The sequence below is a fragment of the Rahnella woolbedingensis genome (assembly GCF_003602095.1).
GTDB lineage: Bacteria > Pseudomonadota > Gammaproteobacteria > Enterobacterales > Enterobacteriaceae > Rahnella > Rahnella woolbedingensis.
Genome location: NZ_RAHH01000015.1, coordinates 57,672 through 143,972, shown reverse-complemented (window position 1 = coordinate 143,972; position 86,301 = coordinate 57,672). Strand labels below are relative to the sequence as shown.

The window sequence follows — 86,301 nt, the reverse complement described above, 5'->3', positions numbered from 1 at the left end:
GCCTGAATAAGAACAGGCTAACCGGAGTACGACATTTTAACTTTGCTAGAACACGACATTATCGCTTTGCGCTGACAAACTTGGTGCGTGTAATCATGATTATGTTAAATTGAATGCATCGATCAACGAGCTCATTATTTATACCCCATCCCACCAATTGCATAATGACTCATTCAGTATTGATTCTGTCGTATTGGCTGGCACAATGACCATCTTATAACTACCCTGAATAATCCGTACAGGATTGTATAAATCCGGAATAAATCACTAACAATCAAAGGCCCCCCTATGAGCGAAGTAAAAATTGTTGCCACACTGACCCCTTTGCCCGAATTCATCGACACTATTAGAGATGCTGCATTGGCAATGGTTTCTCCAACTCATCGTGAAGCAGGATGCTTGCAATATGATCTGCATGAAAGTCATGCTGTACCCGATGTGCGTAACCTCGAAAATAAAGGTAAAGTGTCATTCGTCTTTATTGAACGCTGGAAGTCTGAAGAAGATTTGAAACAACACGTGGCAATGTCCTACCACGATGATTTTCTCGATATCTTGAGCGGTAAACTGGAAAACCTGAACGTTCAGCGTCTGACCGAGCTGTAATACGTCACGCATCGCGGGAGGGAATCATTTCTTTTCCTCCTCCTCTGATTAACATCCCCTGTACAAAAATCCGACGAGTGATGACACAGCAGCAATGTCAGGACACGCTGAGCAAACGCTATCAGGCCGGGTAAAGGTGAGGTTATTGATAAAGAAATGCGGGCTCCCTGCCCGCATTCCTGATAAAGATTTTACTGCGCTTTGCTTACCCGCCAGACCACGTTACCCGCATCGTCAGCAATCAGAACGCCACCCTGCTTATCCATTGCCAGCCCGACAGGTAGACCGCGAACCTGTTTCTGATCGTCAGTCAGGAAACCCGTCACGACCGGTAGCGGAAGTCCCACCGGTTTACCGTTTTCGAATTTCACCCACATCACCTGATAACCGTTCAGCGGTTTACGGTTCCAGCTTCCGTGTTCGCTGACGAAAGCGCCGTCGCGATATTGCGGCATATTATCACCGGTATAGAACAGCAGTCCGAGCGGAGCAACGTGGGAACTGATGGCATAGTCTGGTTTGATCGCTTTCTCCACCAGATCCGGACGCGGCGGCTTGACCCGTTCGTCAACGTGCTGGCCGTAATAGCTGTAGGGCCAGCCGTAGAAACCGTGTTCCTGCACCGACGTCATGTAATCCGGCACCAGATCAGAACCAATTTCATCACGCTCATTCACTACCGCCCAGAGTTTTCCACTCTGCGGTTCCCATTGCAGGCCGGTCGGATTGCGCAATCCGCTGGCATAAATACGGCTGGCTCCGGTCGCGGCATCGACTTCCAGTACGGCTGCGCGCCGGTCTTCTGCTCCGATGCCATTCTCAGTGATATTACTGTTAGAACCGACACCGACATACAGTTTGCTGCCATCCGGGCTCGCCAGCAGGGATTTTGTCCAGTGATGGTTAATCGGACCGCCCGGCAATTCCGTAACTACTTCGCCCGGCGCGGTAATCTGCGTTTCGCCGGTCTGATACGGATACTTTATCAGGCTGTCCGCGCTCGCGACCCACAGCGTGTTCCCCGTCAGCTGAATACCAAAGGGTGAATTGATATTGGCGATAAACGTATGTTTTTCCCACATGCCACCGGTATTACGCAGCAACGTGATGCGGTTCCCGCCCTCGCCGCCTTTGCCTGATGACTTCTGAACCATGCCCATAATCAGCTCTTTCGGGCGGAAAATGAGTTTCTTCGCCGGGCCATTTGATTCCGCCACCAGCACATCGTTATTAGGCAGTACATACACCTGACGCGGATGTTTCAGCTCCCCGGCGATTTTCTCGATTTTCAGTCCGTCGGCGACTTTGGGCATTTCACCGCTTTTCCAGGGAATGCCTTCCGGCACTTTCATCGGTGGCATCAGAAAATTTTGCGCTTTTGGCAGTTCAGGGTTAGCCCCGGTCTGTTTTTTTGGATCAATTTGCGAACTGTCATCACAACTGCTGAGCAGCACAGCCAGTACGAAGACGGATAACACGCGTTGATAAATTTTCATCGCAACGTCCCTCCTGCGACCGGCTGGCGAAATGCCAGCTGAACATTGCCCAGCAGAAGAAGCACCACCACCAGCGTGGAAAGAATAACCCCAGCCGGAACCACCGCATAAGCATCACGGCTGTGAATAAAAGCATTGAAAATCGCCAGCACCACCGCCATGAGATTCAGCCAAAAATGCAGTTTCAGCGCGCTGTCAGAAACGGATTTCGGCCCCGTCCAGACCTGAAAAAGATTAATCAGTCGCGGAATAACAGCAATAATCAGCCCAAGTACAATCAGCCAGTTCGCTGCATCGGTCCACAGGGTGATAAAGGTTTTCATATAGAGGATGTCGAAAATCCAGGCAGCGACAAAGAACCCCAGAGGAATGGGGTTTAACAGCTCGTACAGCGCCGTTGCAACTCCACGGCGTGCCGAATTCGGATGCGTTTGCATGTCCTTCTCCTTTGACTAATCCAGAACTGTCCGCCACTGAAAATGGCGTAACAGCCAACAGGTGTACTTGTAATAGATTAGTAAAGTTGAAGAATGATGCCGAAATGAATGTCAAAAAGGAGGGGTGCGCTGCCCGTCAGGTAAACGTCATGGCCCAGGTAATCACCCCTGCCACGACGGTAGTAAAGGTCAGGGCAACGAGAAAAAGAATGTCGGTTATCTTCTCGAGCACAGGGTTACGTCGCTGTTTGCGCGTCCTTAACGTCCAGTAAGACATGATGGTGGTAGCCAGATAGAGGATTGCGTTGACCGCCAGCAGATCATCACCCAGCGTGCCTTCGCGCCGCAGCGTGGTGATCACCTGAAAAATCCCGATAACTGTGATGCATACGCCGACCATTCCGGCTGACGCGGTAAAAATGTGCACACAGATATCTTCATCTAACCGGGCATTATTTTTTGTTCTGAGCATGACCGCTTCGCCCCGCTGAAAAATAGTGTCTTTCAGCTATCAGCGTAGCCTTTCTTCGGGGCGTTGCACGGCGCGGTCAGCGGTTCACATCACGAGAAGTTCTCCAGCACAGAAAGAAACGTATGCCGGTCGCCGTGACCTTCGGTTAATCGCACCCGCCCTTCGATGTCGGCAAGATGACTGTCCATCAGTTGCTGCGCTTTGGTCAGATCTTTCTCTTTGATAGCCGCCACAATCATACGGTGATGATCTGCACCGCAATCATCTTTATGGTCTTCTTCGTACAAAGACATCACCAGTGAAAGACGCGCGACAATCTTCGCCAGCATTTCGGTCAGCACCGGATTTCCGGCGATTTCCGCCAGTACGATATGGAACTTACCGGAAAGTACGGTTTTAGACTTTTCATCGCCATGAAGATGAATATGCTCTTCCTCGTCGGCCAACTTTTCCAGTGCTTCCAGTTGTTGAGTCGTTGCGCGATCTACCACCAGTTCAAGCAGCAGAGCTTCAATTTTTCGGCGTGCTTCAAACAGGTTTCTGGCCTGTTCAATGCCAGGTTCCGCAACAAACGTGCCGCGATTTCGTTTACGTTCCAGCAGATGGTCGCTTTCCAGCACGCCCAGTGCCCCACGCACCACGGTGCGGCTGACGCCAAAGTGTTCGGCAATCGCCTCTTCAAGAATTTTTGTGCCTGGCTTTAACGCCCCTTCCCCAATGGCGGCCGCCAGCGTGGCGCGGATCCGCTCGGAAACATCGTCGTTATTATCAGCCGCGCTGGCCGTAACCGGCGCTGTCCTGGCGCTTTGCGTGCGCGTTTTCTTCATTATTTTCTCCAGGTTAATTCTCAGTCATACCTTATGTCGGGCACAGGACGTTCCGGTAATTAGGGTTTAAGTATCTCGTTAAGAATCTTTCTGCGCAAATACTGAATAAGCCAGTGACGACATTTTCACAGAATGGCTTAAAAACCCGGTGTCAGGGTAACATTATGCCTTTCTGCGCACAGATGGCGCGGATGTGGCGTGCAGAATCCTGAATAAAGTTTGTCGCTTCACGTAAACCATAAGACTGATTTTCGTAAGTCGGATAACCATATTGTGCACTTTCAAACCCCTCCCAGTCAGGAATTTCCCCAGTGGCTACCCGTTTTTCTCCTGCATCAATCATGCCGAAATAGGCTTCCAGCTCCCTCGCATTCAGATCAGGATGCCCCGCGCGCCAGATGGGATCATCAATCTGAATACACTGACGCGGATTAGGCTGACGGCGTTTGTCGTCAGTTGACTGATTGATTTCCAGTGACAAAGTAAGACCAGGGTTAGCCTTAGCGAGTATCGGCAAAATGGCCGTGAAATCGACCACGCCCTGTCCGCAGGCACGTGGCTGGAAATCCAGACCGCCGGGGGCGCGCCCCACAAAAGCATCTTTGATATGCGTCTGCCGGATAAAAGGTGCCAGACGTTGCGCCGCCATCACCGGATGCTCGCCGCGCTGCAACATATTGGCGGTATCCAGCACCGCGCCTGTACAGTCTTCCCCGACTCTTTCAATCAGGCGCAGTATCTCAAAGGAGGTGATTTCGTCGTGCGTTTCAATATTCATGTGTACGCCGTGAGCGCGCGCGACTGGCGCCAGTTTTTGCAAAACATTACCCATAGCCTGCAATTGTTCATCCCAGCTGACATCGGTACGAAAACGATCTACCGCCAGACGTCCCCGATACTCTCCTTTAAAATTTCCGGGTGAAACCCACATTTCGCAGCAACCTATCGCAGCGCTGGCTTCAATCATGCGGGTGAAGCCAGCAATAATGTCGCCCTCTCCAATCGCCCGTAATTCCGGGGCTTCTGCGCTGCAAAAAGGATTGATCTTGCCCAGACCACTTTCCAGATACAGATCTAAATCGTCTGCTTTCGCGCGGATCTCACGCAGCAACCCGGGATCCAGCGTCGGGCTCATATCTAATACTGTGCTGAAAAATATGCCTTCCAGTCCCAGTTCCTTTACATAGTCGAGGCTGCCCAGTGGCCCGCGCTTTTTTACTTCGGGCAGTTTCTGCCCGTCGATGCCTAATTTCATACAGTGCTCCGCAGTCGTTTGCTGCCAATAAGAGGGTGAAAATTCTGGCTGAGTCATTGAAGTATGAATACTGCAAATCATATGCCAGTGCAGACAGACAACTCAAAAAACTCACTAATTTCATTTAATATCATCGCTTTAATCAAACACTAAGATATTCGCAAAAATATTCGAATATTATTACGAATTAAAATATCCACATTCGCACCAAAATGGTTAATACAATGCACCACAATGGCGTAACTGCATGGCGCTCAGATATGCGAATGTCAGGGTTTATTTTTTTAATCATCTGTGTGCGAATGCAAACCTGTGAATTTAAGCGCTGTCTTTCAATGAGTTGAAGTTTTACCTGTCTGGCTCAATCCATTCTGGCACGCCGCTTGCTTTTTTCATCTTCAAGCACACGACTCAGATCCGGGAAGCCTTATGCCAGACATGCAAAACACCACTGAAAGCAAACGCCTGAAGGTTCAGGGCCTTACTCACAGCTACGGTGGAAAGAACGCCATAAGTGATGTGTCATTTTCGATTGAAGCAGGTGAAATTGTCGCGCTGCTGGGGCCGAGCGGCTGTGGTAAATCAACCGTTCTGCGGGCTATCGCAGGTCTTATTCAGCCGAAGAGCGGGAAGATCGTGCTGGGCAATCAGGATCTTGCAGATGTTTCAGCAAGAGGGCGCGGGATCGGCATGGTGTTCCAGAACTATGCGTTATTTCCGCATCTGACCGTGGCTGAAAACATCGCCTATCCGCTGGCCTGCCAGCAGATTTCCCGTGCCGCACGTAAACAGCGCGTAGAAGAAATGCTTTCGCTGGTCAGGCTAAATGATTTTGGTAACCGCCTGCCCCGTGAATTATCCGGCGGACAACAACAGCGTGTTGCCGTCGCCCGCGCCATTGCCGGTCGTCCTTCCCTTCTGCTGCTCGATGAACCTTTTGGTGCGCTGGATCGCGCATTGCGTTTCGATCTCCAGGTCGAACTGTTGCACCTGCAAAGAACGCTCGGTATCACCACGCTTATCGTCACTCACGATCAGGAGGAAGCGCAAAGTCTGGCGAACCGTCTGGTGCTGATGAATAAAGGCAATGTCGAGCAAATTGATACGCCCATGACCGTGTATGACCGTCCCAGGACGCTGTTCGTCAATACCTTTATCGGGCAGGCCAATCTTCTGCATGGCACGGTACTGCGTTTTGAGCTCGATACCACCGTGATAGGCCTGCCGGATAGCCGGCTGCTTCGCCTGCCGCGCCGTCTGAATTTCACTCCGGGTTCCCGCGTCACCATTACCTTCCGTCCGGAAGAAGTCCGTTTAACTGCGCTGCCGGGGGAAAACACCCAGCCCGCCCGCATGACCGTTTCGGTGCCGCTCGGACCTTCGCTGGTTCATGAACTGGTACTGGAGGACGGAAGCAGTCTGCGCGCGTCTGAGGTCAGAGGCCCCTCAACCTTTATCCCGGAACCCGGGGCACAACTTTTTGCAGAAATTGATACCGCAAGGTGTCATGCCTTTCCGGCTGAACCGGAATTCATCAGTGAATAAACAGAGGTGAACTTTATGAAAGACTTTGAAATCAGTCGTCGCCGGTTCGGTTATCTCATGGCGGGCGTCGCGGCCTACACAATGCTGCCCTTCCCGTTACGCGCTGCCAGCGCAGCGGCCAGCGGCAGTGCGGTCGCGGCCACGTTCCCCGGAAACTGGGAAGACGCCTATCGCAACGTGCTTACACCAGTGCTGAAACAGCAAGGCTTCGACCTGACTATCGCACCCGCCATGGCGCAGGATCAGCTGGCTAAAATAATGGCAAGTCCCGGCAATCCGCCTTACGACACATTGCTGATGTCGCCGGGACAAATGACGATTGCGATTCAGAACGATCTGATCCAGAAAATTGATCCGTCCAGACTGAAAAACTGGAACCTGCTCGACCCGTCTTTTCAGGGTGAATACGGCCCGACGGTGACCGTAGAAGTGAACGGTATCGCCTATAACCCGGACCTGGTTCCCCGACCAAAAGGGTATCGTGATTTGTTCGAAAATCCGGCCTACAAAGGGCTGGTTTCCTGGACCGGTTTTGCCTCGAACACCGCCGTGATGGCCTACACCGAAATCGCCAAAATCTACGGCAAAGGTCCTGCGGATATGGCTGCCGTGTTCAAGCTTTTCAGAGAGCATCCGGAGCAACTCAAAGGCGTCGTGGACAGTACCAACCATCAGATGACGCTCTTCCAGCAGGGCGAAATCGCGGTGTTCATGTGCAGCACCAGCAACGTGGCACGCCTGAAAAGCCTCGGGCTGAACGCTGAGTTTGTGCACCCACAAACCGGATCACCGGCCGCACCGGTCAATATTCATCTGACCAAAGGCTCTAAAAATCTGGACGCCGCCTACGCCTATATGGACGCTGCCATTTCGCAATCCGCGCAGCAGCAGCTTGAACAGCCACCGACCGAGATGTTCCCGACCAACAAGAACGTGGCTCTGACGCCGGCTATTTCCGCTTATGTTACCCGCGCACAGCTTAAAACGCTGGTCTATCCGGACTGGGCTGAAATCAACAAAAACCGTGATGACTGGATCCGCCAGTTCGACACTCTGGTTGCAGGCTGAGGTGAAATGATGAAGCAGAGCGGCTTCCCTTACGTCGTACCGATGTTATTGCTTTCCCTGGCGTTTTTTGCGACGCCACTCGCCGTTCTGGTGGGTTTCAGCTTCACCGGACACGGCGGAGCAACGCTGGATCATTACGCCCGTTTCTTCGGGGATGCATTCAATTTTCGCGTATTGATTAACACCGCGCGGCTCGGTATCGAAACCGTGATTGGCACCACTCTGCTGGGCATTCCGATTGCCCTGCTTTACTGGCATGGCGGACGCAATCTGCGGCAAGTCCTGATTTTCCTGACCCTCATTCCGATGCTGACCAGTAACGTGGTGCGCACGTTTGCCTGGATAGTGATCCTCGGGCGTCAGGGGCCGATCAGTGAGGCGCTGATGTCGATGGGCATTACCGGCGTGCCGACCAGCCTGATGTTTACCGAGCTCGGGCTGGTGATGGCGATGTGTCAGATTGATCTGCCGCTCATCATTCTGCCGCTGATTGCCATTCTTTCCCGCACGCCGTATCAGCTCACCGAAGCGGCACAGGTTTCTGGCGCCGGTCCGTGGCGCATTCTGCTCACCGTACTTCTGCCGCTGATGCTGCCGGGTTTGCTGGCGGGGTGGATCCTGGTGTTTGCCAGTACCAGCAGCTCTTTTGTCACTCAGGCGGTGATCGGCGGCGCGCGAAATGTTTATGTCCCGCAGCTGATTTATCGTGAGGTCGGTACGCTGTTCGACTGGCCGCTGGCCTCGGCAATCGCCGTGATTCTGTTGCTCTCCACGGGCTGCCTGCTGGTGGCACTCACCCTGATTTCACGCCACAGGAGACTGGTCGGCCATGCTTAAACAACGCGATAACCCGGTTCCGGCGCTGCTCTACAAAGTCTTTGTGTATGGCTTCGGCACGCTGTGCGTCATCTATCTGGTGGCACCGATCGTCATCGCCCTGATGATGTCATTTACCTCCGGTCAGACACTGAAATATCCGCCGCAGGGCTTTTCCCTGCGCTGGTACGAAGCATTGCTGGACCCGGTTCGTTCAGCCACTGAACAAAGTGCAGCGTGGAACTCGCTGAAAATTGCCGTGCTGGCAGTACTCGGTGCCCTGGTGTTTGCTGTCCCCGCCACTATCGGCTTGACCCGCATGAAACGCCGCAGTGTCAGCACTATTGAACCGTTACTTCTGGCACCTCTGGTTCTGCCCAGCCTGGTTTACGGACTTGCGGCGCTGATTGTGGCGAACTTCATTGGTTTTCAGCCGTCATTGTGGCTCACGGTTATCGGACATGTGGTGGTATTCGGTCCGCTGATGTACCGCGCGGCGTCCGTCGTCGCGCAGGGGATCAACCCGTCACTGGCGGAAGCCTCCACGACCATGGGGGCCAGCTGGTTTATGACCCTGCGCCGCGTCACGCTGCCGCTGTTGATGCCGGGGATCCTGGCCGGTGCGTTTCTGGTATTTATCCAGTCGCTCGACAACGTATCGGTTTCGCTGTTCCTTGCAGACGCTAAAACCACGGTTCTGCCTCTGCGTATGTTCGCGCTGATTGAAGAATCGCTCGACGTACGTGTGGCGGCCATATCCGGGCTCCTCATTGCCGTCACTTTACTCGGTCTTCTGGTTGCCCGGCGGGTGCTTGCTCCGCGCCCGACACCTGAAAACGCCTGATTCACTGACTCTTTTTTGACGTAAGGAACACACTATGAACACTCATGCGACCGCGGTAAGCGGTTCACGCATCGGACAGTTGCTGGCTGATTTCCAGCCAGATTTCGATTTCATCGCCCCTCTTCCTTTGCCGGTTGAAGAGTTCGAAGAACGTCTGCGTAAAATCCGCCGTCAGGCTGTTGAAGCCGGTCACGACGCCATTGTGGTTCACGCAGGCAGCGTCGGTTGGTTCCATGCTTCGAACGCTTATCTGCGTTATATCTGCGACTGGATGCGCGAAGGCGTGCTGATCATCCCTACCGATTCGGACCAGCCGCTGGTGCTCCTTTCATTCTTCACCCAATCGGTGTTATTGCCGCCCGGTGGCGAACCGGTGCTGGTGGATGAAATCTGGCAGATTGGTCCGATAGGGCGCGAATATGCCGACCGTCCCGGCGATTCCGTCATTAAAACGGCGGAGAAATGCGCGCAGGTGCTTGCACGTTTCGGACTGAACGCAGCGCAAATTGGCATGATTGGCGACCGGACGTCTCTGACATTCTGGGCTTCGCTGGGATCACTGATGCCTAAATGCAAATTCATTGCAGATAATGCCGTTCTGGATCGCCTGCAAAAAGTGCGTTCACCGCGCGAGATTGCGTTATTTCGTGGCGCGGCGCAGATGATAAGCCTGGGGACGCAGGCGGCCTATCATGTCGCCAGACCCGGCGTGACGGACCATGAAATCTACGCGGCCTTTTCTTTTGCTCAGCTGGCTGCAGGGGGTGAAACGGGCGACGGTTATCAGATTGGCATCAACAAATTTGGCACCCATTGCGGCAAACCCTACGGGCATGTGGTTCGTCCTGGTGATTTGATTAACCTGTATATTTCCAACGTGACCTGCCGGGGTTATACCGCGCAAACGGCCAGAATGATTGCAGTCGGAGACATCACGCCGCATCAGGAAGATGTGCTCGCCGCCTGTACCGAAGGGGTAAAACGGGCTGAAAAGCTTATCCGACCGGGGGCGTTAATGCGCGATGTAAACAATGCTGCCTTCGGCCCGATGATTGAACGCGGCATGCTGACCTCACCGGAGGCGCGGACGATGCCATATAACTGGGCACCGATGCCGGACGGTGACGCGCGGCTGATCCCGCATCAGTATGTGCAGGATATCGACTGGGAAGCGCAGGGACGCAAGCTGATGCATGTGTATCCGGCAACTCATGGCCCGCATAATCCTAACCTCGGGCATTCCATTGGTATGGCCGGTGCGCAAAACAGTTTTAATATTTCGTCGCATAACTATGACCGTCTTGAAGCAGGCATGGTGTTTGTTTTGCATACCCAGTGGCTTGAGCCGCTGTCGGCAGGCTGTAATATCGGTGATTGTTACGTTGTCACAGAAGATGGCTTTGAAAATCTGAGCCGCCATACGCCGCTTGAAACCCACCGTGTCGCCGCAGGGAACTGATATGACCCGACCTTCCTCACATACTCATTTTGACTTTGCACAGCTGACTGAACGTGAACGTTATAAAATCCTCATCGGCACCGTGATCCCGCGCCCTGTCGCGCTGGTGACGACCGTCAGTCACGACGGTGTTCCGAATGCCGGACCGTTCAGCTTTTTCAATGTGCTGACGCATGACCCGGCGATTGTGGCCATCGGCGTAGAGAATTATGCCGATATGCGCTTTAAGGATACCGCGCGCAATATCCGTGAAACCGGCGAGTTTACGGTTCACATCGTCGACGATGCGCTGGTCAGGCAGATGGAAATCTGTGCCATAAAATTCGGGCCAGAGATAGATGAACTTGAAGAGGCCGGACTGGACACGACTCCGGGGGTGATGGTCAGAAGTCCGCGAATTCTTGCTGCACCTGCGGCGCTGGAATGCCGCCGTCATACCACGCTTCAGGTGGGGCCTGCGCGGGAAATCATTCTCGGTGAAGTGCTGGGGGTTTATGTCCGTAGCGATGCGGTTGACCCGTCGAATCTGCATATCGACCAGCAGATGATGGACGCTGTCGGAAGAATGGGGGGCCACACCTACACCCGTACGCGCGACCTGTTTGATATTAAAACGCTGACCCCGGAGGAATGGGCGGCCAGGGGGTAATAAGATCAGATATCGAAGTCACTCATTCTGGACGTGGCGCCGGGGAAGTTGTCGTAGGACCCGCTGATGTAGGTACCTTCTTTAAAAATGATAACTTCATCGACTCTGACAGGATGCGAGCAGACCGCACAGACAATAGAATTTACCTGTTCAGCGAAAGGCGTATTCGCGCTGGCGACAAAGCGGTCTGAGCCGCATTGTTCGCAGACAATCCTGATATCTGGCATGTGTTGAGTCCGGAATTTAAGAAGAAATAATTAACTTAAATATAGCATAATTAGATTATTCTTATTGTCGATAGTTATTTCCAGTGATTTCAATCAGAAGACCACTTTTTTATCTCCCTGTTGCTAAAGAAAATCCAAAAAAAAGCCCGCATAAAAGCGGGCAATCACAGACGGACACAAGAATTAAATGCAGTGGTTATCTGTAGCGTGGTACAGATGAATCAATCATAGCTTCCTTTAGATTGTCCGTGAGGCGTCCCGGGTGCCAGGATGAAAAATAGGAATAATCCGCTGATTCATTTTCTCAAACTACGATGCCACCGGCAGACTGTGTCGATTTATTCTGAGTTTTAAAGCGTACCGGTACCGCCATCGGAGCACCAGACCTGCCCGGAGGCATAGCTGCTTTCCTGCGAGGCCAGCGTGACATACATCGCCGCAATTTCCGCCGGTTGTCCCGGACGTTTCAGCGGTGCCTGCTCGCCAAATTTCTCGACTTTTTCCTGCGGCTGACCGCCGCAAACCTGTAACGCCGTCCAGTACGGCCCCGGCGCGACAGAGTTTACCCTGATACCTTCAGGCGCCAGCTGTTTGGCCAGACCTTTGGTAAACGCCACAATTGACGCCTTGGTCTGAGAATAATCGAGCAGATTGTCGCTCGGTAAAAAAGCCTGTACCGAGGAAGTATTAATGATCGACCCGCCGCGCGGGATAAATTCCAGCGCTGCTTTGGTTATCCAGAACATCGCATAGACGTTAGTTTTAAACGTGGCGTCAAAAGCTTCGGTGGTCAGATCTTTAATCGAATCACAAAACTGCTGACGACCGGCATTATTGACCAGCAGATCCAACCCGCCGAGCTTCTCTTCGGCTTCTTTCACCAGCTGCTGACAGAATTTCTCATCACGGATATCACCGGGAATGGCGACCACTTTCAGCCCTTCGCTCCACAGTAAATCCATCACTTCTTTGGCATCCGGCTCTTCATCAGGCAGATAATTAATCGCGACCTGCGCGCCCTCTCTGGCGAACGCAATGGCCACCGCGCGGCCTATGCCTGAGTCACCGCCGGTAATCAAAGCTTTACGGCCTTTCAGCCGGTCGCTGCCTTTATAAGTTTTCTCGCCGTGATCGGGCACCGGCTTCATTTTGCTGGCCAGTCCGGGAAACGGCTGTTTCTGATGCTCAAACGGCGGCGTCGGGAACGCGTCCACATGAGGGGCATTGAGTGAACCGGGAATCGTTTTTTGATTGCTCATAAACATTCCTTATCTGAAAAATGAGTGAACTATAAGGCTAGAAGAAATCGTGGCGACCACATGCACTAACGGACAGTTCTGAAATCATTTGCATTTCGACACAAAAAAACGTCCCGCCATCCGGACACTTTCTCGTTATTATCCTGTCCTACATAAAAAGCACAGGCTTTGGCTTTATGGCTCGTACAACGGACTGGCGGCATATTACCGAGGCAGGCATTAAGTTGATGGTTTTAAACGGGATAATCTATGCGTCATTCTAAAATTGTTTTGTTATCTGCTTTGGTTGTTTCTTCACTGTTACCTCTGGCGAATACCGCGTTTGCTGCGTCAAACTCGCATGAAATCAAATCGTTCTACGATGATTCTAAATTATATGCGATCGGCGACCAGGTTCCGGCGCTGTACCGCACCAAGCCTTACGAAATTGTCGGCTGGCAGGAACGTCATTTACCTGCACCTGATGCAGGCAGCCACTGGACTTACATCGGCGGCAGCTACGCGCTGATCACCGATACCGACGGCAAAATCCTCAAAGCTGAAAACGGCGACATCTATTTCCAGTAATCTGGAAACGAAATGCACAGATAAGGCCTGAAGAGATTCAGGCCTTTTTTCTTTCCTGCGAAGGCGTCAGGCCAAAGACCTGCTTATAGGATGTGGTGAAATGATTACTATTGGAGAACCCGCACATAAAAGCGATATCTGTAATGGACGTTTCGGTGTTTTTAATTTTCACCCTTGCAGAAACCAGTCGTAATCTTTTCAGGTAATTTTCCGGCGTCATACCCGTGGTTTCCTTAATGCGGCGGAACAACGTACGTTGGGTCAGCAAAAATGCATCCGCCACATCTGTCCAGTTAATCTCGGTGAAACAGTGTTCCTGCAGGTAGCCTAGCATACGGTGCAGTTTGTATTGGGTGTGATTGCGATCGCCGCTTTCCTGCTGATTCACCAGATTCATGATCAGTTGAAAAAATAGTCCCTCCTGTTGCAACGCCTGAGGATCCTGTTCCCGGTTATTGGTAAACATCTGACCGACAAGACCGCGACAATGATTTTTGACGTCAGGCAACAGCCAACCGTAATGACTGCCTTCGCTGGCTGAAAAACGGGACAATAAACCTTCTGTATTGGTCAGATAATTGAACTGTATTTGCGGATTGATCAGCACATTAATCAGTTTCAGCGTGCCCAGTTCATCATAGAAATGGTAGTCATTGTCCCTGACAAAAAAGACGTCCCCTTCCTGAATAAAAATAGGTTTGCCATTGATCACGTGCAGGCCGTGCCCGCTATCCACAATCACCAGTTCGTTAAAATCATGACAATGCTCACTGTTATTATCTTCCGGGTCGCTGGAATAGACCGAAAGTTTCTCATCAGCAGACGGAAAATAGGCTTCAATTCTGAGCTTCTCCATAGGGCACGTTATCTCTTTTCATTCACACATCCGGGCAGGCAGCCAACATAAATTATTGCTCTCAGGGCGGCGAATCTGTTTTCAGAATTTGTGATCATCGCCTTAACTACCCCACTCTGGCTGCCATTGCGGCTCACAGGCTGGCAATCTCAGAATAGCTGGCCGATCCCGTCCGGTGCACACTGAATGCCACCACAACATCGCACAGGAATCAGGCATGTCCCAGGGAATTCAAAAAAACAGCGAATTGATTTTTCAACGCAATACCCACTTTCTTTCTACCGCAGCTAGCCTCGTACCTGCGTTACAACAGTATCGCCGTCCGGCGTTAAGTCTGGTAAACGCTGTCCCCGATGCCTCGCAGATCCACGGTTGGCGGACCGAAACCTGCGGTACGCCGGCCGGACTGGCAAACCGGGAATTCGGTCCGGGGGAAGAAATCGTTGTCGATTTCGGAACCCATTGCGTCGGTTACTTTGGCCTGAGCTGTGAGGCTGCCGGAAGCCCGCCTGACGCCCCTGCACATCTGCAATTTATTTTTGGTGAAACACCTGCGGAAATAGCCGAGCCATTCAGTGATTATGATGGCTGGCTGAGCAGCAGCTGGTTGCAACAGGAAGATCTCTATCTGGATGTGTTGCCCGCGCATGTCCGCTTGCCCCGTCGCTATTGCTGCCGCTATGTCAAAATTAAAGTGATATCGACCTCTGCAAAATTTACGCTGCGACTTAGTGATATTCACCTCACGACGGTGACGTCGGCAGATCCCTCCACAATTAAAAGCCTGAGCCACCCGGATGCTCTGCTTGGGCAGATCGATAAGGTCAGCGTACTAACCTTGCGTAATTGTATGCAGGATGTGTTTGAAGACGGTCCGAAACGTGACCGCAGGTTATGGCTTGGTGATTTACGGTTACAGGCGCTGGTCAATTACCAGACCTACGGCCAGAACAATCTGGTCAGGCGCTGCCTGTATTTGTTCGCGGGGTTGACGCGTGAAGATGGCATGGTTTCATCGAACTTGTTTATGAAACCCGAGGTGATCGCAGACGATACTTTTTTACTTGATTACGCCCTCTTTTTTGTCGCAACGCTAGCCGACTACATAGCGGCAACGGACGACCTGACGACCCAGAATGACCTCTGGCCAACCGCAGTACGGCAGATGGAACTTGCTCTTGAACGTGTCGCCGAAAATGGCATTCTGCACGACAGCGAAGATTGGTGGGCATTTATCGACTGGCATGAATCACTGAATAAGCAAGCGCCTGCACAGGGCGTGCTGATTTACTGCCTTAAAAAAGGGCGGGAACTGGCGCAGCGATGTGATCTACCACGTGTCGCCTGGTTGGATCAGCAGATCCGCCGTCTGGACGCGGCGACCAGAAGTGAACTGTGGGACGAAGAAAAAGGCTTTTTTGTCAGCGGCACTCAGGCGCAAATCTCCTGTGCCTCTCAGGTCTGGCTGGTGCTGGCTGGCGTGGGCGAAGAGAAATTTCGTGCCCGCATCATGGCGAATCTCCTGACCACACCACCGGAGACAGGCATGAATACCCCTTACATGATGCACCATTTTATCGATGCACTGATAAGCGTGGGGGAAACAAGCCGCGCAGTGCAGGAAATAAAAAAATATTGGGGCGGCATGGTTCAGGCCGGTGCGGATACGTTCTGGGAATTATATGACCCTAAACGCCCTGACTTTTCCCCGTATGGCAGCAAACTGATTAACAGCTACTGTCATGCATGGAGCTGTACCCCCGCTTATTTCATTCGTAAATACGGGTTATAACGTTCTAAAAAATAACAATAACCTCCACCCTGAAGAGAATAAACCATGCAAAACACAACATTTTCCCTCTGGCGGCAACGCCTGGGATATGGGATCGCCGATTTGTCCTGTAACCTCGTCTGGCAGATGATCTCGCTCTATCTGATGTTCTTTTATACCGACATTATGGGATTACCCGCCTACTACGCCGGGCTGATGTTTTTAGTCACCCGACTGGTGGATGGTGTCGCCGATGTCCTGATGGGACTGGCGATAGACAACACTTATACCCGCTGGGGACGCTGCCGCCCTTATCTGTTGATTGGCGCGGTGCCCTTTGGTTTGTTATGCGTGATGGCATTTTATGTCCCGGATTTCGGTCTGACAGGCAAACTCTGGTATGCATTTCTGACCTATCTGTGCCTGTCATTCCTTTATACGCTGGTCAATATCCCCTTCTGCGCCATGCTGCCTTTCATCACCAATGATTCGAAAGAACGCACCACACTTTCAGCGGTGCGTATTGTAATGGGATCCCTTGGCTCAACCATTGTCGCCGTCGCCACCCTGCCGCTGGTTCATTCGCTCGGCAATGGCAATCAACAGTCCGGCTTCCTGTATACCGCGATGATCTTCGGCGGGATTGCCATCTTTTTCCTGCTACTAAGTTTTGCCAACGTCAAAGAAAGCATCAACGTGCATAACGAAAGAATGACTCTTAACCGGGCGTGGACCAGTCTGCGACATAACCGTCCGTGGTTTGTTTTTGCCGTTAATATTTTCCTGATGTGGGGCGCTTTCTTTTTCCAGACCGGCGCACTGGTCTATTTCTTTAATTATTATGTTGGCGACCCGAATATCACTGCGATTGCTGCAGGTATTTCAACCTTTGTTCCGTTATTAGGCACATTAACCGTGCCCTTTATGGCGGCGAGAATGAAAAAGCGGCACGTTTATTTATTTTCCTGCGCGATTAACTTAGCCGGCATGATAGTTATGATATTTTCCGGCAGCTCCATTACAGGCTTACTTGCAGGGGCAACGATATTATCTATTGGTGCGGGGCAACGCACGGCGATCTATTTCTCAATGCAGGCTGATCCTGTCGATTATGGCGAATGGAAAACCGGTATTAACACCGCGGGTATATTGACCTCAATTAATGGGTTTCTCGGTAAAGTGGCTATGGCTGGCGCAGGCGCAATCAGCGGCATCCTGCTCTCTGCGGGCGGTTATGTCGCGAACCATGCGCAAAACCCGCAGGCACTTCTGGCCATCAAAGCCTGTTATCTGTATATCCCTGCAGCCCTTATTCTTTGCTCAATGTTCTGGATAGGATGTTATTACCGGCTCGATGATAATTACGAGAAAATTAAAGCCGAGCTGGATAAAAGAAAAACAGACAGCGACATTAATGCTGGGCAGAAGGTACAGCCACAAACCGTAAATAACCTTTAAGATAAAAATAAACTGCCCTTTCAACAATAACCTCAAATAACAATAAAGGTTTGCTATGCGTTTAAACATAATTTACGCAGGAATGTCATGTCTTTTTATCGGCATGGCGTCGCCGGCAATCAGTTTCGCAGCCGGACATATGTTAACGGTAGAACAGCGTCTGGCTTTGCTGGAGCAACGATTAAATCAGGCTGAAAACGATGTCAGACAAGCAAAGTTACACGCCATACAGGCTGAACAGCAAACCCGTGATGCCGATGCCCGTGCCAGGATGGCGGAAAACCGGGTGCAACAACTTGAAAACCGCACGTTAGCCGTTGAGGCACAGACTGCGGAAACGGGTAAAAAAATCGACGATACCGCGCTGGCCTCTGCGAAGACCACCCCCGCAGACAATGGATTTGAATTCTCCGGTTACGCGCGGTCGGGTATGTTGATCAACAGTAACGGACGTGGTGCCCGCGGCGGCCCGGGCGTGTCTCCGGCCAGCTCTATCGGTGGCGATGCCCATGTCGGACGTCTGGGTAATGAAAAAGATAATTACGTAGAATTAAGTTTTATCAAACATCTTCAGTTTGATGACGGCTCGAAAGCACGGTTTAAAACCATGTTGGCCGACGGGGCGAACAACCCCGATCCGTGGGTTCAGGATAACGACAGCCATCATCTGAATGTGCGTCAGCTTTATGTCGAAATGACGGATTTATCAAGTTTTGGCGGGCCGGTCAAAAACGCCACTCTCTGGGCAGGAAAAAGGTTCGATCGGGATAATTTTGATATCCACTTCACCGACAGCGACATCATGTTCCTCGGCGGTACCGGTGGCGGGATTAATGACGTGCAATGGACACCGCACTTCAAAAACGATTTCTCCCTTTATGCCCGTAATTTTGGCGATCTTGGCAGTGACCGTTATAACGACAACGATGTGCAAAATGTCATGCTTACCGCTAACAGTTTCTATGATAACTGGCAACTGATGCTGACCGGCATGGCGGCGCAGGGTAACGATGAGCTGAAAGACAACACCTCCACCACCGGCAGTTATGCGCTGCGCAGTGACAACACCGCGCAACATGGGTATTACGCGATGCTGGCTTATCATGATAAAGAGCGGTTCTATGGCGTATTGCCGGGCAGCTCAGAAAGTGCATTGCAGTTCGGTCACGGTCTTGGCGCAGAAGCACGGCAACCGGGCAGCGATGGAGATCTGACCCGTGATGCAATGTCAGTCAGGTTCGCTTCGTACGGTATTCTGCCGGTGTCGAAAAACTGGGAAATTGCGCCGTCGGTGATTGCACAACACAGTGAGGATCGTTACCGCAATGGCGACCGTTATGACTGGGCAACATTCAACCTTCGTGCCTCCCAGGCCATCACGCAGAACTTTGCTCTGCTTTACGAAGCCTCGTGGCAATATATGGATCTCAATCCAAACGGCAGAACCTACAACAATGACGGAGATATTGACGCGTATCAGGCTGTAAAAGGAGATTTCTACAAACTGACCTTTGCTCCGACATTCAAAGTCGGCGACGTATTCGATATCAAAGCGCGACCTGAAATTCGTTTCTTTGTCACCTACATGAACTGGGATAAAGAATTGGATCGTTATGCGGTGAACGATGATTTTGGCAGTGCAGGCTTCACCGCAGGCGGGAACTGGAACTTCGGGGTGCAAACTGAGATCTGGTTCTGATGAAGATTCCGCGGATATCCCCTTTTGAAAGTATTAAATAGCGGAAGTATCAGAGGAATAGACATATCATTATGCGTGAACAGGGTAGGTTCACGCAGTGTTCAGCATAATGACGCCGGACGAACAACGCGAACTGTCAGACATTACCAATGAGCATTTGGCTCTTTTCCGGGGCTCCCATGAGCGACTCGCAGCAACGCCATCCCGTGCGCAAGCACCCCATGAAACTGAGCACATCCGTTATTCTGATGGTCAGCGCGGTGATTGCTTCCGTTTTGCTGGTTGTTCACATGCTTTATTTTGTTCAGGTCAGCGATACCACCCGCGACGGCGTAAAAGATAAAGCGCTGGCCGTCGCCCGAACGATGGCGGATTTACCGGAAACCAAACGCGCCCTGCTTCTGCCCCCGGACAGCAATATCATTCAGCCGATTGCCAGCTCCGTCCAAAAACGTAACGATCTGCTTTTTATCGTGGTTACCAATATGGACGGCATCCGTTATTCGCATCCGAATACTGATGTGATCAGTCATCATTTTATCGGCGATGACATTAATCCGGCACTGCTCGGCAAAGAGAACGTCTCGATTAATAAGGGCACGCTCGACGAAGCGCTGCGCGTTTTCACGCCGGTATACGACAACAATCACAAGCAAATCGGCGTGGTGGCCATCGGGATTTCGCTGGTCAAAGTCACCGAGCAAATCAATAAAAGCCGCTGGAGTATCCTGTGGACGGTGCTGTTCGGCATGATTGTCGGCGCACTGGGCACGTACTGCCTGGTGCGCATGCTTAAACGCATTCTGTTCGGGCTGGAGCCATATGAAATTTCGACGCTGTTCGAACAGCGCCAGGCGATGTTGCAGTCGATCAAAGAAGGCGTCATCGCCGTGGATGACCTGGCGCATGTGACGCTTATCAACCAGACTGCCCGGCAGATTTTTCAGGAAACCGCCACAGACGTGGCGCCGGATGAAAATACGTTGCCGCTGATCGCCAACCTGCGGGATGTGGTAAACACGGGCATTCCCCGCCGCGACGAAGAGATCAATTTCAAAGGCCGCTTACTGCTTAGCAACACGGTTCCGGTGCGCAACAACGGCGTCATTATCGGCGCTATCTGTACCTTCAGGGATAAAACCGAGGTCAGTCAGTTAATGCAGCGCCTGAGTGGCATGGTAAACTATGCGGATTCGCTGCGGGAACGTTCGCATGAATTTATGAACAAACTGCACGTGATCCTCGGATTGCTGCACATGAAAAGCTACGCGCAGCTTGAGGATTACATCCTTAAAACGGCCAATAATTATCAGGCGGAAATCGGTTCCCTGCTGCTGAAAATCAAGTCTCCGGTGATCGCTGGTTTCCTGCTGAGCAAGATTAACCGCGCCTATGATACGCGGCATCTGCTGACGCTCAGCGACGACAGCCTGCTGCCGGACAACAATAATGAAGATCAGGTGGCGGCGCTGATCACGGTGCTGGGCAATCTGATTGAAAACGCGCTGGATGCGCTTGGCGAGCAGCCTGACGGCGAAGTCAGCGTGTTGCTGCACTATCAGAACGGGCAGTTGGCGTGCATCGTAAGTGACGATGGTCCGGGTATTGAGCCGGAAAATATTGAAACTATTTTTGAAAAAGGGGTTTCGTCGAAAGGCGACCAGCGTGGCATGGGCCTGTTCCTGGCTAAACAGCAGGTCGAAAGCCTGGGCGGTTCGGTCAATGTCGAATCAGAGCCCGATGTTTACACCCAATTTTTTGTACAACTTCCCTGGGATGCGGAGAGGAAAAGTTCTTGATCAATGTGCTGATAGTTGATGACGACGCCATGGTAGCAGAGCTGAACCGCTGTTATGTTGGCCAAATAGAAGGCTTTACGTGCTGCGGCACGGCGTCGACGCTGCAACAGGCGAAAGATTTGGTTCTGAATTCAGAGCTGTCTATCGACCTGATTTTGCTCGACGTGTATATGCAGCAGGATAACGGATTGGATTTACTGCCAGAACTGCGTAACGCGCGGCGCCCCATCGACGTGATTGTGATTTCCTCTGCCGCTGATGCACAAACCATCAAGAAGTCGCTCAATTATGGCGTGGTGGATTATCTGATCAAACCGTTCCAGTTTTCCCGTTTCGAGGAAGCCCTGACAGGCTGGCAGCAGAAAAAAACGCTGATGGATAATCAGCAATATTATGAGCAGTCAGACGTTGACCGGCTGATCCATGGCAGTAATCCAGCCGCGGCGGACACCAAAAAGCTACCGAAAGGCTTAACGCCGCAGACATTACGTACGCTGTGTCAGTGGATTGATGCCCATCCGACCATGGAATTCTCCACGGATGAACTGGCCAGTTCGGTGAATATTTCGCGGGTGTCGTGTCGTAAATATCTGATCTGGCTGGCGCAGATGAATATTCTGTTCACCAGCATTCATTACGGCGTGACCGGCCGTCCGGTCTACCGCTACCGTTTGCAGGCCGATCACTATTCGCTGTTAAAGCAGTACTGTCAGTAAACAGTGAGCCGGTAACTGTCATCCAGCGGCGAGAAGGTAAACTGCCGCTGTGATGACAAAATAATCTGCCCGTCGCGGGTGACAAATACCGCCTCGATGTGCGGAATTTGTTTCAGATACGCCAGACTTTTCTCCACGCCCATCCCGTACAGCAACGTTGTCCAGATATCCCCGTCTATCGAGTCTTCAGAAATTATGGTCACGCTGAGCAGTTCGTTATCCAGCGGATAACCGGTTTTCGGGTCCAGAATGTGATGATAACAGTGGCCGTCCAGCTCGAAATAACGTTCGTAAATACCGGAAGTGACGACAGATTTTCCGGCGACATTGATGACGCCAATCAGCGCATCTGGCGAGGAAAATGGCTTTTTCAACCCAATCGCCCATGCCCCTTCAGCACCCGCACCGAGCGTTTGCACGTTGCCGCCCAGATTGATTAAGGCATTTTCAACCTGCTGTTCGCGCAGATAATCCCGCACTACATCCGCGATATACCCTTTAGCAATCGCGCCGAGGTCTATTTCCATTCCTGCCCGTTGCAGAAACACCGAACGGGTTTGTTCATCGAGGATAACGTCTTGGGGATTTGTCAGCGCCAGCAGCGTCTGTAAATCCTGTGCTGCGGGGATGCTGTGACCGCTGAAACCGATTTTCCAGCGCTTAACCAGCGGGCCGATAGTGAAATTGAAACTGCTGTCTGGCAGGCAACTGATGTCTTTTGCGCGGCGGATTAACTCAAACACCGGGGTACTGACAGTGACAGGGTCACGTCCTGCAGCATGGTTAATCGCCATGATATCGGAATGCGGGCGGTTCACCGTGAAGGTGTTTTCCTGCAGTTTGATCAGCCTGAAAACGCCAGACGCCAGACTCTCGTTATGTTCAAACAGCTTGAGAAGAATGGGCGAGCCCATCAAAACAGCGGAATAAGCATAAACACGGGAGTCTGGCGTCATTGTATTACCTTGCGTGATAAACGGTTACCGCATCGCGAATTTCGCGGCGTTCTGTCCTGCAAGGATACCGAAGATAATGATATCTGCAACGGCGTTACCGCCGATACGGTTACCACCGTGAATGCCGCCGACCACCTCACCCGCCGCAAATGCGCCGCCGAGCACCTGCAGTTGCGCGTCCAGCACGCAGGTATCGGTATTGATGGTTACACCGCCCATGGTGTGATGCACGCCCGGTGCGATACGGATGGCGTAGAACGGCCCCTGATTGATCGGGTGGCGCAGCGCGGTACGGCGACCAAATTCGGCGTCATCCTGTTTATCCACGGCGACATTGTAGCTTTCCAGGCTGGCAAGGAAGGCATCTGAGTTCATTTCCAGTTTTGCCGCCAGTTCGCGCGGAGAACTGGCGCTGATCACAAACCCTTTGGCGATGTATTCGTCGGCCGCTTTGTTGTTCAGGCGGACCTGTTCGTCAAACACCACGTAAGCGAATTTCTCCGGCAGCGCGATGATGTTCGCGGACACTTTGTCGCGGGTTTCCATTTCATTGAAGAAGCGCTTGCCCGCCTGGCTGACCAGAATCGCACCGCCGCCACGAATGGCTTCGGAAATCAGATAAGACGTGGTCTGTTCCACCGTCGGGTGGATCTGGATTTCGCCCATATCAACAGTCCCTGCGCCGATGTTTTGCAGGATCGCGATACCGCTGCCGGTCGCACCTTTGTGGTTTGTAGTGACAAAGCCGTCCAGCTCAGGGCGGTATTTCACCACCATATCGCGGTTGGCGCTGAAACCACCGGTGGCAACAATCACGCTTTTCGCGTTAACAACCAGCACTTCGTTTTCATCATTGAGCAAATTCACGCCCTGAACTGCGCCACCGGCATAACGGATCTCAGTGACGGAAGTGTCGAGGATGACATCAATATTGCGTTTGTTGAGATTCTTCACCAGACCGCTGATCAGGAAGCCGCCGACTGCGCTGCGGTCCGCCGGACGGTGAGTACGGTCGATGCTCATCCCGCCGGTGATGGTGATGTCGCTCAGTTCGATATTGTGTGCCGCCAGCCACTCCACCGCCTGCGGCGCACGTTCGATGAACTCTTTCAGCAACACGGTATTGTTCTTGAACTGGCCGCCTTTCAGGGTTTCCTGATAGAACAATTCTTTACTGTCTTCGATGCCTTTCAGACGCTGATAGCGGGTTTCTGCGGCGTTCATACCGACCGATGCTTTAATGGTGTTACCACCGATGGTCGACATTTTCTCAACGATCAGGACTTTCGCCCCTTCGTCACAGGCCTGAATCGCTGCTGCCAGACCTGCACCGCCGCTGCCGACGACTACAACGTCGTAGTTTTGTGGCTCATTCAGGCTGCCGCCCTCTTCCAGCAGCTGCGCTTTGCAGGATTTGGCGATAGCTTTGGACACCGCTTTTTTCACTGCTTCGCTCTGCTCGGTCGCACCGGTCACCGCATCCACATGCGGGCTGTTGGCGTCGAGAATACGGGTACGGATAATTTCAAAACTGGTGGTGAATTCCACGTCCAGATCCGCACCTGCCTCCAGCGCGATATCGGCAATGCGGTCGGTTTCCAGACTGACGTTTACTGCCAGCTCATGCGCAGGATCCTGCACTTTTTCCTGGAATACACCGGGTTTGAATTTCTTCGACGTCATGCTCATATCGCGGATCATCGCGTCCACCAGCGAGAAACGCCACAGCGGTTCCGGAATGGTCAGCGCTTCGCGTTGTGTGCTGTCGATGAACAGGTCAAGTTTCTGATCGGCGGCAATACGGTCAGTCCAGTCCGGATAGGCGATGCACGCTTTACCGATAGCAATCATGTCGTAACCGTGTTCCAGCGCCAGTTCAGCGTCAGATTTATTCACAATACCGCCCACGCCCATCACCGGGATTTTTGCCAGCGTGTCTGAACGCATGGCGACATATTTGTCGATCAGCGGCGTGGGATCGGTGGTGTCGACAATAGAAGGACGCAGGGAGTAACCGAGAGAGAAATGCAGGTAATCCAGGCCGCGTGCCGCCAACTGTTCCAGCAGGAACAGGGTGTCAGCAAAACGGATACCTGGCTCTTCCAGCTCTTCCGGTGAGAAACGGTAACCGATAATGAAAGAATCATCGGCGTATTGCTTCGCCATCTTATGTGTAATGTCGAGCACTGCCAGCGGGAAACGGGCACGATTTTCGCGGCTGCCGCCCCATTTGTCGTCACGCTGGTTAGAGTTCGGAGAGAAGAATTGCTGGATAAGATAGGTATTAGCACCGTGGATTTCTACGCCATCAAAACCGGCTTCAATCGCGCGACGCACGCCTTCGCCAAATTTGGCGATCATGCCGTCAACTTCTTCGGCGGTCAGCGCCACCGGTGTTGCTGCGCCTTCACGCGGAGCCGCCAGCGCACTTGGTGCGACAGGCAGCTGGCCGCCAATCAGTTTGGGCTCACTCATGCGCCCGCCGTGATAAATCTGCAATACGGCTTTGGAACCCTGAGATTTCACGGCAGCGGCGATTTTCGCCAGTCCGTCTACTTTGGCGTCATTGTCGATACCGATAGCGCCGGGAAAAGCCAGGCCACGGTCATCAACAAAACAGCATTCAACAATCACAGTACCGATGCTGCCAGCGCGGGCACGATAATATTCGACCAGCTCGCTGGTCACGGTGCCGTCATAAAAGCCGGTGCAGGTGGTCATTGGCGCCATCAGAATGCGGTTTTTCAGCACAGTACCATTCGGTAACGTAAACGGGCTCAATAACAGTTCGTTGTTGCTCATAATAGTGACTCCAAACTTTAAGGTTTTAAATCTGAATTCGTCACCGGCGCGCTATTTTTGTGAAGCGTGATGAAATGTTTATTTATTTTTCGTTGTATTATTTCATAGCCGGAATCATGCTTATTAATATAGTTTTATTTTTACTTTCTAAACTTCTTACATTAGTTAATTAACTATTTATCTATTAACTTAATGCCTGTTATATTAAAATTATGTTAACTAATAAATTAAATAATCACATTACTGTAAACTACGGGCGTAATTGTATTTAACTGTTGAGAATATTATTACATCAACCCGGCCCTGTCCTTTGGAAGTTAACGAACATCAGCCGCTGGCAAGTGGCGGATGTTCGCCTCAGAATGACTTGCTTATGTAGCATCTGACTGTGAATGACTCTCATTTGGCCTACTCCGTTTTTTCTTTTCTACTCCCTGCCGCAGGCACCAACCCCAAATCACGCCTTAATTAATCAGACAAAGCCCATACTGCTGTTTTATTCTTTTTAAAAAACAATTTGGCACCGTATTTTGTTGATCAAGATCAACAGTTAAAAATAGAGAAATCGCATTATATAAACATCACCTCCCTCTTACGGGGAATAAGAGTAACTAAACACAAATAACAATAACGAGGCAATTAACATGCCACTATTGAATAACTAAAAAAAAGATTAAGTAACTAAAAAAACAGACAACATCTTACCTATGCATCATCACATTATTCCTAACTACCTAAGATAAATATTATGAGCGAAATAACAAAAACTGCGGTGAAAGAGCCAGCGAAAAAAGCCGAACCCGGCAAAAAAAATCGCTGGATCTTCTTGGCACTTCCGGTGCTGGTGTCCGTGCTTCTGCTGCTGGTTCCGGTACCTGCCGGGCTTGAACCTTATGCATGGCATTTCTTCGCCATCTTCGTGGGTGTCATTGTTGGTCTGATCTTCGAGCCATTGCCGGGTGCCGTTATCGGCCTCACCGGCGTGGTGGTCATCGCCCTGTTCAGTCAGTGGTTGTTGTTCAGCCCAGCTGAACTTGCGGATCCTAAATTCAAAACCGCAGCACAGGCCTTTAAATGGGCGGTCAGTGGTTTTGGTAACTCAACGGTCTGGTTAATCTTCGGTGCGTTCATGTTTGCCGCCGGCTACGATAAAACCCATTTCGGCCGCCGTCTGGCGCTGATCCTGGTAAAATATCTCGGTCGCCGCAGCCTGACACTCGGCTACGCCATCACCTTTGCCGACCTGTTACTGGCACCGTTCACGCCTTCCAACACTGCACGCAGCGGCGGTACGATCTACCCGATCATCGCCAACCTGCCACCGTTGTATGGCTCAAAACCTAACGATCCGAGCGCCCGTAAAATCGGTTCTTACCTGATGTGGGTGGCGATTACCGCAGCCTGTATCACCAGTTCCATGTTCCTTTCAGCACTGGCACCTAATCTGCTGGCGCTGGGCATCGTGAACAGCGTAACCGGTATCAACATTTCCTGGGGCACCTGGTTCATCGCCTTCCTGCCGGTCGGTCTGCTGCTTTTGCTGACCATGCCGCTGCTGGCGTACTGGTTTTACCCGCCGGAAGTGAAAATCAATGACGAAGTGCCGCGCTGGGCGACTGCTGAGCTGGCGAAACTGGGCAGAATGTCCCGTCATGAAATCCTGCTGCTGGTATTCGTTTGCTGCGCGCTGGCGATGTGGATTTTCGCTGCAAGCTTCATTGAACCGGCGATGGCCGCACTGCTGGTTGTGGTGCTGATGCTGTGGACCGGCGTTCTGAACTGGAACGATATCACCAGCAACAAACCGGCCTGGAACACCTTTGCCTGGTTCGCCACGCTGGTCGCCCTGGCCGACGGCTTGTCCCGCACCGGTTTCATCGCCTGGCTGGGTAAAGAAGGCGCAGCGCTGATGGGCGGTATCTCTCCGGGAGCGGCGACGATTGCCCTGCTGCTGGCGTTCTATCTGCTGCATTACCTTTTTGCCAGCACCACTGCGCACACCACTGCGCTGTTACCGGCTATGCTGACTATTGGTGCCGCCATTCCGGGTATTAATATGCAGGTATTCTGTCTGCTGATGGTGACGTCTCTGGGCGTTATGGGGATCATCACCCCATACGGTACCGGTCCAAGCCCGATTTATTACGGCAGCGGTTATCTGCCAACCAAAGATTACTGGCGTCTGGGGACTATCTTCGGTGCCATCTTCCTGATTGCTTTACTGGTAATCGGTTATCCGTGGATGATGATGATGTTCTGATTGTGGCGATAAAATCACCCACAAAGCGTTAACAGAGCATTTACTGAAATAAAACATAGAAACCCCGTTGCCAGCCTGTGTACTTGGCTGGCAACATACAGAATGAATATAAACGTCGCCCCAAATACCTCTGCAATACCGAGTAAACAGTCCCACCCGTGGCGGCAAAAACGGAAAAAGTGAGAAAACAATGTCGAACAAACCGTTCTATTATCAAGATCCCTTCCCCGTTTCTAAAGATGACACCGAATACTATCTGCTGACTAAAGATCACGTCTCTGTCAGTACCTTCGACGGCGAAGAAGTCTTAAAAGTTGAACCACAGGCGCTGACCCTTCTGGCGCAGCAGGCGTTCCACGATGCCTCTTTCATGCTGCGCCCGGCACATCAGCAACAAGTGGCCTCCATTCTTCATGACCCTGAATCGAGCGAAAACGACAAATATGTCGCGCTGCAATTCCTGCGTAACTCCGAAATCGCGGCCAAAGGCATTCTGCCAACCTGTCAGGACACCGGCACCGCAATCATCATGGGCAAAAAAGGCCAGCGCGTCTGGACCGGCGGTGGCGACGAAGCCAGCCTGTCTCAGGGCGTTTACAACACCTTCATTGAAGATAACCTGCGCTATTCCCAAAACGCCGCGCTGGATATGTACAAAGAAGTGAACACCGGCACTAACCTGCCTGCACAAATCGACCTCTACAGCGTGGATGGCGACGAGTACAAATTCCTGTGCATCGCTAAAGGCGGTGGTTCTGCCAACAAAACCTACCTTTATCAGGAAACCAAGGCGCTGATCACTCCGGCCAAGCTGAAAGATTACCTGGTTGAAAAGATGCGCACGCTGGGCACCGCAGCTTGTCCGCCGTATCATATTGCGTTCGTGATTGGCGGGACTTCCGCTGAAGCGACGCTGAAAACCGTGAAAATGGCGTCTACCCATTATTACGACGGTCTGCCAACTGAAGGTAACGAGCACGGTCAGGCTTTCCGCGACGTAAATCTGGAACAGGAATTGCTGGTCGAAGCTAACAATCTCGGTCTGGGCGCACAGTTCGGTGGCAAATACTTTGCCCACGATATTCGCGTAGTGCGTCTGCCACGTCACGGTGCGTCATGTCCGGTCGGTATGGGCGTTTCCTGCTCCGCAGACCGTAATATCAGAGCGAAAATCAACCGCGACGGGATCTGGATAGAAAAACTGGAAGAGAATCCGGGCAAGTACATTCCCGAAGCGTTGCGTCAGCAAGGCGAAGCCGGTGTGGTGAAAGTTGACCTGAACCGTCCGATGAAAGAAATCCTCGCGCAGCTGTCTGAATATCCGGTGTCTACCCGTCTTTCCCTGAGCGGTACGATCATCGTGGGCCGTGATATCGCGCACGCCAAACTGAAAGAGCGTCTGGATAACGGCGAAGGTTTGCCGCAGTACATCAAAGATCACCCGATCTACTACGCAGGTCCGGCAAAAACACCTGAAGGTTATGCTTCCGGATCTCTGGGCCCGACCACCGCAGGACGCATGGATTCCTACGTGGATCTTCTGCAATCCAACGGCGGCAGCATGATCATGCTGGCCAAAGGCAACCGCAGCCAGCAAGTCACCGACGCGTGCCACAAACACGGCGGTTTCTATCTCGGCAGCATCGGCGGTCCGGCAGCGGTTCTGGCTCAGCAAAGTATCAAGAGCCTGGAATGTGTGGAATATCCTGAACTGGGTATGGAAGCCATCTGGAAAATCGAAGTCGAAGACTTCCCTGCGTTCATCCTCGTGGATGATAAAGGCAACGATTTCTTCCAGCAAATCCATGCCAGCACTTGTGCGAAATGCGTGAAGTAATCGCCTCCTGAAAGACAAAAGGCCTGCCAGAAATGGCGGGCCTTTTTTTCGCCTTTCTCCCCTGTGGATCCTTCCATCGTTGACGGTCAGACAAATGCGCGTAGACTATCTCAATAATTTAAAAATTGAGATAGTTTACCTATGAGCATCAAATTTCCTCCTGCGTTAATTCCGCTGGAAACCCTCACAGGTCAACAGTGGATGCAGTATCAGCCCTGCGCCAGACTGGTTGATGATCAGGGGCGATATTTACCCTGGGATGAATATCAGTATCGTGTCGCTAAAGGTCTGGATGCCGCTGTGGCCTGGAGTTTCACCCGTCGGGCCCGTCACTCTGCCATGCAGTTTATTAACTATGGAAACATCCAAAAACAGCAGGCAGGTTTCAACCACACGGCTTTAATGGCTGAAGTCTGCGAACAAATTGATAAATTCTCAACGGCTCAGGCGCTTATCCAGCAGCGGGAGCGGCTTTCTGGCATGGGTGCCGCCCTCTCACAGTTTCAGTTTGAAGAACCCATCACCAGCTCGCAACTTGAAGGGGCAAATACCACCACGCTGGTCGCACGGAGTCTGCTGGCATCAGGCCGGAAGCCTCGTACCGAAAGTGAACAAATGATCGTCGGCAATGCGCGTATGATGAAAGAAATTAACTCGCATCTTGATGAGCCGCTGAGCCCCGGTCTTATCCGTCAATTCCACGCGACGGGAATGGAAGGTATTGATGATGCGAAATATGTCCCCGGTAACTTCCGCACAACCGACGATGTGGTGATTGCTGACTATGACGGAAATATCGTTCACCAGCCGCCGCCCGCGGAGCAAATCACAGAGCGGCTTCAGCGGATGTGTGACTGGGCTAATGCGACACAGGGCAATTATATTCATCCGCTGATCCGGGCCTGTATTTTACACTTCATGATTGCTCACGAGCATCCTTTCAGAGATGGCAACGGACGCACCAGCCGTGCATTGTTTTACTGGTCCCTGCTGAAGTCCGGCTATGACGCTTTTCGTTATATTTCAATCAGCAGTTTGCTTTACGCCTCTCCGGTGAAATATGCGCAGAGTTATCAGCGCACTGAATCGGACAATATGGATCTCACTTTTTTTCTCGAATATCAGATGGGGATTGTGAAAAGGGCGTTGAATCAATACCTGCAACACATCGAGACGTTGATTAGCCGCCGTGTTGCAACAGACAGAATGTTGTACGAATCAGGCGCTTTTTTCCGCCTGACTCACCGTCAGATTATCCTGGTGAATGTCATGTTGTGCTGGCCGGACACTGAGCTATCAGCGGCGCAGGTTAGCGAAATTATGGGACTGGCGGATAACACAGCCCGCAACGATCTGCGGGCGCTGGTACGTGAAACGCTGGCCGAAGAACACAAAATCAACGGCCAGAAAACGATTTATACTCTGTCGAAAAATCTCAGTTAAACGGCTGATCTTTGCTTCTTGCTGATGTGCGGGATCGAAGGGTTTCACCCAAAACCACTAAAGCTCCGCTTTCCCCGGATTATCAAACCCGACGCGTCCGACAAACGGCAGGCGAAGCGCCGGGTTTTTCACATCAATACCCAGGTTCAGCCCCAGCACGTTGACTTCCACGCCTTCTTCCACGCCGAGCGTGACACCCAGAATGCCGAGTAATGACACCTGAACACCGCGACCTGAAGGCGGTAAACCCACCGGATTGGTTATTGCGCGGTAATCTTTCCCAATGGCGTTAGACGGCATATCCAGTTCAAGTTCCGGCACTTCCCGACCAATGTGAGCCATAAACGTATTGCTGTTTGGCCCCGGCCAGGCGTGATAAGTATGGGGATACGGATAGCTTTTGATGGCGGCTTCAATTTTAGGGATCATCATTTGCGCCTGTGCGCCGCGGTGATCCACCAGCACGCGTGGCTGCGAACCAAACCAGTAGCCATCCGGAATGGCATAATTGCGGCGAACTACATTCGTGCTGCCCCAGCTGATTACGTCATAACGGGTAAACTCGGTTTCCCCTTCCCGTTTGTAAATAATCCACGGATGCACGGCGACCAGCCCGCGCCAGCCATAAGTCGGTGCGGCATAAATCTGCACAATGGCAGTACTTTTAAGTTTTGCCGGATCCGGTGCGATCCCGGAGGAATCCCGCCGCGCCGTAGACCAGCTCTGCCCTGCGGGTTCTTCACGGGTTTGCGAGGCTTTTGCATAGCTGTATCCGAAAGACAGCAATAAAACGAGGACAAACCCGAGGCTAAACCATTTAAAGGCGATCATGCTTTTTATCCCTTTACACTCTGTATTTACACGCTGTGTGAGCGAACAACAATACTTCACCCGTTCTTTAAAGCGAAGGATTCACGCCTCAGGCGCTGGCGCGTGCAATAAAACGCCAGTCCATCATCAGGCGCTCTGCCGGCGCTTGTGGATTATCAATTTTCCTGAGCAATAACGACACTGCCTGACGACCAATATCGCGCGAAGGCTGTTCAATGGTGGTCAGTTGCGGTGAGACCATTTCCGCCAGTTCCGTACCGTCAAAGCCTATCACCGCGATATCCTGCGGAACTTTCAGCCCGGCGTCTTCAATGGCGCGCATTGCACCCGCCGCCAGCGTATCGGAAACCGCAAACACTGCATCCGGTTTTGCCGCAGCTTGTAGTAAATTCTCCATCGCCGCCTTGCCCGCTTTAAAACTCAGTTCGCTAGCATATTCAATGGCTTCAAAACTATTCCCCTGCTGGCTGAGCACCGTTTTATAGCCGCGCTCGCGCAGCTGAGCATATTTGTAACTCAGGTCGTGGTTGATCAGGGCAATGCGTTCACATCCGCGTTCCAGCAAATGCCGGATGGCGAATTCAGATGCTTCGGTGTCGCTGATCCCGACACAGGACACATCACCGGCGTCAGCGTATTCTGCGCACTGAACCCACGGCGTCTGGCCGATCATGGTGCTCAGATCCGGCAGATTGGATAACGCATCCATGGTGATGATACCGTCGACCATTTTGCCCGAGAGCAATCCGAGGCTCGATTTAGAGCGTTCGATATCAGAACCTGAGTTGCACAGAAGAATGCGATAACCGTTCTTTTCAGCTTCTTCTTCGATGCCTTTCACCACATCAGCGCAGAACGGATTTGCAATATTGGACACCATCACCAGGATCATTGAGCTTCTGGAGGTTCTCAGCTGGCGGGCTAACAGATTGGGCTGGTAGTTACTTTCCCTGATGGCTTCCAGCACACGTTCCCGGTTTTTACTTTTCACTGAGTTGCTGTTGTTCAGCACGCGGGAAACCGTAGCAACCGACACACCGGCCAGCCTGGCAATTTTCTGAATCGACATAACGACAACACATCCTGCGGTCAGCTATTTTTTTCAGAGGCTATCACAGTTTACCGGTGCCATGAATTAAAGCCCGAGCATCCGCCACGCGGTCGGTATAAATAAAGCGACTACAAAGAAGAAGTCATAACACACACCCTGCAACAGGATACCGAGATACAGCAGGAACCGGCCCGTCCTCACTGACGCCCGGCGCAAAAAGTAATCGATTACATAATAATTATCCCACGGCTTGTCTTAAATTTGGGAGATCAGTCACGATAACCCTTCCTGACACCTTTCTGACTAAAAATCTGGCAGGGGAAATCAGACTCCTGCCCATTGTTGCCGGAACCTGACGGGCTCATACTGCAGGTAACACTAAGCAGTTTTATGGATTTAATGAAAACAACAGACTGAAGTTAACGCATTGATTAAAAAGGATGAATATGACTGACTCTAAGAAAGCATTGATCATCGGCGCATCGCGCGGTATCGGTTTGGGTGTGGTGGATGTCCTCACAAAACACGGATGGCAGGTGACTGCAACCACGCGTGACGCCGTTCCGGCAAAAGCCCCCGCTTCGGTCGAATGGGTAAAACTGGACATCAATAAATCTGAAGCACGGCAGGCGGTAAAGGACGCGCTTTCCGCAAGCCATTATGATCTGATTTTTGTGAATGCCGGCGTGTTTGGTCCGGATCATCAGGACATTCATCAGGCCAGCGATGAAGAAATTATTCAGCTGTTTTTAACTAACGCTATCTCCCCCGTCCGCTGTGCCACTGAATTGCTGCCACTTTTAAATCACCGCACCGGTGTGCTGGCGCTGATGACGTCTGAGCTTTCCAGCCTCAACGAGAACGAAGTGGCGACATATCCGCTTTACTCCGCCAGCAAAGCGGCGCTGAACATGCTGACCCGCGGGTTGCAGGAACAGACTGAAAAACAGGAACTGACGCTGCTTTCTGTGCATCCGGGCTGGGTGCAGACCGACATGGGCGGTGAAAATGCCACCCTGACCATTGAAGAAAGCGCCACCGGCATTGTCGATCAGTTCGAAGCCTGGTCCGGTAAAGGCGGCCATCATTTCGTAGAATATTCCGGCCGCGAGCTGCGCTGGTAAATTTTGCAGGTGAGCCTTTTCGATTTGAACAAAACGATCTCACCGGAGGTCGTTTTTTTTGGATCAAAAAACCTGACCGGAATTATTATCGCCAGCAGCCGTCATTTTATCCCCGGGGAGCCACCGCAGTCGTTAGCCCGCGAACTGCACACTTTCTTCACAATGTGATATGAAGATTTGTTGAATATTTTGTGGTAAAACGGCCAGTCAGATTGTTTGTTAATTATTTGTACCCACAATAATTGCCGGGCTAACTTGTCGCATGCGACCAGCAGACACGGCATCTTTCATTTTTCAGGGATTTGTCATGTCATCTTCTTCCGTTAATCCGGATTCGCTGTTAGCGCATCGCTCGTTTGTGGCGTTCTGGATAGCCCGCGCATCATCCAGTTTTGGTTTCCAGATGCTTTCGATTGTGGTGAGCTGGCAAATCTATTCGATTACCGGAAGGGCGTTTGATTTGGGGCTGATCGGGCTGGTGCAGTTTTTCCCTTCTGTTGCGCTGGCGCTGGTCGCCGGACATGTGGCGGATCAGTTTGATCGTCGCCGCGTGGTGCTGCTCGGACAAATTGCCGAATGGATAGCGATTGCTGCGCTGGCTTATCTGACGCTGACGCATCACGTCAACGAAGTCATTATCCTCGGCCTGATCTTTATCATTTCGACCGCCAAAGCCATGGAAGCGCCGTCGCTGCAATCGATGCTTCCGGCGCTGGTGCCACCACATTTACTGGCACGGGCAATGGCCGCCAACAGCGTTTCAGGGCAAGCGGCTTCTATGGTCGGCCCGGCGCTCGGCGGTTTTTTATATGTCGCCGGAGCGGGCGTCGCTTACTCGGTGTGCGCCTGCCTCTATCTGTTGTCGATCGTGATGGTCAGCCGTTTGCTTTACGAACAGGCACCACCGCGCCGTGTTCCGGCGACGTTTAAATCTCTGTTCGCCGGGATCAGTTTCATCCGCGCCCGTCCTGATGTTCTGGGCGTTATTTCTCTCGATTTGTTCGCGGTTCTGCTCGGCGGCGCAACCGCCCTGCTGCCCATTTTTGCCCACGATATTCTGCATACCGGCCCGTGGGGATTGGGTTTGTTGCGCGGCGCTCCGGCGGTCGGCGGTTTAATTGTCGGTTTCTGGCTGAGCCACCGCGCGCTGAAACGTAATGTCGGGATGACCATGTTCGCCGCCGTGGCGGGTTTCGGCGCAGCCACGCTGGTTTTCGCGTTTTCCACCTCACTGTGGCTATCGATGCTGGCACTGTTTGCACTCGGCGGATTCGATATGATCAGCATGGTCATTCGCGGTGCACTAGTTCAGCTCGATACGCCCGACGATATGCGCGGTCGCGTCAGCGCGGTCAACTCCATCTTCATCAACACCTCGAACCAGCTCGGCGAATTTGAGTCTGGCCTGCTGGCGGCCTGGGTGGGCGCAGTGCCTGCGGCGGCCATTGGCGGCGTCGGCACGCTTATCGTTGTCGGATTGTGGATGACCTGGTTCCCGGGTCTGCGTAAGCGCCAGAAACTGGAAAATGAAGTGGTGGAAGCGTGAGGGCATTGCGGGGGAATTTTGAAACTGGATCAATTCGGAATTCCCCAATATAATCAGCTCATTCATTAACCAACGTTATACATAAGGAGGATTGCCATGCTGACCCGTGAAGTTTTTTTAATTTCACTCGTCCTTAGCGATCGTCACTGCTCAGGCGTTTCCGGCTCCCTGCCGCGATAACCTGTCTGAGCGAAGCTAACTGACAAACTGAGTTCTTCCCTCCGGCTTACCGGTTATCGTCGGCGTTATTGACGAGAGGCATTTTTATGCCCGAAACCTGAGTAAGCATCATGACTTTACTGTCTGCACAATCTGTATCTTTCGATAATTCTTTCGGCCCTTTGCTGGCTGAGATTTCCTTCGGCCTGAAAAAAGGCGACCGTATCGGTCTTATCGGCCACAACGGCTGCGGCAAAAGTACCCTGCTGAAAATCCTGAGCGGTGAACTGGCGGCGACGTCCGGCAGCGTCACGCTGGCGAATCAGTGCCTGATGGCTCGCGTGGAACAGCATCTGCCTGAAACACTGAATCATCACACCCTGCTGGAAGCTGTCCTCAATCACCTGCCTCAGGGCCTTCATCAGCCGGAGTTGTGGCAGGCGCAGGTGTTGCTTTCCACGCTGGGTTTTGACGAATCCGCCTGGCAACTGACGGCGGGCACGCTGAGCGGCGGGCAGCATACCCGCCTGCTGCTGGCCCGCGCGCTGATCCGCCAGCCCGATTTACTGCTGCTCGATGAGCCCAGTAACCATCTGGATTTGCCGACGCTGTTATGGCTGGAGCAGTTTCTGAAAAACTGGAACGGCAGTTTCGTGCTGGTTTCCCACGACCGCAGCCTGCTCGATAACGTGACCAACAGCACCTGGATCCTGCGCGATAAAACCCTGCAATTTATTCGCCTGCCTTGTACACAGGCGCGTAATGCGCTTGAGGAAAAGGACGCTTCCGATGCCCTGCGCAGGAAAACGGAACAAAAAGAGATCGACCGCGTCACCAAAAGCGCCAAACGTCTGGCGCTGTGGGGCAGTGTTTACGATAACGAAGGGCTGGCGCGCAAGGCCAAGCAAATGGAAAAACAGGTCGACCGGCTGAAGGATGACCAAACTGAAGTCACCGCCGGTAACCAGTGGAAACTTCAGCTTAGCGGCGAAGCGCTGGCGGCTGACCGGGTTCTGGCACTTTCAGGTTTGCAGGTTCGCCCGGCACCCGATGCGCCGATGCTGTTCACACTCGATGAAATGCGTGTCAAAAGCGGTGACCGGATAGCGCTGGTCGGGCGCAACGGTTGCGGAAAATCTTCCCTGTTGCAGACGTTATGGCGTGCTTTCAGCCAGCCGGTAACAACGCAAACGGATGTGACGTTCCATCCCCGCGTGCGTGTAGGGTATTACGATCAGAATCAACATCAGTTGCATGACGATGACTCTCTGGGTGATGCGCTGTCGGACTTTGCGCCGCTGACGGAAGAACAGTGGAAAATGGCGCTGATTGGCGCCGGATTCCCCTTTATCCGTCATCAGCAAAAAGTGAGTACGCTCAGCGGCGGTGAACGGTCGCGGCTGTTGTTTATCGGGCTGACGCTGGCGAATTACTCGTTACTGCTGCTCGATGAACCGACCAACCATCTGGATCTGGAAGGCAAAGAGGAGCTGGCGGAAACGCTGAAAACGTTCAGTGGCGCGGTGCTTTTAGTATCACACGACCGGACGCTCATAGAGCAAAGCTGTAACCGATTCTGGCTGGTGGATGACCAACGGTTAGAAGAGTGGCATACCCTTGCACCGGTTTACACGGTACTTGCGGGAACGCCCGCGCCAGCAGAACCTCTCTCATCACCAGGCCAGCCCGATGTTCTGGTTACAGAAGCTTCGGAAGAAGAGCGACTGCTGGCGCAACTGGTAGAGCTGGAACACCGGTTGGCAGAAGATCTGGCACGTAAACCCAGGCATCAGAAGCCTGACCTGCAACGTCAGTGGCAAACGCAAATTGCGCGACTGAGTACGTTGTTAAGTCTTGATTAACTGCTGATTTTTCGTTCTATGGCCTCAGGGACGGGGCCTTTATTTATATTTAAACGGAAAGTTTATTTGCTGCCTGTACGCTTTAACGAACATTGTATGTTAAAAAATAGTATTCGATTTTCTTCTGAACCCTGCGTTCCTGTCTTCCGCGGAGAAACCATGTTTAACGTTTTACGTGCTGAACCCAAAACTACCTTTGAATATGGACCGTTTCGTATCCGTCGTATGCGGCCGGGACAAATCCAGCCTGAGTTAAACGATGACGCCTTCGGTCCTCTCAGCGTTATCGACCACGCCACCCTCGAACAGGGCACGCTGGTAAAAATGCATGAGCATAATAACGACGAGATCCTCAGTTATATGTGGCGCGGTTCGATGGTGCACGAAGATTCGGCCGGTAACCGCGTTCCGCTCTCACCGAAGCAGCTGATGATGATGAACGCCGGTGAAAGTTTCTGGCATGAAGAATCCACACCGCTGGTGTCGGCAGAAATGTTGCAGATCTTTATCCGTCCGCGTACGGCAAATCTGGAAGGCCGCGTGCAGTTTATGGCACGACCTGACGGCATAAAAAGCAATGAGTGGACCCTGCTGGCGGCGCCGGAAGGCATTGAATCCCCGCTGGAAATCCGCCAGGCGGTGTATGTCTATGACATCCGCATGGATGAACAAACCACCACTCAGATCCCCTCACATGCGGGCTTTGCTCAGTGGTTGTACGTGATGGATGGCGAAATCAACATAGGTGATGTTACGCTGTCTAAAGGCGACGCGATCAGTGATGAGGAGAGCGGTTTATCTGCTGCGACGGCGGGTAAAGACACGACGCTGGTGTGTTTTCTGGTGTGTCTGGGCGCACAGGCGATACTCGAAGGCACGATCAGCGGAAAATAATAACAAGCAGGTTGCAGAAATGAAAAAGCCCCAGTCGTTAAACCGGGGCTTTTAAGGTACTATCAAATTAATATTTAACATTCATCAACTTAATTACGTGTACTGCTTAGATAATGCAACTTCTAAAGATGTACCTATTTTCACAGGATATATTTTTGAATCTGGGTAACGCTATCCTCCTATAATTTTGTGGAATAACATCGGTATCCTGTTCATTTCATCTATACCGGCTTTCAGGCGGGATAAATGAGTACATCACCCTCGCGATATATACTCTTTGATGCGTGGCCTTACTCTCGTCGCGACATTCTCGATTTCATACTTAAGTACCCAAATCGCGAACATTACTCTAACTAACAAGGCGTTACATCATCGCGCTTTAGTCCACATCATGCGATTGCACAGCTTTACCGCGTGGCCTTAAAGCATCATCTCACGGACTTTCAATTAACGCCCGGTGTTGAATCACCCAAACTAAAATACTTCGTGGCCTTTATCGCATCTCATTACTGGCAAGTTTATCAACTTGCTAAATGCACCGCGAAATAAAAATTTCTTTTCACTTCTCTTTGGTGCTGAGTTCTAATCTACTCGCTATATGTTGTGTGTCAACCCTGTATTTTCGAACAGGGTTTCTTATTCTTTAAAGATAAGAAAACGTAATGAAATCTGTGAACTGCACCAAAGATCTCGGGCATGCTATTAACCTGAAAGTTGCACAACGTTAATATTTTGTACACATTTTCGGCGTTATTTCCCTGTCTGACATTCTCACTATCCCTGCTCAGCTTCTGAATGCTCGATTTTGTATCAGCAAACTAGTTCAGCAGTGTACAAGCCGCTTCATTTCCACTATATTGCCGCGCTTAAGACCGAAATCGCAGCATAAAACAGCGATTCCTGATCAATATTCAACTCATTTCTTTTTCAGCCATTCTTTTGACGAATTCTGATAAAAGCCACGCGAGGATACGCACTATGGCGACGCTTTCTGAGACCGCCCCGCAACGTTCAGTACTGGGCGGCGCAATGATTATTGGTGGAACGATCATCGGCGCGGGGATGTTCTCCCTGCCGGTGGTGATGTCCGGCGCCTGGTTCTTCTGGTCGGTGGCCGCACTGATTTTCACCTGGTTTTGCATGCTGCATTCCGGCCTGATGATCCTTGAAGCAAATCTTAACTATCCGGTGGGTTCCAGTTTCAATACCGTGACCGGCGATCTGCTGGGTAAACACTGGAACCGGCTGAACGGCATCACCATTGCGTTCGTGTTATATATTCTGACGTACGCTTATATCTCCGCCAGCGGCTCGGTTATCCAGCATAGCTTGCGCGAAATGTCGGTGAGTTTTTCTCCCCGCCTCGGCGGTCTGCTGACGGCGCTGGTTGTGGCCTTTATCGTCTGGCTAAGCACCCGCGCGGTGAGCCGCATGACGGCCATCGTACTCGGCGCAAAAATCATCGCCTTTTTCCTGACCTTCGGCAGCCTGCTGTGGCATGTGAAACCGGTGAATTTGCTTAACAGCGTCGAGATCAATCCGAGCTATATGCCTTATGTGCTGGCGACGCTGCCGTTCTGTCTGGCATCGTTTGGCTATCACGGCAACGTGCCGAGTCTGATGAAGTACTACGGCAAAAATCCGCACATCATCAAAAAATGTCTGCTGCTGGGCACGCTGATGGCGCTTGGGCTGTACATCATCTGGATGCTGGGGACGATGGGTAACATCCCGCGACCGGAATTTATCGGCATCGCTGAGCGTGGTGGCAATATCGATGTGCTGGTGCAGTCGCTGAGCCAGATCCTCAACAGCGCCGGTCTGGATTTGCTGCTGACCATTTTCTCCAACTTTGCCGTCGCCTGTTCATTCTTAGGAGTGACGCTGGGTCTGTTTGATTATCTGGCTGACCTGTTTAAATTCAGCGACAGCCGCACCGGTCGCTTCAAAACGGCGCTGGTCACTTTTATTCCGCCCATTATTGGTGGCGTGATTTATCCCGATGGCTTCATTTATGCGATTGGTTTTGCCGGTCTTGCGGCGACCGTCTGGGCGGTGATTGTTCCGGCACTGATGGCACGTGCATCGCGTCAGCGTTTTGGCAGCCCGCTGTACCGCGTGTGGGGCGGTAATAAAATGATCGTGCTGGTACTGCTGTTCGGCGTGCTCAATGCAGCAGTACATATTCTGTCGAGCGTGAATTTACTGCCGGTATATCGATAAATGCCACCTTGCTTCTGGTCTGGGGCGCCACCATATCGGTAACAGACAGCAACGCTGAATGACCAAATCCAGAGGTGATAGATGAACGTGTTGATATTTGGGGCCAGCGGTATGGTCGGACAGGGTGTGATGCGCGAGTCTCTGGCAGCACCGGATGTGGAAAGCGTGACTGTGGTCGGGCGGTCGCCGCTGGCACTGGAAAACCCACGGCTTCATCAGCAAATCTGGCCGGATCTGATGGCAGAAGAACACATCTCCACGTTACCTGATAACGCCGATGCCTGTTTCTTCTGCCTCGGTGTTTCCTCAGCGGGAATGACCGAAGCCCAATATTCCCGGCTAACGTATGATCTGACTCTGGGCATCGCGTCAGCGTTAGTGAAAAAGAATCCGGCGATGACCTTTATCTATGTTTCCGGGGCGGGTACGGACAGCTCTGAACAAGGGAAAAGCATGTGGGCGCGGGTGAAAGGCCGGACTGAAAATGCCCTGCTGAAACTCGGTTTTGCCAACGTTTTTCTGTTCCGTCCGGGCGTCATTCAGCCCTTACACGGTGCGCGATCCAAAACCCGCAGTTACCGGATTCTTTACAGCGTGATGGCTCCCCTGCTGCCGCTGCTGCGTAAGTGGTTTCCCGATTCCATACTGAGCACGCAAATTATCGGTAACGCCATGCTTAATGCTGTGCGCCGGGGATACCCGAAAGCGATACTTGAAACGGTCGATATTGCCCGTCTGGGGCGCTGAGAAGTAATCAGAAAATCCCCTGCCTGTCAGGGGATTTTTAGTTTCTCATTCCTTTCAATTTTAGCGGCTCAGATCCCCGCTTAACCCCGGCCCGGCGGAGGGCACCAACACCCGCGTTTTTCCGTAAATAATAGTCAGAACCGCCGGTACGGTGAATGCCACCGCAATCGCCAGCACTTCATATATCATTTTCGAATCCGGGCCGCTGAATAATCCCAGTTCGAACACGTTCAGTACCGGCAGAAAGCTGTAGGTTTTTACGCCCAGAAGACCGGTTATCGCACCACCCAGTGCCGCACCCACGCTGCCGAACACAAACAGCATTTTGTATTTCAGATTCACGCCGTAAAGCGCAGGCTCCGTGATACCAAAGAAGGCAGAGACTGAGGCCGAAATCGCAATCTGTTTGTCGCGAAGATTACGGGCGATGAAAATTGCCCCGAACGCCGCACCAAACTGTCCCATCACAGCGGACATAAACATCGCCATAATCGTGTCGTACCCGTTGACCTGAATGTTGATCAGCGCCAGCGGAATGATGCCCCAGTGAACACCGAAGACCACAAATATCTGCCCGATCCCCGCCAGTAATGCGCCGGAAATGACCGGACTCAGGTTGTACAACCAGGCATAGCCGTTAGCGATCCCCACCCCTACGTAATCTGCGACCGGCCCGATAACGGTAAAGACCACAAAACCACAGATAATCAGCGACAGGCAAGGCACAAAAACCAGTGCCGCCAGTTCAGGGATAACCTTTTTCAGCCAGCGTTCGACGTAACTCAGGAACAGCACCGCGAAGACCGCAGGGATCACTGCGCCGCCATAGATTTTCACGTTTAGCGCCAGTCCCATAAAGTGAAATTCGCCGGGAATACCAGGATCGGTCAGCGGAAATATCATCGCGGCGGTCAGCGCCAGCGCGGTGAATTTATTCGCTCCGAAACGCTCAGCGGCTGTGACGGCAATGAACAGCGGCAGCATCACAAACACGCCGCTGGCAAGTGCGTTGAACACAGTAAAAACGTAAGAATGGGGATCCACCAGATTCAGGGTTTGCAGCAGCACCACAATCCCTTTGACCACCCCGACACCGGCCAGCACGCCGATATACGGCGTGAAAATGGCCGATAACGTCGCCAGCAAACGGTTGACCAGGGAACCCTGCGTCACCGCCGCAGGGTCAGCGGTTGTTTGCCCGCCGAGTGAGGCCTGAATCGCCGCAAAGACCTGCTCCACTTTCGGGCCAATCACAATCTGAAACTGACCGGGATTCTCCACCAGCTTCACGACTTCAGGCAGCTTGTAGAGCGCGTCTTTATTCACTTTTCCGGCGTCTTTTAGCGTAAAGCGTAAACGGGTGGCGCAATGTGTCAGGTGTTGTATGTTTTCGGATCCCCCCACATTTTCAATAATTTGCGGGGCAAGCTGACTGAATGTAGCCATGATGATTCCTCAGTTTCATGGTTAGGATGCAGGTGTTGAACTCAGACGAAGTCGCCCGGTTTTGTTTTACTTTTTACGGCGACGCCAAAGTCGGTAAAGATGCGTTGCGGCAAATTATTGCCTTTCGCCTCCGCAATATGATGAGCGAGGATCTGGAACGGGATCACCATCAGCAGCGGCGCAATAAATTCATCCACCGGTGCGCTGATGGCCAGCGTGCGCGGGTCATCGCTTTGGCCGAGTTTTAGCGTGTAAACATAATCGGTGTACTGTTGCTCATACGTTTTAAGCAGCAGCAATCTTTCACGGGCGACGCCGGGCGTGTCGATAAAGAACATTCGATGGCTGGCATTCACCTCAAAATACGGACCGTGCATGAACGCTTCTAATTCCACGCCCTGGGATGGCACGCGAACGGTTTCAGCGAACTTGGTCTCCATTTCTTTAATCACTCCGACAGCCGGACCATAACCAATGGCGATAAAGCGTGGCGAACCGGTCAGTTCTTCCTGCCATTCTTTAAAGAAATTTTCTGTGGCGGAAATAATGTCAGGAATACAACTCACGGCAGCAGTTAATTTATCCAGCTCCGCCCGCTCCTGTTGTGAACTGATGAGCCCGTTAATTCTGGCGGTATAAACACCCAACAACATGAATTTAAAAATAGTGGCGATATACCCTTTGGTAACGTACCCCACTTTTTCTTCACCGATTTCGAGATCAATAACATGATCAACGGTCGTGGCTAATTCACTGTTTAAATTTCCGGTCATGCCGTAGGTCATTACCGGAAAACTTTCGCGGATATGTTTAATGGCATTCAGCGTGGAAGTACTTTCCCCACTTTGCGATACGCCGATGACAATGCGCACCGATTCATCGAACTTTTCGTAGTGCTGAAAATGGAAAGGCTCCACAACGCTTATCCGCACACCCGCCAGTTTTTCAACGTAATATTTGGCACTGACAATGGCGTTAATACTCGAACCCGTTGCCATTACCAGCCAGTTAGCAGGGTCATTAATCACAGGTAAATCATTGGGATAACGGGAAATAATCCCTGCAAGTGTTGCCTGTTCTTCCTGAATGTAAGTCATCATGGTTGGTTTCATTTGGTTCTCTCCTGGTTAAAACCTGAAAACGTTTTCAGGTTTTAACCTAGTGGAGCACCCCGTGCGTTGTCAACGGACTTGTCAGCAATTGTGGGCGGGATCAAAAAATATCATTTCGCAGCAAAATGAGACGTTAAAAATGACAAAGGGCGCAATACGGTAAGGTATTACGCCCTGGCTGAATAATAAGCTAAGGGGGTGGGATCTACGCTGACTCACCGGGGATCAGGTTAAGCGGGATTTTGACCGGCGGTATTTTCTGCTCATTATTCTCCAGCAATAACATCAGCCGCGACATCACTTCCCTGCCAATGATTTTATTCTGGTGATCGACTGTGGTAATGCGGGGAATATAATATTCGCTGCCGGGAAAATATTCGCAACTTGCCACTGCGATATCCTGCGGAACGTTGAGATTATTATCTTTAAGCGCACGGATCACGCCCTTAGCAACATGGTCATTAATACAGACCAGCGCCTGTGGCAACGGTTTATTCAGAGCCAGTAATTGCTCTGTGGCCTGATATCCATGTTCAGAATAGAAATTATTTTGGATTATAAACTCGTCAGCTACGGGTAAATTTTCACGCTCAAGCGCCTGACGGAACGCGGCCACGCGCTGGCAGGTGATGTACACATTTTTAGAGCCACCGATGAAGCCAATCTGCTGATAATTCTTGCCAATCAGATATTGCGTCACCCGCTCCACGCAACCGGTCTGATCCCGCTCAATGCAGGAATAATCAATCCCGTCCAGTTCGCGCCCGACCACCACCACCGGAACCGTGGCGCACAAGTGCGTTAATGCCTCATGGTAAGGTCCGGGCACGTCGTTATAATCGATATTGCCGCCAAGAATAATGACGCCGTCGATCTGACTGTCAGTAATGGAGCTGAAAATGTTTTCTTCAGAAATAATGTCTGCGCTGGATGACGATTTATTTGCCGACTGCGTGTCATAAAGCGTGACCTTATAACCTGCCTGCAAACTTTCGTGCTCAATCTGCGTGACCAGCATGACGAAATAAGGATTGCTGATATCAGAAACAATGATCGCAAGCGTCCGGGTTTTCTTGGAAATCATACCGCGCGCCAGCAAATTCGGGCTGAAGTTATTTTCCTGAATGACCTTCTCAACCCGGCTGCGGGTTTTGTCAGATACCCAGTTATTTTTATTCAGCACCCTGGAAACGGTCGTGATCGACACGTTCGCCAGCTCAGCAATATCCTTGATTGTCAGCGTCTTTTTCATTTTTTCCCTTCCCTCTTTCCGTTCATACTAAGGTAACGGAAACAGGGATGCAAAGCAGGAACTCCGCAGGCCTGGCAACGGAAAATTAGTCTAAATCGGTATTCGCGTTCAGCGGTTCGCCGGTGGCGTAAAACTGGCCGCCGGCGATGTAGTGCAGGCTGCGCAGAGCGGGATCGGCGTCTTCGAAATGCCAGTGGCCGTCTTTGAAGACGCGGGTATCCGCCCAGGCACCGACAATTTCGCCGATAAACAGGTCATGCGCCTGCTGATTATGCGGTTCAGGGATCAGCTTACAGGCCAGCCAGGCGGTACAACCCGCGACGAACGGCAAATCACCGTGACCTTCCATGCGAAACAGTTCTGCGCCGCAATGCTGTAATTTCTCCGGGTCGGTTCTGAGCGTCCGGTTACCCAAATCGTAAGTCATTTGCAGCTGCGCCACGGTCGGCACCTGAATGACAAAATACCCGCTTTGCTCAATCAGCTCGCGGGTTCTGGCTATTTTATCCAGCACCACTGTGAGTTTTGCCGGTCTGAAATCCAGCCCGCATACCCACGAGGCCGACATCACGTTGTCCGTGCCACTGTGATGCGCGGAAACCAGTGCTGTCGTGCCGTGGTTAATCAGACGGTAAGCTTTTTCCAGTTCCACTGTTGCAAATTGTTGAGTCATCAGAATCTCTCAGAAAAGTGAATGCAACGGGCAGAATGACAAACCTGTCGTACGAACACTATTCATTTAGTGCGGGCGCTAGGCATTCGGTGCGGACTGGCGCGATTTGAATGGCTTACGCAAAAGATGCACGACTAATGCCACCAGGAATAGCATCGCCTGAATCAGCACAATCGCCGGTCCGGTGGCGGCATCGATATAAAAACTGATAAAGGTGCCGGAAATGGCGGCAACAAGTGACGTTGTCACCGCCACCACCATCATTTTTGGCAGCGTTTTGCACAGCAGAAACGCCGTAATGCCGGGGGTTATCAGCATCGCGACCACCAGTACGACGCCAACGGCCTGCAATGCCGCGACAATGGTCAGCGCCAGCATACACAGCAACGCGTAGTGATAAAAACGCACCGGCAGTCCGACTACTTTCGCCTGCACCGGATCGAAACAGAACAGCATCAGATCTTTGAATTTGATGATAATCGCCAGCGTCACCCCCAGCGCGATAATCAGCGTTTGCAGCATTTCGCTGTCAGTCACGCCCAGCACATTGCCGAACAAAATATGGCTGAGATGCTGCTCGGTATTTACACGGGAAAACAGCACCAGACCGGCGGCAAACATGCCCGAGAAGACAATGCCCATCACCGAATCTTCTTTTACCCGGCAATGTTCTTTGATAAATCCGGTCGCCACCGCGCAAAAAAGCCCGGAGCCAAACGCGCCAATCACCAGCGGGATCCCCGCCAGATAGGCCAGCACCACACCGGGCAGTACCGCGTGCGAAATCGCATCGCCCATCAGCGACCAGCCTTTGAGCACCAGAAAACAGGAAAATATCGCGCAGACAATACTTGTCGCCATCGCGGTCAGCAACGCGCGTTGCATAAAGTCGTAGCTCATCGGCTCCATCAGTACATCAAACCAGGACATCATGCGCGGCTCCGGCGTTTAATACGCAAGTGACTCACCAGCCAGCCGTGTTTTGGCGCGAATAAAAACGCCAGCAAGAAGACTGTGGTTTGCAGACACACGATGACTCCGCCGGTGGCACCATCCAGGTAATAGCTCAGCCATGCACCCGCCGCACTGGTGACTGCGCCGATAATCACTGAAATAATCAGCACATGGGAGAAACGGTCGGAAAGCAGATAGGCGGTTGCACCCGGCGTGATCACCATCGCAATCACTAAAATGGCGCCGACGGTTTGTAACGCCGCCACGCTGCACGCGCTGAAGATAGTGAAGAAAATGATTTTGAGCCGCAGCGGAGAAAGCCCGACCGATACCGCGTGGGCTTCATCGAAAAATACCGCCAGCAGGTCGCGCCAGATAACGCACAGCACCAGCAGGGAAACGCCGACGATAATCTGCACCTGCAAAATATCGGCGTCATCAATACCTAAAATATTGCCGAACAGAATCGACTGCACGTTAACGGATGTCGGATTAAGGGAAACCAGCAACAGCCCGAGCGCAAAGAAGGTCGAGAAGACGAAACCGATAATCGCGTCTTCGCGCAATTTGGTGAAATGACGCAACAACGTCATGGAAAGCGCCGCCAGAATCCCGGTGCCGAACGCGCCGATGGCATAAGGAAAGCCCAGCGCATAGGCTCCCGCCACACCCGGCACTACCGAATGCGACAGCGCATCGCCCATCAGCGACCAGCCTTTGAGCATCAGATACGCCGATAAAAACGCGCACACCGCACCGACACCGGCACTCACCCAGATGGCTTTCACCATGTAATTGTACTGAAACGGCTCCAGCAACAGTTCTGTCATACCGCCCGCCTCACCGGTTCCTGAGGCACTAAATAACCAATATTTCTCAGTGCGCCGCCAAAGGTATTTTCGAGATTCTGATGTGTAAAAGTCGTTTCAAGCGCACCGGCCGCGATAACCGTGCGATTGATCAGCACCACGCGGTCACAGAAATCCGGCACGCTGGCGATGTTATGTGTCGAAACCAAAATCAGATGCCCTTCTTCGCGCAACTGACGCAGGAGTTCAATAATGGCGTTTTCGGTTTTGATATCCACGCCGGTAAACGGCTCGTCAAGCAGCATCACACGCCCCTGCTGCGCCAGCGCACGCGCCAGAAAGACGCGTTTTTTCTGTCCGCCGGAAAGCTCACCAATCTGACGGTGTGCAAGGTCTGTCAGACCGACACGTGCCAGCGCTGACGCCACCTGTTTTTTATCCTCTGCCGACGGGATCCGCAAAAAAGACATTTTGCCGTAGCGCCCCATCATCACCACATCACGCACCAGTACCGGAAAATTCCAGTCCACGTCTTCCGATTGCGGTACGTAAGCGATGAGATTTTGTTTCAGCGCTTTCGCCACGTTCATACCATCCAGCGTCACGCTGCCGTGCGTCGGACGGATGATCCCCATGATGGTTTTAAACAGGGTGGATTTCCCGCTGCCGTTCACGCCGAGCAGCGCGCAAATCGAGCCGCCGCGCAGCGTAAACGAGGCATTTTCAATCGCCGTGTGACCGTTGTTATAGGTCACCGAAATATCATCAACGTTGAGATGCAGCGCGGCGTCACTCATTGTCCGAACCCTTCTGCGATGGTGCCGACGGTGACTTTCAGGAGATCGATATACGTCGGAACCGGCCCGTCAGCTGCTGATAGTGAATCGACATACAGCACGCCGCCGTATTTCGCACCGGTTTCCTTACTGACCTGTTTTGCCGGTTTGTCCGAAATCGTGCTTTCACTGAATACCACCGGGATATTCTGCTGGCGCACCAGATCGATGATTTTTTTCACCTGCTGCGGCGTGCCTTGTTCTTCGGCGTTGATCGGCCACAGATAGGCTTCTTTCAGGTCGTAATCTTTAGCCAGATAACTGAACGCGCCTTCACTGGTCACCAGCCAACGCTGCTCTGCCGGGATTTTTGCCAGCCGCTCACGCAGCGGTGCATCCAGCTGGCTGATTTTTAGCGCGTAATCTTTGGCGTTACGATCATAAATAGCGGCATTTTCGGGGTCGTATTTCACCAGCGCGGCGCGGATATTTTCGACATACACCAGCGCGTTTTTAGCCGACATCCACGCGTGCGGATTCGGATTCCCCAGATACGGCCCTTCCTGAATAGGCAGCGGCATAATGCCGTCCGTCACGGTCACCGAAGGCACATGTTTGATGTTGGCGAAGAAGCGCCCGAACCAGCGTTCGAGATTAAATCCGTTCCACAAAATGAGATCGGCAGATTGCGTTTTCACGATATCCCGCGGCGTGGGCTGGTAATCGTGGATCTCTGCGCCCGGTTTAGTGATCGACTCCACGGTGGCCGCGTCACCGGCGACGTGCTGCGCGATATCCTGGATCACTGTGAAAGTGGTCACCACTTTAAATTTTTTTTTATCCTTGTTCACTGCCGGGTCTGCCGCCTGCGCGCTGCCGGTGATCAGCGCCACAATCATGCCAAGCAGCATCAGCCGCAAGCGGAACGGCGAATGGCTGAATAATTTTAAAATGTCTCGTCCTTTTTCCATGAAAACTCTCCTGTCACTCTGCGCATCAAACGGCGGTTTATTATTCAGATATAGCACAGGCTATACTACATAGCCAAGGCCAAGTTTTCATAAATTGGTAGATATGTGGACTTGGTTTACAATGCGTGCGTTGCTGCGGTGAGCGTGGCTGCGGTGGAAAACCGTTGAGCAAGAAAGAGGCAGGCGTAGTGAAAGATAAAAAAATGAATCCATTACTGGATGTGGAAGAACACGCGCAGGGTTTCTTACAAGTGCGCGAGGCGCATCGCCGGGAATTAATGGATGATTACGTTGAGCTGATTTCAGATCTCATTCACGAATTTGGCGAAGCGCGGCAGGTAGATCTGGCTGCGCGTCTGGGCGTTTCGCAGCCGACGGTGGCGAAGACCCTGAAACGCCTGGCCAATGCCGGACTGGTCCACCAGCTGCCTTATCGCGGAACGTTCCTGACACCGGAAGGTGAGAAACTGGCTGCGGAAAACCGTGAACGCCATAACGTGGTCGAAGCATTCTTCATCGCGCTCGGCATCAGCGCTGAAACGGCCCGTCTGGACGCCGAAGGGGTGGAGCACCACGTCAGCGATGAAACGCTCGAAGCGTTCCGACGTTTTACCGCCTCTGTCAAAGGCGCCTGAAAACCTTTCAGATGCCTTCGTCCGTTGACTCAGAATCCGTGATGTCATACGAGTAAACGCTAAAACGTTTGCTCGTTTTCCCCCTTCAGGCCTCAGCTGTCTGTATCGACATCAGCAGCATCAGTTCAGCAATACTCCCCACATTCAGCTTTTTCAACAGACTTTTCTTCTGCGCACTGATGGTTTTCGGACTGCGGTTCAGCAATGCGCTGATTTCATTGTTGAGCTTTCCCTGCAACAGCAAACTCATCACAGTGCGCTCGCACCGGGTGATTTTGTCCTCCGGTGCGCCAAAACGGGCATTGCGGTGGAAGGTGATATTACGCAACGTGCAGGGAAACCAGGCGTGCCCGAGTTCCGCGGATTCAATCGCGTTGAGCAGTTGTTCCAGCGGAGCCGTTTTGTATACCAGACCCGTTGCGCCTGCCTGCAAACAGATATAAGCGAGGTGCTGATATTTTTGTGCCGTAAAAACAATCACATGAACAGGATAATTCAATGCCATCAGATGACAAACGAGCTGGATACCATTGCTGCCAGGCAGATCAACGTCCAGAATAACCACCTGGGGTTGGTGTTGTGCCGCCATGCTCAGCGCCTGATCTGCGTTTTTTGCCGCATAAATCGTCTCATACCCTTCTCCGGCCAGAAAGGTCTGAACCCCCATATGTGTCAGCGGGTGTGCATCAGCCAGCAAAATTTTCGTCATCACAGGCTCGCCCCGTGTTGAGCTGCGGAGCGGTTCGCCATAATGTCCGAAGGAAACAGCATGTAATTACATTCAATAGCCTCCAGCGCCAGAGAGAGTTTTCGCACATCCATCGGCATTTTAATAAAAGCGTCCAGCGCAAACGGTGAACCGCTGCGTCTGAACGTTTCCGAAACCTTCCACGAAAACCCGATGATGCGGATGTCCTGCGAAAGCGCTCTGACCGCACGAATGAACTCTGTAAAATCCCCTTTATATAAATCGCAATTGACCAGAAGCACATCAGGCATTTCATGAGACAGTGTGGCGCTCGCCAGCGTGAAATCATTCTGGGTAAGGACCTGATACTTTTTTACATCGGCAATAAAGTAAATGCGTGCCAGTGAGTGTTCACGCTTATCAACAACGACTATTTTTTTCATTGCAACACCTTGTCGCGGGGAAGAAGCGGAGAGATTACGCCACAAAGCCTGCCTGCGCTGCATAACGAAGTCTTGATTAATAAGAATAATCTCTTTCCTACGTCGCTGTCGGACACGTCCTGCAAAAAACTGTCAGTAAATCTATGCTGCTGAATTTTTTGGTGACAATTGCTGCCACAGCCTTGTCGTATTTACCCTAATCTCCCGCCAACCTTTTTGCCGCTACAGGTGTATCTTTATCCTCAGGAGTGGTGGGTTTTTATCACTTCGGACATCCGGTCAATGTGCTTCGAGGTCGTTATGAAAAGGCTGTTGTTGTTGATGCTTGCTGCCGGCGCACTGATGTCGGCCAGTTCTGCGTCGTTTGCCTACGGTTATTATGGTCATGGTTACCACGGTCACGGCTATTACGGTCATGGTTATTATCATGGCGGCTATTATCGCGGCTGGTATGGCCCGAACGTGGTTATTGGCATTCCGCCGCCGGTCTATTACGGGCCGCCAGCCGTCGTTTATGCTGCGCCGCCGCAGCCGCAAACTTATGTCGAAAAAACCCCGACTTATGCGTATTACTGCCGTAATCCGGCAGGATATTACCCGCAAGTTCCGGCCTGCCCGCATGGCTGGATGAAAGTGGTCGCAGGCCCACGTTAACAGGCGATAAAAGTCATGAACAGGTTTACTCCGGTGGCGGTTCTCGCCTTAGCCGCGGCCTTATCCGGCTGCGTTTCTCCTCCAACCCGGCCAGATGTGATGGTATTACCCGGCACGGGAAAGGATTATCAACAGTTTCAGATGGATGAAATGTCATGCCGCAATGCAGCCTATGGCAGCGTGAACGGCGGCGCGCAGACCGCCAGTAATAATGCAGCTGGTACCGCTGCGGCAGGAACCGTCGTCGGGGCGGCCGCTGGAGCACTGATCGGCGCAGCGTCGCATCAGGCCGGACCGGGCGCGCTGATTGGCGCAGGCAGTGGGTTGCTGATTGGCAGCGCAATGGGCAGCAATAATGCCGGTGCCAGCAGCGGCGATTTGCAGGATCAATACGATACGGTGTACACGCAATGTATGTACGCCAAAGGCAATAAGGTGCCGGTAGACGCCAGCTACGGTTACAGTTCGGATCAGCCACCGCCATCGGAGGTTCCGCCGGATTACTATCCTGCGCAGCCCGGTAACAGCGGCGTTCCTCCAGACTACGTGCCTTAACATTTTCAGCCCCAAACTAAAAAGGCTGCCGTTTTATGCGGCAGCCTTTTCGTTTTAATAACATTTAACAGCTTAAGCGAAAGGCGCGCGACCGTTGAGCACATCATCAATCACTTTCAGTACGCCCTCATCACGGTTGGATGGCGCTAGGTATTTCGCAGCGGCTTTCGCCGGTGCCGACGCATTTTCCATCGCGAAACCGTAACCGGCATAACTGAGCATTTCCAGATCGTTGCCGCTGTCGCCAAACGTCAGCACTTCATCGTCGCGGATCCCGTAGATTTGCTGGATTTTTTGCAGACCGCAGGCTTTGTGATTTCCGCTGATGATCAGATCCACAGAGCCATGTCCGCTGGTCACCGGCGCCACAATGCCGCCAAGCTTCGCGTTCACTTCACTCATCAGCGGATACACATCGTCTTCCACGTAGCTCAGTGCAAATTTGAAAATCGTATCGTCGATTTCTGCGTACTGATGCACTTTGGTCAGGCGATGATAGTAACGGCGCATGCGGCTGATGAAATCCTCATCGGTGCCATTGAGCACATAAGCCCCTTTGCGACCACAGACAATAGTGTTGATGCCCGGCGTGCGACTTATCCAGTCCAGCACCTGAGTCACCTGTTCAGGTTCAAGCTCGCCGCAGTAAATTTCCTGTTCCTTATCGACCACATACCCGCCGCCTTCTGCGACGTAGGCAATCTGGGTATCGAGGTCATCAAAAAAGGATTTCAGCTGGTAATACTGGTTGCCGCTCGCCACTACAAATTTAATGTCACGTTGCAAAAGTTGCTGATATTGCTCGCGAAAGCGGGCTTTATTGTATTCGTGCTGCGGATTGAGAAACGTTCCATCCATGTCTACGGCGATAAGTTTTACGGCCATTACTGCTCCTTACAGAGTCGGATTCTATATCAATCAGGGTAAAAGATGGCTGGCGGTTTTTACGCGCCAGCTGGCAAATTTGCCACTCAGTTATAAATCATTGGTCTTTGAAAACAATCAATACTTCAGTTTGTATGCGCCAAAGGTGATAACCAGAAACGCCGCCGCAACCGCTGAAAATGCAACATACAGACTGGAAAGATGGGCAATAAAGCCGATCAGTGCCGGACCACCCAGCACACCGAGATAGCCGAGCGTAGCCACCATCGCCACCGCCATATTCACCGGCATGACTTTTTCCTGACCGGCCAGCGTAATCAGCACCGGCACAATATTCGCCGCGCCAATACCTACCAGTGCAAATCCGCACAATGGCAGGATCCAGCCAGGCAACAGCACCACCATCAGATAACCGGCGATACCTAAAATGCCGCCGATGATCAGAATGCGTTTGCGCCCCAGCGCGCTGACAATCGCATCACCGGTCAGGCGCATCAGCGACATTGCCACGGCAAAGACCGCAAAGCCCCAGCCCGCATGTTCCAGCGCCAGACCGCGATCTTGCGTCAGGAATACGCCGCCCCAGTCCAGCACCGCGCCTTCGGCCATAAAACAAATCATCGCCATTACGGCCATCAGTATCAGGCGGAAATTCGGTCTGGCTTTCGGCTGCCCTTCTGCCGGTTCTTCATGCGCCCCGAACGGCAACATTCCGCGCCAGGAATACGCCGTCAGCGCGACGACCAGCACGACGGCGAAAAATGTACTGCCGAGCGGCGTGATCCCGGCGCTGAGCAGCAACGCACCGCCCCCCGCTCCGGCGATCCCGCCCACGCTCCACAGGCAGTGAAACCCGGACATCAGCGGTTTATCCGCCGCCTGCTCCACCAATGTGCCCTGCACGTTGACGGCCACATCAGCCAGCCCGATCCCCATGCCGAAGATAAACAGGCTGAGCGCCAGCAGCCAGATGTCGCTGAATACGGCCAGAAGCGGCAGCATCAGGCAATACAAAATGACCGCCGCGACAATCACCACACGGCAGCCGAACTTGCCGATAATCCTCCCGGAGCCCAGCATCGACAGCAGTGAACCGGCACCGAGACACAGCAGCAGTAACCCGAGATCGCCCGCCTCTGAATGCGTGCGCAGCCGGGCATAAGGAACCAGCGCCGCCCACAGCCCCATCGCCATACCGGTGACAAAAAATATCGCCCGCGTGGCGACGCGCCGGACGGGACTTCCGGCATGAATACCGGTGCGCTCTATTTCAGATGACAGTGACATCAGGTTCTCCCGCGAGGTGACTTAGTTATTAAAAGTCTTTTAATAAGTCCGCAGTATAAGGGCGCATAAAACAAAGTCAACCGGCGTTATGAAGGTCCGCCTGAAAAACGGAATCTGTCCTCCGCGATGTCTGAACAGACCATGGCAATTAAGAAAGGAATGGCATTTACAGGGGATGAAAATGAGAACGGTGCGGAAGTAAATCCCGCACCGGGGAGCACGTTCAGGCTTGGTTATTTTTTAAATAAACATCGACTTCGGCTGCTGTGGGAATCGCGTCAATGGCGCCAAAGCGCGTGCAGGTTAATGCGCCGCAGATATTGGCCCAGCGTACGGCATGAAGGAATTGCTGCTGGTCATCTAAACCGCAATCCTGCCGGACGAGCTGTTGTAACAGCGCGCCTATAAACGCATCACCCGCCCCTGTGGAGTCAACGCAATCAACGCAGATCGACGGGACGAGCTGTTGCATGCCTGCTTTATGACTGACCCATGTCCCTTGATTGCCGCAAGTCACGGTGACATAGCTGACGCCTGCGTCATGTAACCAACGACAGCCTGCTTCCTTCGACTTGGTGTTGCTGATGAAATACAGCTCCTCTTCACTGACTTTGACAATATCAGCCTCGCGAAACCATGGTTTACAGCGGGTAATAAATTCCTGCGGATTGTGTCCCCATAATCCATCCCGATAGTTTGGATCGAATGAGATCAACAGGTTGCGCTGCCTGGCTTCCCGCAGAAGACGCTGGCAAGTTACATAGAGTTCACCATCGAGCAAACCTGTGGCGGCACCAAAATGAACAATGCCCGTATCATCCAGAAAGTCGGAAGGAATGTCCTGCCATGCCAGCTCACCATCAGCGCCACGATGAAAGCTAAAATCCCGCTCGCCATCACTTTGCAGGGCAACAAACGCCAGCGTTGTTGATGTTGCACTGCGTCTTAGCCCGGAAAGCTCAATGCCCTGCGTCGCCAGTGTCTGAATGAGAAAATTGCCAAAGGGATCGTCACCCACTTTTGCTGCCAGTTTTGCCTGCCCACCGCTACGATTGATAGCGGTGGCAACGTTAGCGGGTGCGCCCCCCGCTTTTTTGAGAAAGTTTGTGCCATCCTTCAGACCAACACCAATATCAGTGCAGACAAAATCAATTAACAGCTCGCCAATACAGGCAATTTTAGGGCGACGCATTAACGCGCTCCTCCCGCAGGCATACCCGGAACAGGAATGGCTCTGAAGGCATTGGCTGTCTTATCCATAACCACCTGTGAATCACTTCCCGAATCAAGAATGGTATTTTGTTTTGACTCTGCTTCTATGAGTACATTTGTCACGTTAAGCGCTTCCAGCCCGGCGGTAGCCAGTAAAGCGCCTACCTGGGTCGAGAAACAGGAACCTGTTGTCGCGGTGGGTAATTGCGTTGTTTCGGTTGTGGCAACAATATGATTGTCAGAAATATAATTCCCCACTCCCGCAACAATATGGATTATTACCGGCGTTGCATCCGCTGGCGTAATATATTGCGTATCTATGGATTCTGAAATGTGATTGGCAATAACAGAGTTATTATCGCCATTGATATACAGCAGGCCATACAAATCATCTAACCCGTTATTATAGGCTTGCATGGGTGCCCAGGGTTCGCGTTCGCGGAAGAAATGGTTTGCAGATACAAGATTTTCCGCACTGCCATCTTCCAGCACCAGCATTCCCGGATAAAATGCATGGAATCTATTGCTGGAGATTGAGGAGCGCACTACGCCAGAAAAATGCACACAGCTTTTGCCGCGCGGGAAAATATTATTTGCCGTAATTAACAGCCCGCCAAAATTTTGTGCATAGATAGAATATCCGCGATATCCGGCACCGATCAGGTTATCGGTTATTTTCGAGGCCTGGCCGGAGTCACGTAATTCAATGCAGTTACCACATTCAGCGATAAAATTGTCATGTATCGATAGCGCATCGGCATTATACACCGTCACGCCATGCTCCAGATAAACGAATCCCATGCCCGAGATACGAAATGAATCCTGAGCGCTGGCAATATAAATACCTGTTTTACCGTTGAGATAGCTATTTTCCGGATCGTCACTGCCTGAACCGTCATCCACAAAGTGTAAGCCATCAATGCAAAAGTCACTAAATTCAACGGAACTTATACGTGGATCACCGCTGCGTGCAACATAAAACGCAGCACCAGTATATTCCTCTGCGTCATCTTGCGCAGTCATATCGACAAGAATACGACTGCCGCCCGGCCACAATTCGTGCCAGTTTGGCCATTCACTCTGCGGAGTATTATAACGAATACTTGAAGAGGTAAAGCCATGTCCTGAGCCGACGATCTGCAGATAGCTAATATCTATCACAATTTGGGTGAGAAGATGATAATCACCTGGCGGAATATAGATGACAGCACCGGGTTTACCCCCTTCATTATCATCTGTTTCGGTTTGCCGGCTTTTAATATCCGCGATGATGCTATTAATGACCTCGCCAATATCCTGATATGGATTGCCGATATTCCACTCAGTGACATCGTAATAGTTGTTACTCGCCATTTATTAAATCCTTCTGTGAAATAGACTGAAGCTAATTAACATTATTGCTATGCATAAGTTGCGCGATATTGGGTGAGTATGGCTGAGGCTCCGTGCAGATGTACCCGATGCAGTTTGCTGTTTGAGTAATAACGTCGCGTACCGCACACACTGCCGTGATGGGCAAAGACTTCAATAATCCCGGCATCGAAACAGAGCGTCACATCATCTGCAGCGCCGAGCGGCGCATGGTAACGTCCGTCATCCAGGCCAATTTCACACAGCGTCAGTTTTTCGCCGTCATGTTGCAGGCTAATCTGCTGACCACTGTCGCCGGTTAACGTCAGACGAAAATCACCGGTGGGCGCAAAAGTGATAACACAACTCTTGCTTCCCTCAGCACAGCACCAGGGAATGTTGTCACTCAGCATTTCTTTGCTTATAAGGAGTGATTCGGGCGGCAATACCGGTGTCATGCACAGTTGCTGTTGGGGATCCAGATGAAAGCGCCGTGGTAGTGACATTTCGCCACAATACGCTGAAGCGATATTTTTCTGTGTCGCCCAGTTGTATAACCACGCAAACCCCGTCCGGCTCTCGCTTTCGCCCCAGGTCTGCAGAGCGTAGAAATCGGTGCCAAAATCCAGCATCTGCAAAGGTCGCGCTGAGGGCGTGAAATAGCCGTGCCGGAAATCACCCGTTTGTGCAAATAACAGATTATGTCGCCCGGTTGTCGGCTCTGTGTAGCCGACGATACCGATAATTAATATCCAGGTGCCGTCGAGGCAGAAGAAATCCGGGCATTCGACGCAGCGGCCACCATTTTCGCGAAAGTATGAGGGGGCGGTATACAGCACATGATGAAATTGCCAATCCTCACTGTCGTCAGAGTGAAATAACAGCATGGCCGGACTGCCGTTGACTGATGCACCGAGGATCATATAAAAGGTGGCATCAGCCTCCTCGAACCAGACTTTCGGATCGCGAAAATCACAATCGACACCCGGAGGCAGCTCCGTTAATACGGTTTTCACGAGCGCCGGTTTGTCGTAACTATCTTGCGGCACGACCATTTTCTGTATCTCACGGTAGCCGCGATAGAGATCGTAAGCAGGCAGGCGTTCGGTATACCAGAAACGGGTTTGCCCCTGAGCATCAATGAAGGCGCTGCCAGAGAATGCTCCCCCGGTGGCTTCCAGTGCGGCTAAATTTTGCTCCGGCTGGAGGAAGACCGGATAGTGACGCCAGTGGTAAAGATCCTTACTCACTGCATGGTTCCAGTGCATAGGCCCCCATTGAGTGCTATGTGGATGATACTGATAAAACAGGTGCCACTCGTCGCCTTTACGGTGCAGACCGTTAGGATCATTCATCCACCCCGTGCGCGGAGAAAAATGCAGCGCCGGGCGTAAGTCTTCCTGCTGGTACCACCTGGCTATGTCGCGCTCATTTCTCAGACACAGGTCATTGTCTTCGATATCGATAAAGCTGACCCCTTTCAGGGGCAGAGAGTCCGGATGCCAGGTGTAGCAAAGCGAAATTTCGCTATGCTCCGGCAACCATTCCAGGCAGGCCACACCATCCTGCCATGCAGTCCAGGTAAAATACTGGTAATAACGCGGGGCCATTTTGATTTTGAAATCTACCCCGTTTTCCATACGGATGGAAAATAAGGGCTGATTGGCAGGCTTTGTTTCTTTTAGCCATAAATCTATACGCTGGCCTGGCTTGACATTAATGGACAGGGACATCTTTACACTCCTGCGATGGGGCAGAACCATTTTCCAGTTCGCGTTTGGCGAGATCGACTTTTATTTTTTCGAGAAAGCTATCATTGAGTTTGAAGTAGCGCACTATAAATGCACTGATAAAATAACTCACCATCGGCAGCAACGAGAACATAATAATAATGCCCTGTAGGGTCTGCTCATTTTGCTGTGGCTTATTGGCGATATAGCCGGTATATGACAATATCCAGGCGACGATTGCCCCGGCCACCGCCAGCCCCATTTTCAGCATAAACAGATTACCTGCAAAAGAAATACCCGTCAGACGTTTGCCGAATTTCCAGTCACCGTAATCGTCAACGTCGGACATCATGGCCCAGAGAATCGGTCCGGACTGTATTAAATGCAGAATGTTAATGATCACAAACAACGTGAGTAATGGCGTCAGGGATTTCGGATCGACAAACCACAGTGCGAAAGAGAGAATGCCGAGAATAATATTAATGATACGGAACAGCTTAATCTTATCAAAGCGGTCAGTGAGTGGTTTGGCTATTACACTACCCAACATATTGCAGGCCACACCGAGCGCCATAAATAAGGTGATAAATCCAACAGAAGCTTTCATCACGTAGGTGGCGTAATAAATAGTCACCGCACCGCGAATAAATGCGGGAAAAACGTTAAGAAAGGTAATCGAAATCATCAATAACCATTGGTCATTTTTGGCGATATCTTTCAGATCCTTCTTTAACGAATCGCTGGGCTTAAACGAAACAACTCGCTCTTTTATACTGGAAAAACAGAACAGGAACATGAGTGTCGCAGCACCACCCATGATCATCATCGTCAGCTGAAAACCGGATGCCCGATTTCCGTTACCCAGCCAGTCGGTTAACGGCAAAATGGAGGAAGAAACAATCAGCGTTGCCAGGCCATTTAGAAAGAAACGCCACGACAAACAACCCAGGCGCTCTTTTTGGTTCAGCGTAATCACGCCCGCTACTGAACAATAGGGAATGTTAATAGCAGTGTAAATCAACGACATAATCAGATAAGTCACCCAAGCATAAATAATTTTTCCGCTCATACTCAGGTCAGGTGTGGTGAACATCAATACGGCACCGAGACCAAATGGCAGAGCCATCCACAACAGCCAGGGGCGAAATTTCCCCCAACGACTTTGTGTGCGGTCGCAAATCGCCCCCATGATGGGATCGCTGAAGGCATCAAAAATACGGATCACCAGAAACAATGTCCCTACGACTCCGGGAGCTAACCCGTAGACATCGGTATAAAACCATGTCAGATACAGCGCCAGCACGCTCCAGATCATGCAGGACCCGGCGTCACCCATTCCGTAACCGATCTTTTCTTTCAGGCGCAGTTTTCCGTAAGCGCTTGGCTTTTCTATTGCAGTTGCAGACATAAGTTCGCCTCAATAATGTGCAGCCATACAATTAAACGCTGGTTATTACCACCAGTGCCGATATCGATAATAGAGAAGAATGTTATTCATTCTTCCAATAATGCTAATAGGATACTACTGAAATTAAAGAGTTGTAATATTAATAGGGATACTGCTCTCGCGTATAATTAAACGGGTGATAATTTCATGCATTTCTATGCTGCCTTTATTATTTTCATTATTAACCATCTGAAATGCCAGGTTTGCAATTTCTTTTATTGGTTGTGCAACACTGGTGATCCGTTTGGTTTGTGCCAGTAAGGTGTTATCAAAACTGGCGATTGCAATATACTTAGGCACATCGACACCTTTTTCTTTTAATCCGTCGATAACATAACTGGCAGCAACATCATTATAAACCCAGAGGCATGAGCACTCCTTTCGACGAGTTGCTAGTTTTTCGATAATTTCGTCAAGTATGCTGATATGCCCCGATGTTTTTTCTCCCTCTCCTTTAGCTATCCAGAACTGATTATCTTTATTGAAAGCCAGTCCCTGACCGGTGATCTTTTTACTCCAGGCGGACACTTTACGATTATCTACGGACTCCTGTGCAATAAACCCAAATGTCGTATGCCCTGTTTGTATAAAGTGCTCCGCAATACTTTCCGCGCCTTTACTCTGGTTAATAGAAACGGAATTAAAAAAACGTGAAACTTGCGTGACCACTGCGACCGGAATATTGGTAACGGTTAACCACTCAGCAAGTTCGGCCTCTGCCTCTGTCGGCACCCACAGCAAACTGTCTATCCCCATACCAATTAAGGTATGGATTATTTGCTTATCCTGCTGAGGCTGATTCTGGTGTGTTTTAACAATCACCGATTTTCCAATGTACCTTGCCTCCTCCTCAAATGTCGCCAGTAACTCGCAAAAGTGAGGGTTAACAAGGTTTGGCACAACCACGGCAATCAGCCCGGAACATTTACCACTCAGCTGAAACGCACTCTTACTTGGCACATAACACAGGTAATCCATTGCATCACGTACTGCTTTGCGTGTTTCGGGTATCACGCTGGGGTGGTTATTCAGTACCCGAGATACAGTAGCAGTAGAGACTCCCGCTTTTTTTGCTACGTCTTTAATCGATGCCATGATGATGATGCGTTGCGCTGCTTAATGATGATGTCACTATAAATTGTGATGAAGATCAAAAATGTAAGCCAGTTCACATGTTGTTGCGTTACATGAATCTCTGCTTTTTCGCTCAATTTAAGCTGCATCAGCCATTGCTGAACAACTTACGTGGGTAAATCACAGAATTGAACGCCCGGCATAAATAGTCGGTACAAAAAACAGGCCTGGCGCAGGATATTTCCGTTTTCCGGCGGCTCTTTATTCACCAAATGCGATGTGCAGATTGTAATTGCTGAGCGTCAGTTCAGTAATGCCTTGCAGATAATCCTGGCGCATCGACGGACGGTAAGTCAGCCGCGGCATATGTTGCGCGGGAATGTGCCGCTGACAAAGTTTCGTCAGTTCAGGCAGCAGCGCTTCGCTGATTTTCGGGCCGGAAAGCGCAATGGTGGCCGGATTGATAATCGCGGTCAGCGAGACAATCACCTTCGCCATTTCTTCGGCGACCGGCAGCTTATCCAGTCCTTCAAACGGCAGGTTTGAAACCTCCCCGGCAAACTGGCTGGCACCTTGCAATACCTGACCATTAATCACCATGCCACAGCCCAGACAAGGCACCTCTGGTTTAAAGAGATACGCCACCGGTGCAGTGATGTCCGCGCAACTGCTGCGGTAAAAACCCCACGCGGTGTAATTCATGTCGTTATCCGCCTGCACATAAATCCCGAACTGTTCGCGCAGTTGCTGCTCCACCGTCACACCGGCAAATACGCTGATATCGCAGGTCGCGACGGTTCCCTTCACCACCACACCCGGCAGACCAATGCCCAGTGCCTTGATATTCGGATAACCGGCGATCAGGCTGCCAATTTGCTGGTAAAACGTCGCCAGCGCCAGCGGTAAAAAGCGGATTTCACCGTGCGCCAGACTTTCACCGGTCGCTGAGTTTACTGACCAGACAATCTGCGCGGCGGCGTCACTGCCCTGCGCGTAAATGCTAAGCACTGAGAAATAATCGGGGTTATACGCATAGCGTTGCGCCGGTCGTCCGCCGCGTGACACTTCCAGCTCCAGCGCCAGCACTTCCCGCCGCTGGCTCAGATCATTGAGCACTGCGCCGCAGGTGGCGATACTCAGGCCGGTGGCACCCGCCAGTTCCGCTTTCGTCGCCGACCCCAGTGATTTCAATGCATTCGTCACCAGCACGACGTTATTTATTTTCATTTCACGGGTAGTACGGCTTGAAGGGATGATCATGGTGCCTCGGGAATGCGGGTAAGAATTGGGGGTAATCTAGCACAAAGTGGAATTGATAAGAGCGTCCGGTTACGCCATGTTCAGCACAAGCCTGCCCAGCTCAGTTTCTGCCACACCTTCGTGATGCCCGTCAGTGAAACAGGCGCCGGTCACCGGTTCGCGGAGATCCGGAAAATGATACACCGCGTTCACGCACGACGGTCCGCCACCTGAATGACCGACTGAGCGCCCTGCTGTTCCCATCGGACCGCTCATCAGCCCGAGCGCATAACCGCATTCTGTCCACGGGCGTCCTTCAAGGGCACCGCCCAGCGGGATTGTCACCTGCATTTCAGCCATTGACGCGGCACTCAGCAGTTTGCCGGTGAATAATCCGTGCAACAGTCTGGCCGCATCCCGCACATTTCCCGCCAGACAGCCGTGATACACCCAGCCTGGCGGGTATTTCCCGGCGGCTTCACAGTGAAGTTGTGCGAATTCCTCACGCGTGGTGACAGGCGCGATGCTGGTCAGCCTGAGCGGTGTCGTAATGATGTCCGCCACCAGCTTTGCAAAACTCAGGCCTGACGCGGCTTCAATGTGTTCACGTGCCAGCATGTAGCCGATATTGGAATAAGCCCACCCCGCGCCCGGCGCAAACAGCATGCCTCTGGCCAAAGCGGCACTGAGTAATTTTTCGCGCGGCCAGGGATTTTCTCCCGCGGCGACGGCTTCGTGATAGGTTTTCAGTGCGCCGTAATCCGGCAAACCGGCGGTGTGGTTGAGCAATTGTCGCAGCGTGTAAGCCTCGCCATCAATACAGTTATTCAAATCCACATTTCCATTTTCACTGAGTTTCAGCGCGCAAATTGCAATCGCTGTTTTCGTGAAGCTCCAGTAAGGAAAACGGGCTTGCATATCGCCTTCTGACCTTTCTTCGCCGGAGGCTGAAATACAATACGAATGGAAATTCTGCATGGCGAACCTCATCACATCAAAGAAAACGGGCGCTGTTTAAAGCGCCCGCCGGATCACAATACTTTACTCAAAAATTCGCGGGTTCGCGGATTTTCCGGTGCGGTAAACAGTTGCGCCGGTGGCCCCTGTTCCTGAATCACACCCTGATCGATAAACACCACGCGGTCGGCCACTTCACGAGCAAAGCCCATTTCATGCGTGACGATCACCATCGTCATGCCTTCGAGCGCCAGCTGTTTCATTACCGCCAGCACTTCGCCGACCAGTTCCGGATCCAGCGCCGACGTAGGTTCATCGAAAAGAATGATCGACGGTTCCATTGCCAGCGCACGGGCAATCGCCACGCGCTGTTGCTGACCGCCGGACAAACTGGAAGGCCAGGCGTCGATTTTGTCGATCAGACCGACTTTTTGCAGCAGCTTTTCGGCACGCGTTACCGCTTCAGTTTTCGATAAACCTTTCAGCGACATCGGCGCCATAATCAGGTTTTCCAGCACGGTCATGTGCGGGAACAGATTAAAGCGCTGGAACACCATACCGACGCCGGAACGCAGCGTATTCAGATTGGTTTTCGGGTCGTGCACTGCAAAACCATTGACCACCACTTCGCCACCGTTGGGCTTTTCCAGCGCATTCAGGCAGCGCAGAAAGGTGCTTTTACCGGAGCCGGAAGGCCCGATAATACACACCACTTCTTTCTCTGCGACATCACAGGAAATGCCCCGCAACACGTGGGTTTCGCCAAACTGTTTCTGTAAATCCTTAACGTGAATCACTTTTGCCAAACCTCTTTTCCATGTGTTGAACCAGTAGCGAGAGCAGGAAAGTCAGAACCCAGTAAACCAGTGAAATGGTCAGGTAGGGTTCCCAGTAGGTGGCGTAAGCGCCGGAAACGGTACGTGCAGCATACGCCAGATCAGCAAGGCCAATCGCGGACGCCAGCGAGGAATCTTTCACAATCGCGATGGCGTTATTACCCAGCGGCGGCAGAATACGGCGGAACGCCTGCGGCAGGATAACCTTGCGCATCGTTTTGCCCCAGCCCATACCCAGCGCACGGGAAGCCTCCATCTGACCGTTGTCGATCGACTGAATACCCGCACGGAAAATCTCGGAAACATAGGCTCCGGCGTTCAGGGTAATCGCCACCACGCAGGATAAAAATGCGCCGTAATCGGAGCGCAGCGCACGGGCTAAATCTGAAGACATCAGGCCGTTCACCACTAAAATGCCGTCACGCGGATTAATAAACAGCGGCACTAAGGCAAAGTGAACCACCATGATCTGCACGAACAGCGGCGTGCCGCGAAAGGCACTGACGTAAATGCGCACCGGCCATTGCACGGCAAAACGCAAAACGTGTTTCCACGGGCCGTCATCGGCGCGGGCCATCCTTCCGAGCCCCAGTAACAGACCCCATGTGGTGCCTAAAATCACACAAATGATGGTGCATTTGATGGTCATCAGCGCGCCCTGCACAAACAGCGGCGCGTATTCTGAGATTATCTCCCAGCGAAATCCGGTCATACCTGTCCTTGTTCAGGGGCGTTTTACCGCCCCTGCTTCACGTTGTGTTTAATCGAAATATTTAGTTGGCGGGAAGGGTCGGTACGTTCTTATCAAACCAGGTTTCGTAGATTTTGGCGTAAGTGCCGTCAGCCACGATTTTCTTCAGACCAGCGTTGATTTTACCCAGCAGCCCGGTGTTGTCTTTGGCAACCGCAATACCGAAATACTGACGTTCGAATTTCGCATCAGGTACCAGTTTCAGCGCTTTTTCAGGATGGGATTTAATGTAGTACTTCACCACGCCCACATCACCGACAGCCGCGCCGATACCCTCTTCAGCCAGTTCCTGCAACATCAGAGGGGTGTTATCAAAGCGTTTGATATCAGTGCTGTTTTTGCCCAGTTCATTGGACACCACAATATCGCCGGTGCTGGAGTTCACCACGCCGACTTTCTGCCCTTTCAGCGCAGCCACAGAATCTACTTTGGAATCTTCAGGCACCACGATGGACTGTTCTGCCGGGAAATACGGCGCGGAGAAAGCCACCATCGCTTTACGCTTATCGGTAATAGTGATGCCGGAAATAATGATGTCACGATCACCGGAATTCAACGTCGCAAAAATCCCTTCCCACGGCGTGTTAACCAGTTTGATGTCAAAATCTTCGGCTTTGGCAATAGCTTTGATGATGTCGATATCAAAACCTTCCAGCTGTTTCTGGCTGTTTTCATATTCGAACGGACGGTATGTGCCGCCGGAACCGACGACGTAAGTGGTCTGCGCGGCATAAGCAGATGTGATTAATGAAGAAAGCAGGCACCCGGTGAAAATTAACGACTTAAGCATGGTCACTCCTGTTTGATTGTTATTTTATGCAGTTAATTTGCATAAAAATACACAAATTGACGAAGTGCTTCAACTGAAAATTGTCGCAAATGACACGAGGGACCTGTGGCGAAGTGAATCGCAGACTCCTCCGAGTTCCCTGTAAGAGCGTTCATCTCTCCCGTGGGATCAGGTATATTGATACGCAGATCACAAAAATCCCTTAAAGGAAAACGTCGTATTATGAGTTATCGTTTCACCCTGGCTGCTGTAGCAGCCGTTTTAGCCCTGACAGGATGCGCAAAAACGAAAACCGCCGACCAGGCACCGGCTTTCGATTTTGGCTCTACGCGGGTGACCGTGACACACATCCCGACGAAAACCGACGATGGCACCAAACTGTATGTCACTATTGATGACAAAGATGCCGGTGCGCTGGGAACTGGCGAGAGCATGGAAGTCCAGCTTCCGGAAGGTAAACATAAAGTCGGCGGCTATGCCCGTTCACTGATTGGCCGCGTCACTATCGCGCCGGTCGAAGTGGCAACATCGCGCGATGTTATCAGCCACGTGACCTATTCTGTGGCTAATCTCAAACCGACATTCCTGGTGCGGGCATCAACACCTGTACCGAAGCCGAAGTCTGAATCGATTCCGGCAGAACCGGTTCCGTCCCTGCCAAAAGACATTGAAGCACCGGCAGCCGCCGAACAATCGCAGGCTTCTGCGGCACCGGCCACTGCAACACCGGCGACGACTCAGGCGACGCAAGCTGCCGCACCGGTAACGACTCAGCAAACGTCGGCAACTGCTGCAACGTCGGCAACAACGCCAGCGCCAGCCGCAACCCCGCCGACGCAAACCGCTACGCCTGCAACTCCGGCGGCGACTCAGCAGACACAAACTGCTGCGCCAGCCACGCAGACACCGGCCGTTACCGAGCTGACGCCAACCCCTTCGTCGCAAACTTCACAGGCGACGCAAGGCTCGACCACGCCGGATATCACTGACCTGACTTCCGCGCCGCAAGCGTAATTTGCTTTCCCCGCCTCACCGGCGGGGAAAGTCCTCAGAATTTCACTATCGCACCCAGCTCAATCACCCTGTTCGGGGGAATATGATAATGCTCCGGCGCACGCAGAGAGTTACGCTGCAACACCTGGAACAGTTTCCCGCGCGCTTTTAAATACCACGGACGGGGCTCTCCCAGCGTAAAAGTATCCCGCGACATAAAGAACGACGTCTCATTCATCGTACATTTCAGCCCTTCCAGCCCGCAGCGGTAGAGAATATCCGTCACATTCGGCGTTTCCCGCCAGCCATAACTGGCGATGACCCGCCAAAAGCTGGGTGAGAGTTGTTCGATGGTGACGCGCCGCACGTTGTGGATGTAAGGCACGTCCTCGGTCACCACGGTCAGCAGCACCACACGCTCGTGCAAAATTTTGTTGTGTTTAAGATTGTGCAGCAGCACCAGCGGCACTTCATATTGCCCGCGTGACATCACCACCGCCGTGCCCGGCACGCGTTTCGGCGGCGCTCTTTCCAGTGAGGCGATAAGTGCCTCCAGCGCTTCCGGATCCTGTCGCAGGCGGCGCAACAGGCGCGAACGCTCGGTTTTCCAGGTCAGCATAATCAGCAGAATGGTCAGCCCGATCGCCACCGGCAGCCAGCCGCCGGAGAACAGTTTGGTTAAGTTGGCGGCAAACAGCGGCACGTCAATCAGCAGCAGCGCCGCCATCATCAGCCCGCCAGCCCAGGTTTTCCATCCCCAGTTTTTGATCATCACAATGCCAATCAGTACCGAAGTAATGACCATCGTGCCGGTGACCACAATCCCGTACGCCGACGCCAGATTGCTGGAATGTTTAAAGCTGACGATGGCAATCAGCACCGCGAAATACAGCAGCCAGTTGACGACAGGAATGTAAATCTGACCGGATTCCACATCGGAGGTATAAATGATGCGCATCGGCGGCAGATAGCCCAGGCGTACCGCCTGACGCGTCAGCGAGAACACGCCGGAAATCACCGCCTGCGAGGCAATCACCGTCGCCAGCGTGGCCAGTATCAGCAGCGGGATCAATGCCCAGTCCGGAGCGAGCAGGAAGAACGGATTCACAATGGCTTCGGGTTTGCTGAGCAGCAACGCGCCCTGCCCGAAGTAATTCATCACCAGCGAAGGCCCGACCAGCACAAACCAGGCAATGCGGATCGGTTTTTTACCAAAATGTCCCATGTCGGCATACAGCGCTTCGCCACCGGTTACCGACAGCACCACCATGCCAAGGGCAAAGAACGACACGGTTTTGAATTCCACAAAGAAATGCAGCGCCCAGTACGGATTAAGTGCCTGTAATACATCGGGATTACGCAGTATACCGCCAATCCCCAGCGCACCTATGGTGATAAACCACAGCACCATGACCGGCGCAAAGATTTTGCCCACGCTGCCGGTGCCATTTTTCTGAATAAAAAACAGCAGCGTCAGCACGGCAATCGAAAACGGAATGATAAACCGGTCGAGCGACGGCTCAATAATCTCCAGCCCTTCAATCGCCGAAAGCACCGATATGGCGGGCGTGATCACCCCGTCGCCGTAGAAAAAGCTGCCGCCCACCAGCCCGATAAACATGATAGCCGGGATCCAGCGCGGGTTAATATTACGGATTGCCAGCGACATCAGAGTCAGAATGCCGCCCTCGCCGTCGTTGTCGGCGCGCATCACAAAGCTGATGTATTTCACCGACACCACCAGCATCAGGAGCCAGAATATCAGCGACAGAAAACCGAATAACGCACTTTGGGTCACGGCGATGCCCGCTTGTCCGGTCAGGCATTCACGCAGGGTATACAGCGGGCTGGTACCGATATCGCCATAGACGACACCAATACACGCCACGGTCACAGTCAGCAGCGATGATTTATTTTTTGTATGCTTCATGAGTGGCTTCGCAATCTCTCGGTACGACATGTGTCGCCCCATTGACAGAGTATAGTCGCTACATTTACTTCATTTCATTAACAAACCGTTATCTTTTGCGGCAAAGAATTTAGAATGTTGAAAGGAGATGGCGGGAACGGACGGAGGGTTAAAACGGGCGACCTGATGCCGCCCGCAAAGATGATTGCAGAGAAAATTATCGCAGACGAAGCGTCTGCCCTTTTTCGGCGGAAAGCTGGCCGAGTTCGATTAATTCCATCACCGCAATGGCGTCAGCAGCGGTCACCGGATTCTCGCCTTTGCCCTGAATGGCTTCGGCGATGGCATGATAATAGGCCGGATAGTTACCCGGTAATGTCGGGCAGACTGATGTGGTCATCTGATCGCTTTCTGCCAGCGTCAGTACGCCATCACGCGCATCATGACCCCAGTTTTCAGCAGGTGGACGAGCGCCGGCTTTCAGATTATCTTCCTGTGGATCCAGACCATATTTCACGTAACTTCCGCGCAGGCCGTGCACCTGAAAACGTGCAGATTCTGCCGCCACCAGCATGCTGCCGTGCAGTACGACGCGGCGCTGCGGATAAGACAGTACAGCGTGGAAGTAATCGGTGGTCTGGCCGCCGGGACGCAGTTCCGCCATATCCACCTGAATTGCCGACGGCGCACCAAACAGCTGCAAAGCCTGATCGATAATGTGCGGCCCGAGATCGTACCAGATGCCGCTGCCAGCCCCTTTCATCTCGCGCCAGCGCTGACGAACTTCAGGACGGAAGCGGTCAAAATGCGATTCCAGATAACTCACTTCGCCCAGCGTTCCGTCGGCAATCAGTTTCTTCAGTGTCAGGAAATCGCTGTCCCAGCGGCGGTTATGGAATACAGAAAGCAACAGCCCTTTGGATTTAGCCAGTGCATCAAGCTCTTTAGCCTGTGACAGTGTCACGGTAAAAGGCTTATCGACGATCACATGTTTTCCGGCATTGAGCGCGGCCTGCGCCAGCGGGAAATGCGTATCGTTAGGTGTTGGGATCACAATCAGATCCAGCATCGGGTCATCGAACAAACTCTGCGGATCCGCCACCACCTGCATTCCCGGCCAGTCGGCGTGTACTTTGGTGGAATCACTGCTCGATACTGCCGCCAGTTCCATTTCAGACATTCCCGCAATCAGCGTGGCATGAAACGTTTTGCTGGCAAAACCGTAGCCTGCCAGCCCGACCCGAATCTTTTCACTCATCATCAGTCCTCTTTTGAGATCACCTTTTCGCAACATTGTAATCGATTACTTTATGCAAAGTAAAAGCGTTCCTGAGGCAAAAGGCACACGGCGTCACTGCTGCTACGCACAAAAAATAAATTCTCCCGTCGATCAGCCAGATACTCTTTTTTGCCGCTGACGGGCTTGATCCATGTCCCGTCAGCATGAATACTGTATATAAAACCAGTACCACGAGAAATGAGCATGATTTTGAATACCCCCGCAGAACATCTGCAAAAAATTACCCTGCCGTTATTCCTGGATCGCGTACCTTGCGGCTTTCCCTCTCCGGCACAGGATTATGTGGAATCGCGGATCGATCTGAACAAGCTGCTGATCGCCCATCCCAGCGCGACCTATTTTATCCGCGTCTCCGGCCATTCGATGAGCGATGCCAACGTCAACGAAGGCGATTTACTGGTGGTGGACAGCGCACTGACAGCGGTTGACGGCGATATCGTGGTCGCGGCGGTGGACGGTGAATTCACGGTGAAAAAATTGCGCACTCACCCGGTACTCCAGCTGGTTCCGATGAATCCGAACTATTCCCCGATCACTTTTCAGGATGAAGAATCGCTGGAGATATTTGGCGTGGTGACATTTATTGTTTACGCCGCGCGGTGAGGGAGAGCGAGCCTTTGCAGGGGGGGAACTGCACAATAATACCGGCTCGCGATAAATCGTTATGATGATTGATATTTTTCATTCCTGCCGCTGCCATTTTCAGCAATTCGCGGGCATTTCAACCAAATATAGCCTGTGCTAACATTCTTAACCGATACTATAACACATTGAAAGTTATGGTTTTTTTATTTTAAGTTCTGTGGCAAACTGCGCGCATCTTTTAATAAACAGCCTTTTTTCTTCCCGAAGGCCTGACTGGTCCGTTTTATGCAACTTTATACAATCCTCATTCTGGCGTTCGGCATGTCCATGGATGCGTTCGCAGCGGCAATCGGCAAAGGCGCGTCACTGCACCGTCCGCCATTGAAAGAGGCAATACGTACCGGACTTATTTTTGGTGTGATCGAAGCCATTACGCCGGTGATCGGCTGGGGTATTGGTCTGGCGGCCAGCCAGTTTATTATGAACTGGGATCACTGGGTGGCCTTCACCCTGCTGCTGATACTCGGTATCCGCATGATTGTGGAAGCCTTTAAAAAAGACACCGCAGAAGAGACTGAAGCGCCGCGTCGCCACGGTTTCTGGCTGCTGGTCACCACCGCTGTCGCCACCAGTCTGGATGCGATGGCCGTCGGCGTAGGACTGGCGTTCCTTCAGGTGAATATTCTGGTGATGGCACTGACGATTGGCGCGGCCACCACCATTATGGCAACGTCCGGTATGCTGCTGGGCCGTTATCTTGGCGCGGCGATTGGCAAATGGGCGGAGATCCTCGGTGGCGTGGTGCTGATTGGCATCGGTACTTCGATTCTGGTCGAACATCTTGGGCTGTTAAACTAGAGCCCTGCACCCAGATTGAAATAGAGCGCCTGTTCGTTGTCACTGAATGCCACGTCAATACCGGTATAAAGCCCGAACTGGCGTGCAATCAGATAACGGAACCCCCCGCCCCATGCCACTTCCGTTTGTTCATAAAGACTCCCGGCTGTTTTCCCTGCGCTCCCCGCACCGGTAAATGCCTGCACTATCCAGCGCGGCGTGACCTGCCACTCCAGCTGGGTCTGCACCGTACTGACATAGTCCCCCTGATACCGGTAACGGGAAATCCCGCGCAAATTGATGTAGGGCCTTGCCATCGGCGGAAGGTGTTTGTCATGGCGCGACAACGACTGATAATTCCCGGCCACCACCAGCGTGAAATCTGTGCCCAGCGGGTAGAAATAACGCCCGTCGATATTGAGCAGGTCATAGCGATAATCACCGCCGAGAAAATGGGTGTAAAACTGGTATTCACCGGTCAGCGACAGCCCTTTGCGAGGGTAGAAGAAATTATCAGTAGAATCGTACTCCGCCACCAGCCCGACGCCGGAAGTGGTACTCGATTCCCCCAGCACCTGCTGAAAGACACGGTTTACCAGGGGATTGTCGTCGGCGGAAACTTTCATATGGGCATAAAACTGGGAAACACCGACGAACACCGGCGTATCAGCGACCCGGAACTGGAGTTTCTGCATCCCGCCGTAGCCGCGTGTGGTGGTATTAATGCCCTTACCGTTGCCAAAACCAGCGATGTTACCGGAATAAATATCCAGATTGATATCGGCATAACCCACTGCGCCCAGATAACGGATGCTGTCGTCATTCCAGGTATGGCGGTGACCGCCTCCCGCAAACCAGGTGCCATTTTGCGTACCGCCGCCGCCCAATGCGCTCATCGCCGCCGGGACGTGCGGTTTAAGCGGATCGGCGTTTTTATCTTCCCCGGTATCATGCAAAAACAGCCCGAATAATCCGCCGCCGTAACCGACAGCCGGTTCGGTGATCACCACCGGAACCGGCAGAAATCCATAACGGTTTTCCCGCAGATAATCGCTCATATCCAGCATATCGTCGGTGGGGTCAATCAGCTCCGCGGCGTTGGCCTGCGCCATTCCCAGCAGAAACAGCATCAGTCCGCTACAGCTTATTTGCGCTAACCGCCGCAAAGGTATCGTTCTGCATTCGGACATACCTTTTCTCCGTTTACTTATGCAGCTGCTGTAACTGGATCTGGTCGGCATATTTCGCCTTTTCCGCCAGTGCCGGAAACTGTGCTGGCGTGTAGAAGTGAGCGGGCGCTTTCAGACCGCGCATATCGTTACCCGGATAAATTTGCAGCTGCCCGAGGTGCGCCAGAGAATGTCCCGCGACTTTTTCCGGCATGATCAGCTGGTAAGGCGGCGTTTTCTCGAAAGGGACCGGTGTGGGATAACGGGTATCGCTCAGAATGTAATTACGGTTCAGCACCAGAAACTTATCTGGCACGCGACGATGGCTGTTCCACCAGACGCCATCCACCTCATGAAACTGACGCTCAGTTTCGGCTTCACTCACCGCACCCAGTTGGGTCAGCGTGCTACGCAATGCTTTTTCCATCGCGGCGTTATATTTTTCGGTCGTTCCGGCGTTTCCCTGCAAGATAACGTTAATCGCCAGTCGGGCGCCCAGAAGGTTGGAATAGAGATCTTCCGGTGAAAATGCCGAGACTTCTTCTGAAAAACCTTTTACCGACTGGAAACCATACCACTGGGCGATTTCATGCCATTGCGCCAGCTGGAATGCCAGATGCCCCGCCAGCCAGGCGGCCAGCGTATAACGCTCTGCCGGAGAAGACGGCGGTGTAAAGCGTTTGAGCTGAATGCGCCGCAGCCCCAGTTCCTCGCTGTAAAACAGGCGCCAGTCACTGCCGAGGCGCGGGTAGATCCGGGTAAAAAGATAGAACGTGTTATCCGCCGTGTCACGCACATGGGCAATATCAATAAAACCGCCCCGCCGGGTGTAGATCAGCCCGCTTTTCTCTTCGCTTATTCCGACAATATTTTTCACCGCAGCCAGTGCGCTGTCGTTGTAAAGGTGCGAGCCCAGTGTCTCCACCGACAGCACGTTACCAATCTGGTAAACCGGCACCGGCACACCAATAGCACGAACGTGCAGGTCATAACCGAAAGCACAGCACGGACGCAGGGACTCCGGCGCTTCGAGATGTCGCGCCACCGGCCATGCGCGGGTTGCGGACTCCACGGGTAAAATGTCCCCGGTCGGAATTTGTGCGTAGCTTAGCGGCGCCAGGCCGAGTAACAAGGCCCACAGGTAAATGCGTTTCAAAAGGCCTCCGCAATCTGAAAATAAAATCCGGTGCTGTCGCGACCAAAACCGAGATCCAGACGAACATTCATGTCCGGCTTCACTTCGAAACGGTAACCCGCGCCAGCGTTAGGCAATATCGGATGGGAATTCAGGTCACCCGGTTTATCGCCCAGCGCCCCCGCCCCGACCCACAATACATAACCATTGCGCCAGTTGAGTTTTTTACGGTATTCAAGCTGGGTGCTGACCACGTCTTTATCGCGATACTGCCCCTGATAATAACCGCGCAGACGGCGGTCATCACCGGCTTCTGAAAGCTGATCCCACGGCACATCTCCCTGAGAGAAACGCCCCCAGAGGTCAAACGCCAGCACCTCTGTGTCACTGAGCGGCTGATAGTGGTTGTACTGCAACTGCAACGCAGTGAAATGGGTATCGGACCCAATGGCCGGATCAAAAACGCTGTATTCGGCACTGAAAAACTGGCCGTGCTGCGGACGGGTGATCACATCGCGGGTATCGTAATTCACCGCTACGGTGCCGCCGGAACTGAGTGACGTGGTATCTGCGCCATAACGCTCAAACACATCGTTTGGAGCCGGATCATCAACGTCTGCATGGATGGTTGAAAAATTCCAGCCCACACCGCCGTATAAATGGTCTGCCAGCCGGTAGAAAATCTGCGGATGCAGGCGCAGCGTATTCTCTGTGTACTTCATCTCATCTCCCTGTGCCGCGTCATAGCCAACCCCCCAGAAGCCGGTGGGAATTTTGGCCAGTGATCCATCGACAAATAGCCGCCACTGGTCGTCACTGAAAAATGTGTAATTGGTCAAACCCAGTCCCAGTGCGCCACTGGTACTGACAAAACCGGTAAAGGAAATAGAGGAGTTTTGTGTGACTTTATCGGCAGGATCGACACGATAAACCCCCGCGACGGCCGTTCCGAGCCCCAGCTTGAGTTCCGGTGTGTAAAACGGCCCCGGCAGAACGCTCCAGTTCACGCCTTTGCTGGCATCGAAATGGTTATCTGCACCGAGTTTATTGAGGAAACCGTCAATTTCCTCATGCGTCAGTTCTTCAGCATTCAAAGGTGCCGCCATCAGACTCAGTAATGCGCTCAGTAATAATCCAGCTTTGTTCATCAGAAGCGATATTCACCCGCCAGGAAGAAACTGTTGCGGTCGTTGAAACCGATTTCCGACAGCACGTTGAAGTTTTGCGTGATTTCATACTGTGCGCCGATGAGCATATTCCACGGCGAATTAAGATGTTGTTTGACGTCAAACCGACCGTCATCGTCCTGATTGACGGTCGAGATCAGCGGCTGGAGTTCCGCAGGCATATGCAAATCGGAAAGCTTACCTTTAAATTCCTGCTGCACGTCCTGATACATGCTGCCGACCCAAAGACTCAGGTGCGAAGGCCCGGCCACGCCCGGCAGTGTAAACCGATACCCCACGCGAGGTGACACTGTCACAGCTGAAATACTGCCGTCGAGGATATCAAAATCGGTGCGGGTATAGTTGGTATCGACCAGCGTAAACCAGTTGCCATAGCCACCCGCCAGGGTGAAGCCGGTGCCAATGGTTCTACCCTGAAAATCGAGTGTAAAATCAATATCCTTTAAATCTCCGCTGCGGTTCAGACTATGCACTGAGGAAGCGATAACACGGTCGAGACCGGTATAGCGCGACGGATCCGCATCCACTGAAACATTCGAAACCGATGAGCCTTTGGTGTACCCGAGCAACCCGTAGACATTCAGGAAAGGAAACACCCACATATCGAGGCGCAGGTTTTCCGTCTGGCTGCGTTCGCGGGTTTTAGCGACATCAATATTAAACATATCGGAAGGGATCGGGTGCGATCCCAACTTCAGGCCGGAGAAAGTAATACTGTCGACATCGACGTTCTGGCGCATGTTCATGTAGCTGAGATTGACCCCAAACGGCAGAGGAATGGAATAGCCACGCGCGCGCGCCTCATCGCCCCAGATAGGAAAAGTGCGACCATCGCTGCCAGAATCTTTTACATCGCTTCCCCCTGTCGTATCTGCCATGGCTTGTGGTGCCCACCACAAACACAGAACGACCAGGAGTTTTTGTGTTCCGTTGAACCTGTTCATATTGTTCTTCCGCCCTTAAGTTCACGGTTTTCACAGAGAATCATTTGAAAGGAGGCTAAAGCCCCCGATAAATCAATATCTTGCCGTCACTGCCTTCCTGAGTGACGGACTGCACAAAATCGATGATCCTGGATTTTGTGTCGGAATCGTTCCACGAAAGAAGAACGGCTGAAGAGTCAGAGACGACATACACGGACTGGCAGGCGAGAAGGATAAGCAGGAAAAATGCTGCGGTTAAACGCGATAATCCTCCGCCTTCATGGCCGGAAATGCGGACAAAATGATTCATCTCTGGACCCTGATAAAACGTAAAGAACACACTCAGCGCAAACTATGTGCGCGATTTATGCCTTCGGAGGCACGTTAAGTCATCACAATTCTCGCCAAACAGGCAAAGAACTGAGTTTTTTCATCGGGATGATGCTTCGCTAAAGGCTAGTCACGAAGTAAAATTTTTTCTAGCAAACAGACACATCTTTTTATTTTTTGTGAGAGTTTATTTGCCCTTAGGGGTTTGCTTTCCCCTCAAAAACGACTTACCTCCCTGTTCATCAAAACCTTCTGCCTAAATCAGGCTTTATGGCAATGATGGTGGAACGCTGAAATTTGGCAACGGTATCCTTAATTTTTATTCTGTTAATTTGTTTAAAAATAAACAAATTATCCCCTCAAGCCCCGTGCTGTTGCCCTGCAACTGTTCGAACCTACCGTATAGCCCTCACCGCTGAAAACCACATATGGCCTGTTAATTCAAAACGTAATCTGACGTTTCAAAGCATTACTATACAGAATTTAACTTAACACCCATCAATAAATGCAGTGATCGCCACAGTTAACAAAGTAACTTTCAGGCGAACGAGGGTCGCGCGCGGCGCAGATTATCTTCACGCACAAAATCAATGAACGCCTGCAAAGGCGCGGGGATCAGGCGGCGGTCGTTGTAATAAAGCCACGGGCCGGAGAACGACAGCCACCACGGTTGCAAAATGGGCTCCAGTTTTCCGCTGGTGATGGCGGGCCGCAGCCACTCTTCGAACAGATAAATAATTCCCGTCCCTGCGATCGCCGCCTCTACCGCCAGATCTACCGCACCACCGACGCTGACCACCAGCGGACCGCTTACCTGCACGCTGAGCGTTTCACCTTCGTGCTCGAATTCCCAGCCGGGCATGATGCCGCTGGCATAGCGCCCGCGCAGACAGCGGTGCGGGATCAAATCCCGCGGATGCGACGGTCTGCCGTATTCATTAAGATAATCCGGCGACGCCGCCGCGGCGTAGCGCTGAATACGCGGGCCGATGGGGATCGCCACCATGTCCTGCTCCAGACGTTCGTCATAACGGATACCGGCATCACAGCCATCACGAAACACATCCTGTACATTACTTTCGGCGATGATTTCCAGCTGAATGTCAGGAAAGCGCCGCAGAAACTCCGGCACCAGCGCAGGCAAAACCAGCCGCGAGGCACTGACCGGAACATTCAGACGCAGTACGCCGCCCGGCGTGTGGCGGTATCGGTTGAGCGCATCCAGTGCCGCATTCACCTCATTCATGGCGGGCAGCAGCCGCTCAATCAATGCCTTACCCGCTTCGGTCAGCACCACGGTGCGCGTGGTACGATGAAATAACCGGATGCCGAGCTGCTGTTCGGCGCGACGTACCGCGTCACTCAGCCGGGACGCATTGCTGCCGGTAACCCGCGCCGCCTCACGAAATCCACCGGCTTTCGCCACCTCAACCACCGCGTGCAACAGAGCGATATCCATCGGCATTGTGCGTAACCTCGTACAGTTTGTCCTGATTTCACCGGATAGTTGCACAGCCAGCGCACCGCTACAATCAATGAACACTTATCAAGGAGAATCCCATGTCACACCCCTCAATGACTTATCGTCTCGGCGACCGCGAAGTATCACGTTTAGGTTACGGTGCCATGCAGCTGGCGGGGCCGGGTGTTTTTGGTCCGGTAAAGGATGAAGCCCGCGCGATTCAGGTATTGCGCGATGCTGTGGCAAGCGGCGTAAGTCATATTGATACCAGCGATTTTTACGGCCCGCACGAAACCAATAAGCTTATTAAAAAAGCCCTGCATCCTTACGCCAGCAACCTGTGCATCGTCACGAAAGTTGGCGCGCGCCGGGATGAAAAAGGAGGCTGGTTAACGGCTTTTACGCCGCAGGAACTGGTCAGCGCGGTGGAAGACAACCTGCGCAATCTGGGACTTGAGGCAATGGAAGTGGTGAACCTGCGCAGCATGCTGGATATTCATCAGCCGAAAGAAGGATCACTGGAACCGCAACTGGAGGCGATGATTAAGCTGAAAGAACGCGGTTTGGTCCGTCATATTGGCCTGAGTAATGTCACGGCAAAACAGGTAGAAGACGCACAAAAACTGACGCCGATTGCCTGCGTGCAAAATATGTATAACCTGGCCAACCGCCATGACGACGCGCTGGTGGATACACTGGCAGCTCAGGGCATCGCCTACGTGCCCTTCTTCCCGCTGGGCGGATTTTCCCCGTTGCAGTCAACGCAACTTGATGAGGTCGCCGCGGACTTACAGGCCACGCCGATGCAGGTCGCACTGGCCTGGCTGCTACGACGCTCGCCGAACATCCTGCTGATCCCCGGCACGTCATCGCCGGAGCATTTGCAGGAGAATCTGGCCAGTGCGCGTCTGAATTTATCTGATGACGTGATGAAAAAGCTGAACGGGATGAACTGAAGAACTGGTGAACTGGGTCCTCAGAAATGAGGACTCAGTATTTTAAATATCAGCGGTGCGGCGACTGCCTGCGCTTCCACTCCTCGGCCACATCGCCCAGAGTTTTAGGGCTCTCATTGCGGATCCAGGCCATAAAATCACGATCGAACCGAAAATCATCCCCGCACTGCTCAATCATGAAACGCCGGACATTCTGGGTGTTCTTGTAATCTTTATCCACGCGCGTAGTACGTGTCAGTAATGCGCTGTGCCAGTCGATTTTCATCATTCACGCTCCGGTAACGGCAAATAGGGCAAACGACATAAAGATTAAATGAGGCGCCCGCCCTTTTCTATATCGTCACTGCATGAATAGTCGCCTGAGACATCGGGTGATCTCATCCTTGACTCTACAGGTCATGTCTATACACGAGAGTCTGCTACCTCAGAGATTACTTTGTCCCCTTCCATTACGCATCCGGACGAGGTGACAACATTAGCCGCTGAACGCTGCCAGATAATCAGGATGAGTACGCAAATAAATGAGATCGCCGATAAAACGGAATAAAACAAGGCAAGTGGCCACCACTGCCCATTACTGTTCCCTGCAATGAGTGTCCCGATAAAAGGTGTCGTCCCCCCAATCAATGCGCCGCATGTCTGATAAGCGAGGGATATGCCGGAGTAACGTTGCCTGACTGGAAAAACACTCACAACGTATCCCGCAATCACCGCGTAAAATGCAGAAGAGAATATCTTAGCCAGCGAGATACCAAGAATGATGTATCCACTCTGTTGTGTCTCAACCAGGGTAAACATGATGTATGGCACCAGCATGCTACCGCCAGAAGCAATGAGCAGAAAAGTGCCGGTTCCAACCTTATCAGAAAGCCAGGCTGCAATGGGCTGGTTGATCAACTGCACTATCGCCACAATGGACAGACACCCCAGAATAACCGAGCTATCCAACCCTAAAAATTGCGTGGTGTAGGCAATCATAAACGTGTTAGTGAAATATGCCGATGAGATGCCAATCGTACAGGCCCCCATCACCAGTAAGACTTTAGGCCAGGACTCACGTAATACCACACGTACCGGTGAAGGCAATTTCTGTGCATCCTCAGCGATTTTGTCTGATTGAAATTCAGGGGATTCGTTCACGCCCCGACGAATAATAAATGCCACTATTAATAACAGCAGGCTGCCGATAAAGGGCAGTCGCCATCCCCAGCTATATAAATCTTCGTCTGGCAAACTGCTGATATAGCGAAAGGCGAGTAACGCGAGAATAAGCCCGGCGGGGCTGCCCAGCTGGGCGAAAGAAGAATAAAAACTTTTCTTCCCCTCAGGTGCGTGTTCATTGGCCAGCAATACCGCCCCGCCCCATTCACCGCCGACAGCAATCCCCTGGAGGATCCTCAGCAAAACAAGTAAAACAGGCGCCAGTATTCCCGCTTGCTCATAGGAGGGAAGTAAACCAATTCCGACCGTCGCACCGCCCATTAACACAAGCGTCATTACGAGTGCAGGCTTTCGCCCTACGCGATCGCCAATGTTACCGAAAATAATCCCTCCTAGCGGACGGGCAAAAAAGCCTACTGCAAGGGTCGCGAAGGAAGAAAGTATCCCGATAACGGGCGTTGTCTCAGGGAAGAACACATGGTTGAAAATCAGGGCTGATGCAGTGGCAAAGATATAAAAATCAAACCATTCAATCAGCGTACCAAGAAAGGAACCCAGCGCCGCCCTGGTCGGCTGGCGCTGGAAATGCGATGTTTTTGCAGGGTAAGCCATACTTATTCCTCGTGTATTTAGAAATTATTATCACGCCAGAAATATGCGTTTACGTAGGTTGTTGAGCATTGACTGTTAGGGCTTAAATGACGGAGATGACAGACGGTGAGCACCACGGCTTGTTCAGCGCTTCACAGGCGTGCGCAAATTTAAGTAACGCCAGCTCATCCCGATAACGGCCAACTATCTGAATCCCGACGGGGAGACCATCCGCAGTAAATCCACAAGGAATGGAAATTGCCGGATGTCCGGTCAGAGTTATCAATGAACAGGAGTTCATCCATTCGATGTAATTACTCATCGGCTCGCCATTGATGTTTTCAACAAACTCCTGTTCAACGGGGAATGGCAGGGTCTGACTGACGGGGGTAACAAGAAAATCCCATTGGTTCAGCAGTACCCTCGTGTCCTGAAACAGCCGGGCCCGCACCGCTTCCGCTTCAATGACATCCTCAGCCGAAAAATCCTGAGACAGTTCAATATTCCATACCAGGCTTCGCTTCATCTGATGACGATGCTGTTTAAGTAATGCACCGAAACTGCCTGCAAAGGTCAGCGAACGCAAAACCTGAAAAGCACGAGCTGCACCAGAAAATGAAGGTTCCGCGTAATCAACGGCCTGCACCATTCCGGCAATTCTTTTCACCCCTTCTTCAGTGATCTTTCTAACTTCCGGAGAGACAGGCAACCCACCGAGATCGGCGCTGAATGCGACGCGCGTCTGCCTGAAGTCGGCATCCAGCGAAACCCGAAAATCACTTCCTGGCGTGGGAATAGAAAGTGGGTCACGCGGGTCGGGGCCAGCAATAACACTCAGCAAAAGCGCAACATCAGCGACAGTACGTCCCATCGGCCCCGCCACTCCCAGTTGCCCAAAACTGTTGCTGTTGGGCCACAGAGGTACCCGCCCTGCAGAAGGGCGAAGTCCGACAACGTTGCAGAAACTGGCCGGATTACGCAGAGAGCCGCCCATATCTGAGCCATCGGCGAGAGACACCATCCCGGTAGCCAATGCCACTGCTGCTCCCCCACTGCTGCCCCCGCAAGTGAGCGCCGGGTTGTACGGGTTACGTGTGCAACCAAAGATCTTATTGAAGGTCTGAGAGCCAGCGCCAAACTCTGGCATGTTGGATTTGCCTACGCTGATAGCGCCTGCCTGGATCTGGCGGCTGACAATGAGTGAATTTTCCGCAGGAATATGGTCGGCATAAATTTCTGATCCCCAGGTAGTTCGCATTCCCTGGGTCAGAAAACTGTCTTTATGTGCCACCGGCAAACCGTGAAGTGGCCCCAGAGATTCTCCCTGTGCTTGCTGGCGATCGGCTGCATCGGCCATTTTTAATGCCCTGTTGGCATCTACTGTTACCAATGCATTCAGATGTGGATTGACCCGTTCTATTTGCGCAAGGCTGGCGGACACCAGCTCACGTGATGACAATTGCCCTTTACGGATCTCTTGCGTAAGTTCACATGCCGAACGGCTTACTAATTCGCTATTCTGTTTCACCGACATTCTATCTCGCTATAAGTATTGCATTGCAATACTTAGTATTTAAAGTGAGACTAAGCTATACGGACGGATCACTTTATGGTCAATAAGTGGTAGGTTTTTTTGTCCAGGATTATGAGCAGGTTCAAAAAATGAGCATTTCAAACGAAAAAAGAGTTCATCCCCAATTCATAGAATCTATTGAGAAAGGCATGCGGGTGCTGGAATTGTTTCGTGACGGGCGTAGTACGGTCGGTCTTACAGAACTGGTCGAGGGATGTGATATAACCAAAAGTGCCGCCCAGCGATTAACACACACCTGGTGCGAACTGGGATATCTGGTTAAGGATGAGCAGACGCGGCGTTATAGTCTTACCCATAAAACACTGGAGCTGGGCTTTCTCTACCTGAATGCAAGCCCTCTAATCACCCGCGCCATGCCAATCCTTAAGCTAATCAGGGACAAATATGATGTTACAGTCAACCTGAGTTTATTGAGCGGCGCCGATATCGTTTATATCGCCCGTCTTCCGGGGCCTGGACAAACGGTTACTGAAATGCTGCCAGGCCGGCGCATGCCAGCATGGAGTACCTCTGCGGGCAGGGTACTTTTATCTACGCTGGCAGATGATCAGATCCAAAATATCCTGGCAACCACCTCGCGGATTCGTTATACGGAAAAAACACAGTGTGATTCAAATATTCTCTTCCAGGAGATCAAACTGGCTCAGAAGCAGGGATATGCGATGACTCTTGAACAAATTATGGTTGGGCAGTCGGGTATTGCAGCGCCTGTGCGCAATGTTCATCACCAGATTGTTGCCGCCGTTAATATCACAACCCGAATCAGCCAATGGCCAACAGAGCGCATCAATGAAGAACTCCTACCGTTATTGATGACAGCCACTCAATCCGGCATCGTCTGAGCAGACGGGATCCGCAAACCGGGGATCAGTCACTGTTGGTCAGATCCTCTCAGTTTAAAGATTGCTTCTGGCATAAAGCTACAAACTGGAGAACCAAGGGGAGTTTGAGCGAGAAGCGAAAATCGCTACTCATAGTAGAATCCCCATCATTAGGGGGTTCCATGTACAGTGATGTAAAAAACCACGCTGAGCGGTAGCAAAAATCGATGTTGATACGCCCTGGTCTCAAAACGTCCAAAAACGATATTTGTTACCGCTTTATTGCCCCAAATTGCAGTCTCATAAGTTTTGATATTTCAGGCTGTTAGATTCTTAACGTAGTTTCCCGCGCGGTTGACTCTCAACCCCCTTAGTAAACAAGTAGGGTTGAAAACATCAAAGCATTTTTAAAGTGTTATCTAGCCAGGCAGGGAGATTTTCTCTGTACCAGTTGAGATAGAACTGAAAATCACTTTTCTGCCGTTCATTGAGCAGTACGACTACCTCGGTAACAATCCATGCTTTAACAATCGCAATTTCTTTAGCTAAATCATTAGGATTATAATTACGCGATATGCAGGTATAGCGTTCAGCAAACTCAATAAATTTTTGTTTAGAACCCATTCCCTTTATAAGTGGGGCAAGGTCAATAGCCGGGCTACCAGTGCTGAATCTTTCCCAGTCGAAAAGAACAAAATCACCCTCCTCCCTTTTTCCCCAATTACCCGCATTACTGTCGCCTGAAATTAAGCACTGACCGCTAAACAGAACATCACTTGCCTGCTGAAAGCACCGTAACTGTTTTGCTGCTCTGCCCGGTAATGCCAAAAGTATGAGAGATTTTTCGAGGGCTGCTTCTGACCAGGCGTGATTGTGATAAACCCAAGAAGGGTCAGGTCGATAGCCATGTAAGCGAGACAGAATTGACAACACTTCATCTCGTCCCACTTCGTCCTGATCAACGTGGTGTGGGATATATTCCAGTCTTAACCTGCGTGTAGACGGATCGGCAAACAACATCTTGGGTGTGGAAATGTCTACTTGAGCGAGATGCCTGGCTGCGTGTTGATAAAAATTAAACTCGACATCACTGACAGGAAATTTTTCGATCACCTGATGACCTGTTTCATCCACCAAAAGCGTCACTTTGGCAGTACCCATGCGTGATAAATTATCAGCAGACATCCATCTTGCCTTTAACGTTGGTCGATTAATGAATTCAGAGGAGTTTGAGTTTAGCGCAATCTGCAAGTCATGTAGCCAGATCGCCTCTCTATTGTAAGCAAATTGTGAAATGTAGAACGTCTGCACTTGGCACTTAGCAATCACAGCGAAGCTGCAACAAGTCTGCTAAGTGCCAGAAGGCAGACCTTGACGCCACATTAGCGCAATGTGACAGAGCAAAACAGAAAAATACAAGGCTGGAAATTCGGATGTATAGCTGTATATTTAAACAGTTATTCATACAGCTAAATAGGACATTTGAAATGAATTGCACTGTTGAAGAGATAAGTATTGAGATTAGTGAAAATGCTGATGCGGAACAATCATTGCCCATTGAAGAAGGGCTTAATGATTTCAACGATTTAATGACGGGAATCAGTGACCGTAAGCCATTATCTGTATTAATAAAATCAACCAAAACTGGTGAAGTACTGGGAGGAATGCAGGGACGTTCGTCACTGGGCCTCCTTTTCATAGATCTTTTCTATCTTCCCCCAGAGCTGCGCAGAATGGGGCTTGGTACAGATATTCTTAATCGCTTCGAGGATGAAGGGCGAAGAAGAGGCTGCTCTGCTGCATTTTTGTATACGATAAGCTTTCAAGCTCCTGATTTTTACAAAAAGCACGGTTGGGAAGAGTTTGGGCGTATCAGCTGCGAGCCGGAAGGAACAAGCCGGATATTTATGAAAAAAACCTTATAAAATCCAATTTTCTCATTCAACTGGGTTGTCCGCTATTCGCACTTAGCTGCCCTCTGCCAGATTAAATACAGGGTTAACGAGGGGCATTTTCCGTTTACGAAGCGGACTCATATAACGCTTCTAAAAGCCGGTCAGGGCTCTTCCAGGCTATCCTCAGGGCCGGAGCACCACGTGAAAATGGCATTTCAGAGGTAGCTTGCTCGACAATGTCCCCCCCAAGCCTTTGATAAAATGCGATGGCTCGTGAGTTATCTTCGAATACCCAGAGATAGATTGGCGAGTCAGCATCCTTTTCCATAATCCATTGTGCGGCTTTTTGCAGCAATGCTTTTCCTGTACCCTGGCCTCGTGCGGTGGCGCTGACATGAAGACTGTCAATGTAAGTTCCCCATACAGCATCCTCCTTCAGCTTGACGCAAATAAAACCTGTCAATTCACCCTGATTGTCCATGACAAATATGGTCTGATCTTTTCTTGCTACAGTAAGTTCCGATTGCCAGTGATTGCGTCGTTCCCCTTCTGCAAAATTTTCTAAAAACTCAGGGTCAAGTATATTGCCATAGGCATCACGCCAGCCGCAGATATGTATCTGCGCTACCCGGTTTGCGTCCCCAGCGTCTGCTTTTCTAATAAGATTGGATTTCAATGTGCCTCCCTTTTTAATTAGATATTCAAAAATAAAAATTCCAACCAGAGGATGTGAAAATAACACCGTATTTACTGAATTAATGTTAAATCTGCAAACATAGTAACCCTAAGTTTTTTTGTGCATCAGGCTGTCGCCAGCTCATTTCTTTTCACTAGTTTTTTGCCGCTCACCATCATCATGGTTGTCGTTATCCCATTGCATAAGATCATACAACATCGTAGGGACCGCTTGGAAAAGAGTATCCTACACTAAGCCTGTTTTTAAGCAGACATAACAGGCAGCTTTGAGCGAGGTATAGTCATTCGCACCCTGAGAATTACACTTTTAAGTGATTCAGGGTATGCGCTTACTGGTTACGAATATTGAGCGAGAATCATGCGATGATCGCCGCTTTTCTTTCGAGCCAGTAGGTGCTCCACGTTCGCTAACGAATACTCAGGGCATGCAGATAAACTGCTGGCTATATTTCTTTCGAAGAGCGTGGAATGCATACCAATCCCCGATAGAAAGGAGTTGGTGATGACTGTGACTAATCAATTTGCTGCGCATGTTGGTCTGGACTGGGCAGATAAAAAACACGATGTCTGCGTTCAGCTTAAAAACGGTGAACGCGTATTCCATGTGATTAAACATACAGCAGAAGCGCTTGATGTCTGGCTTACCGAGTTACACCAGAAGGTAAAAGCC

General features: G+C 51.8%; 78 protein-coding genes and 2 pseudogenes (1 of these 80 cut by a window edge). 32 read left to right on the top strand and 48 right to left on the bottom strand.

What is annotated here, in order from left to right:
• Positions 1–288 precede the first annotated feature (288 nt).
• Positions 289–606 carry a putative quinol monooxygenase gene (locus D6C13_RS14375; RefSeq protein ID WP_120133406.1) on the top strand — a complete coding sequence of 106 codons (318 nt, stop codon included), beginning with the start codon at positions 289–291 and terminating at the stop codon, positions 604–606.
• Between the two features lie 191 nt (positions 607–797).
• On the opposite strand, the gene D6C13_RS14370 is transcribed toward D6C13_RS14375, so the two are convergent.
• From D6C13_RS14370 to D6C13_RS14350, 5 genes are all read right to left on the bottom strand, one after another.
• A complete protein-coding gene (locus tag D6C13_RS14370) occupies positions 798–2,102 on the bottom strand; it encodes a PQQ-dependent sugar dehydrogenase (RefSeq protein ID WP_120133405.1) in 1,305 nt (434 codons plus the stop codon).
• Positions 2,099–2,539, bottom strand: coding sequence for a DUF2231 domain-containing protein (locus tag D6C13_RS14365; RefSeq protein ID WP_120133404.1), 441 nt, complete (start codon positions 2,537–2,539; stop codon positions 2,099–2,101). Before D6C13_RS14365 ends, D6C13_RS14370 begins: the two co-directional genes overlap by 4 nt.
• Positions 2,540–2,675: 136 nt before the next feature.
• Positions 2,676–3,011: a hypothetical protein gene (locus D6C13_RS14360; protein ID WP_120133403.1), complete on the bottom strand. Its 336-nt coding sequence runs from the start codon at positions 3,009–3,011 to the stop codon at positions 2,676–2,678.
• An 89-nt stretch (positions 3,012–3,100) separates the two neighbouring features.
• Entirely contained in the window at positions 3,101–3,838 is a 738-nt protein-coding gene (locus D6C13_RS14355) for a GntR family transcriptional regulator (RefSeq protein ID WP_120133402.1), read from the bottom strand.
• A gap of 151 nt (positions 3,839–3,989) precedes the next feature.
• Positions 3,990–5,093: a sugar phosphate isomerase/epimerase family protein gene (locus tag D6C13_RS14350; protein WP_120133401.1), complete on the bottom strand. Its 1,104-nt coding sequence runs from the start codon at positions 5,091–5,093 to the stop codon at positions 3,990–3,992.
• A gap of 429 nt (positions 5,094–5,522) precedes the next feature.
• Between D6C13_RS14350 and D6C13_RS14345 the strand changes: the two genes are divergently transcribed.
• The 6 genes from D6C13_RS14345 to D6C13_RS14320 are packed head-to-tail and all read left to right on the top strand — an operon-like array spanning position 5,523 to position 11,474.
• Positions 5,523–6,638 carry an ABC transporter ATP-binding protein gene (locus tag D6C13_RS14345; protein ID WP_120133400.1) on the top strand — a complete coding sequence of 372 codons (1,116 nt, stop codon included), beginning with the start codon at positions 5,523–5,525 and terminating at the stop codon, positions 6,636–6,638.
• A gap of 15 nt (positions 6,639–6,653) precedes the next feature.
• A complete protein-coding gene (locus D6C13_RS14340; RefSeq protein WP_120133399.1) occupies positions 6,654–7,706 on the top strand; it encodes an extracellular solute-binding protein in 1,053 nt (350 codons plus the stop codon).
• Positions 7,707–7,712: 6 nt separating this feature from the next.
• Positions 7,713–8,543, top strand: a complete 831-nt coding sequence (locus D6C13_RS14335; RefSeq protein WP_244212696.1) for an ABC transporter permease — start codon at positions 7,713–7,715, stop codon at positions 8,541–8,543.
• Complete coding sequence (locus D6C13_RS14330; protein ID WP_120133398.1) at positions 8,536–9,366, top strand: ABC transporter permease; 831 nt, start codon at positions 8,536–8,538, stop codon at positions 9,364–9,366. The genes D6C13_RS14335 and D6C13_RS14330 overlap by 8 nt, the downstream gene beginning before the upstream one ends.
• A gap of 34 nt (positions 9,367–9,400) precedes the next feature.
• Positions 9,401–10,825: a Xaa-Pro peptidase family protein gene (locus tag D6C13_RS14325; RefSeq protein WP_120133397.1), complete on the top strand. Its 1,425-nt coding sequence runs from the start codon at positions 9,401–9,403 to the stop codon at positions 10,823–10,825.
• Position 10,826: 1 nt separating this feature from the next.
• Positions 10,827–11,474: a flavin reductase family protein gene (locus D6C13_RS14320; RefSeq protein ID WP_120133396.1), complete on the top strand. Its 648-nt coding sequence runs from the start codon at positions 10,827–10,829 to the stop codon at positions 11,472–11,474.
• A gap of 5 nt (positions 11,475–11,479) precedes the next feature.
• On the opposite strand, the gene D6C13_RS14315 is transcribed toward D6C13_RS14320, so the two are convergent.
• Positions 11,480–11,701 carry a hypothetical protein gene (locus D6C13_RS14315; protein ID WP_120133395.1) on the bottom strand — a complete coding sequence of 74 codons (222 nt, stop codon included), beginning with the start codon at positions 11,699–11,701 and terminating at the stop codon, positions 11,480–11,482.
• 350 nt (positions 11,702–12,051) lie between these two features.
• Positions 12,052–12,960: an SDR family oxidoreductase gene (locus D6C13_RS14310; protein ID WP_120133394.1), complete on the bottom strand. Its 909-nt coding sequence runs from the start codon at positions 12,958–12,960 to the stop codon at positions 12,052–12,054.
• 249 nt (positions 12,961–13,209) lie between these two features.
• On the opposite strand from D6C13_RS14310, the gene D6C13_RS14305 reads away from it, so the two are divergent.
• Positions 13,210–13,527 (top strand): RcnB family protein, encoded by a 318-nt coding sequence (locus D6C13_RS14305; RefSeq protein WP_120133393.1) that lies wholly within the window; start codon positions 13,210–13,212, stop codon positions 13,525–13,527.
• A 37-nt stretch (positions 13,528–13,564) separates the two neighbouring features.
• On the opposite strand, the gene D6C13_RS14300 is transcribed toward D6C13_RS14305, so the two are convergent.
• The gene (locus D6C13_RS14300; RefSeq protein WP_120133392.1) at positions 13,565–14,383 is read right to left on the bottom strand and encodes a helix-turn-helix domain-containing protein; all 819 of its coding nucleotides are present in this window, start codon (positions 14,381–14,383) and stop codon (positions 13,565–13,567) included.
• A gap of 217 nt (positions 14,384–14,600) precedes the next feature.
• On the opposite strand from D6C13_RS14300, the gene D6C13_RS14295 reads away from it, so the two are divergent.
• The 5 genes from D6C13_RS14295 (at position 14,601) to dcuR (ending at position 21,826) form a co-directional block, all read left to right on the top strand.
• On the top strand, positions 14,601–16,175 hold the full coding sequence (locus D6C13_RS14295) for an alpha-L-rhamnosidase-related protein (RefSeq protein ID WP_120133391.1): 1,575 nt from the start codon (positions 14,601–14,603) through the stop codon (positions 16,173–16,175).
• Between the two features lie 45 nt (positions 16,176–16,220).
• The gene (locus tag D6C13_RS14290; protein WP_120133390.1) at positions 16,221–17,612 is read left to right on the top strand and encodes an MFS transporter; all 1,392 of its coding nucleotides are present in this window, start codon (positions 16,221–16,223) and stop codon (positions 17,610–17,612) included.
• 55 nt (positions 17,613–17,667) lie between these two features.
• Complete coding sequence (locus D6C13_RS14285) at positions 17,668–19,311, top strand: carbohydrate porin (RefSeq protein ID WP_120133389.1); 1,644 nt, start codon at positions 17,668–17,670, stop codon at positions 19,309–19,311.
• Positions 19,312–19,490: 179 nt separating this feature from the next.
• On the top strand, positions 19,491–21,110 hold the full coding sequence (locus tag D6C13_RS14280; protein WP_120133388.1) for a sensor histidine kinase: 1,620 nt from the start codon (positions 19,491–19,493) through the stop codon (positions 21,108–21,110).
• Entirely contained in the window at positions 21,107–21,826 is a 720-nt protein-coding gene (dcuR, locus tag D6C13_RS14275) for a two-component system response regulator DcuR (RefSeq protein WP_120133387.1), read from the top strand. Before D6C13_RS14280 ends, dcuR begins: the two co-directional genes overlap by 4 nt.
• Here dcuR and D6C13_RS14270 read toward each other — a convergent pair.
• The gene (locus D6C13_RS14270) at positions 21,820–22,782 is read right to left on the bottom strand and encodes an FAD:protein FMN transferase (protein WP_120133386.1); all 963 of its coding nucleotides are present in this window, start codon (positions 22,780–22,782) and stop codon (positions 21,820–21,822) included. The two genes, dcuR and D6C13_RS14270, sit on opposite strands and share 7 nt — an antisense overlap.
• Positions 22,783–22,806: 24 nt before the next feature.
• Positions 22,807–25,584 carry a flavocytochrome c gene (locus D6C13_RS14265; RefSeq protein ID WP_120133385.1) on the bottom strand — a complete coding sequence of 926 codons (2,778 nt, stop codon included), beginning with the start codon at positions 25,582–25,584 and terminating at the stop codon, positions 22,807–22,809.
• A gap of 748 nt (positions 25,585–26,332) precedes the next feature.
• Here D6C13_RS14265 and D6C13_RS14260 point away from each other — a divergent pair.
• The 3 genes from D6C13_RS14260 (at position 26,333) to D6C13_RS14250 (ending at position 31,124) form a co-directional block, all read left to right on the top strand.
• Entirely contained in the window at positions 26,333–27,844 is a 1,512-nt protein-coding gene (locus D6C13_RS14260; RefSeq protein ID WP_120133384.1) for an anion permease, read from the top strand.
• A gap of 190 nt (positions 27,845–28,034) precedes the next feature.
• Positions 28,035–29,681, top strand: coding sequence for a class I fumarate hydratase FumA (gene fumA, locus D6C13_RS14255; protein ID WP_120133383.1), 1,647 nt, complete (start codon positions 28,035–28,037; stop codon positions 29,679–29,681).
• 141 nt (positions 29,682–29,822) lie between these two features.
• The gene (locus D6C13_RS14250) at positions 29,823–31,124 is read left to right on the top strand and encodes a Fic family protein (RefSeq protein ID WP_120133382.1); all 1,302 of its coding nucleotides are present in this window, start codon (positions 29,823–29,825) and stop codon (positions 31,122–31,124) included.
• 57 nt (positions 31,125–31,181) lie between these two features.
• On the opposite strand, the gene D6C13_RS14245 is transcribed toward D6C13_RS14250, so the two are convergent.
• The 3 genes and pseudogenes from D6C13_RS14245 to D6C13_RS14235 form a co-directional block, all read right to left on the bottom strand.
• Positions 31,182–31,955, bottom strand: a complete 774-nt coding sequence (locus D6C13_RS14245) for a DUF3750 domain-containing protein (protein ID WP_120133381.1) — start codon at positions 31,953–31,955, stop codon at positions 31,182–31,184.
• An 88-nt stretch (positions 31,956–32,043) separates the two neighbouring features.
• Positions 32,044–33,024 carry a LacI family DNA-binding transcriptional regulator gene (locus D6C13_RS14240; RefSeq protein WP_120133380.1) on the bottom strand — a complete coding sequence of 327 codons (981 nt, stop codon included), beginning with the start codon at positions 33,022–33,024 and terminating at the stop codon, positions 32,044–32,046.
• 82 nt (positions 33,025–33,106) lie between these two features.
• Positions 33,107–33,223: pseudogene (locus D6C13_RS14235) on the bottom strand (MFS transporter); the annotation flags it as partial.
• Between the two features lie 229 nt (positions 33,224–33,452).
• On the opposite strand from D6C13_RS14235, the gene D6C13_RS14230 reads away from it, so the two are divergent.
• From D6C13_RS14230 to D6C13_RS14205, 6 genes are all read left to right on the top strand, one after another.
• On the top strand, positions 33,453–34,130 hold the full coding sequence (locus D6C13_RS14230) for an SDR family oxidoreductase (RefSeq protein WP_120133379.1): 678 nt from the start codon (positions 33,453–33,455) through the stop codon (positions 34,128–34,130).
• 307 nt (positions 34,131–34,437) lie between these two features.
• Positions 34,438–35,676: an MFS transporter gene (locus D6C13_RS14225; RefSeq protein ID WP_120133378.1), complete on the top strand. Its 1,239-nt coding sequence runs from the start codon at positions 34,438–34,440 to the stop codon at positions 35,674–35,676.
• Positions 35,677–35,963: 287 nt separating this feature from the next.
• On the top strand, positions 35,964–37,697 hold the full coding sequence (locus D6C13_RS14220) for an ABC-F family ATP-binding cassette domain-containing protein (RefSeq protein ID WP_120133377.1): 1,734 nt from the start codon (positions 35,964–35,966) through the stop codon (positions 37,695–37,697).
• 159 nt (positions 37,698–37,856) lie between these two features.
• Complete coding sequence (locus tag D6C13_RS14215; RefSeq protein ID WP_120133376.1) at positions 37,857–38,591, top strand: pirin family protein; 735 nt, start codon at positions 37,857–37,859, stop codon at positions 38,589–38,591.
• A gap of 978 nt (positions 38,592–39,569) precedes the next feature.
• Positions 39,570–40,814 carry a tryptophan permease gene (gene mtr, locus D6C13_RS14210; RefSeq protein WP_120133375.1) on the top strand — a complete coding sequence of 415 codons (1,245 nt, stop codon included), beginning with the start codon at positions 39,570–39,572 and terminating at the stop codon, positions 40,812–40,814.
• Between the two features lie 81 nt (positions 40,815–40,895).
• The gene (locus D6C13_RS14205) at positions 40,896–41,561 is read left to right on the top strand and encodes a Rossmann-fold NAD(P)-binding domain-containing protein (RefSeq protein WP_120133374.1); all 666 of its coding nucleotides are present in this window, start codon (positions 40,896–40,898) and stop codon (positions 41,559–41,561) included.
• 60 nt (positions 41,562–41,621) lie between these two features.
• Here the strand turns inward: D6C13_RS14205 and D6C13_RS14200 are convergent, their stop codons facing one another.
• The 8 genes from D6C13_RS14200 to D6C13_RS14165 all read right to left on the bottom strand — a co-directional run bounded on the left by D6C13_RS14200 (position 41,622) and on the right by D6C13_RS14165 (position 49,554).
• Positions 41,622–43,007, bottom strand: a complete 1,386-nt coding sequence (locus D6C13_RS14200; RefSeq protein WP_120133373.1) for a PTS transporter subunit EIIC — start codon at positions 43,005–43,007, stop codon at positions 41,622–41,624.
• A gap of 41 nt (positions 43,008–43,048) precedes the next feature.
• Positions 43,049–44,119, bottom strand: coding sequence for an SIS domain-containing protein (locus D6C13_RS14195; RefSeq protein WP_120133372.1), 1,071 nt, complete (start codon positions 44,117–44,119; stop codon positions 43,049–43,051).
• Between the two features lie 205 nt (positions 44,120–44,324).
• Entirely contained in the window at positions 44,325–45,371 is a 1,047-nt protein-coding gene (locus D6C13_RS14190) for a LacI family DNA-binding transcriptional regulator (RefSeq protein ID WP_120133371.1), read from the bottom strand.
• 85 nt (positions 45,372–45,456) lie between these two features.
• On the bottom strand, positions 45,457–46,044 hold the full coding sequence (locus D6C13_RS14185) for a flavin reductase family protein (protein ID WP_120133370.1): 588 nt from the start codon (positions 46,042–46,044) through the stop codon (positions 45,457–45,459).
• 78 nt (positions 46,045–46,122) lie between these two features.
• Positions 46,123–46,977, bottom strand: a complete 855-nt coding sequence (locus D6C13_RS14180) for a metal ABC transporter permease (RefSeq protein ID WP_120133369.1) — start codon at positions 46,975–46,977, stop codon at positions 46,123–46,125.
• Positions 46,974–47,828, bottom strand: a complete 855-nt coding sequence (locus tag D6C13_RS14175; protein WP_120133368.1) for a metal ABC transporter permease — start codon at positions 47,826–47,828, stop codon at positions 46,974–46,976. Before D6C13_RS14175 ends, D6C13_RS14180 begins: the two co-directional genes overlap by 4 nt.
• Positions 47,825–48,604: an ATP-binding cassette domain-containing protein gene (locus tag D6C13_RS14170; protein ID WP_120133367.1), complete on the bottom strand. Its 780-nt coding sequence runs from the start codon at positions 48,602–48,604 to the stop codon at positions 47,825–47,827. Before D6C13_RS14170 ends, D6C13_RS14175 begins: the two co-directional genes overlap by 4 nt.
• Entirely contained in the window at positions 48,601–49,554 is a 954-nt protein-coding gene (locus tag D6C13_RS14165; protein WP_120133366.1) for a metal ABC transporter substrate-binding protein, read from the bottom strand. The genes D6C13_RS14170 and D6C13_RS14165 overlap by 4 nt, the downstream gene beginning before the upstream one ends.
• Positions 49,555–49,742: 188 nt before the next feature.
• On the opposite strand from D6C13_RS14165, the gene mntR reads away from it, so the two are divergent.
• Entirely contained in the window at positions 49,743–50,189 is a 447-nt protein-coding gene (mntR, locus tag D6C13_RS14160) for a manganese-binding transcriptional regulator MntR (protein ID WP_120133365.1), read from the top strand.
• Positions 50,190–50,274: 85 nt separating this feature from the next.
• On the opposite strand, the gene D6C13_RS14155 is transcribed toward mntR, so the two are convergent.
• The gene (locus D6C13_RS14155; protein WP_120133364.1) at positions 50,275–50,898 is read right to left on the bottom strand and encodes a response regulator transcription factor; all 624 of its coding nucleotides are present in this window, start codon (positions 50,896–50,898) and stop codon (positions 50,275–50,277) included.
• Positions 50,898–51,320: a response regulator transcription factor gene (locus D6C13_RS14150; protein WP_120133363.1), complete on the bottom strand. Its 423-nt coding sequence runs from the start codon at positions 51,318–51,320 to the stop codon at positions 50,898–50,900. The genes D6C13_RS14155 and D6C13_RS14150 overlap by 1 nt, the downstream gene beginning before the upstream one ends.
• Before the next feature lie 300 nt (positions 51,321–51,620).
• Here D6C13_RS14150 and D6C13_RS14145 point away from each other — a divergent pair, with 300 nt between their 5' ends.
• Positions 51,621–51,974, top strand: a complete 354-nt coding sequence (locus D6C13_RS14145; protein WP_120133416.1) for a hypothetical protein — start codon at positions 51,621–51,623, stop codon at positions 51,972–51,974.
• Between the two features lie 15 nt (positions 51,975–51,989).
• Positions 51,990–52,529: a glycine zipper family protein gene (locus D6C13_RS14140; protein ID WP_120133362.1), complete on the top strand. Its 540-nt coding sequence runs from the start codon at positions 51,990–51,992 to the stop codon at positions 52,527–52,529.
• A 72-nt stretch (positions 52,530–52,601) separates the two neighbouring features.
• Here the strand turns inward: D6C13_RS14140 and D6C13_RS14135 are convergent, their stop codons facing one another.
• The 12 genes from D6C13_RS14135 to D6C13_RS14080 form a co-directional block, all read right to left on the bottom strand.
• Positions 52,602–53,414 (bottom strand): Cof-type HAD-IIB family hydrolase, encoded by an 813-nt coding sequence (locus tag D6C13_RS14135; protein WP_120133361.1) that lies wholly within the window; start codon positions 53,412–53,414, stop codon positions 52,602–52,604.
• A 117-nt stretch (positions 53,415–53,531) separates the two neighbouring features.
• Positions 53,532–54,701: an MFS transporter gene (locus tag D6C13_RS14130; RefSeq protein ID WP_120133360.1), complete on the bottom strand. Its 1,170-nt coding sequence runs from the start codon at positions 54,699–54,701 to the stop codon at positions 53,532–53,534.
• A gap of 223 nt (positions 54,702–54,924) precedes the next feature.
• Positions 54,925–55,893, bottom strand: coding sequence for a carbohydrate kinase family protein (locus tag D6C13_RS14125; RefSeq protein ID WP_120133359.1), 969 nt, complete (start codon positions 55,891–55,893; stop codon positions 54,925–54,927).
• Positions 55,893–57,266: a NosD domain-containing protein gene (locus tag D6C13_RS14120; RefSeq protein ID WP_120133358.1), complete on the bottom strand. Its 1,374-nt coding sequence runs from the start codon at positions 57,264–57,266 to the stop codon at positions 55,893–55,895. Before D6C13_RS14120 ends, D6C13_RS14125 begins: the two co-directional genes overlap by 1 nt.
• Positions 57,267–57,313: 47 nt before the next feature.
• Positions 57,314–58,996: a glycoside hydrolase family 32 protein gene (locus D6C13_RS14115; RefSeq protein ID WP_120133357.1), complete on the bottom strand. Its 1,683-nt coding sequence runs from the start codon at positions 58,994–58,996 to the stop codon at positions 57,314–57,316.
• The gene (locus D6C13_RS14110; RefSeq protein WP_120133356.1) at positions 58,980–60,401 is read right to left on the bottom strand and encodes a glycoside-pentoside-hexuronide (GPH):cation symporter; all 1,422 of its coding nucleotides are present in this window, start codon (positions 60,399–60,401) and stop codon (positions 58,980–58,982) included. Before D6C13_RS14110 ends, D6C13_RS14115 begins: the two co-directional genes overlap by 17 nt.
• A gap of 123 nt (positions 60,402–60,524) precedes the next feature.
• The gene (locus D6C13_RS14105; RefSeq protein ID WP_120133355.1) at positions 60,525–61,535 is read right to left on the bottom strand and encodes a LacI family DNA-binding transcriptional regulator; all 1,011 of its coding nucleotides are present in this window, start codon (positions 61,533–61,535) and stop codon (positions 60,525–60,527) included.
• 240 nt (positions 61,536–61,775) lie between these two features.
• The gene (locus D6C13_RS14100; protein ID WP_120133354.1) at positions 61,776–62,774 is read right to left on the bottom strand and encodes an ROK family protein; all 999 of its coding nucleotides are present in this window, start codon (positions 62,772–62,774) and stop codon (positions 61,776–61,778) included.
• A 69-nt stretch (positions 62,775–62,843) separates the two neighbouring features.
• On the bottom strand, positions 62,844–63,671 hold the full coding sequence (locus D6C13_RS14095) for a serine hydrolase domain-containing protein (protein WP_244212695.1): 828 nt from the start codon (positions 63,669–63,671) through the stop codon (positions 62,844–62,846).
• 113 nt (positions 63,672–63,784) lie between these two features.
• Positions 63,785–64,507 carry an amino acid ABC transporter ATP-binding protein gene (locus D6C13_RS14090; RefSeq protein WP_120133415.1) on the bottom strand — a complete coding sequence of 241 codons (723 nt, stop codon included), beginning with the start codon at positions 64,505–64,507 and terminating at the stop codon, positions 63,785–63,787.
• On the bottom strand, positions 64,494–65,258 hold the full coding sequence (locus D6C13_RS14085; RefSeq protein ID WP_120133352.1) for an amino acid ABC transporter permease: 765 nt from the start codon (positions 65,256–65,258) through the stop codon (positions 64,494–64,496). Before D6C13_RS14085 ends, D6C13_RS14090 begins: the two co-directional genes overlap by 14 nt.
• A gap of 61 nt (positions 65,259–65,319) precedes the next feature.
• Positions 65,320–66,087, bottom strand: coding sequence for a basic amino acid ABC transporter substrate-binding protein (locus tag D6C13_RS14080; protein ID WP_120133351.1), 768 nt, complete (start codon positions 66,085–66,087; stop codon positions 65,320–65,322).
• A 222-nt stretch (positions 66,088–66,309) separates the two neighbouring features.
• Between D6C13_RS14080 and D6C13_RS14075 the strand changes: the two genes are divergently transcribed.
• Entirely contained in the window at positions 66,310–67,101 is a 792-nt protein-coding gene (locus tag D6C13_RS14075) for a hypothetical protein (protein ID WP_120133350.1), read from the top strand.
• Between the two features lie 34 nt (positions 67,102–67,135).
• Here the strand turns inward: D6C13_RS14075 and kup are convergent, their stop codons facing one another.
• Both kup and D6C13_RS14065 read right to left on the bottom strand, forming a co-directional pair.
• Positions 67,136–69,010 (bottom strand): low affinity potassium transporter Kup, encoded by a 1,875-nt coding sequence (gene kup / locus D6C13_RS14070; RefSeq protein ID WP_120133349.1) that lies wholly within the window; start codon positions 69,008–69,010, stop codon positions 67,136–67,138.
• Positions 69,011–69,206: 196 nt separating this feature from the next.
• Positions 69,207–70,247 (bottom strand): oxidoreductase, encoded by a 1,041-nt coding sequence (locus D6C13_RS14065; protein ID WP_120133414.1) that lies wholly within the window; start codon positions 70,245–70,247, stop codon positions 69,207–69,209.
• A gap of 225 nt (positions 70,248–70,472) precedes the next feature.
• On the opposite strand from D6C13_RS14065, the gene umuD reads away from it, so the two are divergent.
• Together umuD and mntP are read left to right on the top strand one after the other, a co-directional pair.
• Complete coding sequence (gene umuD, locus D6C13_RS14060; RefSeq protein WP_120133348.1) at positions 70,473–70,892, top strand: translesion error-prone DNA polymerase V autoproteolytic subunit; 420 nt, start codon at positions 70,473–70,475, stop codon at positions 70,890–70,892.
• A 267-nt stretch (positions 70,893–71,159) separates the two neighbouring features.
• Complete coding sequence (gene mntP / locus D6C13_RS14055; protein WP_120133347.1) at positions 71,160–71,732, top strand: manganese efflux pump MntP; 573 nt, start codon at positions 71,160–71,162, stop codon at positions 71,730–71,732.
• On the opposite strand, the gene D6C13_RS14050 is transcribed toward mntP, so the two are convergent.
• From D6C13_RS14050 to D6C13_RS14025, 6 genes are all read right to left on the bottom strand, one after another.
• Positions 71,729–72,901 (bottom strand): BamA/TamA family outer membrane protein, encoded by a 1,173-nt coding sequence (locus tag D6C13_RS14050; protein ID WP_425272716.1) that lies wholly within the window; start codon positions 72,899–72,901, stop codon positions 71,729–71,731. The two genes, mntP and D6C13_RS14050, sit on opposite strands and share 4 nt — an antisense overlap.
• 13 nt (positions 72,902–72,914) lie before the next feature.
• Positions 72,915–74,036: a DUF4056 domain-containing protein gene (locus D6C13_RS14045; RefSeq protein WP_120133346.1), complete on the bottom strand. Its 1,122-nt coding sequence runs from the start codon at positions 74,034–74,036 to the stop codon at positions 72,915–72,917.
• Positions 74,033–75,163, bottom strand: a complete 1,131-nt coding sequence (locus D6C13_RS14040; protein WP_120133345.1) for a BamA/TamA family outer membrane protein — start codon at positions 75,161–75,163, stop codon at positions 74,033–74,035. The genes D6C13_RS14045 and D6C13_RS14040 overlap by 4 nt, the downstream gene beginning before the upstream one ends.
• Positions 75,163–76,080, bottom strand: a complete 918-nt coding sequence (locus D6C13_RS14035; RefSeq protein ID WP_167458030.1) for a hypothetical protein — start codon at positions 76,078–76,080, stop codon at positions 75,163–75,165. Before D6C13_RS14035 ends, D6C13_RS14040 begins: the two co-directional genes overlap by 1 nt.
• 121 nt (positions 76,081–76,201) lie before the next feature.
• The gene (locus D6C13_RS14030) at positions 76,202–76,435 is read right to left on the bottom strand and encodes a hypothetical protein (RefSeq protein ID WP_120133343.1); all 234 of its coding nucleotides are present in this window, start codon (positions 76,433–76,435) and stop codon (positions 76,202–76,204) included.
• Positions 76,436–76,993: 558 nt separating this feature from the next.
• The gene (locus tag D6C13_RS14025) at positions 76,994–77,920 is read right to left on the bottom strand and encodes a LysR substrate-binding domain-containing protein (protein ID WP_120133342.1); all 927 of its coding nucleotides are present in this window, start codon (positions 77,918–77,920) and stop codon (positions 76,994–76,996) included.
• A gap of 95 nt (positions 77,921–78,015) precedes the next feature.
• Between D6C13_RS14025 and D6C13_RS14020 the strand changes: the two genes are divergently transcribed.
• Positions 78,016–78,873, top strand: a complete 858-nt coding sequence (locus tag D6C13_RS14020) for an aldo/keto reductase family oxidoreductase (RefSeq protein ID WP_120133341.1) — start codon at positions 78,016–78,018, stop codon at positions 78,871–78,873.
• A gap of 49 nt (positions 78,874–78,922) precedes the next feature.
• On the opposite strand, the gene D6C13_RS14015 is transcribed toward D6C13_RS14020, so the two are convergent.
• The 3 genes from D6C13_RS14015 to D6C13_RS14005 all read right to left on the bottom strand — a co-directional run bounded on the left by D6C13_RS14015 (position 78,923) and on the right by D6C13_RS14005 (position 82,153).
• On the bottom strand, positions 78,923–79,138 hold the full coding sequence (locus D6C13_RS14015; protein WP_120133412.1) for a DUF6434 domain-containing protein: 216 nt from the start codon (positions 79,136–79,138) through the stop codon (positions 78,923–78,925).
• A 137-nt stretch (positions 79,139–79,275) separates the two neighbouring features.
• Positions 79,276–80,646 carry an MFS transporter gene (locus D6C13_RS14010; protein ID WP_120133340.1) on the bottom strand — a complete coding sequence of 457 codons (1,371 nt, stop codon included), beginning with the start codon at positions 80,644–80,646 and terminating at the stop codon, positions 79,276–79,278.
• Positions 80,647–80,728: 82 nt separating this feature from the next.
• Positions 80,729–82,153, bottom strand: coding sequence for an amidase (locus D6C13_RS14005; protein ID WP_208642898.1), 1,425 nt, complete (start codon positions 82,151–82,153; stop codon positions 80,729–80,731).
• A 134-nt stretch (positions 82,154–82,287) separates the two neighbouring features.
• Between D6C13_RS14005 and D6C13_RS14000 the strand changes: the two genes are divergently transcribed.
• Positions 82,288–83,061: an IclR family transcriptional regulator gene (locus D6C13_RS14000; protein ID WP_120133338.1), complete on the top strand. Its 774-nt coding sequence runs from the start codon at positions 82,288–82,290 to the stop codon at positions 83,059–83,061.
• A gap of 375 nt (positions 83,062–83,436) precedes the next feature.
• Here the strand turns inward: D6C13_RS14000 and D6C13_RS13995 are convergent, their stop codons facing one another.
• Positions 83,437–84,225 (bottom strand): aminoglycoside phosphotransferase, encoded by a 789-nt coding sequence (locus D6C13_RS13995; protein ID WP_120133337.1) that lies wholly within the window; start codon positions 84,223–84,225, stop codon positions 83,437–83,439.
• A 302-nt stretch (positions 84,226–84,527) separates the two neighbouring features.
• Between D6C13_RS13995 and D6C13_RS13990 the strand changes: the two genes are divergently transcribed.
• Complete coding sequence (locus tag D6C13_RS13990; RefSeq protein ID WP_120133411.1) at positions 84,528–84,965, top strand: GNAT family N-acetyltransferase; 438 nt, start codon at positions 84,528–84,530, stop codon at positions 84,963–84,965.
• A 94-nt stretch (positions 84,966–85,059) separates the two neighbouring features.
• On the opposite strand, the gene D6C13_RS13985 is transcribed toward D6C13_RS13990, so the two are convergent.
• Complete coding sequence (locus tag D6C13_RS13985) at positions 85,060–85,677, bottom strand: GNAT family N-acetyltransferase (RefSeq protein WP_244212694.1); 618 nt, start codon at positions 85,675–85,677, stop codon at positions 85,060–85,062.
• A gap of 456 nt (positions 85,678–86,133) precedes the next feature.
• Here D6C13_RS13985 and D6C13_RS13980 point away from each other — a divergent pair.
• Positions 86,134–86,301, top strand: a pseudogene (locus tag D6C13_RS13980) (transposase); it runs 855 nt beyond the window's last position.

Excerpts from the sequence above, each read along its gene's own strand:
- D6C13_RS14375 (WP_120133406.1), top strand. The coding sequence starts at position 289 with ATGAGCGAAGTAAAAATTGTTGCCACACTGACCCCTTTGCCCGAATTC.
- D6C13_RS14370 (WP_120133405.1), bottom strand. The coding sequence starts at position 2,102 with ATGAAAATTTATCAACGCGTGTTATCCGTCTTCGTACTGGCTGTGCTG.
- D6C13_RS14365 (WP_120133404.1), bottom strand. The coding sequence starts at position 2,539 with ATGCAAACGCATCCGAATTCGGCACGCCGTGGAGTTGCAACGGCGCTG.
- D6C13_RS14360 (WP_120133403.1), bottom strand. The coding sequence starts at position 3,011 with ATGCTCAGAACAAAAAATAATGCCCGGTTAGATGAAGATATCTGTGTG.
- D6C13_RS14355 (WP_120133402.1), bottom strand. The coding sequence starts at position 3,838 with ATGAAGAAAACGCGCACGCAAAGCGCCAGGACAGCGCCGGTTACGGCC.
- D6C13_RS14350 (WP_120133401.1), bottom strand. The coding sequence starts at position 5,093 with ATGAAATTAGGCATCGACGGGCAGAAACTGCCCGAAGTAAAAAAGCGC.
- D6C13_RS14345 (WP_120133400.1), top strand. The coding sequence starts at position 5,523 with ATGCCAGACATGCAAAACACCACTGAAAGCAAACGCCTGAAGGTTCAG.
- D6C13_RS14340 (WP_120133399.1), top strand. The coding sequence starts at position 6,654 with ATGAAAGACTTTGAAATCAGTCGTCGCCGGTTCGGTTATCTCATGGCG.
- D6C13_RS14335 (WP_244212696.1), top strand. The coding sequence starts at position 7,713 with ATGATGAAGCAGAGCGGCTTCCCTTACGTCGTACCGATGTTATTGCTT.
- D6C13_RS14330 (WP_120133398.1), top strand. The coding sequence starts at position 8,536 with ATGCTTAAACAACGCGATAACCCGGTTCCGGCGCTGCTCTACAAAGTC.
- D6C13_RS14325 (WP_120133397.1), top strand. The coding sequence starts at position 9,401 with ATGAACACTCATGCGACCGCGGTAAGCGGTTCACGCATCGGACAGTTG.
- D6C13_RS14320 (WP_120133396.1), top strand. The coding sequence starts at position 10,827 with ATGACCCGACCTTCCTCACATACTCATTTTGACTTTGCACAGCTGACT.
- D6C13_RS14315 (WP_120133395.1), bottom strand. The coding sequence starts at position 11,701 with ATGCCAGATATCAGGATTGTCTGCGAACAATGCGGCTCAGACCGCTTT.
- D6C13_RS14310 (WP_120133394.1), bottom strand. The coding sequence starts at position 12,960 with ATGAGCAATCAAAAAACGATTCCCGGTTCACTCAATGCCCCTCATGTG.
- D6C13_RS14305 (WP_120133393.1), top strand. The coding sequence starts at position 13,210 with ATGCGTCATTCTAAAATTGTTTTGTTATCTGCTTTGGTTGTTTCTTCA.
- D6C13_RS14300 (WP_120133392.1), bottom strand. The coding sequence starts at position 14,383 with ATGGAGAAGCTCAGAATTGAAGCCTATTTTCCGTCTGCTGATGAGAAA.
- D6C13_RS14295 (WP_120133391.1), top strand. The coding sequence starts at position 14,601 with ATGTCCCAGGGAATTCAAAAAAACAGCGAATTGATTTTTCAACGCAAT.
- D6C13_RS14290 (WP_120133390.1), top strand. The coding sequence starts at position 16,221 with ATGCAAAACACAACATTTTCCCTCTGGCGGCAACGCCTGGGATATGGG.
- D6C13_RS14285 (WP_120133389.1), top strand. The coding sequence starts at position 17,668 with ATGCGTTTAAACATAATTTACGCAGGAATGTCATGTCTTTTTATCGGC.
- D6C13_RS14280 (WP_120133388.1), top strand. The coding sequence starts at position 19,491 with ATGAGCGACTCGCAGCAACGCCATCCCGTGCGCAAGCACCCCATGAAA.
- D6C13_RS14270 (WP_120133386.1), bottom strand. The coding sequence starts at position 22,782 with ATGACGCCAGACTCCCGTGTTTATGCTTATTCCGCTGTTTTGATGGGC.
- D6C13_RS14265 (WP_120133385.1), bottom strand. The coding sequence starts at position 25,584 with ATGAGCAACAACGAACTGTTATTGAGCCCGTTTACGTTACCGAATGGT.
- D6C13_RS14260 (WP_120133384.1), top strand. The coding sequence starts at position 26,333 with ATGAGCGAAATAACAAAAACTGCGGTGAAAGAGCCAGCGAAAAAAGCC.
- fumA (WP_120133383.1), top strand. The coding sequence starts at position 28,035 with ATGTCGAACAAACCGTTCTATTATCAAGATCCCTTCCCCGTTTCTAAA.
- D6C13_RS14250 (WP_120133382.1), top strand. The coding sequence starts at position 29,823 with ATGAGCATCAAATTTCCTCCTGCGTTAATTCCGCTGGAAACCCTCACA.
- D6C13_RS14245 (WP_120133381.1), bottom strand. The coding sequence starts at position 31,955 with ATGATCGCCTTTAAATGGTTTAGCCTCGGGTTTGTCCTCGTTTTATTG.
- D6C13_RS14240 (WP_120133380.1), bottom strand. The coding sequence starts at position 33,024 with ATGTCGATTCAGAAAATTGCCAGGCTGGCCGGTGTGTCGGTTGCTACG.
- D6C13_RS14230 (WP_120133379.1), top strand. The coding sequence starts at position 33,453 with ATGACTGACTCTAAGAAAGCATTGATCATCGGCGCATCGCGCGGTATC.
- D6C13_RS14225 (WP_120133378.1), top strand. The coding sequence starts at position 34,438 with ATGTCATCTTCTTCCGTTAATCCGGATTCGCTGTTAGCGCATCGCTCG.
- D6C13_RS14215 (WP_120133376.1), top strand. The coding sequence starts at position 37,857 with ATGTTTAACGTTTTACGTGCTGAACCCAAAACTACCTTTGAATATGGA.
- mtr (WP_120133375.1), top strand. The coding sequence starts at position 39,570 with ATGGCGACGCTTTCTGAGACCGCCCCGCAACGTTCAGTACTGGGCGGC.
- D6C13_RS14205 (WP_120133374.1), top strand. The coding sequence starts at position 40,896 with ATGAACGTGTTGATATTTGGGGCCAGCGGTATGGTCGGACAGGGTGTG.
- D6C13_RS14200 (WP_120133373.1), bottom strand. The coding sequence starts at position 43,007 with ATGGCTACATTCAGTCAGCTTGCCCCGCAAATTATTGAAAATGTGGGG.
- D6C13_RS14195 (WP_120133372.1), bottom strand. The coding sequence starts at position 44,119 with ATGAAACCAACCATGATGACTTACATTCAGGAAGAACAGGCAACACTT.
- D6C13_RS14190 (WP_120133371.1), bottom strand. The coding sequence starts at position 45,371 with ATGAAAAAGACGCTGACAATCAAGGATATTGCTGAGCTGGCGAACGTG.
- D6C13_RS14185 (WP_120133370.1), bottom strand. The coding sequence starts at position 46,044 with ATGACTCAACAATTTGCAACAGTGGAACTGGAAAAAGCTTACCGTCTG.
- D6C13_RS14180 (WP_120133369.1), bottom strand. The coding sequence starts at position 46,977 with ATGATGTCCTGGTTTGATGTACTGATGGAGCCGATGAGCTACGACTTT.
- D6C13_RS14175 (WP_120133368.1), bottom strand. The coding sequence starts at position 47,828 with ATGACAGAACTGTTGCTGGAGCCGTTTCAGTACAATTACATGGTGAAA.
- D6C13_RS14170 (WP_120133367.1), bottom strand. The coding sequence starts at position 48,604 with ATGAGTGACGCCGCGCTGCATCTCAACGTTGATGATATTTCGGTGACC.
- D6C13_RS14165 (WP_120133366.1), bottom strand. The coding sequence starts at position 49,554 with ATGGAAAAAGGACGAGACATTTTAAAATTATTCAGCCATTCGCCGTTC.
- D6C13_RS14155 (WP_120133364.1), bottom strand. The coding sequence starts at position 50,898 with ATGACGAAAATTTTGCTGGCTGATGCACACCCGCTGACACATATGGGG.
- D6C13_RS14150 (WP_120133363.1), bottom strand. The coding sequence starts at position 51,320 with ATGAAAAAAATAGTCGTTGTTGATAAGCGTGAACACTCACTGGCACGC.
- D6C13_RS14145 (WP_120133416.1), top strand. The coding sequence starts at position 51,621 with ATGAAAAGGCTGTTGTTGTTGATGCTTGCTGCCGGCGCACTGATGTCG.
- D6C13_RS14140 (WP_120133362.1), top strand. The coding sequence starts at position 51,990 with ATGAACAGGTTTACTCCGGTGGCGGTTCTCGCCTTAGCCGCGGCCTTA.
- D6C13_RS14135 (WP_120133361.1), bottom strand. The coding sequence starts at position 53,414 with ATGGCCGTAAAACTTATCGCCGTAGACATGGATGGAACGTTTCTCAAT.
- D6C13_RS14130 (WP_120133360.1), bottom strand. The coding sequence starts at position 54,701 with ATGTCACTGTCATCTGAAATAGAGCGCACCGGTATTCATGCCGGAAGT.
- D6C13_RS14125 (WP_120133359.1), bottom strand. The coding sequence starts at position 55,893 with ATGCGTCGCCCTAAAATTGCCTGTATTGGCGAGCTGTTAATTGATTTT.
- D6C13_RS14120 (WP_120133358.1), bottom strand. The coding sequence starts at position 57,266 with ATGGCGAGTAACAACTATTACGATGTCACTGAGTGGAATATCGGCAAT.
- D6C13_RS14115 (WP_120133357.1), bottom strand. The coding sequence starts at position 58,996 with ATGTCCCTGTCCATTAATGTCAAGCCAGGCCAGCGTATAGATTTATGG.
- D6C13_RS14110 (WP_120133356.1), bottom strand. The coding sequence starts at position 60,401 with ATGTCTGCAACTGCAATAGAAAAGCCAAGCGCTTACGGAAAACTGCGC.
- D6C13_RS14105 (WP_120133355.1), bottom strand. The coding sequence starts at position 61,535 with ATGGCATCGATTAAAGACGTAGCAAAAAAAGCGGGAGTCTCTACTGCT.
- D6C13_RS14100 (WP_120133354.1), bottom strand. The coding sequence starts at position 62,774 with ATGATCATCCCTTCAAGCCGTACTACCCGTGAAATGAAAATAAATAAC.
- D6C13_RS14095 (WP_244212695.1), bottom strand. The coding sequence starts at position 63,671 with ATGCAAGCCCGTTTTCCTTACTGGAGCTTCACGAAAACAGCGATTGCA.
- D6C13_RS14085 (WP_120133352.1), bottom strand. The coding sequence starts at position 65,258 with ATGACCGGATTTCGCTGGGAGATAATCTCAGAATACGCGCCGCTGTTT.
- D6C13_RS14080 (WP_120133351.1), bottom strand. The coding sequence starts at position 66,087 with ATGCTTAAGTCGTTAATTTTCACCGGGTGCCTGCTTTCTTCATTAATC.
- D6C13_RS14075 (WP_120133350.1), top strand. The coding sequence starts at position 66,310 with ATGAGTTATCGTTTCACCCTGGCTGCTGTAGCAGCCGTTTTAGCCCTG.
- kup (WP_120133349.1), bottom strand. The coding sequence starts at position 69,010 with ATGAAGCATACAAAAAATAAATCATCGCTGCTGACTGTGACCGTGGCG.
- D6C13_RS14065 (WP_120133414.1), bottom strand. The coding sequence starts at position 70,247 with ATGAGTGAAAAGATTCGGGTCGGGCTGGCAGGCTACGGTTTTGCCAGC.
- umuD (WP_120133348.1), top strand. The coding sequence starts at position 70,473 with ATGATTTTGAATACCCCCGCAGAACATCTGCAAAAAATTACCCTGCCG.
- mntP (WP_120133347.1), top strand. The coding sequence starts at position 71,160 with ATGCAACTTTATACAATCCTCATTCTGGCGTTCGGCATGTCCATGGAT.
- D6C13_RS14050 (WP_425272716.1), bottom strand. The coding sequence starts at position 72,901 with ATGTCCGAATGCAGAACGATACCTTTGCGGCGGTTAGCGCAAATAAGC.
- D6C13_RS14040 (WP_120133345.1), bottom strand. The coding sequence starts at position 75,163 with ATGAACAAAGCTGGATTATTACTGAGCGCATTACTGAGTCTGATGGCG.
- D6C13_RS14035 (WP_167458030.1), bottom strand. The coding sequence starts at position 76,080 with ATGGCAGATACGACAGGGGGAAGCGATGTAAAAGATTCTGGCAGCGAT.
- D6C13_RS14030 (WP_120133343.1), bottom strand. The coding sequence starts at position 76,435 with ATGAATCATTTTGTCCGCATTTCCGGCCATGAAGGCGGAGGATTATCG.
- D6C13_RS14025 (WP_120133342.1), bottom strand. The coding sequence starts at position 77,920 with ATGCCGATGGATATCGCTCTGTTGCACGCGGTGGTTGAGGTGGCGAAA.
- D6C13_RS14020 (WP_120133341.1), top strand. The coding sequence starts at position 78,016 with ATGTCACACCCCTCAATGACTTATCGTCTCGGCGACCGCGAAGTATCA.
- D6C13_RS14015 (WP_120133412.1), bottom strand. The coding sequence starts at position 79,138 with ATGAAAATCGACTGGCACAGCGCATTACTGACACGTACTACGCGCGTG.
- D6C13_RS14010 (WP_120133340.1), bottom strand. The coding sequence starts at position 80,646 with ATGGCTTACCCTGCAAAAACATCGCATTTCCAGCGCCAGCCGACCAGG.
- D6C13_RS14000 (WP_120133338.1), top strand. The coding sequence starts at position 82,288 with ATGAGCATTTCAAACGAAAAAAGAGTTCATCCCCAATTCATAGAATCT.
- D6C13_RS13995 (WP_120133337.1), bottom strand. The coding sequence starts at position 84,225 with ATGTCTGCTGATAATTTATCACGCATGGGTACTGCCAAAGTGACGCTT.
- D6C13_RS13990 (WP_120133411.1), top strand. The coding sequence starts at position 84,528 with ATGAATTGCACTGTTGAAGAGATAAGTATTGAGATTAGTGAAAATGCT.